We start from the raw sequence: 113,094 nt of genomic DNA on the forward strand, positions 1-113,094 counted from the left end.
CTGACGGACATCACACCGGTCCGGCCGAGCCGCCCGCTCCCGCCAACCGGGCCCCGATCGCCCGCAGTCGCGCAGCCTCCCGCTCCGCCGGACGCCGCCCGGCGGAGCCCAGCGCCTCGAACGCCGGGGATCCCGGGGCGGGAGCCCCAGGGCCGGGGCGGAGCCGCACTCGGCGCCGCGGCTCACTACGCTGGCCGCATGGTGAACCTCACGCGTATCTACACCCGTACCGGCGACAAGGGCACGACCGCCCTCGGCGACATGAGCCGTACGGCCAAGACCGACCTGCGGATCTCCGCCTACGCCGACGCCAACGAGGCCAACGCGGCCATCGGCACGGCGATCGCTCTCGGCGGCCTGCCGACGGATGTCGTGAAGGTCCTGGTACGGGTGCAGAACGACCTGTTCGACGTCGGTGCCGACCTGTGCACCCCGGTCGTCGAGAACCCCGAGTACCCGCCGCTGCGCGTCGAGCAGTTCTACATCGACAAGCTCGAGGCGGACTGCGACCTCTTCAACGAGCAGCTGGAGAAGCTCCGCAGCTTCATCCTCCCCGGCGGCACCCCCGGCGCGGCCCTCCTGCACCAGGCCTGCACGGTGGTCCGGCGCGCCGAGCGTTCCACCTGGTCGGCGCTGGAGGTGCACGGCGAGGTGATGAACCCGCTGACCGCGACCTACCTGAACCGCCTCTCCGACCTCCTGTTCATTCTGGCCCGTACGGCCAACAAGGAGGTCGGGGACGTGCTCTGGGTGCCGGGCGGCGAGCGCTAGCGCTTGACCCCGGCCGGCCCCTCCTGCGGTTCCGCCGCCGGGGCCTTGCGCGGCCACAGCGTGTATGTGGTGGCGATCACGGCCTGGATGCCGAGCGCCCGCAGGGCGGCGAACTGCCAGGTCTGCAGGCTGCCGGTGTCGGCCGCGTCGCCCACGTACCAGATCGCTGCCTGCAGCAGCCCGAGCGCGACGGCCGCGCCGGCCAGGGTGCGGGTCCACAGCTTCCACTCGTGGACCGCCCTGGCCTTGCCGTACTTCGGGCCGGGCGGCTTCGGGCCCCCGCCGAAGCGGTACGCCGCGTGCCGGTCGAGCCACTTCACCGTGTAGTGGCCGTAGCCGACGGTGTAGCCGATGTACAGCGCGGCGAGGCCGTGCGTCCAGCTCGGCTCGCCGCCGTTCTTGAGGTCCAGGGTGGTGACCACCAGCAGGACCAGCTCCAGCAGCGGCTCGCACAGCAGCACAGCCGCCCCGAGCCGGGGCATCTTCGCGAGGTAGCGCAGCGCCAGTCCGCCGGCCAGCAGCACCCAGAACGCGATCTCGCAGGCGATGATCAGGGCGACGAGCACGGGAATCTCCCTTCCTTTCCGGTCGGCACGTCCGAGGCGACGACCACTGCATCCAGGCTCCCGTCCGATCCGTGCCCCTTCGTCGTCGCCGGTGACGAACCGTGACTGCATCCTTCGGCGTAGTGCCACGCCGCCCCGTCTCCGCCCCCGCGGCGACGCCCGGTGCTCCCCCCACCCTGTTGGATAGGACCGTGACCCCGACCATCACCGCCACGGCGCCCGCCAGGACCTTCCGCCCCCACCGCGACGACGTCCTCCTCGCGGTGCTCAGTGTGCTCGCGGGCCTGCTGCTCTGGTCGCTCGGCGTCTACAGCACGAGCAACCGGCACTTCTTCCCCGCCTGGGCGGCCCTGGTCCCGCTCCTCGTGCTCGGCCCGATGGAGCTGCTGCGTCGCACCGCGCCCCGCGTCACCCTGGCGGTCGGCACCCTCGGGGTGGTCGCCGACCAGTTCACCGTGGGCAACCTCGCCACCGTCCTGATCTTCACGGACCTGATGTACGCGGCCGTCGTCTACGGCACGCCCGTCATGGCCCGGCGGCTCCCGGTACAAACCGGCCTGATCACCATCGCCGTCACCGTCGCCTCCGTGGCCTGGCTGCGCACCCCGCAGGCCCTGATGATCGGCGTGATCACCGGCATCGTGTGCTTCGGCCCGGCCCTGACCGGCGCCACCCTGCGCAACCACCGCGAGGCCGCCGAGGCCGCCCGGCTGCGCGCCGAGCAGACCGCGCTGCTGGCCGAGATGGACCGCAGCCAGGCCGTCGTCGCCGAGCGTGCCCGGATGGCCCGCGAGCTGCACGACATGGTGGCCAACCACCTGTCCGCCATCGCCATCCACTCCACCGCCGCGCTCTCCATCGACTCCCCCGCGACGAGCCGGGAGGCCCTCGGGGTGATCCGGGAGAACAGCGTGCAGGGGCTGGCCGAGATGCGCCGGCTGATCGGGCTGCTGCGGGAAGCGGGTGCGGAGCAGGAGGCGGCCGCCACACCCTCCCTCGACGGGCTCGACGCCCTGCTGGGGCAGGCCCGTGTCAACGGCGCCGCGAGCGGGCTGGACTTCGTACTCCTCGACGACCGGCCGCCCGGGGATCCGCTGCCGGCCCCCGTGGAGCTGGCGGCGTACCGGATCGTCCAGGAGTCGCTGACGAACGCCCTCAAGCACGCCGCCCCGGGCACGGTCCGGGTCCGCGTGAGCCGCGACGGCGCGGCCGGGGGGCTGCTGACCGTACGGGTGGACTCCCCGTACGGGAACCGCCCGGGCCCCCGCGCCCCGGGCTCGGGAGCCGGGCTGATCGGCATGCGCGAGCGGACGGAACTGCTGGGCGGGGAGTTCACGGCGGGACGGGACGGATCGGTGTGGCTGGTGCGGGCGGATCTGCCCGCGGACGAGAAGGCGGTGGCGGAATGAGCATCCGGGTCGTGGTGGCCGAGGACCAGAGCGCGGTACGGGCGGGCCTGGTACTGATCCTGCGCAGCGCGGGCGACATCGAGGTCGCGGGCGAGGCGGCGGACGGGGAGGAGGCGGTGCGCCTGGCGCGGGAGCTGCGGCCGGATCTCGTCCTCATGGACGTGCAGATGCCGCGGCTCGACGGGGTGTCGGCGACCCGCCAGGTGGTTGCGGAGGGGCTGGCCGACGTCCTGGTGCTGACCACCTTCGACCTGGACGAGTACGTGTTCGGCGCCCTGCGGGCGGGGGCCGCGGGCTTCCTGCTGAAGAACGCGGAAGCGGCGGAGCTGATCGAGGCCGTACGGACCGTCGCGCGCGGGGAGGGTCTGATCGCCCCGGCCGTGACCCGGCGGCTGATCGCCGAGTTCGCGACTCCGCGGCCCGTGAAGGCCTCGGTGGCGCCGGAGAAGGCCGCGGCGGTGGCCTCGCTGACGCGGCGGGAGCGGGAGGTGCTCGGCTGTCTGGGCGAGGGGCTGCCGAACGCGGAGATCGCGGTACGGCTGCAGATGGCGGAGGCGACGGTGAAGACGCACGTCAGCAGGCTGCTGGGGAAGCTCGAGCTGCGCAGCCGGGTCCAGGCGGCCGTACTGGCCCAGGAGTTGGGCCTCTAGCGGACTCCTGGAGTGAAGGTCTGGACCTCTTGACGGTTGGTCCAGACCTTTCTACGCTCGCGGCAACTGTGGTGAGCGTGCCATGACAAGCGTGCTCACGGGCGGCGCAGGTCCCACCCCCATGTCGTGATCGGCCCCACGGCCACGACGGACCTACGGAGGAGCACCCTTGAGCACAGCACCCCCACCCCGCATCCGTCTGTTCAGAAGGCTCGCCGCGACCGTGGCCGCCTTCGCCCTGCCGATCGCCGGACTCGTGGCCCTGGCCGGCACCGCCCAGGCCGCCGCCTCCGCGACGGCCACGTACCAGAAGGTCTCCGACTGGGGCACCGGCTTCGAGGGCAAGTGGACGGTGAAGAACACCGGCACCACCACCCTCACCAGCTGGACCGTGGAGTGGGACTACCCCTCCGGCACGACGGTCACCTCCGCCTGGGACGCCACCGTCACCAGCTCCGGCACCCACTGGACCGGCAAGAACGTCGGCTGGAACGGCACCCTCGCCCCCGGCGCCACGATCAGCTTCGGCTTCAACGGCGCCGGCTCCGGCGCCCCCAGCGGCTGCAAGGTCAACGGCGGTTCCTGCGACGGCGGCTCGACCCCCACCGACAGCCCGCCCTCGGCCCCCGGCACCCCCACCGCCAGCGGGGTCACCAACACCTCGCTGACCATCGGCTGGGCCGCGGCCACCGACGACAAAGGCGTCAAGAACTACGACGTCTACCGCGGCGGCGCCAAGGTCGCGACCGTCACGGGCACGAGCTACGCCGACTCCGGCCTGACCAAGGGCACGACGTACACCTACAGCGTCGTCGCCCGCGACACCGCCGACCAGACGGGCCCGGCCTCCGGCTCCGTCTCGGTCACCACGACCGGCGGCAACAATCCCCCGGACCCGGGCGGCAAGGTCAAGCTCGGCTACTTCACCGAGTGGGGCGTCTACGGGCGCAATTACCACGTGAAGAACCTGGACACCTCCGGCTCCGCCACGAAGATCACCCACATCAACTACGCGTTCGGCAACGTCCAGGGCGGCAAGTGCACCATCGGTGACGCCTACGCCGACTACGACAAGGCCTACACCGCCGACCAGAGCGTCGACGGCGTCGCCGACAACTGGGACCAGCCGCTGCGCGGCAACTTCAACCAGCTGCGCAAGCTCAAGGCGAAGTACCCGAACATCAAGGTGCTGTGGTCCTTCGGCGGCTGGACCTGGTCCGGCGGCTTCGGCCAGGCCGCGGCGAACCCGGCCGCCTTCGCCGACTCCTGCTACAGCCTGGTCGAGGACCCGCGCTGGGCGGACGTCTTCGACGGCATCGACATCGACTGGGAGTACCCGAACGCCTGCGGCCTGTCCTGCGACACCAGCGGCGCCGCCTCCCTGAAGAACGTACTGTCCGCGCTGCGCACCAAGTTCGGCAGCAGCAACCTGGTGACCGCCGCGATCTCCGCCGACGGCTCCAACGGCGGCAAGCTCGACCTCGCCGATTACGCGGGCGCCTCCCAGTACGTCGACTTCTACAACGTCATGACGTACGACTTCTTCGGCGCGTGGGACGCCCAGGGCCCGACCGCCCCGCACTCCCCGCTCACCTCGTACGCCGGCATCCCGATCGCCGGCTTCAACTCCGAGGCCGCCGTCACCAAGCTCAAGGGCAAGGGCATCGCCGGCTCCAAGCTCAACCTCGGCATCGGCTTCTACGGCCGCGGCTGGACCGGCGTCACGCAGGCCGCCCCGGGCGGCGCCGCCACCGGGCCCGCACAGGGCACCTACGAGCAGGGCATCGAGGACTACAAGGTGCTGAAGGGCAGCTGCCCGGCCACCGGGACCGTCGCCGGCACGGCCTACGCCAAGTGCGGCAGCAACTGGTGGAGCTACGACACCCCCGCCACCATCGCCGGGAAGATGAGCTGGACCAAGCAGCAGGGCCTCAGGGGCGCCTTCTACTGGGAGTTCAGCGGCGACACGGCGAACGGCGAGCTCGCCAACGCGGTTCACACCGGTCTCCAGTGAAGTCATAACCAGTTTGGCCACGCACCGGACCGGTGAACGACGAAGCCGGGGAGACAGGGTCCGCCCCCCGTCTCCCCGGCTTCTTCACGTCATACGGCCTGCGTCAGGCCACGTTCACCCTCTGGCCTGGAGGTGCCGCCTCCAGCCAGGCCAGGAAACCGGTCAGTGCGTCCTCGCTCATCGCCAGTTCCAGGCGGGTCCCGCGGTGGACACAGCCGAGCACGACGGCGTCGGACAGCAGCGCCAGCTCCTCCTCGCCCTCGGGGGCACGGCGGGCGACCACCTCGATGGAGGAGCGCTCCAGCAGCCGGCGCGGCCGCGGGGAGTACGAGAAGACGCGGAACCACTCGATGCGGTCACCGCTGTAGCGGGCGACCCCGTACACCCAGCCCTTGCCGGAGATGTCGGGCTCCTCGGACACGCCCCAGCGCAGGCTGCAGTCGAAGGTGCCGCCGGAACGCTGGATGAGTCTGCGGCGCAGTCCGAAGACAAACAGCCCGATCACCACCAGGGCTACGACCAGGCCGCTCACAAGCAGAGCGAGGAGCATCTTCACCGACCTCCTCGCTCATCGAATACGCACCAACGAAAAACGGACGTACATCGCCTCAGCCGCGACCCGGTCTGGAAAATTCCAGCACGGACCGCGGCTGAGGTCGCACACTCTTCGGTACGGGGCTCAGTGCCCCGTTACCGCGCGCAGCCGGACATCGGCGCGACGCTCGGCGGCCGCATCGGCCTCCGACTTCGCGCGCTCCAGTGCCCGCTCCGCCCGCTGGACGTCAATCTCGTCAGCAAGCTCGGCGATCTCGGCCAGCAGGGACAGCTTGTTGTCCGCGAACGAGATGAAACCGCCGTGCACCGCGGCGACGACAGTGTCGCCGTCGCTGGTGCGGATGGTCACCGGGCCCGATTCCAGCACACCGAGAAGCGGCTGGTGACCGGGCATGACGCCGATGTCGCCGGACGTGGTGCGGGCGACAACAAGGGTGGCCTCGCCGGACCAGACATTGCGGTCCGCCGCGACCAGCTCGACGTGCAGCTCAGCAGCCAAGGTGGCTCCTCGGGTCACCACCCGGCGGGTCAGCCGGGTGTTGGGTCAAATTCTAATGGGCGTGGGGAGAGGGACGGGACACACCCGCCCCTCTCCGTCAGTCAGCTGTGCTCGCGAGGAGCGCGGCTTCAGGAGACGCCCAGCTCCTTGGCGTTGGCCTTCAGGTCCTCGATGCCACCGCACAGGAAGAACGCCTGCTCGGGGAAGTGGTCGTAGTCGCCATCGCAGATCGCGTTGAAGGCGACGATCGACTCGTCGAGCGGAACGTCCGAACCGTCCACACCGGTGAACTGCTTCGCCACGTGGGTGTTCTGCGACAGGAAGCGCTCGACACGACGGGCACGGTGGACAACGAGCTTGTCCTCCTCGCCCAGCTCGTCGATACCGAGGATCGCGATGATGTCCTGGAGGTCCTTGTACTTCTGAAGGATCCCCTTGACGCGCATCGCCGTGGCGTAGTGGTCCGCCGCGATGTACCGCGGGTCGAGGATGCGGGACGTCGAGTCCAGCGGGTCCACGGCCGGGTAGATGCCCTTCTCGGAGATCGGACGGGAAAGAACCGTCGTCGCGTCGAGGTGGGCGAAGGTGGTCGCCGGCGCCGGGTCGGTCAGGTCGTCCGCGGGGACGTAGATCGCCTGCATCGAGGTGATCGAGTGACCACGGGTCGAGGTGATGCGCTCCTGGAGGAGACCCATCTCGTCGGCCAGGTTCGGCTGGTAACCCACCGCGGAGGGCATACGGCCGAGCAGGGTCGACACCTCGGAACCCGCCTGGGTGTACCGGAAGATGTTGTCGATGAAGAAGAGCACGTCCTGCTTCTGCACATCGCGGAAGTACTCCGCCATGGTCAGACCGGCAAGCGCGACGCGCAGACGGGTGCCCGGGGGCTCGTCCATCTGGCCGAAGACGAGCGCCGTCTTGTCGATGACGCCGGAGTCGGCCATTTCCTCGATGAGGTCGTTGCCCTCACGGGTACGCTCACCGACGCCCGCGAACACCGACACACCGTCGTGGTTGTTGGCGACGCGGTAGATCATTTCCTGGATCAGAACGGTCTTGCCGACACCGGCACCACCGAACAGACCGATCTTTCCACCCTTGACGTACGGGGTGAGAAGGTCGATGACCTTGACGCCGGTCTCGAACATCTCGGTCTTCGACTCGAGCTCGTCGAAGCGGGGCGCCTTGCGGTGGATCGGCCAGCGCTCGGTGACCTCGGCGTTCGCCTCGGGGTAGTTCAGCACCTCACCGAGGGTGTTGAACACCTTGCCCTTGGTGAAGTCACCGACGGGGACGGTGATGCCCTCGCCCGTGTCGGTCACCGGGGCCTGGCGGACCAGACCGTCGGTCGGCTGCATCGAGATGGTACGGACGAGACCGTCACCCAGGTGCTGCGCGACCTCGAGGGTCAGGGTCTTCAGCGCGCCGTCCTCGGCCGGGTCGGCGACCTGGACCTTGAGCGCGTTGTAGATCTCGGGCATGGCGTCGACGGGGAACTCCACGTCGACGACCGGGCCGATGACCCGGGCGACGCGGCCCGTGGCGGCGGCCGTCTGAGCAGTGGTCGTCATTACTTGTCACTCCCCGCGGTCGCGTCAGCCATGGCGCTCGCGCCACCGACGATCTCGCTGATTTCCTGGGTGATTTCGGCCTGGCGGGCCGCGTTGGCAAGCCGGGAGAGGCTCTTGATGAGATCCCCGGCGTTGTCGGTGGCCGACTTCATCGCGCGGCGGCGGGCGGCGTGCTCGGAAGCGGCCGACTGCAGCAGTGCGTTGTAGATACGGCTTTCGACGTACCGCGGCAGAAGGGCGTCGAGGACGTCCTCCGCCGACGGCTCGAAGTCGAACAGCGGACGGATCTCGCCCTTCGTACCGCTCTCCTCCGCAGCCTGGTCGAGGCTGAGCGGCAGCATCCGGCCGTCGACCGGGTTCTGCGTCATCATCGACACGAATTCCGTGTAGACGATGTGCAGCTCGTCGACGCCGCCCTCGGCCGTCTCCGTCTGGATGGCCTCGATCAGCGGCCCGGCGACGCGCTTGGCGTCGGCGTAGGCCGGGCTGTCGGTGAAGCCGGTCCACGAATCCGCGACCTTGCGCTCGCGGAAGCCGTAGTAGGCCAGACCCTTACGGCCGACGATGTAGGTGTCGACCTCCTTGCCCTCGCCGCGCAGCCGCTCGGTGAGCCGCTCCGCCTGCTTGATGGCGTTGGAGGAGTAGCCGCCGGCCAGACCGCGGTCGCTCGTGATGAGCAGGATCGCGGCACGGGTCGGCGTCTCGGCCTCGGTGGTCAGGGCGTGCTTGGTGTTCGAACCGGTCGCCACCGCGGTCACCGCACGGGTGAGCTCGGTCGCGTACGGCATCGACGCCGCCACCTTGCGCTGCGCCTTGACGATGCGCGAGGCGGCGATCATCTCCATCGCCTTGGTGATCTTCTTGGTCGCCGTGATGGCACGGATGCGACGCTTGTAGACCCGGAGCTGCGCTCCCATGAGTCAGGTCCCTTCCGTCGTCACTTGGAGACGTTGACGGCCGGTGCGTCCTCGCCCAGGAGCTTGCCGTCCGAGGTCTCGAACTGGCGCTTGAAGCCGGCGATGGCGTCCGCGATGGAGGACAGGGTGTCGTCCGACATCTTGCCGCCGTCCGCGATGGAGGTCAGGAGGTCCTTGCGCTCGCGGCGCAGGTGCTCCAGCAGCTCCGACTCGAAGCGGCGGATGTCGTTGACCGGGACGTCGTCCATCTTGCCGGTGGTACCGGCCCAGACGGAGACGACCTGCTCCTCGACGGGCATGGGCTGGTACTGGCCCTGCTTCAGCAGCTCGACCAGGCGCTTGCCGCGCTCCAGCGAAGACTTCGAAGCGGCGTCCAGGTCGGAACCGAAGGCGGCGAACGCCTCCAGCTCACGGTACTGGGCCAGGTCCAGACGCAGACGGCCGGAAACCTGCTTCATGGCCTTGTGCTGGGCGGAGCCACCGACGCGGGAGACCGAGATACCGACGTTCAGCGCCGGGCGCTGGCCCGCGTTGAACAGGTCGGACTCCAGGAAGCACTGGCCGTCGGTGATGGAGATGACGTTGGTCGGGATGAACGCCGACACGTCGTTCGCCTTGGTCTCGACGATCGGCAGACCGGTCATCGAACCGGCACCCATGTCGTCGGACAGCTTCGCGCAGCGCTCCAGCAGACGGGAGTGCAGGTAGAAGACGTCACCCGGGTAGGCCTCGCGGCCCGGCGGGCGGCGCAGCAGCAGCGACACGGCGCGGTAGGCGTCGGCCTGCTTCGACAGGTCGTCGAAGATGATCAGGACGTGCTTGCCGGCGTACATCCAGTGCTGGCCGATGGCCGAACCGGTGTACGGCGCCAGGTACTTGAAGCCGGCCGGGTCGGACGCCGGGGCGGCGACGATCGTCGTGTACTCGAGCGCGCCGGCGTCTTCCAGGGCGCCGCGAACGGACGCGATGGTCGAGCCCTTCTGGCCGATGGCGACGTAGATGCAGCGGACCTGCTTGTTCACGTCGCCCGAGCGCCAGTTGTCGCGCTGGTTGATGATCGTGTCGACAGCAAGAGCGGTCTTGCCGGTCTGACGGTCACCGATGATCAGCTGACGCTGGCCACGGCCGACCGGCACCATCGCGTCGATCGCCTTGTAGCCGGTCTGCATCGGCTCGTGGACCGACTTGCGGACCATGACGCCGGGGGCCTGCAGCTCGAGGGCGCGGCGGCCTTCGGTCGCGATCTCGCCGAGACCGTCGATCGGGTTGCCGAGCGGGTCGACGACGCGGCCGAGGTAGCCCTCGCCGACGCCGACGGAGAGCACCTCACCGGTGCGCTGCACCGGCTGGCCCTCCTCGATACCGCTGAACTCGCCGAGGACGACCGCACCGATCTCGCGCTCCTCGAGGTTGAGGGCGAGACCGAGGGTGCCGTCCTCGAACTTCAGCAGCTCGTTCGCCATGGCGGAGGGCAGGCCCTCCACCTTCGCGATGCCGTCGCCGGCAACGCTGACCGTTCCGACCTCCTCGCGCGAGGCCGCGTCCGGCTGGTACGACTGGACAAAGTTCTCCAGTGCGTCCCGGATCTCCTCCGGCCGGATCGTGAGCTCCGCCATCTGGGTTCCCTGCTCTCCTTGTTGGGCCTGAAGCTTCTTAGGGGTCTGGGGGCGACCCCCAGGAATCTTCTGCAAGTTCTGCACGGCCCAACCGGGCCGCTGGAAATGCGTTGTTCTATTGGTGGCTGGTCAGCCGGCCATGCGGCGCGACGCCTCGGCGAGGCGGTCCGCGATGGTGCCGTCGATGACCTCGTCGCCGACTCGCACCGAGATCCCGCCGAGGACCTCGGGGTCCACGTCGAGGTTCAGGTGCATCTGGCGGCCGTACAGCTTGGCCAGCACCGCGCCGAGACGCTGCTTCTGCACGTCGCTGAGCGGAACCGCGCTGGTCACGGTGGCGACCATGCGGTCACGGCGCTCAGCGGCGAGCTTGGAAAGGGACTCGAGTCCCGCTTCCAGGCTACGTCCACGCGGGTGCGTGACGAGACGCGTGACGAGACGCGCGGTGACGGCGTCCGCCTTGCCGCCGAGCAGGCTGCGCAGCAGCTCGCTCTTGGCGGCGACGGTGGCCGCCCGGTCGGTCAGCGCGGCACGCAGCTCGGTGTTCGAGGCGACGATCCGGCCGAAGCGGAACAGCTCGTCCTCGACGTTGTCGAGCGCGCCGGTCTGCTGGGCCGCCGTGAGGTCGGCGGTGGCCGCCAGCTCCTCGAGCGAGTCCACCAGGTCGCGGGACTGCGACCAGCGGGACCGGGCCATGCCCGACACCAGGTCGAGGGTCTCCCCGTCGACCTGGGTACCCAGCAGTCGACGCACCAGCTCGGCCTTGGCCTCGCCGGACTGCGCCGGGTCCGTGATGACCCGACGCAGCGAGACCTCACGGTCGAGCAGCGCGGTGACGGCTGCCAGCTCACCGGCGAGCTTCGCCGCGTCGACGGACGTGTTGTCCGTCAGCGCGTCGAGACGCTCGCGCGCGGAGGCCAGCGCCTCGCGGCTCGCTCCGTTCATCGGGCCGCCTCGGCCTTCTCCTCGAGCTCGCCGAGGAAGCGGTCGATCGTGCGGCTCTGCCGGGCGGCGTCCTCAAGGGACTCGCCGACGAGCTTGCCGGCCAGGTCGGTGGCGAGCTTGCCCACGTCCTGACGCAGTGCCTGCGAGGCAGCCTTGCGGTCGGCCGCGATCTGGGCGTGGCCGGCAGCGATGATCTCCTCACGCTGCCGCTGGCCCTCTGCGCGCAGTTCTTCCTTGAGCGCAGTGCCCTGCTCCAGCGCTTCCTGGCGCAGGCGCGCGGCCTCGTGCCGGGCTTCGGCGAGCTGGGCCTTGTACTGCTCCAGCACGCTCTGGGCCTCGGTCTGAGCGGCTTCCGCCTTTTCGATACCGCCCTCGATGGTCTCGCGACGCTCTTCCAGAACCTTGTTGATGTTCGGGAGGAGCTTCTTCGCGAGGAAACCGAAGACGATGACGAAGGCGATCAGACCGATGACCAGCTCGGGGATCGGCGGGATGAGGGGGTTTTCCGCCTCTTCCGCCGCGAGCTGAACCAGAGGGTTCACATCAGTGCCTTCCGTCTAAAGGGTCTGTTCGCTACCGGATCAGCTGGTCGGGTAGACGAACGGCATGACCAGACCGATGAGGGCGAGCGCCTCACAGAAGGCGAAACCGAGGATCTGGTTGGCGCGGATCAGGCCGGCGGCCTCGGGCTGGCGGGCCAGGGCCGTCGTACCGTTACCGAAGATGATGCCGACGCCGACGCCGGGGCCAATGGCGGCGAGGCCGTAGCCGATCGAGCCGAGGTTGCCCTTGATTTCGACGCCAGCGGCGAGGGTCTGCGCGAGAGCGGACATGCCGGTTCTTCCTTCTCTTTCATGGACCGGTGGGGGTTGGCCACCGGACGTCTGATGGTTTGGGGGTGGGCGGTCAGTGGTGCTCGGCGACAGCGCCCTGGATGAAGCTGCAGGCCAGCAGCACGAAGACGTAGGCCTGGACAGCCTGGATGAAGAGCTCGAACGCGGTCATGACGATGACCATCACGAACGACACACTCGCGTAGGCGATGCCGATGCCGTTCAGCAGGTACCAGCTGGCGACCGTGAAGAGCAGCAGCAGGGTGTGACCGGCGAACATGTTCGCGAACAGACGGACCGCGTGCGTGAACGGACGGACGATCACGTTCGAGAAGAACTCGATGAGCATGACCAGCGGCAGGATCCCGCCGAGCGACTTGTCGTAGCCCGTGAGGTTCTTGAGACCGCCGACGAACCCGTGGCGCTTGAACGTGACCGACATCCACATGAAGTAGATGACGAGGGCCAGGGCGGCCGGGTACGCGATGACCGCGGTCACCGGGAACTGGGCGAGCGGGATGATCGACCAGAGGTTCATCATCCAGACGAAGAAGAAGGTCGCCACCATGAAGGGGACGTACTTCTCGCCTTCCTTCTTGCCCAGGGTCTCGTAGACGATGCCGCGGCGCACGAAGTCGTAGCCGGCTTCGCCGACCATCTGGAGCTTTCCGGGAACCACCTTCGGCTTGCGGAATGCCGCCCAGAAGAATCCGACGATGACGACGCTCCCGAGCAGGGCGAGCAGCATCGTCTTGTTGAAGTAGACGCTGCTGTTCGCGTCGCCGAAGATCGGCTGGAACAGGAACGAGTGCAGGCCAGGAGCCGGGAAGCCACAGCCGTCGAAGATGTGGCAATCGGTCTCGAAGGCGAGCACCTGCGTCGGGTCAGCACTCACCGCGGGCTCCTTCAGCGTGGCGCATAGGTACGGCAACCTCGTTGTGTCGGCGCGGCGCGCAGCCGCGGTTCGGCACGGGACTGGTCTTACGGATGTGGGGGCGGCTTGCAGGCATAGAGCCTCGCGATTGAGCAGGCGTCAGCTCAGATGCCTGCGCCCGCGATGCCGCAGTTGGCACCGGACGATAGCAGGATCTCGAACGAGCACTTATTCCGCCCCTACCGTTCACGACGAGGACCCCGTGTTTTCGGGCTTCTCACCCTTGTCACCCTTGGCGGCTTCGGGCTCGACGTAAAGGATCTTGGCCTTCATGTGCGCGCGCGTCTGCGCAGCGATCCAGACAAGCGTCGCTGCGACGAGTGTGATCGCGAATGCCTTGGGGTTGAACAACGTCGTGTCTCGGAAGACGGCGACGAAGACGAAGAGCAGCAGAATCTGGGTCGTGTACAGGGCAAGACCCATCATCTGAAACAGATGCGGCAGCGATCGCGCCGTGCGTTGCAGGACGACGAAGCCGATCCCCATGAAAAGAATCACGACCAGAGTCGCAATGACAGCCCCGATCGCCCCCTCGCCGCCCGCGACGACACCGCTGACGATTGCGGCGATGGCGCCGGCGGCAGCAGTGGGTACCGCGGTGTGCAGAAGGGATCGGGCGTCATCGGACAGCATGGCGCATGGCTCCGCGTGGTGGTGGGGGTATACGGGACTCGTACGGGACGAGCGTAAGCCCGGTCCGAGATCGAACCTCGGGCCGATGGGCCGTCGCACTACGGTCCTTCGGCTCTGTCGCCGGGTTTAGTGAACGGTATCACAAACTATTTGATGAGAGCTTTACCTGCGGAGTGTGCTGACTGTCACACATGAGAGCTAACCCGCCCGTGTGTGCGCGACAAGTCGTCGTTGTGTGTGGTAAAGGCGTTCCATGTCGGACATGTGCTGCGGCCGTCAGCGCGTCGACTCCGCCTTACGCCGGTCGGGGAAGCGCGAACGGGGGCCTACCGCGGTCGCTCCGTTGACGCCCGAGACGCCGACCCTGACGGGCCTGGCCGGCTCCGGCTCGCGGCCCGAGGCATCCTGCGCGGCCGCCTCGGCGGCGCGCTCCGCGTGCCGGTAGCGCGGCGGGACCAGACCCTCGGCCCACCGCGGGGCGCGCGGGGTGAAGCGCGGCAGGAGCAGCAGGATCAGGCCCACCGCACTCAGCGCGACGATGGCGAGCACGATCCACATCGAGGCGGAGTGCACCGAATAGGCCACCGCGCCGAAGGCGATCAGCCCCGACCAGAAGTACATGATCATCACCGCGCGGCTGTGCGAATGCCCGAGTTCCAGCAGCCGGTGGTGCAGGTGCCCGCGGTCGGCCGCGAAGGGCGACTGGCCCTTCCACGTACGCCGCACGATGGCCAGGACCAGGTCCGCCATCGGGATCGCGATGATCGTCAGCGGGAGCAGAAGCGGAATGAAGACCGGGAGCATCGCGTGCGTCGCGTTGCGCTCACCGCCGGCGAACAGCGCCATGGTGTCCGGGTCCACCTGTCCGGTGATCGAGATCGCGGAGGCCGCCAGCACCAGGCCGATGAGCATCGATCCGGAATCGCCCATGAAGATCCGGGCCGGATGCATGTTGTGCGGCAGGAAGCCGAGGCACATGCCCATCAGGATCGCGGCGAAGAGGGTCGCGGGCGCGGCCGCCTCGATCCCGTAGCCGAACCAGATCCGGTACGAGTAGAGGAAGAACGCCGCGGCGGCGATGCAGACCATGCCGGCGGCCAGGCCGTCGAGCCCGTCCACGAAGTTCACCGCGTTGATGGTGATCACGACGAGGGCGACGGTGAGCAGATTGCCCTGCCACTGGGTCAGCGCGACCGTCCCGATGCCCGGGACGGGGATCCACAGCATGGTCAGGCCCTGCATGACCATCACACCGGCGGCGATCATCTGCGCGCCGAGCTTGATCAGGGCGTCGATCTCGAACTTGTCGTCGAGCACGCCGATCAGCCAGATCAGGGCGGCTCCGGAGAGCAGCGCCCGCGGTTCGTTCGACAGCTCGAAGACGCCGTTGAGGCTGCGCAGGTGGTCGGCGACCAGCAGCCCCGCGCACAGTCCGCCGAACATGGCGATGCCGCCGAGCCGCGGAGTGGGCTCGCGGTGCACGTCGCGGGCGCGGATCTCCGGCATTGCACCGGCCGCGATCGCGAACTTCCGCACGGGCCCGGTGAGCAGGTAGGTCACCGCGACCGTGACGCAAAGCGTCAGCAGATATTCACGCACGGGCTGCCCCAGATGTATCGCCGGCCATCTCAGCCCCACACATTAGCTGCGATGTACCCCTCACCGAGGACGCGAGGGGGCGGTATCCCGGTTGCGGTACGCCCTGTTTGTCCGCCTTACACCCCGTACGGGGGAAATCCGCGCGTCAGCTCGGCCACTTCCGCGCGGGGGTTCGCCCGTTCCGGGTGCAGTGCGGCGGTGAACAGGGCGGCGATCCGGGCCATCTCGGGCTCCCGCATGCCCTGGGTGGTGACGGCCGCCGTACCGAGCCGGATGCCGCGCTGGTCCCCGTACGGAAGGGCGCAGGTGTCCAGCACGATCCCGCCGGCGGCGAGCCGGCCGCGGGCGGTCGCACCGTCGATGCCGAGCGGGGCCGGGTCGGCAGTGATCAGATGGGTGTCGGTGCCGCCCGTCGTCACCGCGAAGCCGTTGGCCGCGAGCGCATCGGCCAGCACCCGGGCATTGGCCACGACCCGATGGGCGTACGTGGTGAACGCGGGCGCCGCGGCCTCGCCGAAGGCCACCGCCTTCGCGGCGATGGTGTGCATCTGGGCGCCGCCCTGGGTGAAGGGGAACACCGCCCGGTCGATCCGCTCGCCGAACTCGGCGCCGCACAGGACCATCCCGCCGCGCGGGCCGCGCAGCACCTTGTGGGTCGTCGCGCAGACGATGTCGGCGTACGGGACGGGGCTGGGCGCGGCCCCGCCGGCGACGAGCCCGATCGGATGGGCGGCGTCCGCGATGAGGTAGGCCCCGACCTCGTCGGCGATCTCCCGGAACACCGAGTACTCCGGGTGCCGCGAGTAGGAGATCGACCCGCAGACGATCGCCTTGGGCCGGTGCGCCCGTGCCAGCTCCTGCACCTGCCGGTAGTCGATGAGGCCGCTCTCGGCGTCGACGCCGTACCCGACGAAGTCGAACCAGCGTCCGGAGAAGTTGGCCGGCGAACCGTGGGTGAGGTGCCCGCCGTACGCGAGCCCCATCGCCAGCACCGTGTCCCCGGGCCGCAGCAGAGCGGCGTACGCGGCCAGCACGGCGGCGGAACCGGAATGCGGCTGCACGTTGGCGTGCTCGACCCCGAACAGCGCGCGGGCCCGCTCGACGGCCAGCCCTTCGGCGAGGTCGGCGTACTCGCAGCCGCCGTGGTACCGGTGGCCGGGATAACCCTCGGCGTACTTGTTGGCGAGCGCCGAGCCGAGCGCTGCGAGCACGGCGGGCGAGGTGAAGTTCTCGGCGGCGCTCAGCTGCAAGGTGGTGGCCTGGCGCTGCGCCTCCCCTGCGAGCACATCGGCCATCTGCGGATCCTGCTGCCGCAGCAGGTCCGTGGGCGGGGTGATGACGCTCATGGCGACTCCCAGTGGCCGGTCCCGGATAGGCCCACTCTAGGCCCGGGTCCCTGATCCCGCCCTGCGGAGATGCCCGTCAGCGCCGGGCCGTGACGCCCGTCAGGGCCGTGACCACCGGGTCGAGCGCCTGGTTGATCTCGTCGCCGATCGAGCGGAAGAAGGTGATCGGCGCCCCGTACGGGTCGTACACCTCGTCCGCGTCGGGCGAAGGCGCCAGCAGCCACCCGCGAAGCGCGGCCGCAGCCCGCACCAGGGCACGGGCCCGCTCGGCGACACCGTCGTCCAGCGGCGGCAGCGTGGCCGGATCTATGGCCCGCACCAGCCGCGTGAACTCCTTCAGCGTGAACGTCCGCAGCCCCGCCGAGTGCCCCATCGAGATGACCTGCGCACGGTGGTCGCGCGTAGCGGTCAGCACCAGGTCGGCGCGTATGACGTGCTCGTCGAGGAGCTCCCGCCCGGTGAAACCGGAGGCGTCCGCACCGAAGTCCGCGAGCACGGCCGCCGCGTTCGCCTCCATCGGGGCACCCTCGTGGCCCCAGGTCCCCGCGCTCTCCACGATCAGGTCGCTCGCCGGGATGCCCCCCAGCCGGTGCGCCAGCGCATGCCGGGTCAGCCGCTCGGTGATGGGCGAGCGGCACACGTTGCCGGTGCTGACGTGGAGGATGCGGAAGATGCCCCCTCCGGCCGCCGCCGGGTGGGAGTCCCCCCAGCCGTGGCTGCCGCCGGAGGTGTGCCCGCTTGCTATGCCACGCCCCTGAGGGCTCACGGGGCCACCTCGAGGTCGGGTACGACCTCCCGCAGCTGCTCGGCGGTCAGCGCCCCCTCGCGCAGCAGGACGGGAACCTTCCCGGTGACGTCGACGATCGACGACGGCTGGATCCCGGGCGTCGGACCGCCGTCCAGGTACACGGACACGGAGTCGCCCAGCATCTCGCGCGCCGCGTCGCAGTCCTCCGGCGCCGGGTGCCCGGACAGGTTCGCCGAGGACACGGCCATCGGGCCGACCTCGGTGAGCAGCTCGATGGCGACGGGGTGCAGCGGCATGCGCACGGCCACGGTGCCGCGGGTCTCCCCCAGGTCCCAGGCGAGCGAGGGCTGGTGCTTGGCGACCAGCGTCAGCGCGCCCGGCCAGAAGGCGTCGACGAGCTCCCAGGCCTGCTCGGAGAAGTCCGTGACGAGGCCGTGCAGGGTGTTCGGGGAGCCGATGAGCACGGGGGTCGGCATGTTGCGGCCGCGCCCCTTGGCGGCGAGCAGGTCACCGACGGCCTCTGCGCTGAAGGCGTCCGCGCCGATCCCGTAGAGGGTGTCGGTGGGCAGCACGACAAGCTCGCCGCGGCGCACGGCGGATGCGGCTTCACGCAGACCCGTCTTGCGGTCCGTCGCGTCGTTGCAGTCGTATCGCCGGGCCATCAGCGGGACTCCTCGTGCAGCAGGGGGGTGGAGGGGTGGGTCGCGCCCGTCACGGCAGGGCCTTGCGGGCGGTGGCGAAGCGCGGGCGGTTGTTCAGGTCGGGATGGTCGGCGGCGTCGGCCCAGCCGCGCTCCTCCGCGAAGATCCACGGGACCTGGCCGCCCTGGGTGTCGGCGTGCTCGATGACGACGATGCCGCCGGGCCGCAGCAGCCGGTGCGCGGTGCGCTCGATGCCGCGGATGGTGTCGAGGCCGTCCTCGCCGGAGAAGAGGGCCATCTCCGGGTCGTGGTCGCGGGCCTCGGGGGCCACGTACTCCCACTCGGTGAGCGGGATGTACGGCGGGTTCGAGATCACCAGGTCGACCTGGCCGTCCAGCTCGGGCAGCGCGCTCAGCGCGTCGCCCTGGTGGACGGTGACCCGGGAGCCCTCGGCGTTCTTGCGGGTCCACCGCAGGGCTTCCTCGGACAGCTCGACCGCGTGCACGCGCGAGCGCGGCACCTCCTGCGCCATGGCCAGCGCGATGGCGCCGGACCCGGTGCACAGGTCCACGATCAGCGGCTCGACGACGTCCATCGCCCGGACGGCGTGTATGGCCCAGTCCACGACCGACTCGGTCTCGGGCCGGGGCACGAAGACCCCGGGCCCGACCTGGAGCTCCAGGTACCGGAAGAAGGCGCGGCCGGTGATGTGCTGGAGCGGCTCGCGCGCCTCGCGGCGGGCGACGGCCTCCCAGTAGCGGGCGTCGAAGTCCGCGTCCTTGACGTGGTGCAGTTCCCCCCGCTTGACGCCGTGCACGAAGGCCGCGAGCTCCTCCGCGTCGAAGCGCGGTGAGGGCACGCCGGCGGCGGCCAGCCGCTGGGTGGCCTGGGCCACCTCGGCAAGCAGCAAGTTCACGCTGGTCCTCCGGGCTGCTGTCGTACGGGGGTGGTGCGGGGGTGGAGCAGGTCAGGCGGGGATCAGTGCGCGGACGCCAGCTTGGCGGCCGAGTCCGCATCGACGCAGGCCTGGATCATCGAATCGAGGTCGCCGTCGAGCACCTGGTCCAAGTTGTACGCCTTGAATCCGGTCCGGTGGTCCGAGATCCGGTTTTCCGGGAAGTTGTACGTACGGATCTTCTCGGAGCGGTCGACCGAGCGCACCTGGCTGCGGCGCACGTCGGAGGCCTCCTGCTCGGCGGCCTCCTGGGCCGCGGCCAGCAGGCGCGACCGGAGGATGCGCATCGCCTGCTCCTTGTTCTGGAGCTGGCTCTTCTCGTTCTGGCAGGAGGCGACCACACCGGTCGGGACGTGCGTGATGCGCACGGCCGAGTCGGTGGTGTTGACGGACTGGCCGCCGGGGCCCGACGAGCGGTACACGTCGATGCGGAGGTCGTTCATGTTGACTTCGACCTCGACCTCCTCGGCCTCCGGGGTGACGAGCACGCCGGCGGCGGAGGTGTGGATGCGGCCCTGGGACTCGGTGGCCGGAACACGCTGGACGCGGTGCACGCCGCCCTCGTACTTCATGCGGGCCCAGACGCCCTGGCCGGGCTCGGTGGCACCGTTGCCGCCCTTGGTGCGGACGGAGACCTGGACGTCCTTGTAGCCGCCGAGCTCGGACTCGGTGGAGTCGATGATCTCGGTCTTCCAGCCCACGCGCTCTGCGTAGCGCAGGTACATGCGCAGCAGGTCGCCGGCGAACAGGGCGGACTCGTCGCCGCCCGCGCCCGCCTTGATCTCCAGGAGCACGTCCTTGTCGTCGCTGGGGTCGCGCGGGACGAGCAGCAGGCGGAGCTTCTCGGTGAGCTCCTCGCGCTGCGCGCTCAGTTCCTTCACCTCGGCAATGAAGTCCGGGTCGTCGGCCGCGAACTCCTTCGCCGTCTCGATGTCCTCGGCGGACTGCTTCCAGGCACGGAAGGTCGCGACGATCGGGGTCAGCTCCGCATAGCGCTTGTTGAGCTTGCGCGCGTTGGCCTGATCCGAGTGGACCGAAGGGTCGGCGAGCTTCTTCTCAAGATCGGCGTGCTCGCCGATCAGTTCCTCGACCGCCTCGAACATCGGGGGCTCCTGGGGTGAAAAGTACGAAAAAGGGCTGCGGGACGACAAAGGCGCCGGTCCGGCTGCCCCCGTGTGGACAGGGTGCAGCCGGGGTCCGGCGCCGGGGGCTCGCTACTTCGAGCCGGCAGCCTTGCCGAAGCGGGCCTCGAAGCGGGCGACACGGCCACCGGTGTCGAGGATCTTCTGCTTGCCCGTGTAGAACGGGTGGCACTCGGAGCAGACCTCGGCACGGATGGTGCCCTCGGTCAGGGTGCTACGGGTGGTGAACGACGCGCCACAGGTGCAGCTGACCTGGGTCTCGACGTACTCGGGGTGAACATCGCGCTTCAAGGTGTCTCCTAGATTCGGGAGGGCGCCGGGTCGCAGGAGCCGAATTGCGCACTGCGTGAACCGGGGCCGACAGACCAGTCTGCCAGGACCGGGCTGCCTGTCAAAATTCTGAGGACGCCTCCCTCAACGGGGCGGGAGCGGCATCTATTCCGGCTTGTTGCAGGACGCCCCTGAGCAGGCCTTTTACGGCTGCTGGACGATCCCGCCGGCCGTTCCCTTGTCGCCCATCGAGTTGGCGGTGGCCTCGGCGGGGACCGGCTGGTCGGCCAGGAGGGCGCTCCAGACCATCTGGGACTCCTTGGTGAGCGGGGCGACGCGGTCGGTGTCGCGCGCGTCCACCGTCACCGGCAGCGTGATCATCTTCATGTTCTGGGCGTCGATGCCCTGGAGGCTCTGGGCGAAGCCCATGAGGGACTTCACGTCGCCGAGCGACTTGTCGGTGGTGAGCGCCTTGGTGCCGGTGTCGGCGAGGTCGAGCAGCCGCTTCGGGTTGTCGAAGATGCCGATGCCCCTGACCTGCTTGATCAGGGCCTTCATGAACGCCTGCTGGAGTTGTATTCGGCCCAGGTCGCTGCCGTCGCCGACGCTCTTGCGGGTCCGTACGAGGCCCAGGGCCTGCTCGCCGTTCAGCTTGTTGGGGCCGGCCGGGAGGTCGAGGTGGCTCCCGTCGTCCTTGATGGGCTTGGTGGTGGTGAGCTGGACGCCGCCGAGGTTGTCGATGATCTTCTTGAAGCCCGTGAAGTCGACCTCGATGTAGTGGTCCATGCGGATCCCCGACATCTTCTCGACGGTCTTGACCGCGCAGGCGGCCCCGCCGATGGTGAACGACTCGTTGAACTGCGAGCGCGAGCTGCCGCGGTCGGTCTTGCCGTTACCCAGCGTGCACGGCGGCCGGTTGACCATGGTGTCGCGCGGGATCGAGACGACGGTGGCCTGCTTGTGGCCCTCGTAGAGGTGGACGATCATCGCCGTGTCGGAGCGGGCCGAGCCGCCGTCGTCCCGGCCGTACTCGGAATTGGCGCCGCCGCGGGAGTCGGAGCCGAGGACGAGGATGTCCATCGAGCCGTTGTCCACGTTCTGCGGGCGGTCGGTCCCGAGCGCCTGGTCGATGTCGACCGTCTTCAGGTTCCCGTTCAGGTGGAAGTAGAACCAGCCGAGACCCGCCCCGCCCAGGAGGACCACGCCGGCGGCGCTCCACGCGGCGATGACGAGGGCCTTGCGCCCCTTCGAGGGTTTCCGTCGGCGCCGGCCCGCGGCACGCCCGCCGCTGCCCCTGCTGTCCTCGCTCATGCTCTCCTCAGTCCTGAATGCGTTCCCGGCCGGATGCCCGCCCCAGTGGCCTCCCTGCACTGCCCTCTGACACAGACGGCCGAATGCCCTCCAGGGTTCCACGGCCGACGCGGGCCCCCTGCCACGTGCACCGCGGCGGCCGGGACAGGAGGTGCGCGGCGCGACACCGCGCCCACCTGCGGTTTCCCGGGGGGACGCACGCCGCGGCTGCGAGGTTCACGAAAACCGCGAGTGTGGCGAAGCTCGCACCTGCAAAAACGCCCGAAAACGCCTGAAAACACGCCGAAAACACGGGACCGCCCCCACCGCGTGTGCGGTGGGGGCGGCCTCGGTGATGCGGTGCGGCGACGGTCAGTCGTCGTTCTTGCCCGACGGGGTCGTCTTGGCGATCTGCATCAGGAACTCGGCGTTCGACTTCGTCTGCTTCATCTTGTCGAGCAGGAGCTCGATGGCCTGCTGCGAGTCGAGCGCGTGCAGCACCCGGCGCAGCTTCCAGGTGATGGAGAGCTCCTCGCTGTTGAGCAGGATCTCCTCCTTGCGCGTGCCCGACGCGTCGACGTCGACGGCCGGGAAGATGCGCTTGTCGGCGAGCTTGCGGTCGAGCTTGAGCTCCATGTTGCCGGTGCCCTTGAACTCCTCGAAGATCACCTCGTCCATGCGCGAGCCGGTGTCGACCAGCGCGGTGGCCAGGATGGTCAGCGAGCCGCCGTCCTCGATGTTGCGCGCGGCACCGAAGAAGCGCTTCGGCGGGTACAGCGCGGTCGAGTCGACACCACCGGACAGGATGCGGCCGGAGGCGGGCGCCGCGAGGTTGTACGCGCGGCCCAGGCGGGTGATGGAGTCCAGCAGGACGACCACGTCGTGACCCAGCTCGACGAGACGCTTGGCACGCTCGATGGCCAGCTCGGCGACGGTGGTGTGGTCCTCGGCCGGACGGTCGAAGGTCGAGGAGATGACCTCGCCCTTGACCGACCGCTGCATGTCGGTGACCTCTTCCGGACGCTCGTCGACCAGGACGACCATCAGGTGGCACTCGGGGTTGTTGGTGGTGATCGCGTTGGCGATCGCCTGCATGATCATGGTCTTGCCGGCCTTCGGCGGCGAGACGATCAGACCACGCTGACCCTTTCCGATCGGTGCGACCAGGTCGACGATCCGGCCGGTCAGCACGCCCGGGTCGGTCTCCAGACGGAGCCGGTCCTGCGGGTAGAGCGGAGTCAGCTTCTGGAACTCCGGCCGTCCGCGCCCGGATTCGGGCGCCATGCCGTTCACCGAGTCCAGTCGCACAAGGGCGTTGAACTTCTCGCGGCGCTCGCCGTCCTTGGGCTGGCGCACGGCACCGGTGGTGTGGTCGCCCTTGCGCAGACCCGCCTTGCGGACCTGGGCGAGGGAGACGTACACGTCGTTGGGGCCGGGCAGGTAGCCCGAGGTCCGGATGAACGCGTAGTTGTCGAGGATGTCCAGGATGCCCGCGACGGGGATCAGGACGTCGTCGTCGGCGACCTGCGGCTCGGCCGGCGCGAACTCGTCGCGGCCACGACGGCCACGGCGGTCGCGGTAGCGGCCACGACGGCCGCGACGGCCGTCCTCGCCGTCGAAGTCGTCCTGCGGGCCGTTGTCCGGAGGGCCCTGGCGGTCCTGACGGCCCTGCTGCTGACGGTCCTGACGGCCGCCCTGCTGCTGGCGGTCCTGACGGTCGCCCTGCTGCTGGCGGTCCTGACGGTCGGCACGGCCGCCGCTCTGGCCGCCACCCTGACCCTGGCCGGCCTGGCCCTGGCCCGGGGCGCCCTGGCCCGGCTCGTCGGCCTTGGCACCGCGGTCGCGGCGGTCACGCTGGCGGTCGCCGCGCTCGGCACGGTCCCCGCGGTCGCGGCGGTCACGCCTGCCGCGGCCCTCGCCCTCCTGGGCGGGCGCGGAGACGGCGGTCGCGGCCTCGGCCTTGACCTCGGCCGGCGCGGTCGTGGTGGTGGCGGTCTCGGCCTTCGCCTCGACCTGCACGGCGGCGGGGACCGCGGTCTCCGGGCTGCCGGAGGGGGCCGTGGCCCGACGGCGGCGGCGCTCGCCGGCCGGGGCGTCGTCTGCCCCACGCTCGGCTTCGCTCGCGCGGGAGGGGCCCCCGGCCGGCTGGCCCGGGATCTCGATCTGCGCCTGCGCGGCAGACTTCTCGGCGGGCGCCTCGGCGGCGGCCTCACCCGTACGGGCCTTGCTGGTGGCGCGGCGCTTCGGCTTGGCCTCGGCGGCGTCTGCGGCGGGAGCCGCGGCCTTGGGGGCACCACTGCCCGCCTGCGCCTCCTTGATGACCTCGATCAGCTGGCTCTTGCGCATCCGCGCGGTGCCCCTGATACCGAGGCCCGACGCGACCTGCTGCAGCTCGGCCAGGACCATGCCGTCAAGGCCGGTGCCGGAGCGGCGTCGCTTGGTTGCGGCGCCCGCGGCGGGGGCACTGGTGTCGACGTTGGTGTCGGCAGCGCCCATCAGATCGGTGGTGTCGCTCACGAAGGGTCCTTCCCTGGAGCGGACGTCGGCCTGTCTGGCTCGGCGACCGGTTGTGCTGTCCGACAACGGGCCATTACCTGATGGGTCATGGACCGCAGCCGGGGCGGTGGTCCGCCGATAGAGATACGGCGGAGAGAAACGTGCATGGGTGGTTCCGGCGAGAAGCCCCCGAGCTGGAAGCGTGGGAATATCACGCCGATTCCGGAGCGTGCTCGAAACTGCTGGAAGTGATCAAAGCAGTCGGGGAGGCTCCCGGAAGAAAGGTGGTCCCGGATGGGGACACTGAGCACCGAGCCATGGCGGCTTCGGCTGCACACTTGAGAGTAACACTACCGGATCCAACAGATATTCCCCCTCTCAATCACCGGCAATCGCGCCTTCCGCGCGGGCGGCCTGCCCTGACCGCCCGCCCCTGGCGGGTATGCCCATACGGCCTAGCCGCCCTGGGTGCCCAGCGGAAGTACGCTCGCGCCCGCGGCGTCGAGGGCGAGCCGGTTCGCCGCCCATCCCTCGCCCGCGAGCTGCGCGACCTTGTCGGCCGCGCCGTTGTCGACCAGCGCGAGGACCGTGGGGCCCGCGCCGGAGATGACTGCGGGGATGCCGTCCGCCCGCAGCCGGTTGACGAGTGCCACGCTCTCGGGCATCGCCGGGGACCGGTACTCCTGGTGGAGCCGGTCTTCGGTGGCCGGCAGCAGCAACTCGGGACGCCTGGTCAGGGCTTCGACGAGCAGGGCTGCACGACCTGCGTTGGCGGCCGCGTCCACGTGCGGGACGTTGCGCGGCAGCAGGCCGCGCGCGGTCTCCGTCAGGACCGGCTTGGAGGGGACGAAGACCACCGGAACGATGGAACCGGCGGGCTCCATACGGATCGCCTTGGCGCTGCCGCCGTCCATCCAGGCGAGGGTGAAGCCGCCGAGGAGACAGGCGGCGACGTTGTCGGGGTGGCCCTCGATCTCGGTGGCGAGTTCGAGCAGGGCCGCGTCGTCGAGCTTGGCCTCTCCGCCTATGGTCACGGCGCGGGCGGCGACGATGCCGGCGCAGATGGCGGCCGAGGAGGACCCGAGGCCGCGGCCGTGCGGGATGCGGTTGGCGCAGACGACCTCGAGGCCGCGCGGCTGTCCGCCCAGCAGGTCGAAGGCGGTGCGCATGGAGCGTACGAGCAGGTGGCTCTCGTCCCGCGGGAGGTTGTCGGCACCCTCGCCCGCGATGTCGATGTTCAGGCCGGAGTCGGCCACCCGGACGACTACGTCGTCGTAGAGCCCCAGGGCCAGGCCCAGGGCGTCGAAGCCCGGGCCGAGGTTGGCACTGCTGGCGGGGACGCGCACCCGTACGGCGGCGGCGCGGAACGCTGGACCGGCCATCGTCCGATGACACTCCTTGTGACTGTGCGAGACGAGATCTTCGCTGGCTCGCTGCGAATGTACTGGAGAACGTACGACACCCGAAGGCCCTCTGGGCAGCACCACGGTCATATGCGCGGTGGCGGATGTAAGTACAGCGTATCGAAGGAAGGTTCCCTCGCGACATAGGGCGCACAGGAGGCGCACGATGCGTGTCGGTGTCTTCCGGTGGATTCCGCTGAATGCCGTGACTTTTGTGCCGTACGACCTGAGTTGCCGGGCTCCGGAGGCCTTCCGGGAACCCGGCAACTCAGGGTGCTGTCACGGGGTCGGACCGGGTCAGACCAGGCCGAGGCGGACGGCCGCGGCCTCCGCGTCGACCGGGATGGTGACCGGCTGCGGGGCGCCGGCGACCGCCCAGTCGGGGTCCTTGAGTCCGTTTCCGGTGACGGTGCATACGATCCTCTGGCCGGGGTCGACCAGGCCCAGCTCGGCGGCCTTGAGCAGGCCGGCGACGGACGCGGCCGAGGCGGGCTCGACGAAGACGCCCTCCTGCGCGGCCAACAGGCGGTAGGCGGCCAGGATCTGGCGGTCCGTCACCTCGTCGATGAAGCCGCCCGACTCGTCGCGCGCGGCGAGCGCGTAGTCCCACGAGGCCGGGTTGCCGATGCGGATCGCGGTCGCGATGGTGTGCGGCTCCTTGACGACCTCCCCGCGCACGATGGGCGCGGAACCGGAGGCCTGGAAACCCCACACGCGGGGCGTACGGGAGGCCAGGCCGTCGGCCTTGTACTCCTTGAAGCCCTTCCAGTACGCGGTGATGTTGCCGGCGTTGCCGACGGGCAGCACATGGATGTCGGGGGCGTCGCCGAGCGCGTCGACGATCTCGAACGCGGCGGTCTTCTGGCCCTCGATGCGCACCGGGTTGACGGAATTGACCAGCGCGACCGGGTAGTTGTCGGACAGTGCGCGGGCCAGGTCCAGGCAGTCGTCGAAGTTGCCGTCCACCTGGAGGATCTTGGCGCCGTGCACGAGGGCCTGGCCCATCTTGCCGAGCGCGATCTTGCCGCGGGGCACGAGGACGGCGCAGACCATGCCGGCGCGCACCGCGTACGCGGCGGCGGAGGCCGAGGTGTTGCCCGTGGAGGCGCAGATCACGGCCTTGGCGCCGTCCTCCTTGGCCTTGGTGATGGCCATGGTCATGCCGCGGTCCTTGAAGGAACCGGTGGGGTTCGCGCCCTCGACCTTCAGGTGCACCTCGCAGCCGGTGCGCTCGGAGAGCACCTGCGCGGGGACGAGGGGAGTGCCGCCCTCGCGGAGCGTGACCACGGGAGTGGCGTCCGTTACCGGCAGGCGGTCCCGGTACTCCTCGATGATGCCGCGCCACTGGTGGGTGCGATTGCTGCTCATGGGTCCTTACTCCCCTTCAACACGCATGATGCTGGCGACACCGCGCACGGTGTCCAGCTTCCGCAGCGCCTCGACGGTCCCGGAGAGGGCGGCGTCGGGTGCGCGGTGGGTGACGACGACGAGGGAGGCCTCGTTGCCGACCCCGTCCGGACGTCCTTGCTGTCGTACGGTATCGATGGACACACCGTGCTCCGCGAACGTCGTCGCCACCTGGGCGAGGACGCCCGGCTTGTCGGCCACATCGAGGCTGATGTGGTACCGCGTGACGACGTCGCCCATGGGGCTGACCGGCAGCTGGGTGTACGCCGACTCGCCGGGCCCCGTTGCCTCGGTGAGCTTGTTGCGGCAGACGGCGACGAGGTCGCCCAGGACCGCCGAGGCGGTCGGAGAACCGCCCGCGCCGGGCCCGTAGAACATGAGCCGACCGGCGGCCTCCGCCTCGACGAAGACGGCGTTGTACGCCTCGCGGACGGACGCCAGCGGGTGGCTGAGCGGGATCATCGCCGGGTGCACTCGAGCGGTGACGGACTGCCCGTCCGCGGCGCGCTCCAGGATCGCGAGGAGCTTGATGGTGCAGCCCATGCGCTTGGCGGAGGCGAAGTCCGCGGCGCTGACCTCGGTCATGCCCTCGCGGTACACGTCGTCGAGGCGGACCCGGGTGTGGAAGGCGATGCCGGCCAGGATCGCGGCCTTGGCGGCGGCGTCGTAGCCCTCGACGTCGGCGGTCGGGTCGGCCTCGGCGTACCCGAGGGCCGTGGCCTCGTCGAGCGCCTCCTGGTACCCGGCGCCGGTGGAGTCCATCTTGTCGAGGATGAAGTTCGTCGTGCCGTTGACGATGCCCATCACCCGGTTGATCTTGTCGCCGGCGAGAGACTCGCGCATCGGGCGGACCAGCGGGATGGCGCCGGCGACGGCGGCCTCGTAGTACAGGTCCAGCCCGTGCTGCTCGGCCGCAGCGTGCAGCGCGGCACCGTCCTGGGCGAGCAGCGCCTTGTTCGCCGAGACGACGGAGATGCCGTGCTCGAAGGCGGTGGTGATGAGGGTGCGGGCGGGCTCGATGCCGCCGATGACCTCGATGGCGACGTCGATGTCGCCGCGTTTGAGGAGGGCGGTCGCATCGGTGGTGATCAGCGCCGGGTCGATGCCCTCGCGCACCTTGGAGGGACGGCGCACGGCCACGCCGGCGAGCTCGACGGGCGCGCCGATCCTGGCCGTCAGATCGTCGGCGTGCGTCGTCATGATGCGCGCCACCTCTGAGCCGACCACTCCACAGCCCAGCAGCGCCACCTTCAGCGGACGCGTACGCATCATTCGACCTACGCCTTTCGATCTTCCATCACCACCCGGCGCGCGGGTTGCGCGCCAGGTCTCATCCAGTCTCACTCAATGGACAGCACTTTCCATCCTCGGTCCATTGAGTGAGACACCTATCGGCACCTATTTTGGGGGTCTGGGGGCTTCCCCCGGAAATATGCGGTTCATCCGAGGTCGAGACGCAGGAGATCTTCCTCCGTCTCGCGCCGGACGATCACTCGGGCCTCCCCGTCGCGCACGGCCACGACGGGCGGCCGCAGCGCGTGGTTGTAGTTGCTGGCCATGGAGCGGCAGTACGCCCCGGTGGCGGGTACGGCGAGGAGGTCCCCCGGGGCCAGATCGGCCGGCAGGAAGGCGTCCTTCACCACGATGTCACCGCTCTCGCAGTGCTTGCCGACGACGCGGACGAGCATCGGCTCGGCGTCCGAGACGCGGGAGACGAGGGTGACCGCGTACTCGGCGTCGTAGAGGGCGGTGCGGATATTGTCGGACATGCCGCCGTCGACGGAGACGTACGTACGCAGCCCCTCGAGCGGCTTGATCGTGCCGACCTCGTACAGCGTGAAGGCGGTGGGCCCGACGATGGCCCGGCCGGGCTCGACGGAGATGCGGGGCGCGCGCAGCCCGGCGGACTCGCACTCGCGGGCGACGATCTCGTGCAGGGCCTTGGCGATCTCGTGGGGCTCGCGCGGGTCGTCGGAGGACGTGTACGCGATGCCGAGGCCGCCGCCGAGGTCGATCTCGGGCAGCTCGACGCCGTGCTCGTCGCGTACGGCGGCCAGCAGCCGGACCACCCGCTTGGCGGAGACCTCGAAGCCGGCCATGTCGAAGATCTGCGAGCCGATGTGGGAGTGGACGCCGAGCAGCTCGAGGCTGTCGTGCCCGAGCGCGCGCCGGACGGCCTCCGCCGCGGAACCGTCGGCGACGGCGATGCCGAACTTCTGGTCCTCGTGCGCGGTCGCGATGAACTCATGCGTGTGCGCCTCGACGCCGACGGTCACGCGGATCTGGACGGGCTGGCGTACGCCGAACTCACGGGCGATGTGCGCGACTCGAGCGATCTCCTGGAAGGAGTCGAGCACGATGCGACCGACTCCGGCCTCGACGGCCCGGGTGATCTCCGCGACGGACTTGTTGTTGCCGTGGAAGGCGATCCGCTCGGCGGGCATCCCGGCGGCGAGCGCGGTGGCCAGCTCCCCGCCGGAACACACGTCGAGGTTCAGCCCCTCTTCCTGCAGCCACTTCACGACGGCCTTGGAGAGGAACGCCTTCCCGGCGTAGAAGACGTCGGCGTCCGGCCCGAAGGCGTGCGCCCAGGCCCGGCACCGGGCCCGGAAGTCCTCCTCGTCGAGGAAGTAGGCCGGTGTCCCGAACTCCTGGGCGAGGGTGGTGACGGGGATGCCGCCCACCGCCACGACACCGTCGGGGTTCCGTCGTACGGTCCGGGCCCAGACCTTCTCGTCGAGCGCGTTGAGGTCGGCGGGCGGCGGGGCGTAGTGCCCCTCGGGCAGGACGTCGGCGTGGCGGGGCCCGGCGGGGTGCGCGGAACGGCTCATCGGTATCTCTCTTCGCAGATCACAGGCAGTCAGGTGCGTCTATGCCGAGCAGGGCCAGGCCACCGGCCAGCACCGTCCCGGCGGCTTCGGCAAGAGCCAGCCGGGCACGGTGGGCGGCCGAGGGTTTCTCGTCCCCTTTGGGCAGGACGCAGTGCTGGAAATCGAGCAGCTCGTCGGCCAGCTCGACGAGGTGCCGGGTGAGCCGCTCGGGCGCGCGGTGGTGCGCGGCGGCCTCCAGGACGAGGTCGTGGTCGGCGAGGAGGCGCAGCAGGGCGGGCGCGTCGACGTCGCCCGGCTCCGGGTGGAAGCCCAGCTGATCGGCGTTGCGTACGAGGGCCCGGCTGCGCGCGTGGGCGTACCGCACGCGGAAGAACTCGCTGGCCTCGCCCTGAACGAGCAAAGTGTCGGAGACGACCGGAGTCTCCCGGGCGGGCACGGCGAGCATCGCCCAGTGGGCGGCGTCGCGGCCGTAACGGGCGACGACGTCGCCGTCCCGCTTGGCAAGGGGCGCGACGGGCAGGTCCTCGGGCCGGTCCTCTGGCAGGTCCTCTGGCCGGTCGCACCCAGTGCCGCCCTGGGCGCACACGAGCCGCAGGACACTGCGCCGCACGACGCACTCGCGCAGCCCGGTCCCGGTCTCGTCGGCAGGGGCGGGGGCGGGGGCGGCGAACATGGCCCCGCCCCGTACGTCCCGGATCACGATGTCGCGGACGATGGCGTCCCGGACGACGGAGGGGGCGGAGGGGGGCGGCAGCACGAAGTTGAGGAACCCGGCTCCGGTGACCTCGACATGCTCGATGCCGGGCTCCGCGCCGAGCCGGCGGGCCAGTACGTCCGCCACGCCCCGGGGCGGGCGTCCGGCGGCCTTGGCGACCTGAAAGGCCACGGGGGTCGCGTAGTCCCCCACCCCGCCGGGGCGGGTCCGCTCGACGACGACCCGCTCGGGCACACCCGCCTCGGCGGGCAGCTCCCCCTCCTCGACGGCGCAGCGCACGGCGCGTACGACGGTACGGGAGAGGTCGGCGGGGGTCACGGGACCAGCCTAGGCGAGAAGCCCACCCATCCCGCGAACAGTTTCGCCATGTGAACAGCCGTCGGCCGCTACCCTCTCCCGCGCCCTGCGGGGGCTCCCTTCCGCTCCCGCCGGTCCTTGCGCTCGATGAGCCGGCGTACGACCCGCACGAGCTCGGCGGGCTCGAAGGGCTTGGCGAGGAACGCATCCACCCCGGCCTCGATCCCGGCCTCCACCTCGTGCTGCGTACAGGCGCTCACGATGGCGACGGGCACATGCCGCGTCCGCGGATCGGCGCGCAGCTGCGCGGCCGTCCCGAACCCGTCCAGCCGGGGCATGACCACATCGAGGGTGATCACGTCGGGGCACACGCGGTGCACGACGTCCAGACACTCGACACCATCGTTCGCGGTCACTACCTCGAAGCCCTCCAGCTCGAGATTGACCTTGATCAGCTGCCGGATGACCTTGTTGTCGTCGACAACAAGCACCCGGCCCGAGGCGCCTGACACAACTCGAGAGTAGGTCCGCCTAAGCCCCCGCGTCCGGGTTTTTGCCACTTCCACCCCCTCCGGGCGACCCACCTCCCCGTCCCCCGGAACTCGTTTCTGATCACCCGGTGGAAGCTGGTAGTGTTCAACCCGTCGCCGCAACGCGAACGACGCGCCCCCGTAGCTCAGGGGATAGAGCAACGGCCTCCGGAGCCGTGTGCGCAGGTTCGAATCCTGCCGGGGGCACTTCTGCTGGACCAGCATAAAACATCTGCTGACCTGCACAAGTGCCAAGCATGAAGACCTGGACCCAGTCCCACTGAGTCCAGGTCTTTGTCGTTGTTACGCACTGGTCGCGATAGACGTGCGATAGAGCCTCAGCCTTACCTCGCCGCGACACCACCCCACGCCCCCTCCCCTTCCATCAGTTGGCGTGGGCATCCATCACCTCCCAACGAGCAACGAGGACGGGGCGGTAGGAGGGGTCGGGGATCGGAGTCGACTCCGGTGCACCCGTCGGCACCCAGCCGCTCCCTCCGCCACTTACGTGGCATGGCCCCAGGCTTTCGCCCTGCGGTCAAAGGCCTCTGAGCCGGCCCCGGAACCCTTCGCCGCGCCCGCACGAGGTCGACGTGGCGGTACCCGGCCGCGGCTGGTGTGAATTACGGATGACCCCGTCGATACGGAGCCAGTTGACACCACTTCGGCGTCAAAGGTTGTTGAAGTGTCGAAATTTGAATCCAGACCGTATCTCGCCTGCGAGCGCAACCTGCTGGTAAGCATGAGAATGGAGACGAGCAGACGGGAGGGCGTCATGACTGACGACGCCGACAGAAAGCCCCTGGGCAGCCGACTGAAGTCGCATGTCGGTTGGTGGATTGGCATCCTCTCGGCAATCGCAGGAATCCTTGCGTTTGTGGTGACGTACGTCGAAAAAGATCCGTCCTTCACGGAATGGGAAGCGAAGGCTGTCTCAGTCTGCGAGAAAGAAGTGCCGGGAATCGTGCGCCAGATGAGGGACACGAACGATACTCTCGATCCGCTTTACGACGGAGACTACACAGCAGCTGAGCTGCGCAAAGCTGCTGACAACGCCCAAGACACTTCGGATGCTACAAGCCACTACGTTGGAAGTCTGCGGGAGCTCAAGCCCCCCGACGATCGGCGAGACCTAGTCGACGATCTGATCACGTCGGCCAGCGAAATGGACCACCTCTACAGAGTATTCGCGGAGAGCATGTACGACGGCGAATTCAACCTTGACCATTCCAAAGCCTCTGCCGATGCCGCCTCTCGATTCACTGACCAGCTGAACAGAGTCGGAGGCTGTTAGCTCCGCCGCGGTTTCGAACCGCGCGCAGCCAAGGACATCATCAGGACTCGGAAGCACGACCGGCCTTCCAGCGGATCTACGCCCTCTATCACTGCTGTCCGCGCGGGACGACGAGGCGCTTGTGGCGACATTGATCAAGCGCGGCCCCCGCAACGTGGTCACCGTCCAGTACCTGGAGGCGGCAAAGTCTCCGTCCCCCGCGTGGCTGAGGACTACGACTGGGCCTCATCAGCTCAGTGCCATCCTGGCTGGACCCGCTCATGCATGCGGGCCTAGCCACCTAGCCAGGAGCATCGCGCTCACGGCCAGTCGAGTTCCTGCTCGATCTTCGCGTTCATCGTGGCCTCCTGACCGTAGATACACCCCTCATAAACACGGTGGATGACTTCGGGCGAGTTCCCAACCCTGCGGGCTACTTCGGCCACCGGAACCCCTGCGTTCAGCCAGGTCGTGATGCAGGTGTGGCGAAGGTCGTACGGCCGCCCCCCGAGGATGGATGTCTGGAGATCCGGCGGGAGCGCGTACTCGCGGGCGTCCTTCCAAACACGCCAGTACGTGCTGCTACCGACGAGACCGAGCCGCTCGTTCGTAAAGAGCCGACCGTCCTTGGCCGTGCCGAACTCCTCAAGGTGGGCACGGAGCATGGCAACCAGCGGCGGCGGGATCGGAACCGGCCGGTCGTCCTTGGCCTCCCGGGACTTCAGGCCCCGCTTGTCGTGGCGCTCCCCGCTGTCCGTCCACTGCTTGCCCGAGACAGGGTGCGTGTCCCGGAGGGTGAGTGTCCCCCATCCTTTCTCGGGGAGGTGGCAGTCTGACTTCCTCAGCCCCACGGCCTCGCTCGGGCGGAGGGCCGCGAAGTACATCACTGCATAGAACGCCACCAGACGGCGCCCCTTCTTACGGTCCCACGTACCGACGTACGAAACCGCGGCGAGCAACTGAGCGGCTTGGGTCTTGTTCACAAGAACGCGCGGGTCGACACGATCCGATGAAGAGATCTTCACTTTCTTGAGCGCGGCAAGAGGGTTCTCAACCAGGAGCTTGCGTTCGATTGCGTATTCCACCGCGGTGTTCAAGGCACGGCGCCTGCGGCGGGAAGTCTCTCCCGCCGCAGGCGTCCCGTCCAGCTTGAAAGAAAGCCGGTACTGGACGTCTCGCAGAATCTTCGGATCTTCCAACGCAGAAACGAGCAGCGACTTCGTCGAAAGCCACTGGTGGGCATCTTCGAGTTCGGCCGGCGGCTCCAACTCGGCGTTTGCCGGGACAACAGCCCAGCGAAGAGCGAGGCGCAGCTCCTCCACCTCGGGCATCTGCTTGTCCTGCTCCACCATGGCCAGGGTCACGGCAGCGAGACCATCCGCGATGCCCTCGCGTGTCTTGGCAGCAGCCGTGGGCCAGCGCATGGCCATGTACTCACGGCAGAACGTGAACCAGGACAGTTCCTCGCGAGCATCCACGAGATCTGCGGCCTGCGTGGCGGCGCGGACTTCGGACTCAGGCAGGCCGTCCTTGATGCGGAACGCCTCGCCGCGCTTCATGGCCAACCACAATTCGGACCGGCGGCTCCCCGCAAGCGCCACGGTGGCGAACGTCTTACTGCTGACTTTGCCCCCGACGATCCAGCGGAGCTGATAAGGGCGGGTCTTGCTCTGCGCCTTGGTCACATTCCACAGGCGGACATCGAGGGAAAACCCTTCCGGGTCCAAGCCATTGTTCTGCTCGGACTCGGAATCGGCGTCGTTCGTCACGCGGATTCCTCCCGCATCTCCAGCCAACGGACCAGGTCGGAACGACGGATACGCACGGAACCATTCGGGAGCTTGATGGCCTTGGGGCCCTTCTTGCACTGTCGCCAGCGATAGAACGTGGCTCGCGGAACACCGATCTCTTCGACCACCTGCGGGATGGTCAGCATTTCGTCGCGGGGCTTGGCCACGGCGAGACTCCTTCGGATGCTGTGGATTGGGGAGCAAGAACCCCGGGACCGCTGACACAACTGACAGAACCTCGGCGAGAACGCGTTGACCTGCGGGTTCAGGGCTGAGGGAGGCTCTGACAGAACTCGCGGAAACTCCGACAGAACCTCCGGCGGCGGGTCCTGTCACGGCCGACGGGTGGGGTTCTGTCGGAGTTTCCGGAGGTTCTGTCACGGTGGCCGTAGGGACCGCTTATGCAGGTCAGCGGGCCAGATCGGGGGTTCTGTCAGTTGTGGCAGTCCGGTGGGGGTTGTGTCAGGCGCCGCGAGCGAGGCGCGGGTGCGCGTCGTACTTCGGGGAGGGCGGCCGGCCGCCGCGTCCGGTGCGCGGGGGCAAGGGCTGCTGGCGGATCCAGCCGTGTTCTTCCAGCAGGGCCAGGGCCGGGTCGAGGTCGGTCATGGCGGGGAAGTCGCCGCGGGAGAGCTGGCGGAACAGGTCCCGCTTGGTGAAGCCGGTCAGCCGGGCCTCCCGAAGGTGTGCGAGCACCTGGCGGGCGGCTTCCTGGGCGGGTGCGGCTCCCATGGCGTCGAACACGTGCTGGGCGTGGGCTGTGAAGTAGTCCCCGAGGCGGGTGGCGCCGGCCAGGGTGGCGGCCTCGATGGGGCGGGTCCACCCGCTGTCGGTGTGGGTGGCCAAGTGGAGCAGCCCTGCGATGCGGGCGACGGCCCCGTCCCGCTTGCTGGCCCATTTGACGATGTCCGCGAGTGAACCGCCCTTCCCGATCCGGGATTCGGTGACCTTTTGGTAGGCCAGCATGACCGCGTCGGCCTCGGGCGTGAGGGTGAGTACCGCCGGGTCGGTCCAGCCGTTCAGTGCCATGGCCAGACCGCCGAGCTGCCGGGTGTACGCGTCGGCCACGTCATCGCGGATGAGCTCCGGGGTGAGGTTGCGGCGACCGACGAGGGATTCGGGCTGCGCGTACAGGAACCGGGCCAGCAGTCCGCGGCCGTCGGCGCCCTTGATCTGGCCGATGGACTCCAGCACTTCAGGCTGGACAGCGAGGCCCATTGTGACGGCGGGGTGCTCGACGTGCTGGGCCTCGCGGCCCTGCCGGTTGACCCTCACCATGTCCCCTGCGTGGCCCTTGAGGAAGATCTCCATGTTCGGTGCCCCGCTGTAGCGGCCCGAGATGATTTCGAAGATGCCGCCCTCCGGGGAGAGCACCGAGATCCGGCCCTCCTGTTCGGTGAGCAGGGTGGCCAAGTTCTCCGGCGTCACGTCGTCAGCCACGAGCTGGGGCTTGCACGGGACCCTGATTTCCTCGGCGGCCTGGGCGAGGGCGACGGCCTCGGCGGTGAGCTGGTCACGCAATCCCGGCTCTGCGTTCGCGGCCTTGGCCGCTGCTTTGTCGGCTGCGGCCTTGGCAAGGCGCGCGGTGGTCTCGGCCTCGGCGCGGGCCGGGCCGGAGAGTTCCACGAGTGCCTTCTCCACTGCCATGAGCGGCTCGGTCATCAGGGCGAACACGGCGCTCTTGCGGTTGCCGGGGTCCAAGGCCACGGCGGTGTAAAGGTTGACCGGCTCGCGCCACCGGCCGCGCACGCAGACCGTGGCCCGTCCGCCGGCGGCCGTGGCGATGACTGCCAGGGCAAGGCATCCGGCGAGGTCGGCGGGGGTCTGGGTTTCCTCGGCGACAGCGGCGACCATGGAGGACAGCCACGGCGGGAGTGTGTCCACGGGGAAGGTGGGGAGGTCCAGGCGGCCGGTGAGCGGGACCGGCTCGTCCCAGACCGGTCCGGTCACGTCCTCGGCGAGGGCGTCGAACCCGGCCCAGAGGTCGGCGTCGATGGGCTGTGCGGTCATGCTGCGGTCCTGCCTTCCTGCGGGTCACGGCAAGGGACTGAAAGGACGGCCGGACGGCCGACGACCTTCGGCGCGCTACTGCCGTCCCGGGCCTGGTGTCGTCCGGCGGAGCTGGGGTTGTCAGTGGTGGTCATGCCGCGTCTCCGCTCGCGTTGCGGAGGGAGCGACGGATGCCGTCGCGGATGCTCGCTGCGACCCGGGAGGGCGCCAGCCCCTCCGGCGCGGCGGCGGTGAGCGCGACGGTGACTTCCGTCTCCGTGAGGGTGCCCGCGGCGATGAGGCGGCCGAGGGCGTACGCCGCGTTGTACAGCGTCGTGTTCCGGGCGCCGGTCGCGGCCGACGCGACCTTGGCGACCTCGCCGTTCACGGCGGCCGTCGCGTACCGGTCCGCCTTCCCGATACGTGCGCGGAGAACGGCCACGGAAGAGGGTGCGGGTGCGGGAGACGTGACGAGCAGGTCACCGAGCCACGTGGGGAGGGGGGCAGGGGGCGCGTCGTGAATGATCTCGTACGCCCCTGTGCCGACGGTGCTGCCGGCCGCGACCACGTACCCGCCCCAGGCTCGCGTGTCGACCTTCCACCCCAGGCGCCCTGCGCTCCCACGTAGCCGCTTTTCGGCGGGGGCGGTGAAGTACAGGTGCTGTCCGCCGCGGCGGGTGCGCACCGTGAACGTCTCGGTTGGCAGCTGTTCGCCCGCGCGCTCGCAGATCATCGCGAAAACGTCCAGGCCATCGGTCGCCCCTGCCCACTCCGAGGGCGGGGCGTCGTCGTCCTGGGGGATGTCGAGGTCCACGACCAGAAGTCCGGCGGGGCCGGTGGCGACGCCCACGTTGTAAGGAGCCGCCCGCCAGCACGTGGTGATCTGCTCGGTGATGAGGGTGGCGCGCTGTTCGGGGGTGCGGTGGCCTTCCGTGCAGCGGCCGGTGCGGGGGCAGTTGCGTTCGGGGTGGCCGGCGGGCCGCTTGTCTCCGGGGCGGAGCGGGAAGACGGGCCAGCCTCGCTCGGCGGCGGCCAGGGCGGCGCGCAGCAGCGCCGGGGTGGGGGTTGGTGTCATGCTGGGGGTCTCCTGTTTCTGCGAAGGGACGGAGAAGCCGGGGCGGTCGCGGTCTTGTGGTGAGAGGCGACCGCCCCGGGCACAGCTAGAGGTCGGTGAGCGCGGCGGTGGGGATCTCGTAGACGTCGATGACGTCGTTCACGCCGTGCCAGCGCCCGGGGGCGTGGTGGATGTAGACCACGTGCAGCGGGATTCCGTCGCGGCTGGTGAAGGCGTAGACGTTGACCGCGTCGACGTTCTTGGGGCTCTTGCGTGCGCTGCGGATGTGGGACAGGGCCGCGATCACGCTGATGCGCTCGGGCTGGTAGCTGAGGCCATCGACCTGCGTGTACATCGTGGGGTGCTGCGTGGTGCTGAGGGCGGGGCTGGTGCTCATGACGGTGGTCTCCTCAGTGGTGGCGGATCCAGAGGGCGTATTCCTGGCGGACGTAGCCGCGGGGCTCGCGGACGCTGTCCGGGTGGTCCGGGGTGTAGGGGCCGTCCGCGTAGCCGGACGGCCCGAGGCCTGCGGCGTCGTCAATCTCCATCAGCCGCCGGGCCGCTTCGACCGCGAGGGTTGCGGCGTCGCATCCCATGGGGTCGTCGTCGGTGAGGGCGATGCGGTCCAGGAGTGCGGCCTTGCGGAGCCAGAACTCTCGAACGGCGATGCCGTGCAGGCAGTCCCGGGCGCCTCCGGCGGTCCATCCGATCTCGCTGATGACGCTCGGCGCGGTGGCGTAAGCGACCTCGGGCGCCGGCCAGTGGCTGGGCTGCTGCTCGGCGGTGACGTACAGGCGGACGCGGTCCCCGTCGCGGGTGGGCCGCTGACGGACCGCGCTGGTCGCGAACGTCTCGGACAGGGCCTTGGTGATCTCGGGGGCTTCGGTCGGGGCGCAGATGACGCGGATCTCGAACATGGCGTCAGTTCTCCTCTTCGGCTTCCGTCTGGTCGGCCATGTCGTCCACCTGAAGCAGCAGTTCGCCCAGCTGAAGGCGGGTGACTCGTCGGGTGTAGGGCTGGTCGAGGTGGTCCCAATCCATTTCGAGGCTCACGACCTCGTGAGGGTCGACGTTCATGCGGGTGCTCCTTCGGTCAGTGGTCGGGCTTGGCGGGGAGCTCGGGCAGGCCTGCGTTCGTGATGGCCTGCGGGTTGAACCCGGGGAGGGAGGCGCGGGTGATGAGGGCGTTGGCGAGCTGCTCGGCGTAGGCCGCGCCGGAGCGGGCCACCTCGATCTGCGCTCCGGCGCGGAGTGCTTCGACGCGCTCGACGTGTGCGTGGTCCTCGCGTCGTCCGAGGGTCTGCCGCTGGTGCGCGACGGTCTCGCGGCGGTCGGTGCGCCAGTAGCGGGCAGCGAGTCCGTAGGCGACGGCCGTGGCCAGCGCCCACAACAGCACAGGGAGGGAGAGGCCATCGGCGTATCCGGCGACTCCGGCCAGGGCCAGTCCGCCGGATGCGGCGAACGCGGTTCCGGCGATCACGCTGTCACCGGACCGGCCGCCCGAGGCGAACGCGCCGGCCGTCGCGGCGCCGGTGGCGAGGACGACCATCAGCGCGGCGTTTCCGACGGAGTGTTCGGCGCCGTTGACGTTCCAGATCCGGCCCAGGATCAGCACAGTCGTGGTGGCCAGGGCAGGGGCCGCCTTGGGGGCAAGGTCGATGGCCCAGTGCCGGTAGGTGATGGGCTCCATCACTGGCTCCCCAGGTCCGAGACGGCCTTGATGATCGCGGTGGTGAGTTCGTTGATGGGGCCGGAGGCTCCGGTGGAGGCGAGGAAGAAGCCGAACATCATGGCGACGAACGCGGAGCCGTAGCCGAGGGACTTGGAGCGGAGCAGGAAGAACAGGACCAGCCCGAACAGGGCGACGAGCGAGACGGTGATGGCCATGGGTTATCCCTTCGGGGCGAATGTCTTGCGCGGGGCGGGGTTGGCGTCGCGGTAGAGGCGCAGCCACAGGTTGTAGAGGTGGCGGCCGACGCGGATGCGCTTGCCGTGGCCGTCGCAGCGGCGGCAGTGCTTGCCGCGCTTGAGGCGGCCCTTGCGGTCGGTCTTCATCGCGTAGCCGAACCCGCGGCACTTGCGGCAGTTGCCGAACGGCGATGACGCACAGAGACTGATGTAACCGAGGGTGACTATGAGCAGGCAGGCGCTAGCAAGGAGGGTGAGGGTCATGGGGTGCCTCTCGGGCGGGGTTTCCGGTGTTTTCGCAGGTCGGCTGCTAGGTGCGAGATCGCTGATGGGAGCCGGTTTGCTCTGCTAGTGGGGGTGCTAGGCCTAGCAGCGCGGGCTGCTAGGCCTAGCAGCGGTGCGCGCTAGTTCGCGGGCCGCTTTCCGTCACGTTGGGTGATGGCGGTGGTGATGTCGGTGCGGGCGATGCCGCGGCGGGTGGTGCCCTTGCCGGAGGTGGTGGAGCCCCATACGTCCTGGGCGGTGATGCCGTGCGGCTTGAGGTTGGTGGTGACCGTTTCGGCCTTCCAGCCGCTGTAGATCTCGGGGCGCAGGGCGGCGAGGCGGGCGGCGACCTTCTCGTTCCAGACCTTGTCTTCGTCGGCCGGCACGACCTTGAGGATGTCGGCCAGCAGGTCGAAGGAGGCTTCGCCGCTTTCGGGTTCCTGGCCGATGGCGTGGCCGGTGACGTTGCCGTACTCCATGCGCATCCTGCGGGCGCGGACGACGACCTGTTCGGCTCCGAGCGCGTCGACGAACGCGGATGCGACGATGCGCGGGTCGTCTCCTTCACCGGCCATCCAGCAGATGCCGCGGTCGGTGCGGGAGAACATCGTGGCCCGGTACCCGGCCTTGTACATCGAGGTCCCCAGGACCATGTCGTTGGCGGGCTGGCCCATGACCTTGAGGCAGAACCGCAGCACGGCGTTGGCGGAGATGCCGGTGGGCAGCGACTTCGCGTCGGGGCGCTGGGTACCGAACAGGGTCACCATGCCGAGGGCGGGGCCGCGCTTGCCGAGGTCGGTGCAGATCTCTTCGATCTCGGCGCCGTACTTGTCGTGCTCGAAGGGCACCTGGCATTCATCGAACGCGGCCACGATCGGGTGCAGGCCCAGGTTCTTGTCGTTGGCCAGGTCCGGGGTCACCTTCGACTCCGGGCAGCGCGAGCGGGGCAGGGACTTGATGACCTTGGCCCTGCGGCGCAGTTCCTGGCGCAGCTCCCGCAGCGACTCGAGGACGTAGAGGATGTCCTCGTCGTCGTCTCCGGCCCGGTAGCGGTGGCAGACCGGCTCGAGCGCTCCGAAGTCGCCGGTGCCCTTGAAGTCGAACGCGTACAGCTGGGCGCGCGGGTCCAGGGCGGCGATGAGCAGGAACAGGCGCATCAGGAACGTCTTGCCCATGCGCGGGATGGAGCCGACGACCACTGAGGCGAACATGAGGGTGACGGCGACGTCGCCCATGCGCTGGTCGTTGCCGAAGACGACCGGCTTGAACAGGTCCACGCTGCCCGACTTCAGCAGCGGCCAGGCGGGCTTCTTGGTCTCGTTCATGGGCTTGTCGCCCACCCACAGGATCAAGCGGCCTTCGTGCTCTTCAGGATCGGAGGACGGCCACACGGAGCCAACTTTGCGGCGCAGGCCGGAGGCGAGCGGCTTGCGGGCCTCCATGATGTCCTCGGGGGTGACGCCCCAGGGCAGGTCAAGGTCTGCGCGGTAGCCGGGCCCGTCACGGGTGATCTCCGAGGTGAACCGCAGGCCGTTCATGTCGCCGCCCTTCTTGATGGCGGCCGACAGCTTCGCGTTGCCGATGTTGTCCAGAGCCCGGAGCACGATCGCCCCGGTCAGCTTCTGAATCTCGGTCTTCAGCACGGCCGGCCCGATCACCGGCTGATCCTGCGGGGCGCCCCAGAACCCCGCGGTGAGCACGGCGGCCGAGGCCAGGACGGCGAGCCAGCCGGGGGCCATGACGTACATGGTCAGCGCGAAGCCGGTACCGAAGATGAGCGCCACCAGGGTGACCAGCGTCCGCAGGCGTACCCGGCTGTCGCGCTGACGGGACAGCTTCAGGTACTCGGCGGTGTTCTCTTTGTAGACCTCATAGGCACGGAGGGGAGCCGCCTCGGCGTCCCACACCCACCGGTTCGTGTCCCGCGCCAGACGGGCTGCGCCGCGCGGGGCGTGCAGCCCGAGCTGCAACGCGTACCAGGGGGTGCGGATGCCGTGGAAGACGGTCGAGTAGAACGCGTTGCTCGCCGCGCGCTGGGTGGTGGAGACGAACCCCGGCTTCGACTTCAGCCACGTCGGGATGATCGGCAACCGCTTGTAGGTGGCGATGCCTGGGGACGGCAGATCGGGCGAGTCAACCGGCCGCAGCCGCGGCGACTCGTCTTCGTCGTCGTCCGGGTCGGCCGGCGGAGCAGCCGGGGCAGGGGTGGTGGGGCGTTTGGTGGTGATGTCGAAGACCTCGGCGCCGGGGCGCTCGGGCTCTTCGCTCTGGCCGGTGGCGTGAACATCAGACACGGTGGTCTGCTCCCTCGTGGCGAGTGGGGTGGAAGGGCCCGGACAGCGAGGTGTTCGGGCCCGCCGTGCAGGTCAGGCGGCGCGCTGTTCTTCGGGGTAGGCGCAGGGGACGCACATGCCGAGCGATGCCGGGATGACGTAGCCCGCGTCCGTGCGGCACTCGGGGCAGGTCCGGCGGGCGGTGTTCGCCTTGGCGAGCGCGGCGGCCTTGCCTGGGGTCATCGGCCGGACCGGCTTGGCCAGGTCGACGCGGTACAGGTAGGCGGTCAGCGGGTCCCGCCGGTAGCGGGGCCGCTCCAGCTGGGCCACGACGTCCTGACCTCCGGGGCGCAGGCCGGCCGCGCGGAGCTGACGGCGGGTGGCCAGCCCGTCCGGGGCGAGCCTCCAGGAGTAGACGGGTATGCCGTGCCCGGCCATCACGCGGCCGTCGCTTCAGCCGCGGTGGCACGCTCGGCCTTGAGCGTGTCGCGCAGCAGACGGCCGTTGGCGGACGATGTACGGACCGCCTTGCGGATGGCCTCGGCCGTCAGCTCGCCATCGGTCCAGTTGGCCGTGACCGACCGGGCCTCATCCAGCAGCTCATCCGCATCGCGCGTCGGTCGGGGCGTGCGGGCCGACTTCGGTACCCGACCGGTCGCCCGACGCGGAGCCGACTCCGCAGCGGCGACCGACTTCACCGGAGCCGACTGGGGAAGCTCGACCGGCTCGACTACCGGAACCGCCTCGGGCAGTGTCACCGGCGCGATGACGGGGATAGGGTCGGCCGACTCAAGGGCGGGAAGGTCGGCTGTCACGGTCGGTGCCTCGGGGATCGACTCGTGCAGGTCAGACCCCAACCGATTTATGGTGGTCTCTGTCGTTTCATGCTGGTTTGCGGGGCCGGTGAACATGGCGGCCAGGGCGGCGTCCGCGCCGCTGGTGAGCCGGTCGCGCTGGACGTCCAGGAGCCGGGCGCCCAGCGACGCGTCACCCAACCCGACCTTCCGGGCCAGCCGCCACGATGTCTGGTCGGACCACTTCCGCACCCACGACCAGGGGTGGTTCGCGGCACGGGCGCGGTGGTAGGCCAGCGCCCGCACCACGGCGGCCGCCTTGGCTTCTGCCTCGGCGTCGCGGCCGTCCTGGTGGACCACGATCCGCCGGGCGAGGAACGCCATGCCCTCTGCCGCTACGCACATGCCCATTGGGGTCACGGCGTAGATCACGGTGCGGCCCGGGTCATCGGCGGCCATGGCGGCCATCACGGAGGCGGCAGCGGGCAGGGCCCACAAGCCGATCCGGATGATGCGGGGGGAGGACTGGCCGAGCATCGTCAGCCCGAGCAGGACCAGTGCCAGAACCGCGGTCGCACCCTCGCCGGCCGCGACCGCGCCGAGCGCTGTACCCGTGCCGTAGGCGCGGCTGATGTTGCTGTAGGTACCCACGCCACCTGCGACGCCAGTGGCGAGCATGGGCACGAACGCGGCTGTCAGCACGACCCTCTGCACCATGGTCAGTGACGTGCGGGTCGCCATCACGCCACCTCCCCACGGGTGCCGGGTCGGCCGTCGCGGCGGCCGTTGACCGTGCTCATCGCGGGGACGGTCAGCCGGTGCGCGATGCGCCAGCCTCCGCCACGCTGCTTGGCCTTGTACATCTGCTCGTCCGCGCGGCGCAGCAGGGTGGACAGGTCACCGGTGCCCTTGCGGTAGTACGCGGCTCCGATCGAGGCGTGGACCTCGATCGGGTGGCCCTCATGCGGCACGGGCTGGTCCAGCCAGCCGATCAGCAGGAACAGGTCCACGCGCAGTTTGTCGATGCCGTAGCCGGGGATGACGGCGGCAAATTCGTCCCCGCCCAAGCGTCCGGCGACCCCGGCGTGTTCCTCGGCCCACCGGCCCAGGCGCTGACCGGTTTCGCGGATGACCGCGTCTCCGGCCGCGTGGCCGAGGGCGTCGTTGATCTCCTTGAACCGGTCGAGGTCCAAGACGAGCACCGCGCGCTGGCACTTCTGGGCCAGGCTCTTGCGGGCCCGCCCCTCGAAGGCGTCCCGCGTCCACAGCCCGGTCAGCGGGTCGCGGCGGGCCGCGTCGATCCGGCGCCGCATCCACAGGCTGTGAACCGACCAGCCGGATGCAAGGGGAAGTGCTGCGGACAGGGCCGTCATGGTGTGGCTCATGCCGCTTCCCCCGTCCGGGTGGAGCGGCCGGCGTCGCGGGCAGCGCTCCGCAGGAAGGGCACCGTGCGGGTGAGTGCGTCGGCGTAGAGCGCGTCCCACGCGGCGATCTCGTCGCCGCCCTCGCCCAGGGCGGCCAGCTCTGCGATGACCTCACGGGCCACCGCCTTACGGGCCGCACGCTCCTGGGCGGTCTCCGGGGTGAGCGGGCCGCGGAACAGGTCGCGGTCCAGCCCCAGGGGCAGTTCATCGAAGCCGAGCGCCAGTTCCTCGAACTCGGCGGGGTTCACGATCTGGTGGTTCCCGATGTACGAACGCATGTCGATCTCTCCTGATGAGCGAAGGGAACCGGGGCGCCTCGGTCCGTGGTGAGAGGCAGCGCCCCGGAGCGAACGGGGTCAGACGGTGGTGATGAGGAGCGCGGCAACCAGCAGCCAGAAGTGGTGGAAGGACTGGTCGAGCGCGTAGGAACCGGTGCCGAGGTGGGCCGCGGGCTTGCCCTCGGCGGTGACCGGGTGCACCGGATGGGCGCCGGTGCCCAGCTGGTAGAAGTCCGCCAGCCCACAGGCCTTGGCGAGGCCGGCCAGGGTGCTGCGACGGTCCGCCCACCAGTGCGATACCGCGTCCATTCCCAGCCCCGCCATCAGGCCGAGGACGGAGAGGTCCAGGCCCAGGAGGAATGCCACGGGCAGGAGTAACGCGAGCTTGGTGGCGGTCAGCGAGGCGACGTGGCGGGCATCCGCCAGGCGGCCCGTCCAGCCGGGCTTGCCCTTGTCGGCCGACTGGCGTGAGGTCTGCACCCAGTGGTCACCCACGCTGTGAGCGACGTACAGGGCGACAAACACGACGGCGAACGTTGCAGCGTCCATGAGGACTCCTGGTGTCGAAGGGACTGCCAGGGCGGTCGCGGTCTTGTGGTGAGAGGCGACCGCCCCAGCGGCGCGGCGGGTCGTGCTCAGTCGGTCAGCGCTTGGGCTTGGTGAAGACGTCCGTGCCGAGGGCCGCGTCCAGCTCGGCGGCGACGTCCTTGCACTGGCCGGAGATGATCCGGTCGTAGACCTTCTGGCCCTTCGCGACGGCCTCGGGAGAGGTCAGGTCGAGGGGCTTGCTCTGCGACTTCTTGCCGAACATGCGGACTCCCGATGTAGGGGCGGATGAGGTGGACCTGACCGGACGTACCGGCCCCGGCTCCCCTCAACCCCACCCGTGCGTGACGGGCGGAGGAGGCAACCGGCCGCAGCGCTGCGAGCGCTGCGGAAGGGGGAGCAAGCCGTGCAAGCAATGCCGGGCAGTGAAGCCCGGAGATGCCTCGCAGGGCGGTTGAGCGGCGACACGAGGGGCGCGGCCGGCCGTACCGGTCCAGTACGGCCAGCGCCCGTGGATGTCGGTGGATCACAGGAGCCTCCAAGCCGGAAGGGCGAGGCTTCACCGGAGCACCGTTGCCACGGCGCTCCGGCCCCGAGCCTGAGAGTCGGGTGCGTCATCGTCACTGCTCTGACGCCAGCAGAGCGGCGCGTACCGGGTGGCACCCTCTTTGAAGCGGGGTGTTCTCCAGAGCCGGCACGCAAGAGAAGGTGTTGCCGCCGACGACTGCCCGTCGCCATGGGGACGGGGATCACGCCCCGTCTCGTTTCACTTGGCACGCTGTTGAGTTCTTAAGGAACGGACGCTGCCTTCGTACTCACCCCCTCGGGCTTTCCTCCGGGCACAGCTCGCCACAGGCATCGATGCAGGTCAGAGCGGAGAACCGCCCCGATCAACATGCGATACATGCTTGAACGTGTATCTCACAGTGGCGGCCCTGATTGCGCTTGTCAAGCTCCTCGCTCAACCGGGGTTCCGTGTGATGTGCCATCAGAGTGCCGCCGAGGGGCGGGACGAAGTCACCACGTCCCTGGACGACTTGGGACGTCCTCGGTAACGTTCCGCAGGTCGAGTACGTCCCTGGACGTCCCTGGGGGTGGGATGGCTAACGAGCGGTTGCGATCCGCGATGCTGACGCAAGGCATCACCGTGGAAGCCCTGGCAGAGCACGTCGGGGTGGACCCCAAGACCGTGGAGCGCTGGATCACTAAGGGGCGGGCGCCGTACCGCCGCCATCGCCTCGCCATCGCAGCGATGCTGCGTGAGGACGAGTCGTACCTGTGGCCGGAAGGTCTCCCCGACTCCCAGCGCAAGGACGCTGCCGACGCCGAAGTCTTGAAGGTGTACCCACACCGGTCCTACGTGCCGGCCGAGCTGTGGCTCCAGATGTTCGGCAGGGCTGAGCGGGAAATAGGCGTACTGGTGCACGCGGGCGTATTCCTCGCCGAAAACCCCCGATGGGCGCAGCTCCTCAAGCTGAAAGCGGCTGAGGGCGTGCGGGCACGCATCCTGCTCGGAGATCCGGAAAGCCCGGAGATCCAGCGCCGCGGCGAGGAAGAGGAGATCGGAGAGGGCGTGGCCTACAAGGTCCGCGAGGTCATGAAGCTGTACCGCCCGCTCTACTCAGTGCCGGGCATCGAGTTTCGTCAACATAGGTCGACCCTGCACAACTCGCTGTACCGCTCGGATGACGAGTGGTTGGTGAATACGCAGGTGTACGGGGTAAGCGCGCCCCTGACCCCAGTTCTCCACCTGCGCCGCGTGGCCGGCGCTGAACTGGTCTCGACATATCAGCAGAGCTTCGAGAAAGTCTGGACCGAAGCCGTTCCCCTCGAAAGGTGACCATGAGCCGCCGCACCGACTACTTCAACGATCCCTCCGCACCGAAGGCCAACAGCATCGTGCCCGCAGTCACGGCCTTCGTGGTCAACGACGCGGGCGACATCCTTATGGAGCGCAGGTCGGACAACGGGCGCTGGGGAATGCCGGGGGGTGTTCAGGAGATCGGCGAGAACATCGCCGGAACTGTCGTCCGAGAGGTCCGGGAAGAGACCGGCATCACCGTTGAGGTGATCGGCCTGGTGGGCATTTTCACCGACCCCGGGCATGTCATCGCGTTCGCGGACGGCGAGGTCCGCCAGGAGTTCTCGCTCTGCTTCCGCGCCCGGCCGGTCGGCGGCGAGATCAAGGTGAGTTCCGAATCCTTCGAGGTCCGATGGGTCCCGCGGTCTGAAGTCGATTCACTCGACATGTCGCCGACCACGCGCCGACGCCTCGAAGAGGGCTTCCGGGAGTCCCCGGTCCCCCGGATCAGCTGAGAGCCGACCACTCCGCCTCGGCCCGACGCTGCCTCACCCGATCCACCCTCGCCAGCAACTCGGGACGGGCCGCGGAGACGGCTCGATAGACGACGTGTTCGGGGCCGTACCGGTCCAGCACTTCCGCCAACCGCTCGCCGGGGTCGACCAGGGCGCCGGTCGGGCTGCTCGTGAGGTCGCAGAAGGTGATGGCATCCACCAGATCGGGCTCCGCGGGACCGAACTCCGCGAGGGCATCGTTCAGCCCCAGCTCGGACGCCTCCCACGGCGATGACGTGTGGAAGGCCACGAGACTGGACAAGCGCGGATCGGCTCCGACGACATCCCGCAGGTACCGGGCCCCGTCAATCATGTGCTGCCCGGTGTCGACAGCGGCCTGGGCGTATCCGACATCGTGCGCGATGGCCGCTGCCGCCAACAGTTCGGCGTCCTCCCCCAGGGCCGGGGCCAGGGTCAAAGCCTGCGAATAGACGCGCTGCGAGTGGGCCCACCGCTTCGGCAGGGCCTCGGCGAGTAGCGACTCCGCAAGGTCATGGGCCCACTTGGCCAGCTGCATGAATTTGCCTCCGAGGGCGTTGGGGCTCAGGCGGCGCTGCTGACGAATCTTCCTACCCCGTGCTGGGCCCTTACGTGCCCGGCCGTCTCCAGTTCCCGGACGGCACGGCGCACCGTCCCGCGGGAAACACCGTAGGTGTCGGCCATCGCTGCCTCGCTGGGCAGGCGGGCGCCGACGGGGAGGGCGCCCTCGCGGATCTGCTTCAACAAGTCCGCCATGATCTGCTCGTACGGTGCGCGCCCGGCGCCCCCGGGGAGCTGCCGGCCGACCCCGGCGACGGTGGCGACATCCCCCGTCTCCTCCAAGGCGCGCAAGGCTCGCCGCACGGTCGTACGGGCTACTCCGAACTCGCGCCCGATCTCGGCCTCGGACGGCAGACCGTCCGCGTAGCGTCCCTCAGCGATCCTGGCTCGCAGCGACTCCGAGACGAGCAAGTACGTTCCTCGTGGACTGGCCTGCGGCACGCAGCCTCCCTTTCCCGGGCCTTGACGGCGGTGATTAACCACCCCAGCTTCGCACGCTGGGGGCCTCCCGCCGAGGCCCCGGCATGCACGCCAGCACCCATCACTGAGTGCCCCGCGCACGGTATGCGATAGAGATCAGTCCGGATGGGGGCGCCCGGGAGGGAAACACCAGGTCAGCGCACATTTCCGGGGTGCCCTTGGCATGCCCTCCGGAGCCGTGTGCGCAGGTTCGAATCCTGCCGGGGGCACTTCCGCAAGACCAGCACCGCAAGGCGGCTGACCTGCGCAAGTGCCAAAGATGAAGCCCCGAACTCAGTCTCACTGAGTCCGGGGCTTTCTCGTTGTCTCTCACTGTTCTCGCGTGAGTAGCGCGTGAGCCAACGGGCGATGCGCGCACGCGCCCCTCGTCTGCCCCGCTGCCGCCGATACAGCCGGACCCAGGTCGCCAGCCGCCACCGGGAGCCGACTTCAGGTAAGCCGTCCACCGTCACCGCCTGCCTGACGGCCTCACATCCCTCCCCCGGCCGCCGGAACCTGCACCCGATACCTGCCCCCCGTGGCTCGGTACCACCAGCCAGCCAAACCCCATCCTCGAAACGTGCCCCGCAAGCGTCGGTCAGCCAGGGCCTTGATCCGGGTCTTAATCCGTCTCCCTCTCTACACCGGCGACTGTAGCGACCCACTTGTGCACGGCGCCGGAACGACTCCTCTGGGACGCCGCTGCCCCGTCGTCACTGTTGACCATGCTCTTACCTTGGCCTCGAACCCGGGTCCGCAGCTCTCTGTGTTGCTCCATGTGGTCAATGGGAGAAGCCCCGCCCGGGCGGGGCTTGCCGGCGTCCGATCACATCCGCGCCGTGTTGAGCGGACCCGACTGGCCGGTCCGGGGGGTCAATTCATCCACCCCATCGCCATCTCGATCTTCCTGTTGTTGTCCTCCTCACTGTCGTCAAGGCAGCCGGCGTAATTGCGGTGGATCACCTCGGGCGAGTTCCCCGCTCGGCGGGCGACCTCGGCCACGGGGAGGCCAGCGCGGAGCCAGTTGGTGATGCACGTGGACCGCAAGTCGTACGGGCGTCGCGCCAGGGGCGAAGCGACTTTGTCCGATGGCAGGGCCAGCGCCCTGGCCTCCTGCCAGACGCGCCAGTAGCTAGAGCTGCCGAGCAGACCGCCGCGCTCGTTGCCGAAGAGACGACCGTCCGCGGACGTGCCGAACTCGGCGACGTATTCACGCAACACGCCCTACTGACAGTGCCGGGTCGGGGGTCAGGGCACCAGGAGTACGCTCCGACTGCGGGGCGCCTCCACCCTTACCCGGCCGCGGTGAGCGCCGCGGCCAGCGCACGGGCGCTCGCCGGGACACCATGGACCGGTTCGCCGTACAGGGGGTGGGCCTGGTCCAGGGTCGGCAGGAGGTTCGGGGCGCGGTCGGTGGGGGCGCGGTCAAGGACGGTGGTGCCCGTTTCGGCTTCCTGGGTGGGGGCGTAGCCGGCCGTGCGGAGGGCTGACAGCGTCTCCTCCGGCGGGGCTGTGGAAATCAGGACGGTGGGGGCGATCCGGCGCAGGCGGAGTCTGGCCAGGCCGCGGGCCTGGGCCACCTCGGCAATCAGTCCGGTGTCGTCCGAGCGGATGCAGCAGGCGGAGCGGACGACCTTGAGTTGTCCGTGGGTGCGGGCGGTGTCCTTGATCGTGTAGGCGAGCGGTTGTGGCAGCGGGGTGCCGCGCTCGCTCGCGGTGGCCAGGCGGTCGAGTAGTTCGTCTGCGCTCCAGCCGGCGTCCAGCGCCCGGCGTACGGAGGTCGCAGTGATCCGCCATACCACGGCATGCCCCTCGGACTCGATGTCGCCGACGGCGGAGAGCAGGTCTGCGAGGGCGGGCGCGGGCGCGCCGGTGACGGTGGCGGTCAGGTCGCTCTGGAACCGGGCCGTGTCGCTGGGCTCGGGCAGAGCTGCGTACAGGTCCTCGCGCAGCGCGGTCACCGCCTGCGCCAGGGCAGGGCGCAGGGACAGGTCCTCGCCCAGGCCCTCGGAGCCGCGGGCGGACGGGTCCGTGCCCGCGCCGGGCACTGCCGGGTAGTGGTGGGCGGCTCCCGCCTCCAGCAGTCGGCACAGGGCCCGCCCGGCGGGGGTGAGCGCGCCGTGAGCGACCACGCCGAGCAGGGCCGCCTCTGTCAGGATGGCCGCCAGGCGGTCGAGCACTCCGTCCAGACCGGTCAGCTCCCCGGCGCCGTCGGCGGCCAGGTGGCCGCGCAGGGCAGGCTGGAACCACGCGGCCAGGGAAAACAGTTCGGTGTATCCCAGCGCGTCCCCGGTCACCCCGTGTCCGTCGGGGAGGACGGCGAGCGCTCGTAGGACCCCGGTGCGCAGGGTCACGGCGTCCTCGTCCTGCGGGCTGACGAGCGCGACCGGGGTCTCTTCGGGGTCCGGCCAGTGGCTGAGAACTGCGGGGACCACAGCCCAGGCGGCCAGCAGCGGCAGCAGCTTGCCCGCTGCGGGGGCGGCGGCCCAAGCGTCATAGCGGTCGCTCGGCAGCAGCCGGGCGGAGGGCTTGGGGCCCTTGGAGTTCCGGCGGCCGCGAGGGGTGGGGGCCGGTTCGTCGTCCTGAGGCGCGGCCAGGCCTGCGTTCACCGCGAGGTCCAGCCACAGCCGGGTGTCGGCCTCATCGGCCCCGGCCGCCTTGGCCAGCCGCCGGGTGTCCCGTACGGCGATCCCGCCCGCCTTGCGGATCGCGACCGGCTGGGCGGCCAGCGCCCGCAGTACCAGTTCGGCCCGCCAGGCGGCCGCCGCGGCGGCCGTGCCGCCCTCGCCCTCCCAGCCGGACGGCAGCGACGCGGTGGCGGTGAACGGCTCTGGTTCCAGCCGGGGGCTGGGTGCCGCGCCCCCATCGCGGAGCGCACGGGCGACCTCGTACGGAAGCTCCACCAGGTCGAGACCGACGGGGACGAGCAGTCCGCGCACGGCCAGCCAGTCGGTGCCCTCGTCACCGCTGCCGCCCTCCCGGAAGACGTACTTGGCGTCCGGGCCCGCATACCGTGCCCCATACCGGCCGACGAAGCAGTGGGTTCGCAGCAGTGGCGGGCCGGGTACCAGGTGGTCCAGCAGCTCCAGCGCCCGGACCGGGGCGTCCGCCACCAGTGCCCGCACCCGGGCGGGATCGGCGAGCAGGGCGATGATCAGCTCCTGGGCCTGGTCGCGGGTACGGACCGCGCCCTCGCCGAAGAGGTTTGCGGCGATCCGCTTGACCTCGGGGGCGTTGTAGGCGGTGGTCAGCAGCCGGTCGGCCGTGCGCCCGTAGCCGTCGAACCCGGCGGCGCGGACGTGCAGCAGTGACGGCAGCGCCAGTTGGCCCTTGGGCGCGGGGAGCAACAGCGCGCGCTCCCGCAGTCGGGCGAGCGTGTGCTCCGCCCGCCGCCGCTTCTCCCCCGGCTCGAACCAGGCCAGTACGTCCCGCTCGGGCACCCGTCGGTCCGCGGGCTCCACCGCGGCAACGGGCTTCCGCTGTTGCCAGGGATACCGGGGCCCGTCCTCGGCCTCGCCACTGGCTACGGGGCCGTGCTGCTCCAGGGCGAGGGCGGCGATGGAAGCGAGCAATTCCAGTTCTCCGGCGGTGCCGGCCATCAGGCCCTGGCCCACCGACTCGTCGGTGAGCAGGTGTTCGGCGAGCTCGCGGAGGGTGGTGATCCGCCGGTACTCGGCGGCGAGCGGCAGATCCCGCTCCTCCAGCAATGCGGTAAGCCGCTCAGGATCCAGGGTGCCCAGCCATTTCACAAGGGCGGTAAGCGCATTCACCCGGCCAGGCTAGCGCCGTCCGGTCACCCCGCGGGGGTGAACCGGCCGCGTCCCCCCAGACCGCCGTGCTCAGTGCCGGAGCAGGCTCCCGCCTCCGGGCCCGTCACCTTGCCGCCACGCAAAGGGCTTCGATGCCCGGACGGTTCTCAGAGGACGGTCGATGCCTACTGCCACTGGGCGCCCGAGGCAGGTACACCACCATGACCACCCTGGCGGTTTCCCTGACTACCGCCAGGCACGAACAAGGTCTTCCGGACCCCAGTGCGCCGCAAGGGGCAGACCGGCCTCGACACCACAACGGGACACCGCCACCAGCGCCGTGCCCGGCTCAGCGCCGGGCACGGCGAGCATGTCCCGCACCAGGGCGTCGTACTCACGCCGGCCGAAAGGCTGCGACTCCATCCACTTCACCGAGCCGATGAAGTGAACCTGCCCTGCGACGGGTTCGCGGTCGGCTCCGATCAGGTCGATCTCCGGGTTGTTCTGCCGGTTCCACCACCCCCCGACCGCCTCCGTCTGCGGCCACCTCTCATCGGGCAGCAGCCGCAGCAGCGACTCGCGGACGACCGGCTCTACGGCCCGGCCCCGCCAGGTCGTCCACGACCGCTCGATGCGCTCCAGCGCCAGGTCGCCGCGACCGCGCTCGATGAGCGGAATCCCGCGCTGCAGGAAGGCCAGCCAGAACCGAAGGTACGGATCGGCGATGCGATAGCGCTTGTTCTTGCTGTCCGCCTTGACCGACAGCGGCAGGTCAGCGGCCAGGACCCGCTTGGCCAGCAGCGTGTTCAACAGCGGAGACAGCGTGCCCGAGGGCAGCGCGCCCGCACCACCGGCCTGTGCGGCAATGGTGGAGAAGGTCCGCTCGCCACTGCCGACCGCTTCCAGGACCGCGCGCGAGTGGGACGCCTCGGGAAACTCCCCCAGCAGCGACAGCTCGCCCGCCACCAACAGCGGCGCAAGCGGGTTGGCCACAGCCTCGCGCAGGAAGTCTCTGCGGCCCATCCCCGGTCGCCAGGACTGAACGACTTCCGGGAACCCTCCGGTGATCAGCAGCGCGTCCACCGCTTCCGCCGCGTCAAGACCGGTCATCGCCTGCACATCGGCCAGATGCAGCGGCTGTACGGTCATCTTGGCCGCCCGGCCGAAGAACGGGCGGCCATAGGACTGCAGCGCCTCCATCACCGACATGTCACTGCCGACCAGGATCAACAGGACCGGCTTGGCGGACAGGTGCCGGTCCCAGACCGTCTGCAGCGCCCCCTCGAACTCACCGTCCTGTTCCACCAGCCACGGCACCTCGTCGACCACCGCAATGCTCGGGGCATCGTCCGGAACCGCGACCGCCAGGGAACGCAGTGCCTGGTTCCAGTCGGCGGCCTGCAGCCCGGCCACCAGCTCGGCCCCGGGCAGAGCGGAATGCGCCAGTGTCGCGGCGAAGTCCGCCCGCTCGGCCACGGCATTGCGTCCCCGGGTCGCCTGGAAGACCACGTACGGAAGCCCGGAACGGTCGCAGAACTCCTGGACCAGACGAGACTTGCCTACCCGGCGCCGCCCCGTCACGATCACAGCCTGACCACGGGTGGCGCCCGTACCATCGGCTACCAGGCCCAGCTGCCGAGCCAGCTGATCCAGGTCAGCAGACCTGCCCTTGAATTCCATCAGCGTCGCATCCCCGACATCCATGAAACGTAGATTCGATATTACGTAGATTGAATCTTACTTAGATGCTAGCCCGCTTCTGACATCCACGTCGGCGGCGCCGGGACGGCGGGGAAGGCATCGCGCGCCGGCGCCTCAGCCACCGGGGCCCACGCTCGCCCACGAGGGCCGCCGAGGAGTCGCCCCGGGAGCTCGGACAACCCACCTGTCCGGGTCGCGATCCGCCTCGGGCTCCTCCGCACCTGCCAGGTCCTCGAGCTCGACGCTAGCGGGACGCCTGTCCGCCGCCCGTGTCCTCCAGGTCCGCCATGCTCCCCGTTCGCCCCTCACCGCGCGCTGCCGTCGACTGCGGCCGGCCTATGGACGACACCGGGAACCGTCAGCGCGGCCGGTCCGGCCGGGTCGGTGTCAGGGACCTGGCCTCAGGCCGTCGGCTTCTTGATGGGGGCGTCGCTGCCGGCCCAGATGTAGACGCGTGTGATACCGGGCTGGAACTCGTGCGCGTGGATCTTCGCACACAGCCGGAGTGCGCCGCTTTCGGGCGTCTTCGCCTCGCGAGGGCAGACACTGGTGATGCGCATGCCCTCGACGAAGGTCTCGGGCTCGGGCAGGCCGAGGTGGCCGAAGCCGACCACCGGTTTGCCGTCCGCGCCCGGCATGACGGTCACCGCCCCCGTCACGTTCGACTGGGCGCCGCCCACCGCGTAGTACCAGTTGGGGTCTGCCGCATCTCCGAAGTAGTAGCCCTCATTGGGTGTCTCGACCGGAATCACGACCGGGCGGCCGCCGTTCCGTTCCTCTCGTACTCCGCCAGCGCCTGCTCCCGCCACTCCTTACTCATTGTCCTGGAGGAGCAGCTGGTCCACGTGCGCCTGGAATCCCCTGTTGTCGGTGAGCATCTTGTCGACCGGGAGCTCCATGGGGGTGCCGGTGTTGTCCAGGTAATGCTTCATGTGGCGCGAGGCGTCGTTCAGGTCACCGCCGTCGGCCAGGACGACGAGTGCCTGCATCTTCGTCCTGGTGACCCAGTCGTTCCATTCGATGTCCTCCGCCCCGTGCTTGCCGGATCCCCGGTCGGCCGCCACCTGCTTGACCGACGGGCTGAGGAGTCCGGCGGCGAGCAGGTCGTCCCTGTGGGCGGTCCACAGCTGCGCGCGGGCGTCGGGGCTGAGCGACTGCCACAGCCTTCGCAGTTCGGCCTGCTCGGAGAGCGGCGGGGGCACGGGGACTGCCCCCGGTGCCGGGGGATCGCCGTTCACCGCGGGTGTCGGACACCTCGATCCGGAGCGTGCCGGGGTGCAGCGTGACCACGAGCTCGAGGTCCCGGCCGGGCACCCGGCCGTGGATGACGGCGTTCGCGGTGAACTCGGCGATGAGCAGGGCTGCGGCGTCGGAGGGGCACGGCGCCCTTGCCGCTCGGACTGATGAGCGCGACGCGGGAGCACGGAGTGGCGGCATCCAACCGCCTTATGCCGGCGGAGAATTCATGAAATCCCTTCCGGTGAACCGATTCTGTCATGCGTACATTCGAGTGGTCTTGCATCCCAATTGCCTGCCATACGGCGGCATCATCCGGGCGGGCTCGTAACGTCGGCGGAAATGATGGGGGTTCGGCCTTCGGCGCTGTCGGGGGTTGCTGCCCGCATCTTCGCCCCTCCCGATTCCACGAGATGTGACAGATTGAAACGAAGGCGATGGTGGGCCGGAATCGCCGGCGTGGCTGCGGCTTGTGCCGGGGTGGCCGTCTGGGCGGTTCAGTCCCATTCGACAACCGCCCCGGAATCCAAGAGCCCGTCGGTGAACCTGAAGACCCAAGAGGCAAATGCACTACTACAAGGCGCCCTTGTGCAGGAGAGCCGGCACGACTCCGAAGGGGCGGCCCGTACCTTCCGGCGCGTGGTGGAGCTGGATCCCCACAACAAGCTCGCCTGGTACAACCTGGGGGTCATCGCGCAGCAGGACGGCAAGGCGGCCGACGCACTCGCGTCCTACGACAAGGCCCTGAAGATCGACCCGTCGTTCACGTCGGCCCTCTTCAACGAGGCGATCCTGCTGAAGCCGACCGATCCCGACCGGGCCGCCGGACTCCTGAAGCGCGCCGTCGCCGCCGATCCGAAGGCAGCCACGGCCCATCTGCACCTCGGATACATCCTGGCGGACCAGGGCCGGTCCGACGAGGCCGGCGGCGCGTTCCGTCGTGCCGTCGCGGCCGATCCCTCGCTCCGTTCCCAAGTACCGGAGCAGTTCCGGGAATTCGCAAGCCCCTCACCGACATCGACCCCAGCAGGGAGCACCAGATGACGTCGACCGCGACCCCGAGGTTCTCCGTTTTCACCCCCAGCCACCGGCCTCGTTTCCTCGATGAGTGCCTGGCGACCCTGCAGGCGCAGACCTGTCCGGACTGGGAGTGGGTCGTCCTGCTCAACAACGGCGCCCGGTGGCGGCCGGAGCAACCCGACGAGAGGGTCCGCGTGGAGATCGCGGACGACCTCCGGGGCGTCGGGGCCTCGAAGCGCAGGGCCTGCGAACTGGCACGCGGCGAGATCCTCGTGGAACTCGACCACGACGACCTGCTGGCGAAGACGTGTCTGGCGGAGCTCGGCACCGCGTTCGACGAGAACCCCGAGGCCGTCTTCGTCTACAGCAACACCGCGCAGATCACCGAGGACGGGGGCCGGGACGACTCGCGGTGGGACGAGGCGTGCGGCTGGCAGTACGAGGAGGTGGACGTCGACGGCCGCAAACTCCAGCAGATCGTCTCCATGGCGCCGACCCCGCACAACGTCGCCTACATCTGGTACGCGCCCAACCACGTGCGGGCCTTCCGCAAGGACGCCTACGAAAAGGCCGGCGGGTACGACGCCGCGCGTACGGTCCTGGACGACCAGGACCTGATGTGCCGCCTGTTCCACATCGGCGACTTCCACCACATCAACCGCTGCCTGTACCTCCAGCGGGTGCACCCCGCGAACACCCAGAGCGACCCGGAGATCAACGCGCACATCCAGCGCGAGACGGTCGTCCTGTACGACAAGTACATCGAGGCGAACGCCCTCGCCTGGACCCACCGGCGCGGACTGCTCGCGCTGGACCTCGGCGCGGCCCACCGCAAGCCGCCCGGCTACCTCGGCGTCGACCAGTATCCGGGGAAGGGCGTCGACATCGTCGCGACGCTGCCCGGGAAGCTGGATCTGCCCGACGGTTCCGTCGGCGTGATGCGGGCGGTGGACTTCCTCGAGCACGTGCCCTCGAAGGTACCGCTGATCAACGAGCTGTACCGGCTGCTGGCACCCGGCGGCATGCTGATCACCATGACGCCCAGCTCCGACGGCCGTGGTGCCTACCAGGACCCGACCCACGTGGCGTACTACAACGAGAACTCGTTCTGGTACTACACGGACGAGCAGTACCGCGCCTTCGTGCCGTCGATCGAGGCCCGCTTCCAGTCGTCGCGGCTGGTCACCTACTTCCCGACCGAGTGGCACTCCAAGAACGACATCTCGTACGTGGTCGCCAACCTCATCGCGATGAAGGAAGGCGCCGCGCGGTGCGGCGGTCCGCTGCTGGTCTAGGCGCGCACCACGAACGGCGGTGCCCCGGGGCCGAGGCCCCGGGGCACCGCCGTTCGGTCAGGGGAGTTACGGCGTCACGTCGACGCACACCACGTAGGCGGTCACGTCCTGGTTGGAAGTGATTTCGGCCTGCCACCCGTTGGGCGGGGTGCCGACGGGGCGGCTGGTGCGAATGGTGCCCGTGTTGGTTGTGATTCCACCGCCGGTGGCGAGGTCACCCGCGTTGCACGTGGCGATCACACCGCCGTCGTCGTCGGTGGCCGAGTTGACGTAGGTGGTGACCACGCCCGTCTCACCCCGGGCGCCCTGGAAGCCCTGGGTGCCCTGGAACCCCTGGGTACCCTGCGAACCGGTGCCCGGGGTGCCCTGGAAGCCCTGGGCGCCCTGGAACCCCTGGGTGCCCTGGAACCCCTGGAAGCCCTGGGTGCCCGGCCGACCCGGGCGGCCCGGCTTGCCCTGCTCACCCGGCCTGCCCTGCTCACCCGGCCTGCCCTGCTCACCCGGCTTGCCCGGCTTGCCCTGCGGGCCGCGCTTGCCGCGGTCGCCGTGGTCGCCACCGCTGACCACACCGGCCGGGCCGGGCAGTGCCACGGCGGAGTCGGCGGTGCCGGACCGGTTGATCGCGTCGGCGATGGCCGTCGTCGTCGGGACGACGTTGAGCGCCACGGCGAGCACGCCGGCACCGACCATCGTGGCGGTCTTCAGGCGCGTAGTTCGGGTCGTTCGATGACTCAAGAGAATCTTCCTCACGGACTTGGAGGGTCACCGCCGCAAGCGCGCTCAGCCTGTGCGCCTCATGTGAATGCGCGGGCACCTCGCCTCTGGCTACGAACGGAGCCATTGTTTACGTTCGGCGATCGAATAATCACGCCACGGCGCATGTCCCGGCGAGGATCACCCGTGCGGCCTCAATGCACGGCATTCGTGGAGGCCTGCATTTCGAAAAGACCCCCGGTGAAAGGAGACGGATTCCCGTCGGTGAATTCCACTTGGCCGTAGGCAATACGCCGAGCCGCCTTTCAGCGCATGGGGGACGCCGGCTGATGAGTGGTGAACCACTGCTCCGCGAGGACGGACACCTCGCGGAGGGCTCCCGGTTCCTCGAAGAGGTGGGTGGCGCCCTCGACGATTTCCAGGCGGTTCTCGCAGCGGAGCCGGGCCTGCGCCTCGCGGTTGAGGGTGAGGACCAAGGAATCCTCCGAGCCGACCACGAGGAGGGTCGGGGCCCGGACCGCGGCGAGGTGATGACCCGCCAGGTCCGGGCGGCCGCCGCGGGAGACCACTGCGTAGACGGGTGAATCCGGGGACGCCGCCGCGGCAAGGGCGGCTGCTGCGCCCGTGCTCGCGCCGAAGTAGGCGACCGGGGCCGACGTGCGGGTTGCGAGCCAGGCGGTGGCCTCGGCGAGGCGGGCGGCCAGGGTCCCGATGTCGAAGACGTTGGCGCGGTCCGCCTCCTCGGCCGGGGTGAGCAGGTCGAACAGCAGGGTGCCCAGGCCGGCCCGGTTCAGGGTCGTGGCCACCTGGCGGTTGCGTGGGCTGTGGCGGCTGCTGCCCGAGCCGTGCGCGAAGACGACCACCGCCCTCGCCGCCGGGGGGAGGGTGAGGTCGCCGGGGAGGTGCAGGCCCGCCGCGGAGACCGAGACGTCCTCCGCCGTGGCAGGTGGTTGCCGGACGGCCTGCATGAGGAGGGAGACGACCTCCTCGTCCGGGGTCTGGGAGAAGTCCCGATACCACTGGCCGACCGAGGAGAAGCCCGGCGGTGTGGAGAGGCAGACCACCTCGTCGGCCACCGCGGCCACCCGGGTCAGCGCGTCCGGCGGGGCCACCGGGGCGGCCATGACGACCCGGGTCGCGCCCTGCGCCCGTACGACCTGGCAGGCGGCCGCAGCGGTGGCGCCGGTCGCGATGCCGTCGTCCACCACGATCACCGTCCGGCCGTGGAGGTCCTGCTGCGGCCGGCCCGCGCGGTAGCGGGCGGCCCGGCGGGTGAGCTCCGACTGCTCCGCCTGCTCGACGGAGGCGATGTCCTGCGGGCTGAGCCCGCCGCGGCGGACGATGTCGTCGCTGATCACGCGTACGCCGCCTTCGCCGATGGCGCCGAACGCCAGCTCGGGCTGGTACGGGACCCCGAGCTTGCGCACGACGATCACGTCGAGCGGGGCTCCGAGGGCGTGCGCCACGTGGAAGGCCACCGGGACCCCGCCCCGGGGCAGCCCCAGGACGACGGGCCCGTCCGCCGCGTACATCCCCAGCGCCGTACCGAGTCGTCGTCCTGCGTCGTCGCGGTCTGTGAAGAGCATTCCGGGTCATCCCCAACGTTCTCTGCCGTACTTCGAAACAACGCCTCCCGGCGCCCGCGTGCAAGTCGGGCAACGGGCGGTCCGGTCCGGTGGTCTGTACGAGGGAGGTGGGTCCGGGTCTGTGGGTTTTGAGGGATGGGTAGGGGTGGGGTGCGTGCGTAGGTTGGCGGTGAGGCCGCGTTGCGCCGCTGACCTGGCGCTTTGGGGCGGGCTCTGACGACGAGGATGGGGCGGCGCGATGCGTGAGCTGGTGGAGACGGCGCGGCAGTGGGTGGCCGAGGGGCGGGCCGGGTTCCTGGCCCGGCCGGTGGCCGAGCAGGGGTTCGGGCCGCGGGATCCCGCCGGGGCCCTGCTCGTCGATGCGCGGGGGGAGTGCGCCGGTGCCCTGTACCGCGGGGTCTTCGACGCCGAGCTGGTGGCGGAGGCCGGAGCCATGGCCACCGGGGCCACCGCCCGGGTGTGCGACGTCTCGGTCGGGGCCGACGAGGCGGCCCTGGCGAAGCTGACCTGCGGCGGGCGGGCCGAGATCCTGCTGCAGCCGCTGACGGCCGTACCCGCCGAGTGGTGGGACCTGCTCGGGGAAGGCGTCGGGGTGGCGCTCGTGACCCGGCTCGACGAGCAGGCGGAGCAGGCCGTGAGCGAGGTCGTACGGGCCGTCGACGTGCCCTCCAACGACGCCGAGCGACGGGCCGGCGAGCTGCTGGCCACCCGCCGGCCGGGGCGGGACGCGCTGTACGGGGAGCACGGGCTGGTGTTCGTGGAGGCGTACCCCTCCGCCCCGTACGTCGTCATCGGCGGGGGCGGCGAGCTCGCCGGGATCATCGAGGCGCAGGCCCTGCTGCTCGGGTGGGGCGCCGGGCTCGTCGACTCGGTCGCGGAGGCCGGGAAGCTGCTGGCCTCGCGCCGGGACGCCGCCTGCCTGGTGATGCTGAGCCACGACCCGGAGTTCGACGTGCAGACCGTACGCAGCGCGCTCGCGCTCGGGATTCCGTATGTCGGCGCCCTCGGGTCCCGCAAGACCACCGCGCGGCGGCGCGAGGGGCTGATCGCCTCCGGGGTGTCCGAGCCGGACCTGGCGCGGGTGCACGGGCCGATCGGGCTGGACCTCGGGGCCCGGACACCCGCGGAGACGGCGCTGGCGATCTGTGCGGAGATCCTGGCCGTGCTCGGGGGCCACGAGGTCCGGGCGCTGCGGGATTCCGACGGGCCGCTGCGCTAAGCGGCCGGCAACGTTCGCCCGGGGTACCGCCGGGTCTCAGGTGCCGAGTGCCCGCTTGAGCTGCGTCTTGTTCATGTCGGAGCGGCCGCGGATGTTGCGGCGCCTGGCCTCCGCGTAGAGCTGTTCGTACGTCGGCCCCTGCACGCCCGAGTGGGAGTGCAGGCCGCCGCGCCGACTGGAGGACATGTCCTCCAGCGACAGCTTGCTCGCGGTCTCGGACTCGCCGGCCCGGGCCCGTTCCTTGTTGACGGTCCGGGCGGCGATCTCCTTGGCCCGCTGCTCGGACTCGCCGCGCTCCTCGGCGCTCTCCTTGATGTGCTCGTACTGGCGTTCTCGTTCGGGTGAAGATCCGCGGGGCATTTTCGGGCTCCTTCCGGGGCGCCTCTCGGGGCGGTCGCCCCTGCACCTGCCCCTGATTCGGCACGGTAGTCGCCCGGTACGCAAATCGGAGGATCTCCCTGGCTTTCGGGTGAAACCGGCACCAGTGCGGGAAAATAGCACGTATGGACATGACCCTGAGTCTGGACCAGACGCTGACCCACATCGCGTGGTTCCTGGTCGTCGGGATTGCCGTGGTCGGCTTCCTGCTCGGCGCCTTCAAGCTGGGCCAGCGGGTCCGGGCCAAGGAGCCCCCGCCGCCGACCGCCGAGAGCCAGCCCCACCTGCCGGACGGCGGCGCGGTCTACGAGGTGCGCGAGGAACGCGATCAGGTGGAGATCCCCGAGGGCGGGCTGCGTCCGCACGAGATGCAGGGATACGGGAACTTCGGCTCGACCACTTCCAGCCATCCCGAGGACGTCAGGGCCGAGCGGGAGTCCGGGTACCGGAACCCGCCGCAGTACCCGGGGCCGCAGCAACCTCCGCACGGTGAGCCTCCGGTGTACAAGCCGAGCGGGAACGCCTGACCTGGTCCAAAGCATCAGAGGCGTCAGAGGCGTCAGAGGCGTCAGAGGTCCGTCCGCAGCCTGAGCACCTCCGGCGGCGGGTGACGGGCGGTCGACGGGTGCCGGACCTCCGCCGTGAGCGGCGGGTCGAGCGGGCGGAACGGGACCTCGCCGAGACCGATCGCGGTCACCGTGGCCCCGACAGCCGGCGCCCCGGCCCGGCCGGCCCCGGCGGCCGGGGCTTCGCGCGAGGCCAGCGCCGCCGCCACGTCCGCGCGCAGCGCGGCCGTCAGCGGGCTCGACACCAGCGGGGTCTCGTCCCCGACCGGCAGCACCAGGACCAGCGCGAGGGGGCGGCGCGGGGTACCGGTGTAGCCGACCACCGCCGCGTCCCGCACCTCCGTGTGCCGGAGCTTCTGCCAGCCGCGCCGGCCCGCCGGGTACGTCTGGTCCAGCCGTTTGACGACCAGGCCCTCGATCCCGCTGGCGGGCAGCGTCTCGTACCAGGTGGCGGCCAGTTCCGGATCGGTCGTCATCGGGACCGGCTGCAGCGGCGGGCCCAGCGGGAGCAGCAGGTCGAGCAGGAGCGCGCGGCGCCGCTCGTACGTGCGTCCGCGCAGGTCCAGCCCGGCCAGTTCCAGCACGTCGAACGCCGCGTACGAGGCCGGCAGGCTCTGGGCGAGCACGGCGGCCCGCGCGGCCGTGGCCGCCGCCCGCCGCTGGACGAGCGCGAAGTCCGTACGGCCCCCGTGCCAGACCACGACCTCGCCGTCGAGGACGGTCTCGGCGGGCAACTGCCGGGCCGCGGCGGCCAGATCGGGGAAGGCGGCGGTCACGATGCGGCCGGAGCGCGCCTGCAGTACGACGTCCTCGGCGGTGCGCACCACCACGAGGCGGTGGCCGTCGAACTTCGGCTCGTACGCCAGGCCCGCCGCACGCGGCAGGGTGCGGACGGTGGCGGCGAGGGCGACGCGGATCACGGCCCGGCCGTCCTCGGGAGGCGGTGGGCCCGGTCGGGGTCGGTCAGCGGGCCGAAGAGGTCCCCGTCGCGCTCGAGCCGGGGCGGGATGTCGTCTGCGAGGAACACCAGGTCGGAGGGGGTGCGGCAGGCCGCGACCTCCTCCCAGGACACGGGTGCGGAGACCGTCGGCCGGGCCCGCGCCCGCAGGGTGTAGGGCGCTGCGGTGGTCTTGGCGGCGGCGTTCTGGCTGTGGTCGACGAAGACCTTGCCGGGGCGCAGGGCCTTGGCCATGCGGTGCAGGACGAGGTCGGGGAGCTCGCGCTCGGCCTCCTGGGCGAGGCCCTTAGCGTACGCCGACACCCGGTCGGACGGGGTCGGCTCCAGGGGGACGGCCAGGTGCATGCCCTTGGAGCCGGAGGTCTTGGCGTACGCGGACAGGCCGTCGGCGGCGAGGCGCTCGCGCAGCCACAGCGCGACGGCGCAGCACTCGACGACGGTGGCGGGCGCGCCGGGGTCGAGGTCGATGATCAGCCGGTCGGCGACGGCCGGGCTGCCCGCCGGCCACTGGGGGGTGTGGAACTCGACGACGAGGTTGGCGGCCCACATGAGGGAGGGCAGGTCCGCGATGACCACCTGTGCGGCGGAGAGGTCCTCGGAGCGGGGCACCGGGGTGGTTTTCACCCAGGCGGGTGTGCCGGGCGGCGGATTCTTGGTGAAGAAGAGCTGGCCGTCCGGGCCGTCGGGATAGCGCAGGAACGACACCGGCCGGTTGTGGATGTGGGCCAGCAGCGAACCCGCGACGGTGGCGTAGTAGTGCAGCACCTCGCCCTTGGTGAAGCCGGTCTCGGGGTACAGGACCTTGTGGAGATTGGAGAGCGGGACGCGACGCCCCTCCACCATGGTGATCGGCGTCATACGATGAGATTGCCATGAAACGGGAGGAACTGTGCGATCCATCTGGAACGGGGCAATCTCCTTCGGCTTGGTCAGCATCCCGATCAAGCTGGTGAACGCCACCGAGAGCCACTCGATCTCCTTTCGCCAGATCCACCTGAGCGACGGCGGGAGGATCCGCTACCGCAAGGTGTGCGAGCTGGACGGGGAGGAGGTGGCGACCGCCGAGATCGGCAAGGGGTACGAGGAGGCGGACGGGTCGCTCATCCCGATCACGGACGAGGACCTGGCGCAGCTGCCGATCGCGACGGCGAAGACGATCGAGATCGTGTCGTTCGTGCCGGCGGACGAGATCGATCCGCTGCAGATGGACGCGGCGTATTACCTCGCCGCGAACGGGCCGACGGCGGCGAAGCCGTACACGCTGCTGCGGGAGGCGCTGAAGCGGAGCCGGCGCGTCGCGGTCGCCAAGTACGCGCTGCGGGGGCGGGAGCGGCTGGGCATGCTGCGGGTCGTCGACGATGTGATCGCGATGCACGGGCTGCTCTGGCCGGACGAGATCCGGGTGCCGGAGGGGGTGGCTCCGGAGGGGAAGGTGTCGGTACGGGAGGCCGAGCTGGACCTGGCGGACGCGCTGATGGCGACGTTGGGGGAGGTGGAGATGGACTCGCTGACGGACGAGTACCGGGAGGCCGTGGAGGCGATGATCTCGGCGAAGTCGGAGGGGGCGTTCGAGCCTCCGGCGGAGGCGGAGGTGGAGCCGGCCGGCGGGAAGGTGATCGACCTGATGGCGGCGCTGGAGAAGAGCGTGCAGGCTGCGAAGGCGTCCCGGGGGGAGGCGGGGGCCGCCGGGGCCGCCGAGGACGCGGAGGCGCAGGTCACGCCGATCCGGCGAAGCGGCGGGGGCCGGAAGACGGCGGCCGCGGCTGCGCCGAAGACGGTGGGCGGGAAGAAGTCGACTGCGTCGACGGCGGCGGCGAAGAAGGCGGCGTCGGGTACGAAGAAGACGGCGGCGCGCAAGCCGGCTGCGACCAAGTCCACTTCGAAGACGGCTGCGGCGAAGAAGGCGACCGCGGGCGGGACTTCGACGAAGAAGTCGACCGCGGCGGGGGCGTCGGCGAAGAAGGCGGCTCCGCGGAAGCGGACGTCGGCCTGAGGGCAGGGGTGGGGTGGGCTGGGATGGGAGCCTGCGGCGCTGCTCCCCGCCCCGCCCTTTCTCCGTTTCTCCCCCGGCTACCGCTGGGTGGTGCCCTCAGGGGCTCCGCCCCGGACCCCTGTCCTCAAACGCCGGACGGGCTGGATGGGCGGCGCGGGCGGCGCGTCACGCCCGGCCCAGGCCCCGGAGGGGTTGGAAGGGGCGGGCGAGCTGGGAGGAGCCCCGCTACGCGCCGTTTCTGCGGGGCCTCGGGTCGGAGCGCAGGCCCGTCGGTGCGGTGCGGCGGCGGGTTCGGTGGGGGCCGTAGAGGTGTGGGGGGAGCCAGGTCTGGGTGGTGCGGGCCTGGGTGAAGAGGGCTTCGATGTCCGGGGGTTTGAGGGTGGTGGGGGCCGCGGCGAGGTGCGACGGAGCCGTCGCCGGTTCGAGGATGCGGATGTCGCGGACCGTCGGGGCCACCTCGATGCGCGAGGCATCGACCAGCGCCAGCGCCGGGAGCACCGGGGCCGCCAGGGCCCGGGTGGCCGCGGCGGCGGCGCGGCGGATCCAGCGCGGGTCCGGGCGCGGCTCGGCGCGGCCCACCGTCAGCAGCAGGTCGCCGACGGCCGCCCGCTGCTTGCGCCCCGGGAGCGTACGGATGCAGAAGATCCCCGCCGGGCCTATGAGCAGGTGGTCGATGCGGCCCAGGCCCGGGAGCGGCACGGAGTGCAGGACCCGCCAGTCGTCCGGCTCGAGAGAGTCCAGCAGGTCGCCCATGCGCTGCTGGGCCGCCAGATCCTGGCGGAGCCGGTGCCGGGCCCGGCTGCCGGCCGAGCCGTGTTCCAGCTCGCCCAGCAGGGCTTCGCCGGGGCGGTTCGGGGCCAGGTCCTCGTCCGGCGGGAGGCCGAGTCTGCGCAGGTCCGCGGGCGTGGGCACCGGCGGCGGGCCGACCGTGTACGGGCCGGCCAGGTACGGGCGCAAGGCCGCCAGGACCGCCTCGCGGTGCTGGTCGGCGAGCACGCTGATCCGGTTGGTCTGCCGGTCGTACCAGGCCACCGCCTGGCCGTCGGGCAGGTTGACGTAGAGCCGGCCGCGGCCGGGGCGGCCGCTCGGCAGCACCTTGAGTCCCCGCATGGACCTCACCCCCCGCCGTACATGGGAGCAGCCCGGGCGCCTCGCGGCAATCCCCCGGTGGAGTTCTCGGTCACGTAACAGCTTCTACGGGACTCCGCCGGGTACCTGTTACATGCTCATCGCTGTACTGACACAGCGGGCTCCTAGGTTTGTCGCACCTGGACCGGACCTAAGGATTTCCCGTGAGCACCGTCAACCGCCGCACTCTCGTACGAGCCGCCGCAGTGACCGTCTGCGCCGGAACCCTCCTCGGGCTGCCCGCCGCGGCCGCCCTCGCCGAAGGGGTGCCCGCCGCTTCGGCCGCGCACTCCGCGGGTGTGCCCCGGACCCTGGTCAAGAGCCTCGCCCTCGCGGACGGCGTGTCCAAGGCGAACGTCTACCGCATCGCCAAGGGCGGCTTCCAGGCCGACATCCTGGCCGCCGACGGCGCCAGGGCGGCCACCCTGACCAGCCGTGACGGCGCCGCCGGCTTCGGTGGCTCCGGCCCGCTGCACGTGGCGCTCCGGCCCGACGGCCGGCTGTCCTCCTGGGTCGGCGACACGGGCGGCACCGGCGCCGACGGCGGTACGCCCGTCGCCGACGGGCACAAGACCGGGACCCGGGACGGGCGGGTCGTCCAGGCCTCGGCTTCGCACGCCCGCTCGGTCGCCTCCGGGACCCTGGACACGCTGGCCGACGGGCCGGGTGACGGCGTGCTGCTGCTCGCCGCGGGCGGCGGTATCGCGGCCGTGGGCGCTGCCGGGCTCGGCTTCGCCATGCTGCGCCGCGGGCGCACCGAGGGCTGACCGGTCAGGCCGGCGGCGGGGTCGGCTTGGTCCAGGGCCAGCGGACCCTGGGCTTCTGGCCCGACGGGGCGTACGTGTACTTCCAGCCCTTCTGGAGGTGCAGCCGCTTCGAATAGCCCGACGGGACCCGCTCGTACAGCAGGACCGTCGCGGGGCCGCCGTCGGCCGACGGGACCGGGATCTCGTACCACTTCGGCGGGTGGCCGGTGGGGCCGAGGAGGATCGGGAGGACCCGGCCGTCCATCGGGCCGCCCTCGAAGGGCGTGGGTTCGCTTCTCACCCCACCAGTGTCACAGCAGGTGGGCGGCCTCGGAGACCACGGGGATCACGCGTCGGGCCAGGACCCCGACCGGGCCGTCCGCCGATTCGAGGGCCAGCGCGGCCCGCGCCGCGGCGGCGGTCTCCGGGTCGGTGGCGGCCGTCGCCGTCAGCAGGGCTATGAACTGGTCGACCAGCCAGTCGCGCAGGGCCGAGACGTCCGGCTGCTTGCCCTCGTCGATCCAGATGAGGGAGGCCGCCTCGACGGCCGTGATCCAGGTGCGGACCATCATCCGCAGCCGCGGGCCGGGGGCCGGGACCGCCAGGTGGTAGAGGATCTGCTGCGCCGCCGCCCGGCGGATGCCGTCCACCGTCGCCGTCGTACGGGAGGTCTCGACGACGCTGCCGCCCTGGAGGAGCGCCGAGAAGCCTGCGTCGTGCTCGTCCACGAAGGCCAGGTAGCGGTCCAGCGCCCGGGAGAGGCGCTGGGTCAGGGGGCCGGCCTGCGGTTCGGCGAAGCACTGCTCGAGGAGGTCCGCCGCGGAGCGCAGGGCCGCCTCGTACAGCTGCTGCTTGCCGCCCGGGAAGTAGCGGTAGACCAGGGGCCGCGAGACGCCCGCCGCCTCGGCGACGTCGTCGAGCGAGACCTCCTCCGGGGCCCGGTGCGCGAACAGCGACAAGGCGGCGTCGAGGAGCTGGGCCCGCCGCTCCTCGACGCTCAGCCTGCGGTACGCGCGTACGGTCGTCATGCCCGCAGGGTAGCCCCGAAACAGCCGGTTCAGGCGAGGAGTCCTGAGCTCTTCCAGAGCCTGCGGCCGACCCCGCGCAGCACGCCGATGTCGTCGAGGAAGTCCGTGAGCCGCTTGGCTCCCGTCTGCATGACCTCGCGGCGGTGGCCGCTCGCCCGGACCTGGGCGACGGCTTCGCGCCGGTCGAGGCCGATGTTCTCGTAGACCTGGGGGTTGACGAAGGCCAGGGAGAAGACGCGGGCGGCCTCGCCGCAGCTGATGCGCGTGAGCTCCTGTTCCCAGCGCGGGGCGGTCAGCATCTGGCGGCGCAGTTCCTCGCGGGCGTAGCGGACGTGCCGGGCCTCCTCGATGACGTGGATGCGGGTGACGCCGCGGACGAGGGGCTGGATGCGCTCGTCGGGGAAGGTGAGGCGCTGCATCCAGTCGAGGATCTCCTCGCCGAGCAGGGTGCAGGCGAAGGAACCCGGGGTCGTGGAGACGGTCTTGAGGATGCGGGCAAGGTTGTGGTTGAGGCGGGAGACCGGGTAGGCGGGGGCGCCGGCCTTCTGGATCATGCGGGCGAACATCATCGAGTGGCGGCACTCGTCGGCTATCTCGGTGAGTGCATAGCGGACGTGGCTGCTGGTCAGGGACTTGTCGTAGATGTGCCGAACCATCAGCTGCATCAGGATGATCTCGAACCAGATGCCGAGCGAGCCGAGCGCCGCCGCCTCGTGGCGGGAGAGGTCGATGCGCTGCTCCTCGCCCATCTTCTTCCACAGCGGGGTGTCGTAGAGGGAGAGCAGCTCGGGCGGCCAGTAGTACTTGCCGTCGATGGGCGGGGCGTCCCAGTCGAGTTCCTTGTCGGGGTCGAAGGAGTGCTTGGCCGAGGATTCGAGCAGTCGTGCGGCGATCTCTTCGCGGTCCTTGAGGAGGCCGAGCGCGTCCTGCAGCGCGCCTCGATCGGTCACGGTCGTCATGGCTTCGGATACCTCGCTCATCGGGTTACCGGCGGTCATCACTTATGAGACTGCTTGTCAGCAAGACCGTCAATCCCCTGCGCACGACTTGTTGACCCCGCGTCTACCAACGTGTGACGCTGCCAACCATCCAGTTCTGTACGGAAGTACACGAGCCGAGGGGGCGTCAGTGTCGACGCACGAGCTCTACACCAAGGACCCGGGCGCGGACGTCTGGCAGGTTCCGGCCTCCGGCGCAGCCCGCTTCAGCTGGGAATACGCCGATGGCCGCGAGCGGCTCCTCGCCCTGTACCAGAAGGGCAAGGACAAGCAGTGGGACGGCGCCAAGCGCATCGACTGGGAGCTGGAGGTGGACCCGTACAACCCGCTCGGCACCCCGGACGAGGCGCTGACCCTCTACGGCACCCGGCACTGGTCGAGGCTCACCGAGAAGGACAAGGGCGAGCTGCGCCGGCACTACACCGCCTGGAACTTCAGCCAGTTCCTGCACGGCGAGCAGGGTGCGATGGTGTGCGCGGCGCGGATAGTGGAGTCGGTGCCGGACCTGGACGCGAAGTTCTACTCCGCCACCCAGACGATGGACGAGGCCCGGCACGCCGAGATCTTCGGCCGCTTCCTGCACGAGAAGGTCGGGATGCTCTACCCGATCAACGACAGCCTGCAGGGGCTGCTCGGCGACACCCTGCGCGACTCCCGCTGGGACATGCCGTACCTGGGCATGCAGGTGCTCATCGAGGGGCTGGCGCTGGCCGCCTTCGGGATGATCCGCGACACGACCGACAAGCCGCTGCCGAAGCAGATCCTGGCGTACGTCATGCAGGACGAGGCCCGGCACGTGGCGTTCGGGCGGATGGCGCTGCGCGACTACTACAAGCAGTTGACGGACGCCGAGCTGCGTGAGCGCGAGGAGTTCGTGATCGAGGGCTGCTACCTGATGCGGGACCGGCTGCGCGGGGTGGAGGTGCTGGAGAACTTCGGCATCCCGCGCAAGGAGGCCGAGCAGTTCAGCGAGCAGTCGGAGTTCCTGCACCTCTTCCGGAAGCTGCTGTTCAGCCGGATCGTGCCGTGCGTGAAGGACATCGGGCTGTGGGGCGAGCGGCTGCAGAAGGCCTACCTGGACATGGGCGTCTTCGAGATGGGCAACTCCAACCTGGACCTGCTGATGACGCAGGACGAGGAGATCGCCGAGGCCCTGGACCGCGAACGGTTCGCGGCGGAGGAGGCGGACCGGGTGGCGGAGGTGCATGCGGCGATCGCAGAGGGCGCGGATCCCGCATAGGAGGGGCCGGGTCAAGGAGCCATCGGAGCGGCGAGCGCGGCCTCCATCACCGCCCGGGCGATCGGCGCCGCCGCGCCGTTGCCGCTGATGTCCCCGCGGTGCGCCTCCGCGTCCTCGACCACCACGGCGACGGCGACCCCCGGCAGCGGCGCGTCCTCGGCCTTGGCCCAGCCGATGAACCAGGCGTACGGGGTCCCCGCGTTGCCGACGCCGTGCTGGGCGGTGCCGGTCTTGCCGCCGACCACCGCGCCCGGGATCGCGGCGCCCGGCCCGGTGCCGTTCTCCACCACCTGCACCATCAGCTCCTGCAGGCGCAGCGCCGTCGCCGGGTTCATCGCCCGGCCCAGGCTGCGCTGCTGCCCGCGCCGGACCTGGTCCCCGTCGTCCTGCGTGGTCCGGTCCACGAGGTAGGGGGACTTGAGCTCGCCGCCGTTCGCGACGGCCGCGGCGACCATCGCCATCTGCAGCGGCGTCGCCGTCGTGTTGAACTGCCCGATGGAGGACAGGGCCAGCTGGTCCGGGCTCATGTCGGTGTCGAAGTTCGACCGCGACACCCAGGCCGGCACCCGCAGCCGGTCGTCGTCGAACCCGAACCGGCGGGCCGCGTCCACCATCCCGCGCAGCCCGACCTGGACCCCGATCTTCGCCATCACCGTGTTGCAGGACCACTGCACCGCCTCCGCCATCGAGGCGTCGCGGCAGCCGGTGCCCGCGTTCGGCAGCAGGGTGCTCGTGCCCGGCAGCGGGTAGGGGTCGGGGGTCTGCGTGGGCGCGTCCACATCGGTGACCACTCCCGCGTCCAGGGCCGCGGCCGCCGTCACGATCTTGAAGGTGGAGCCCGGCGGGTACGTCTCACGCAGCGCCCGGTTCAGCATCGGCCTGGCGGGGTCCGCGTTCAGCCGCTCCCAGGCCGCCTTGACCGCCGCGCCCGTACCGGAGAGCGCCGCCGGGTCGTACGAGGGGCTGCTGACCAGCGCGAGGATCTTCCCGGTGGCGGGGTCGAGCGCGGCCACCGCGCCGCGCCGGCCCGCCAGCCCGGTGTACGCGGCCTGCTGCAGGCCGGCCCGGACGGTGGTCGCCGCGTTCCCGCCGGCCGGGCGGCCGCGGGCGAGGTCGTACCAGAGCGGGAAGGCCGAGAGCCCCGGGTCGGTGCCCGAGAGGATCGCGTCCTCGGCGCGCTCGAGGAGGCTGGTCCCGTACGTCTGCGAGGAGAACCCGGTGACCGGCGCGTACAGCGGCCCGTTCGCGTACGTCCGCTCGTAGCGCAGCAGCTGGCCGCTGTCCCGGGAGCCGGTGACGGGCCGGCCGTCGACCAGGACGTCCCCGCGGGGCTGGGCGTAGCGCTCGATGGCCGGGCGCTTGTTGGCCGGGTTCGCCCCGTACGCGGCGGCCTCCCAGACCTGCACCCGGGCCACGTTGACGAGCAGGGCGACGAGCAGCAGCGCGCAGAAGTACGCGCACCAGCGGATGTACCGGATCACGCCGCGTCCCCCGCTCCGGCGGGGCGGGGCCGGCGGGCGCTGTCGCCGAGCCGGACGAGCAGCGCGACGATGATCCAGTTGGTGACGACGGAGGAGCCGCCCTGGGCGAGGAAGGGCATGGCCATACCGGTGAGCGGGATCAGCCCGGTGACTCCCCCGGCGATGACGAAGACCTGGAGCGCGACGATCGAGGCGAGCCCGGTGGCGAGGAGGCGCCCGAAGGGGTCGCGCAGGGCGAGCCCGGCACGGAATCCGCGGTCCACGAGGAGCCCGTAGAGGAGCAGGATCGCGGCGAGGCCGACGAGGCCGAGCTCCTCGCCGGCGGTGGCGAGGATGAAGTCGGACTTGGCGGCGAAGCCGATGAGGAAGGACTGGCCGTGGCCGAGTCCGGAGCCGAGGAGCCCGCCGGCTCCGAAGGCGAAGAGGGACTGGGCGAGCTGGCCGGCGCCCTCGCCGCGTTCGATGGAGGCGAAGGGATTCAGCCAGTCCTCGACCCGGCTGTGCACGTGCGGCTCCAAGGTGCCGACGGCGTACGCGCCCAGGGCGGCCAGCAGCAGCCCGATCGCGATCCAGCCGATCCGGCCGGTGGCGGTGAACAGCATGACGACGAAGAGGCCGAAGAAGAGCAGCGAGGTCCCGAGGTCCCGCTCCAGGACGAGCACGCCGACGCTGAGCAGCCAGATCGCGAGGATCGGGCCGAGGACCCGGCCGGGCAGGAGGCGCAGCTTCCAGAAGAGCCGGCGGCCGGTGAGGGCGAGCGCGGTGCGGTTCGCGGCGAGGTAGGCGGCGAAGAAGACGGCGAGCAGGATCTTGGCGAACTCGCCGGGCTGGAAGGAGAGCCCGGCGAACCGGATCCAGATGTGGGCCCCGTTGACGGCCGGGAAGAACACGGGGACGAGCATCAGCGCGAGAGCGGCGGCCACGGAGAGGTAGGCGTACTTCTGGAGCACGCGGTGGTCGCGCAGCAGGACGACGACGAGGACGAAGAGGGCCACGCCCAGGGCGGACCAGCGCAGTTGGTCCCCGGCGGTGAGGTGGGCGGGGGTGGTGAGGTCGAGGCGCTGGATGAGGACGAGGCCGAGGCCGTTGAGCAGGACGGCGATGGGGAGGACGAGCGGGTCGGCGTACGGGGCCCGGAAGCGGACGGCGAGGTGCGCGATCAGGGCGGTGCCGGCGAGGCCGGCGGCGTAGCGGCCGGCGGGCCCGGGGGTGTGGCCGGTGGTGGCGAGACCGACGTAGTGGTGGCCGAGGACGGAGATGAGGACGGCCCCGGCGAGGAGCGTCAGCTCGACGCCCCTGCGTTGGAACGCGGAGCCGTCGGGGGGTGGGGGCGGGGCGGGCTCCGCCACCTCTGCCGTCAGAGCGGTCATACGGGAAACGTAGCAAGCAGGCGGATGGTATGTCCGCTTATGTCATAGAGTGCTGAAGAGTCGTCAGAAACGGTCACGAGGGTACGAATGGAGCCTCGGCACATGGGACCAGTGGAATTCATCGTCCTCGCCTTCCCGGAGGAGCAGCTGCGGGTGCCGGCGGTCGAGGCCGTGATGGGGCTGCGCAAGGCGGGGGTGGTCCGGCTCATCGACGGGCTCGTGGTCTCGAAGACGGCGGGGGGTGAGGTGCTGGCGGCGGAGTTCGACGAGTTCATGGAGCTCCAGGGGCTGCTGAGGCACCGTGAGGCCGCGCAGCTGATCGGGGCGGAGGACATCCAGGAGGCGGCGGAGCTGCTGGAGCGGGGCAGCTGCGCGCTGCTGCTGGTGGTGGAGCACGTGTGGGCCGAGGACGCGGCGATCGCCGTACGGGCGGCGGGCGGGCGCATCGTGGGCTCGGTCCGGATCCCGCCGGAGCGGACGGGGGCGGCCTGATGTTCATCCGCCCGATCGGGGTGAGAGTGGAACCGGCCCGCCGCCCCTCGGGCCACCCCCTGCTCCGCGGCCTCCTGACCCGAGCGGCGGGCCCGCCCCAGCCCCCGTCTCGGCAGGACTGGCCCCCGGGGGCGGGGGCCGAGCCGGCGGAGCCGGGGATGGAACCGGCGGAGCCGGGGGCCGAGCCGGGGGCCGTGGCCGGCGCCGAGCCGGGCGCCTTGACCGGCGGCCCGGCCACGGAGCCGGGGGCGCCACCCGGCGGGCTGGCCGCCGAGCTGGCGGAGCTGGCGAGGCTGGCCCGGGAGGGCCTCCTGACCCCGCAGGAGTTCAAGGAGGCCAAGACCCGCCTCCTCCACCCCTGACCGGGTGCAAGGCCGCACCCCGGCCGGCCGCCCCTGGCTCGACGCTCCGGCCGGTGCGGGCCCGCTGCGCGGAGCCGCACCCCGCCCCGCCCTTCCCTCGTTCCCCGGGCTCCGCCCGGACCCCGCCGGTGCGGCGCCGTTGTCGGGGGCCGGCCCCCGAACCCCGGCGCCTCGAACCCCGGCGGGGCTGGATTGCGCCGGGCGGCGGCGACCCGTGCCGGTGGCCCCCGGCGGCTGGATGCCGTGCAGCGCCATTTTCAACCCGTCCGGCGTTTTGAGGACCGGGTTCGGGCAGAGCCCGGGTGGGGGCACCTCCCAGCGGTAGCTGGGGGAGGTGGGGAAGGTGGAAGGGCGGGTAGGGGACAGGCTCCGCGCATCGGCAACGGGGGCCGTGTCGAGCCCACCGGCGATTGCGGCGCGGGACAGCGGCGGGCGGGCGGGTGCTGGGCCGGAGGGGTGAGAGTGGGGAACTGGCCGTCCCGGGTGGGGGATTTGTCATACCGGGCGTGGCAGCATCGGCCGCCTGGAGGTGATCACATGTCACGCCGCCTGCTCCGAGCCGCCTGCATCGCCGCCGTGGTCGTCACGGCCGGGCCGTTCCCCGCCACCCACGCCAAGCCCGCCCCCGACATCCCGTCGGCCCGTGCCACCGCCCGGCAGTCGCCCGGTGCGACGGACGCCCCCACCCGCCACACCGCCCGCGGGGCAAACGCCAACCCCCCGCAGAGGCCGACCGCCACCGGCGCCGGAGGCTCGGCCGAGCGCCAAGGCCCCGGCACCGCCGCCCGGCAGAACCCAGGCTTCAGGGGTCGCACCGCCCCGCAGGGACTCAGTGCGCGGGGCGCGATCACCCCGGAGGCCGCCGATCCGGCGGATGCCGCCGCCCGCCAGAGTGCCGGCGCCACAAGCGCCACCCCACGGCAGTCCCCCGGCGCCACAGGCGCCACCGACCGGCGGACTCCAGGCGTCGGAGGCACCACCGGGCCCCGGGCCGCCGGCGCCGGAGGGTCGGCCGAGCACCAAGGCCCCGACGCCTCCGGCACCGCCGCCCGGCGCGGCCTCGGCTCGGCGGGTGCCGCCGCCCCGCCGAGCCCCGGCGCCGCAGACGCCACCGCTCCGGAGACCACCGGCGCCGCAGACGCCACCGCCCCCCGGGCCACCGGCTCGGCAGATGCCGGCGAACCGGCGAGCCCCGGGGCGGCGGGCGCCCCCGCGGCGGCTGGGGTTGGGGCGTTGCTGACGCAGCTGCGGGGGCTATATCGGCAGGCCGAAGAGGCCGCCGAGGCCTACAACGGCACCGAAGCCGCGCTCGAGGCCGGCCAGGACGAGGAGCGGCGGCTCAGTGCCGCGCTCGGGAAGGCCCGTACCGCCCTCGGGGCGGAGAAGGCCGCCGCCGGGCGGATCGCCCGGGAGCAGTACCAGGGGGCCCGCGGCTTCTCCCCGTACGCCCGGATGCTGCTCACCGGCGACCCCCAGGCCGCCCAGGACCAGCGCCGGCTCACCGCCCGTGAGGGCGCCCGCCGGGCGGGGGTGCTGACCCGCCTCACCCGCAGCGAGCGCCGGGCCGACGTCCTCGCCAACGCCGCCCGCAAGTCCCTCGACGCCCAGCAGTCCCTGACTGCGCAGCGCAAGCAGCACAAGCAGCAGGTCGACCTCAAGCTCAAGCAGGTCGAGCGGATGCTCGCCTCGCTCAGCCCCGAGCAGCTCGCCCAGCTCGGCAACCGCGAGGCCGCCGACACCGCCGCCGCGCAGCGGAAGCTGCTGGACTCCGGCCGGCTCGCCGCCACCCCCCGTACGCCCACGGCCGCCGGCGGCGCCGCCCTGACCTACGCCACCGAGCAGATCGGCAAACCGTACGTGTGGGGCGCCGAGGGGCCGGGGTCCTTCGACTGCTCCGGGCTCACCTCACAGGCCTGGGCGCACGCCGGCCGGTCCATTCCCCGGACCAGCCAGGAGCAGTGGGCGCAGCTCCCCAAGGTGCCCCTGGACGAGCTGCGCCCCGGCGATCTGGTGGTCTACTTCCCCACCGCCACCCATGTGGCCCTGTACGTCGGCGACGGAAAGGTGATCCAGGCCCCGCGGCCCGGCGCGAAGGTCAAGGTCTCCCCCATCGCGGCCAATCCGCTGCTCGGAGCCGTACGGCCCGATCCCGACGGGGCCCCGCTCGCCGAGTTCACCGCGCCGCCGATCCCCGAGGCCTCAGGCGACGACAGCGGTTACTCCGGCGAAGCGGCGCCCACCGACGACGCGACCTCCGCCACGTAGTCCGCCGCGTCCTGGGGGTCGTAGAAGTACGCGTCGAAGTCGGCCGGGTTGTCGAAGCCGTTGGCGAAACGGTCCGCCACCGGCTGCAGCTGCCCGGCCGCGCCGATCAGGTTCAGTACGTGCTCCGGCGGGACACCCAGCATCGCGTTCGTCCACTGGGTGACCGGCTTGCCCGTCGTGAACCAGAACTTGTCGAAGGTCGCCTTCATCCACGCCTCGTCGAACGGCTTGTCCCCGTGCATCAGGATCGACGACAGGTACGAGGCCGCACACTTGGACGCCGAGTTCGAACCCTGGCCGGTGATCGGGTCGTTCGCCACGACCACGTCCGCGACGCCCAGCACCACCCCGCCGCCCGGCAGCCGCCCGATCGGGTTGCGGACGACCGGCGTGTACCGGCCGGCCAGCGTGCCGCCCGCGTCCGTCAGCTCAGCCTTCTTCGCCCGCTCGTACTCCCAGGGCGTGAACTTCTCCATCAGCTCCAGCGTGAGCGCGAGGTGCTCCGCCGGGTCGTTCACCCCGCGGAACACGTCCAGCGGACCGCCCGGGAGCCCCTCCCAGAACAGGATGTCCGCCCGCCCCGACGTGGTCAGCGCGGGCATCACGAACAGCTCGCCCACCCCCGGGACCAGGTTGCAGCGCACCGCCTCCGTCTCCGGGTGCTCGGGGCGCGGCTCGAGCCCGTGCACGTACGAGACGGCCAGCGCGCGCTGCGGCGCGTCGTACGGGGAGCGCGCCGCGTCCCGCCCGAACATCGACACCAGCTCGCCCTTGCCCGCGGCGACCAGCACCAGGTCGTAGGTACGGGAGAAGTAGTCCAGGTCGGCGACGGACGCGCCGTGGATCACCAGCTGTCCGCCGCGCTGTACGAAGACGTCGAGCCAGTCGGCCATCTTCACGCGCTGGTCCACGGACTGCGCGTACCCCTTGAGGCGGCCGAGCCAGTCGATGGGGCGGGTGGGGGTCCCCCCGGCGGAGCCAGGGGGCCCGTCCGGGGCGGCCACCGAGACGCCGAGGCCCTCGATCCGCGGGGCCTGCCGCTCCCAGAAGTTCAGCCCGAGGTCGCGCTCGTGCTGGAGCGCCGTGTCGAACATGACCTGCGTGGACATGATCCGCCCGGTGCGGATCTCGTCCGCCGTCCGGTTGGACATGAGGGTGATCTCGTACCCCTTGGCCTGGAGACCGAGGGCGAGCTGGAGACCGGACTGGCCGGCCCCCACGACGAGTATCTTGCGCATCTCACGTTCTCGATTCGGGTGAGCGGTTCGGCGATTCGGCGGTTCTACGGAGCTGCAGAGCTACAGAGCTACAGAGCTACAGAGCTATTCGGGGGTCGCGTCCAGCGCGTGGCCCACCAGCGTCAGCAGGGAGGCGACGACCGTGTCCCGGCGCCGCGCGTCCATGATCACCACCGGCACGTGCGGCGGGATGGTCAGCGCCTCGCGCACGTCCTCCGGCTCGTACGCGTGCGAGCCCTCGAAGTGGTTGACGGCGACGGAGTACGGCAGCCCGCAGCTCTCGAAGTAGTCGAGGGCCGGGAAGCAGTCACCCAGCCGCCGCGTGTCGGCCAGCACGATCCCGCCGATGGCGCCGCGCACCAGGTCGTCCCACATGAACCAGAACCGCTCCTGGCCCGGGGTCCCGTACACGTACAGCACGAGGTCGTCGTCGAGGGTGATGCGGCCGAAGTCCATCGCGACGGTGGTGGTGCTCTTGTCCGGCGTGGCCGACAGATCGTCCGTCGGGAGGCTGGCCTGGGTCATCACCGCCTCGGTGCGCAGCGGTGTGATCTCGGAGACGGACGACACGAAGGTGGTCTTGCCGACGCCGAAGCCGCCCGCGACCAGCACCTTGACAGCGACGGGTGCGCGCGAGCGGTCGTACTGCCAGGGCTGGACGGGCTCGTCGTCCACCGAGGTGACCGGGTCAGAGACGGCGAAGACCACTGAGCACCCTTTCCAGCAGCGCGCGTTCGGGGCGCCCGGGGCCGTGCCCCGTCCCGTAGACGCGTATCCGTCCCTGGTCGGCGAGGTCGCTGACCAGGACGCGGACCACCCCGAGCGGCAGCTTCAGCAGCGCGGATATCTCGGCGATGGTGCGCATGCGGCGGCAGACCTCGACGATCGCCGGCATCTCGGGCATGCGGTCGTCGGGTATGCAGTCGTCGGGTATGCGGTCGTCGGGCACGCCGTCGCCGGGCACGCCGTCGCCGGGTATCTGCGGCTGCGACGCCCGGGTGTCGAGGGCGGCGACGAACGTCTCCACGTGCAGGACCTGCGTGAAGCGGGTGCGGCCGCCCGTGAGGGAGTACGGGCGGACGCGGGCGGGCCGGCGGTCGGCTCCGCGTATCGGCAGCCGGTCGGACGCGGACGCCGACGCCGAGGCCGTACTCCTCACGGGGTCTTCTCCATCGACTGGCGCAGCTCGCTGCGGACTTCGGGGGTCAGGACGTGGCCGGCGCGGCCGACGAACAGGGCCATGTGGTACGCCACCACGCTCATGTCGCAGTCGGGGGTGGCGTGCACGCCGAGGAGCGAGCCGTCGCTGATGGCCATGACGAAGACGGAGCCGTACTCCATCGCGACCATCGTCTGCTTGACCGCGCCGCCGTCCATGAGCTCGGCGGCGCCGGTGGTGAGGCTGCCGAGGCCGGAGACGATGGTGGCCAGGTCGGCGGAGGCGCCGCGCGGGCCCTTGGTGCGCGCGGGGCTCTCGCCGGCGGCTCCTCCGGGGTCGGAGGACAGCAGCAGGAGCCCGTCCGAGGACACGACGGCGACGGAGTTGACGCCGGGCACCTCCTCGACCAGGTCGGTCAGCAGCCACTGCAGGTTGCGGGCCTGGGTGCTCAGTCCGTACGTACTGGGCGCGGTCATGTGCGTGCCTCCTGTGCGGTGTCCCCCTGGTCGGTGTCCTCTGCGAGCTCGGCGGCCACGACGCGCCGTCCGTCCCGCGTCCCCTGGTAGAAGCCGCCGAGCCGTCGGCGCAGCTCGTCGGCGTCGACGCGGCGCGCCGGCTCGGGCGGCCGTACGGCCTCGGGGCGACGCGCGGGCACCGTGCGCGGGGTCCGCTTGGGCAGCCCCTTGTCGGTGACGCCCTCGGGTCCCGCGTCGGGGTGGCTCCCCTGGCGGGGGACCCAGTCGGCCTCGTCGGGTGCGCGCCGGTGGGGCTCCGCCGGGCCGTCGGGGGCGACGGCGGTGGCGGTCTGCCCGGGGAGCGGCAGTCGTTGTTCCGGTACGTCGGCCCGCGGGCCGGCATCGGGCAGCTGGTCGGCGGTCACCGGGTCGGGGTCGGACCCCGCGAGGGCATCCGGTCCCGCGTCGGGGACGACCCGCGCGAGGAGCTCGTCGCCGGGATCCCGCTCGACCGGGACCTCTGCAGCCGGGCCCGCCACGGTGAACACCTGATCGGCGGGCGGCAGCCCACCGTCCACGGCCAGGGCGTGCAGCTCCGCATCGGGCTCCAGCCCCCCGGCCAGATCCGGCCCGAAGTCCGGGGCCAGGTCCGCGCCCGAAACCTCGGCGGTGGCGCCGGTGGCCCCGCCCGGACCCGCATCCGCGTCGGCAGCCACGCCCGAACCCGGGTCCGGGACCGGCTCCGCGGCGTGGAGCGACGCCTCGGCGGCGGCCGTGGCCTCGCCGAGCAGCGCATCCGCATCCGCGTCGGGCTCCAGCCCCCCGGCGGTGTCCCACTCCATGCTTCGCAGGAGCTCGGCGTCCGCCTCCGGGCCCAGGTCCTGGAAGGGGTCGGGCGTGAGCTCGGGGGCGGGGGCGGCCTCGGCCCGGGGCTCCGCGTCCCGTTCCACCGCCGGAGGCACCCTGCGGGGCGGGATGGTGTTCTCGTTCGCCTCGGCGATCACGCCCGGCAGCCGGAGCTCCGGCACGCCCGGCGTGGCGAAGGTGTGCACCGGCGAGCTGGGCGGGGTGGCCGGGAGCAGCGACGCCGGGACGACCACCAGGGCCTCCGTGCCGCCGTGCCGCCCCGCGCGCAGCTCCGCGGTGACCCCGTGCCGGGCCGCGAGGCGCCCCGCCACGTACAGGCCGAGGCCCAGGCCGTGTTCCGCTTCCGGCTCCTCGTCGTACGCCTCGGGCGTGGCCAGCCGGGCGTTCAGCGCCTCCAGCCGGTCGCCGGTGACGCCGATGCCCTCGTCCACGACGGACAGCACCACGTCACCCGAGTCGAGCAGCCACCCGGAGACCCTCACCTTGGCCTCGGGCGGCGAGAACGTCGTCGCGTTCTCCAGCAGCTCGGCGAGCACGTGCGAGATGTCGTCGGCCGCGTGCCCCGCGACCTGGGTGAACGGGGGCAGCGCCGCCAGCTCGACGCGCTCGTAGCGCTCGATCTCGCTGACCGCGGCCCGCATGACGTCCACCAGCGGGACCGGGGCGCCGGCGCCGTGGCCGTGCTCCTGTCCGGCCAGGACCAGCAGGTTCTCGTTGTGGCGGCGCATGACCGTCGCCAGGTGGTCCATCTTGAACAGGGTCGCCAGCCGGTCCGGGTCCTGTTCCTTGGACTCCAGCTCCTCGATGACCGCGAGCTGGCGCTCGACCAGCCCCAGCGTGCGCAGAGACAGTGAGACCGACGTCGTCGACATGATGCGGCGGTGCTCTTCGAGGCCGGCCCGCAGCTGCGTCAGCTCCGCCTCCAGCGCCTCACGGCCCGAGCTCAGCGCCTCGTTGCGGCCGATGAGCCGGCGCGCGTCGGCGTCGAGGCCGGCGATGCGGGTGTGCAGGGAGACAGTCTGGTCGCGGACCGCGTTGAGGTGGCGTACGACCTCGGCGAACTCGTCGTTGCGGCCGGTGAAGCGGACCGGCTCCACCGAGCCCTCCGGGGTCGCCAGCCGGGCCGCGCCGCGGCGCAGGACGGACAGCGGCCGGGTCAGCGAGCGGGCCACGGCCGTCGAGAAGCCGACGGCGACCAGGAACAGCAGGCCGAGGACCGCGACCAGCATCTCGAGCCGGGTCACGTCGTCGTCGCGCAGGGTGGCGAGCGCGGTGGCCCGCTGCCCGGCGAGGGTGGACTCCACGGACCGCATGCGGTCGATGCGGGCGGTGAGCGCGGGGGCGACGGTGGCGCCGTCGAGCTTGCGGTCGGCGGAGGACAGCGTGGGCCGCTCGGTGAGCCGCTTGAGGTGGTCGTCGGCCGTCTTGACCTCGGGGCCGGTGACGGTGGCGGCGAGGGTCTGCCGTACGTCGGGCCGCGCGACCCGGGTGAAGTCGTCGAGGGCGGCCTGCTCCCGTACGCGGGCCCGCTGGGCGGCGGTGGTCAGTTCGTCCACGACCGCGGAGTTCGGGGGCTGCTCGCCGCGGGGGACGGCCAGCGCGGCGAGCAGCAGTCCACGGGTGGCCGAGGCCTGTTCCACGGCCTGGCCGAGGGGGGCCAGCGGGCGGTTGGTGGCGAGGGCGGCGCCGGCCCGCGGCGGGGTCAGCTCGGCGAGCCGGTCGCCCGGGGCGAGCAGTTCCGCGATGACGCCCGCGTAGGCCTGGTGGGCGGCGAGGGCGCTGCCCTTGCCGTCGACGGCCTCGCTGCGGACGGCCTGGACTCGGCCGAGGGCGAGGGCGAGCGGCTCGTCGGCCTCGTTCCGGACCTCGGCGAGCTGGCGGTCGGTGAGCGCGGTGCGCTCCTGGACGGGGCCCTTCGCCTGTGCGCCGGGGCGCCCCTTGGCCACGTACTCGACGACGGCGTCGCGCTCGTCGGCGAGGAGGTGCGCGAGGGTGAGGGTGTGCTGGGTCTGCTCGGCGAGCGTGACCAGCTGCTGGGAGTCGTTCAGCTCCCGTGTCGCGGAGACCACGGCTGGGGTGCCGGCCGCGAGGACGGTGAGGCCGGCGACGGCGACGCCGAGGACGAGCCTGCTGCGCACGCGGACGCGGCGTCCTGCGGGGGCGGGTCCGTCGACGGCGGTGCCGTTCTTCCGAGACCGCTTCTTCTGCACCGGTGCTCGCAATCCTGTACGTGTGCTCGTGCTCGTCTACTCGTGTGGCCGAGGTAACGGCCGGTCAACAAGTAAACGCCCCCTGCCCCCTCGTACCGCCTCAGACCTTTGCAGCGTGTTGGGGAGAGAGCCTGACATCGCCCACCCGGCCACTCGAACGAGTGAACATCACGGATGAGTTGGCAACCAACTCGGCGGGGCGCCACCAGAGGGCAGTCATGGGCGGGTGGTTGAAAGATCGATGGGGGCTTTGGCACTATGCCCGCCCACATCCCGCCGGGGGGCCGTGGAGCGCCTCGGACGACGGGCGGGTGGCGGCAGTCCCGTCGGTTCTGCATTGGTACGGACTTTTCGGTGCATCGCGGCCACCGGGCCCCTGCGGGGCGGGCAGAATGTCCGCATGCGCATCGACCTCGCCTCGGCCCCCGGCAACCCGGAACGCCCCAACGAGGACTGGCTATCGGCGGCGATACCCGCTGCGGGCGGCGGAGTCCTGGTCGCCCTGGACGGGGTCACCCCGCCGAGCGGCGAGGTGGGGTGCACGCACGGCGTGCCCTGGTTCGCGGCCCGGCTCGGGGGCCGATTGACCGAACTGTCCGGATCGCGGCGTGACATGCCGCTGGACGGGATCCTGGCGGAGGCGATCCGCGACACCGCCGACGCACACCGCGACACCTGTGACCTTTCTCACGTACGGACCCCGCAGGCGACCGTGGTGATGGCGCGCTGGGACGAGGCGTCCGTGGAGCACCTCGTGCTCTCGGATTCCGTACTGCTCCTCGAGGCGCCCGGGGGCGAGGTGACGCCGGTGCTCGACGACCGGCTGGACCGGATCCCGCGCGAGCTGCTGCGCACGCAGACCTCGGCGGACGCGCTGCGCAATGCGGAGGGCGGCTTCTTCACGGCGGCCGCCGACCCGGCGGTGGCCGCCCGCGCGGTGACGGGCCGGACCCCGCGCGAGCGGGTGCGGGCGCTGGCGGCGCTCACGGACGGGGCGAGCCGGTGGACGGACACGTTCCGGGAGGGCGACTGGGCGCAGTGCCTGGCCGTGCTCCGGAAGGAGGGCGCGCAGGGCCTGATCGGCCGGGTCCGCACCCTGGAATCCGACCCGTCCCGCCCCCTCGCCCGCGGCAAACGCCACGACGACGCCTCGGCCGCGTACGCGGAGCTGTAGCTGCTGCTGCTTCGGCCCCCGGGGGGCTACTCCCCGCCCTGGTTCAACTGGTTGAGAAGCCGCGCCAGTTCCGCGACCTCCCCCCGGTCCCAGTCGGCAAGCTTGCGCATGTACTGCTCGCGCCGGGCCCCCCGCACCCGCAGGAACCGCTCCCGCCCCTCGTCCGTGAGCCCGACCAGGAAGGCCCGGCCATCCGCCGGGTCCGGTTCACGCGCCACCAGCCCCAGCACCTCCAGCGCCCGCAGCTGCCGGCTCATGGTGGCCTTGCCGACCCCGAAGTACGCGGCGAGCTCGGTGGCCCGCTGTCGGCCCGCGGCCTCCAGGCGGACGAGGAGCCCGTACGCGGCGGGCTCCAGCTCGGGGTGCAGGGCGCGCGCCATCTCCCCGGAGGAGGCCCTGGCGCGCCGGAGGAAGACGGACAGCTCCCGCTCCAGCGCAAGGAACTCCTGGTCTTCACTACCGTGCACGTCCGCTCCCATCGGTGGTGTCCTGAGGCACCAGTATTTCGCAGCGGGTACGGCGACGGCCCGGGACCCCGCCGTAGAGGGGACCCGGGCCGTACACACGTGCGCCAGGCGGTACCGGGCCGGGATCAGGCGGCCGCGGCGACCACGGCCTCCGCCTGACTGAGCGCCAGTTCCAGGACCTGGCGTACGTCCGTCACCGGGTGCACCTCCAGCCCCTCCAGCACCTCGGACGGGACGTCGTCCAGGTCTGCCTCGTTCCGCTTCGGGATGATCACGGTGGTCAGGCCCGCCCGGTGCGCGGCGAGCAGCTTCTGCTTGACCCCGCCGATGGGCAGGACGCGCCCGGTCAGCGAGACCTCGCCGGTCATGGCCACGTCGGTCCGGACCTGCCGGCCCGACAGCAGCGAGGCCAGCGCCGTCGTCATCGTGATGCCTGCGCTCGGCCCGTCCTTCGGGACCGCGCCGGCCGGGAAGTGGATGTGCACGCCCCGGTCCTTCAGGTCGGCGACCGGGAGCTCGAGCTCCGCGCCGTGCGAGCGCAGGAAGCTGAGCGCGATCTGCGCGGACTCCTTCATCACGTCGCCGAGCTGCCCGGTCAGGGTGAGCCCGGCCGCCCCCGTCTCGGGATCGGCCAGCGAGGCCTCGACGAACAGGACGTCGCCGCCCGCGCCGGTCACCGCGAGCCCGGTGGCCACGCCGGGGACGGCGGTGCGCCGCTCGGCGGGGTCCTGTGCGGACTCCGGGACGTGGTGCGGGCGCCCGATGAGCCCCCGCAGCTCGTCGGCGCCGATGCGCAGCGGCAACTCCCGCTCCCCCAGCTCGTGCTGGGAGGCCACCTTGCGCAGCAGCCGCGCGATGGACCGCTCCAGGGTGCGCACGCCGGCCTCGCGGGTGTACTCGCCGGCCAGCCTGCGCAGCGCATCCTCCTCCAGGACGACTTCCTCGGCGCCGAGACCGGCCCGCTCCAGCTGGCGCGGCAGCAGGTGGTCGCGGGCGATGACGACCTTCTCGTCCTCGGTGTAGCCGTCGAGCCGGACGAGCTCCATGCGGTCGGCGAGCGCCTCGGGGATGGATTCCAGGACGTTGGCGGTGGCCAGGAAGACGACGTCGCTCAGGTCCAGCTCGACCTCCAGGTAGTGGTCCCGGAAGGTGTGGTTCTGGGCGGGGTCGAGCACCTCCAGCAGTGCGGCCGCCGGGTCCCCGCGGAAGTCCGACCCGACCTTGTCGATCTCGTCGAGCAGGACGACCGGGTTCATGGACCCGGCTTCCTTGATGGCCCGTACGATCCGGCCGGGCAGCGCGCCGACGTACGTACGCCGGTGGCCGCGGATCTCGGCCTCGTCGCGGACGCCGCCGAGGGCGACGCGTACGAACTTGCGCCCCATGGCGTGCGCGACGGACTCCCCCAGGGAGGTCTTGCCGACGCCGGGCGGCCCGACGAGCGCCAGTACGGCTCCGCCCCGCCGGCCGCCGATGACGCCCATGCCTCGCTCGGAACGCCGCTTGCGCACGGCGAGGTACTCGGTGATGCGGTCCTTCACGTCGCTCAGCCCGGCATGCTCGGCGTCGAGGACGGCCCGGGCCCCGCGGATGTCGTACTCGTCCTCGGTGCGCTCGTTCCACGGCAGTTCCAGCACGGTGTCCAGCCAGGTGCGGATCCAGGAGCCCTCCGGGGACTGGTCGCTGGACCGCTCCAGCTTGTCGACCTCCTTGAGCGCGGCCTCCCGTACCTTCTCGGGGAGGTCGGCGCCCTCGACGCGGGCCCGGTAGTCGTCGGACTCCTCGCCGTCCTTCTCCCCGTTGATCTCGCGCAGTTCCTTGCGTACGGCTTCCAGCTGGCGGCGCAGCAGGAACTCGCGCTGCTGCTTCTCGACGCCGTCCTGCACGTCCTTGGCGATGGACTCGGCGACGTCCTGCTCGGCGAGGTGGTCGCGGAGCCAGGAGATGGCCAGCTTGAGGCGTGCCACGGGGTCGGCGGTCTCGAGCAGCTCGACCTTCTGGGCCACGGTCAGGAACGGCGAGTACCCGGAGTTGTCGGCAAGAGCCGAAACCCCCTCGATCTGCTGGACCCGGTCCACGACCTGCCAGGCCCCGCGCTTCTTGAGCCAGCTGGTGGCGAGCGCCTTGTACTCCTTGACGAGCTCGGTCACCGACCCCGGCAGCGGATCGGCCAGTCTCTCGTCGACGCTCTCGCCCTCGACCCAGAGCGCCGCCCCGGGCCCGGTGGTCCCGGCCCCGATCCGGACGCGGCCGACACCGCGGATGAGCGCCCCGGGATCCCCGTCGGAGAGCCGCCCCACCTGCTCGACGGTCCCGAGCACACCGGTGCCGGCGTACTTCCCGTCGACCCGCGGCACGAGCAGCACCCGGGGCTTCCCGCTCCGGACCGCCGCCTGGGCAGCCTCGACGGCCCCCCGTACCTCGGCATCGGACAGGTCCAGCGGAACGACCATCCCAGGCAGCACGACCTCGTCGTCGAGCGGCAGCACGGGCAGGGTGAGCGTTACGGGCGTCGAAGCCATGATCTTCCCTCCGGCAGTGAAGTTGAGCTATGCCGACTCAATGCATGTGCGCCCCCCAATGTTCCCCAACACCCGTTCGCCCCGGGCGAACACGGATTCCGCCGGCGGCTGCGCCTGGAAGACCCGCAGCGGCGGTCAGCCCGCCGGGGTGATGCGGATGTCGCCCGAAGTGGTGTGGATCGAGAGGTGGGACGGGGCCTTCGGGGTGGTGGGGAGGGTGTCCTGGTTGCCCGACGTGGTGGCCGTCGTGATCTCGTACGGGGCCTGCGGGACGGTCAGCGTGACGTCGCCCGAGCTGGTTTCCGCCGTCGCCGAGGCCGGCGGCTTCGTGAACACGAGCCGGGCGTCGCCCGAGGAGGCGCGGACATCCGCAGTCGGGCCGGCCAGGCCGGTGGCAGTGACCGACCCCGACGACGTACGGACCTTCAGCGGACCGGCGATGCCCTCGGCCTTCACGTCGCCGGAGGAAGAGGCGAGGTCGGCCGCCGCCACACCGGCCACCGTGACGTTGCCGCTGCTGCTCTCCAGCTTGACCGTGGCCGAGGCGGGGACCTCCAGGCGGTAGTCGATGGAGCAGGCGTCGGAGCAGCCTTCCGTGAACGTGAGGACGCCTCCCGAGACCCGCTGGGCCGGCTTCGGTGCCTCGTCGCCCCGGTAGTGGACCGTCCGGTGGATCGTGACCCCCGGGCCGGTGCCGGGGGTCACCTCGATGGAGCCGCGCCGGGCGTCCTTCACCTCGACCGCCGTGACGGCCTCGGCGACCGTCGCGTCGGCGGTCGCCGTCTTCTGCTCGGTGTCCTCGAAGGTGCAGCCGGAGAGCAGCAATCCGGCGGCGAGGGCGACAACCACCGTCCGGCTGAAGCGGAATGACGTGATGGGGGAAGGCATGCGTATTACTTTGGTGCGCCGCCGGGCGTCTGCCGATGGGGGCCGTACCCGGCCTCGGGGTGGGGTTATCCCCCGCCGGCCGGGCTCAGATGCCGATCGCTCCGTCGATCCGCTCGCGCAGCAGGTCCGCGTGGCCGTTGTGGCGGGCGTACTCCTCGATCATGTGGATCAGCACCCAGCGCAGCGACACCTTCCCCCGCCACGCCTCGTCCTCGCCCTCCACGTCCAGGTCGGGCGCGGCGGCCGTGAACGACTCCGCGAACGCCACCTCGTCCCGCCAGGCCTCCCAAGCCGCCGCGACGGCGGCCGGGCCGGAGCCGGCCCCGTCGAAGTCGCCGTCCGGGTCCGCCGCCGACGAGAACAGGGCCGGCGCCTCCTGCCCGGCCAGGACCTGGCGGAACCAGCGGCGCTCCACCTCGGCAAGGTGCCGGACCAGGCCGAGCAGCGAGAGCGTGGACGGCTCCACCGACCGCAGGGACAGGGGCCCCGCCTCCAGGCCGGCGCACTTCAGCTCCAGCTCGCGCGCTGCGCTCCCAGGACGTCGGTGAGCATGACCCGCTCGTCGCCCGTCGTGGGCCCGGTGAACCGGTCCTCGGACGCTCCGAAGAACTGCCCCCGTCGGCCCGTGACTGCGGGCCGCTCCGGGCGCATGGCCCAGTCCGTCCACGAGCCGTCGTACACCGCCAGGGAGGAGTAGCCGGCCAGCGAGGCGCCCAGGGCCAGGACGCACGCCGTCACTCCCGAGCCGCAGCTGAAGTACAGCCGCTCCCGGTCTCCGGTCAACGCGGCGAAGGCCTCGCGGAGTTCCCCGGCGGGCCGCATCAGGCCGCCGTCCCGCTGGAGGTCCCCGAACGGCAGGTTCACCGCGCCCGGCATGTGGCCCCCGCGCAGCCCCGCCCGCGGTTCCGGGGCGGCGGCGGTGAAGCGTTCGCGCGTACGGGCGTCCAGTACGACCGCCGCCGGATCTGCGAGGGCCGCCCCGACCGCATCGGCGTCCACCAGCAGCCCCGTCCGCGGCCGGGCCGTGAACGATCCGCGCGGGCCCTCGTACGCAGGACCGCACGCCTCGACGGGCAGCCCGGCGGCGGTCCACGCAGGCAGCCCGCCGTCGAGGACGGCGGCCCGGTCGAAGCCCATGGCGCGCAGCATCCACCAGGCCCGCGCGCTGGAGTAGATGCCGGCGCCGTCGTAGACGACGACGGTGCTGGTGTCGTCGACGCCGAGCGCGCGTATCGCCTCCTCGAACGCGGCGGCCCGGGGCATGGTGTGCGGGGCGGGCGCGTCGTGGTCGGACAGGGCGCCGTCGAGGTCGAAGGGCCGCGCGCCCGGGATCCGCCGGTCCGCACCGCGGTGGGCGCCGACGGAGGCGTCGAACACGACGAGCCCCGGCTCGCCCAGCCGGGCGGCCAGCCAGTCGGCTCCGACCAGCGGTCCGGGCAGGGCGGCAGCAGCAGCAACGGCGTCGGCAGAGCGGGACGTGGTCATACGGCACCTCCGAGTGCGTCGGCGGGCCCGAAGACGAAGCGGGCCGTCGCACACATCCTCCTACGAGGGCCCCGCGCTCTTGCAAAGCGGCTTGCTGGGAAGTGAGTTGACGAGGATCCTGTGCCCTACACCAAGGCTTAGGGGGAGCCGTATGGCCAGGAGTGTCGCGACCGATGTCACCGTCAGCCGAAGAGTCCTCTGGATCGGCGCGGAGGCGTATCCGCTGAACAACATCGCCCGGGCGACCACGGTCAAGGTCGACCCCCCGCGCGGGCAGGCGATCGCACGCTTCATGAAATCCGTCGTGACCGTGATCGTCCTGGCGGTCGTCGCCCTCGTCGTGCTCCCGAACGGGTACCAGGACGCGGCGGCGCTCGGCGCGCTCGTGCTGCTCGGCCTCCTCGTGGTGCAACTGGGCGGCGTCATCCTGGCGAAGACGTACTACGCGCTGGTGATCGAGACCGCGGGCACGCCGAACACCGCGCTCGTCACCAACGACTTGGCGCTCGTCCACGACCTCGTCCGCATGATCATGGAAGCGATCGACAACCCGCAGGCCAGCTTCCATCAGCAAGTCAACAACTACATCGGCCAGATCGGCGACAACTTCAACGTCTTCGGCAGGGGCAACATCGGGAAGGTGGGCAATTGACCGGCAACGAGGACTTCCGGATCGGGCAGGTCGGCGACAAGTTCCAGGTCTACGGGACGAACAACATCGGCAAGATCGGCACGCAGAACAATGCGCCGCAGGACCCGCAGGCGGCCCTCCAGGAGCTCATCAGCCTGATCCAGGTGCTGCGGGGACGCGTTCCGGAGGGCGACCGCGCGGACCTGGACGAGTCCCTGGACACCCTCACCGAGGACGACGTGGAGCGCGGGGCGTTCCGCCGGGCGCTGGGACGCATCTCCGGCGTCGCCCAGCTGGTCGGCGAGGTCGGAGTCCCGGTGGCCGAGGCCGTCCGCCGGGTACTGGCGCTCTCCGGCATGTAGGAAACCGCCGCATCCGCTTACGGGCGGCAGCGCCCCGGCTGCGCGTAGACCGCGATCCGGGCGCCCCGGACCTCGTCCACCGAGCAGAGGTCGAAGTGCGAGGCCAGCGTCTGGCGTTTGACCGCCTCGCGGGGGTACGGGTCCAGCGGCTGGCCTGCCGGGTCCAGCAGGGCCACCACCCGCGGGGCATCCACCAGGCGGGTCCAGATCTCCGCGGTCGGGAGCTCCGCGCCCTGGAGGCTGTGCGAAGCCGCCGGGGTGCGGGCCAGGGCCAGGTCGCGCAGGCTCCCGTACACCTCCGGCGAGGACAGCAGCCACTCGCGCCGCCGCGACGGCATGAACAGCACGGCGTCCCCCGGCCGGGCCCGTTCCCGAACGGCGGCGGCCACCGCGAGCACGTCGTCCTTACGGCTCTCCGGGGTCCGCAGCCACACCGACCACCACCCGAACGGCACCAGCAGGGCGGCCACCAGCAGCCACGGCCACCACCCCCGCGCCGCCGCCAGCCGGGTCCCCGCGAGCAGGGCGAGCCCGGCCAGCGCGTAGAGCACGTACCGGTCGACGTACCAGGGGTGGACGAGGGAGACCGCCATCAGCAGCCCGGGCGGCAGCAGGGCCAGCGGCACCGCCACACGTACGAGCTCCCGCGGTACCGAGGCGCCCCGCGCGAGCAGCAGCACCGCGACCGCGACCACCCCGTACGCCGCCCAGTCCTGCCAGCTCGGCCGCCCGAGCCAGCCCAGCTGCTGCTCCGCCTGGCGGGCGCTCACCACGCCCAGCGGCAGCAGCAGGGCCGCCACCACCGCGGCGCTCCACCGCCAGCCGCGCGAACGCCAGGCGCTGACCCCGTGCGCGAGCAGGGCCAGTACGGCGAACTCGTGCAGCCAGCAGCCGAGCAGCAGGACCACGGCGTACGCGACCCACCGCTCGCGCAGCATCAGGTACGTCGCCCACACCACGGCCGCCGCGACGAGGGCGTACGAGCGGCCCTCCTGGGCGTACATCTGCACAGGCGGCAGCACGGCGTAGGCCACGCCGGAGCACAGTGCGGCCCGCTCCCCCGCGAGCCGGTGGGCAACGGCGGCAACCCCGGCGGCCGCGAGGGCGGTGGCGGCGACGGAGGGCAGGCGCAGCGCCCACAGGCCGCCGGCCTCCGGCCCGCCGCCGTCCCAGACCTGGAAGACCGCGTGCATCAGCAGGTAGTACAGCCCGTGCACGGCGTCGACCTGCCCGAGCAGTTCCCAGAGCCCGCCGAGCGGCCGGTGCGCGACCTGCCAGGTGACGGACTCGTCGCGCCACATGCCGGCGGGGCCGCCCGCGCCGCCGCGCTCCAGGCCCCAGAGGCCGAGGAGGAGGGCGAGCAGCGGCGGCAGCCGGCGCCAGGCGGCGATGCGGCGGATGTCGTCCTCCTGGTGCTATCCGTACGGGTGGTGCCGACTCCATACTCGGGGTCGGCCCGAAGACCTGCGGAGGTGGGGTGTGCGCGCGTTACGAGCGGTGGCTGGGGTGCTGCTGGGTGCGGTGGTCCTGAGCGGGTGCGGGTCGGGGGACGGCGGGTCGGACGACAAGGCGACCGCGAGTCCCTCCGGCGGCGGGAGCAGCAGCAATACTGCGTCCGCTTCGGCGCAGCCGTCCCCCGGACCCGGTTCGAGCGCGACCGCCGAGCCGCCGGGGCAGCAGCCGACGAGTACGCCGACGGCCTCGTCCGTGCCCGTTCCCCCGGGGCCCTCCTCGGCGCTGGAGCGCCTGGTCGCAGTCACGCGGACCGGGGGGTTCGCCGGGAGGACGAGCACTCTGCTGGTCAAGGGCGACGGCTCGTGGACCCGGCTGGACGGGCAGGCGCGCCCGGCCGGCACCGGGAAGCTGCCCGCGGACCGGGTCGAGAAGCTGCGCGCCGCGCTCCGGCAGGCGGACTTCGCGCACCTGCCCCGGGTCCCGAAGGGCGGGGCGACGATCTTCGACGGGTTCTCCTACACCTTCGTGCACGGCGGCTACGAGGTGGCCGCCGAGCAGGGGTCGCTGACGCCGGGCCTGCAGAGCGTGCTGGACGAACTGCCCCCGTTCGAGGCGGGGTAGGCAGGCTCGGGGTGGTCCGGCCCGGGGTGGTCCGGCTCGGCAGGGCTGCTTTGACTTTCCCCAGGTCGCGGCATTGACTGAAGGAAGAGCGACTACGGCAACAGAGGTCTGCCGGGACGCCCCGCGGGAAAGGTCGCGGCCCATGTATCGCAGACGTTCGAACGTGGTTGCGCGCATGCTCCCCGTCCTCGCCGCGGCTGCGTTGTCCCAGGTTCTCGCCGTGGGGGGATTCACCGCCCAGGCCTCACCGCTTCCGGCCAAGGCCGTGGTGGCGGCTGCTCCGGATTTCACCTGCCTCGCCGGTGACGAGCCTCATGGGCAGGACTGCCGCAAGGGACACGGCGAGGGTTGTCCTCCGCTCCGGCCGATCCCCGATGACCCGCCCGCACCGCAGGTGCCGCCCGCACCGCAGATGCCGCCCGGCACACGAGCGCACCAGCACACCTGATGACACAGCAGCCGGAGCAGCCCTAGGGGGTGTCCGGCAGGCCCGTTCCCGACGCCGAGATCCCGCGCAGTTGCCGGTCGAGGTATCCGTGCAGCCGGTTCGGCATGTCCACGGCCTCGGGGGCCAGGACCCACTGGATCTGCAGACCGTCCATGACGGCGAGGGTCTCGCGGGCCACGGCCTCGCAGTCGGTGCCGGGCCGGAGCTCGCCGCGGGCGACGCCCGCCTCCAGCAGCCGGACGTTGTGGGCAAGCACCCGGGCGTAGCGCTCCGTGAAGTACTCGTGCGCGGGGTGGCCGGCGTTGCCGGATTCGCCGACCAGCGTGTTGTACATCCGTACGAGGCCGGGCCGGCGGGCGTTGTCCGCGGCCAGGGCGACGACGGTGGCGTAGTACGCGGCGACGGACTCCTCCGGCCCGCTGAACAGGCGCTCCACGTCGTGCTGCTCGCTCTGCGCCAGCACCGACAGGAGCAGGTCCTCCTTGCTGCGGAAGTGGTGCAGCAGCCCGCCCTGGGTGATCCCGCAGTCGTTGGCGATGCGGGCGAGCGAGGAGGCGTGGAAGCCCCACTGCGCGAAGTGCTCCACCGCGGTGTCGAGGATCTTCGCGCGGCGGGCGTCGCCCACCGCGTAGGTCCCGCGGCCGGTGGCCTTCGGGGCGGTCCGCTCCTTGTCCTGTGCCATGCCGCCCACCCTAGGCGCTGTCATTTCCGGCCTCGCGAGGGCGTGATTCAGGTCACTTTTCCAAAACCTAGTGGGTACACGGTTTTCGCGCTTACGGTGAGCACCCTCCGCCGGACCGCACCCAGGAGCCGTACGCCGATGAACGCCACGCCCGACGCCAGCCCCGCGTACAAGGACGCCGCTCTCCCGGTGGACCTGCGCGTGGCGGACCTGCTCTCCCGGATGACGCTGGAGGAGAAGGCAGGCCAGCTCTTCCACTCCATGCTGATGATGAATCCGGACGGCACCCCGGTCACCGAGACCGACGGCTCGATGCTCCCGTTCACCACGCCCGAGCTGGTCGGGGACCGCTTCGTCAGCCACTTCAACCTGCTCGGCACATACGGCGCCCGCGAGATGGCGCAGTGGCAGAACGCGGTGCAGGAGATGGCCGCGGCCACCCGTCTCGGCATCCCGGTCACGCTCTCGACCGACCCGCGGCACGCCTTCACCGACAACGTCGGCGCCTCCTTCAACGCCGGCGCGTTCTCCGCCTGGCCGGAGGCGCTGGGCCTGGCCGCGATCGGCGACCCGGAGCTGGTCTTCCGCTTCGCGGACACCGTCCGCCGCGAGTACCTGGCCGTCGGCTTCCGTGTCGCCCTGCACCCGCAGATCGACCTGGCGAGCGAGCCGCGCTGGGCCCGCCAGACGGGCACGTTCGGCTCCGACGCGCGGCTGACGGGCGAGCTGGTGCAGGCGTACGTCCGCGGGCTCCAGGGCCCGGAGCTCGGCCCCGAGTCCGTCTCGGCGATGGTCAAGCACTTCCCGGGCGGCGGCCCCCAGAAGGACGGCGAGGACCCCCACTTCGCGCACGGCAAGGAGCAGGTCTACCCGGGCGGGATGCGCGAGCACCACCTGGAGCCGTTCCGGGCGGCCGTCGCGGCCGGCTGCGCGCAGATGATGCCGTACTACGGCCAGCCGATCGGCACGGACTGGGAGGAGGTCGGCTTCGGCTTCAACAAGGGCGTGGTCACGGGCCTGCTCCGCGAGGAGCTGGGCTTCGAGGGGATCGTCTGCACCGACTGGGGGCTGCTCAACGACGCCTCGATCTTCGGCGAGGTCCACCCGGCGCGGGCCTGGGGCCTGGAGCACCTGACGGTCGCCGAGCGGGCGGCCCGTGCGCTGGACGCCGGGGCCGACCAGTTCGGCGGGGAACAGTGCCCGGAGGTGATCGCGGACCTGGTCCGCTCGGGCCGGATCGCGGAGTCCCGGATCGACGCGTCGGTGGCCCGGCTGCTGCGGGAGAAGTTCGTGCTGGGCCTGTTCGAGAACCCGTACGTGGACCCGGACGCGGCGGCGGAGACGGTGGGCCGGGCCGATTTCGCGGCGGCGGGGGCGGCGGCCCAGCGCCGCTCGCTCACGGTGCTGACCAACCGCGGCGGGCTGCTGCCGGTCCCCGAGCGCCCGAAGCTGTACGTGCAGGGCGTGGACGAGGCCGTCGCGGCGGGGTACGGCGAGGTGGTGTCCGAGCCGGGGGCGGCGGATCTGGCGGTGCTGCGGCTGCGCACCCCGTACGAGCCGCGGGAGAACATCTTCGAGTCGTACTTCCACTCGGGCTCGCTGGCCTTCGCAGAGCCGGAGCTGTCCCGGATCCTGGCCGTCCTGGACTCCGTACCGACGCTGGTCTGCATCAATCTGGAGCGGGCGGCGGTCATCCCGGAGATCGCCGGGCGGGCGGCGGCGCTGATCGCGGACTACGGCGCCGAGGACGCCGCGCTGCTGGACGTGGCGTTCGGCCGGGCCGTGCCCGAGGGGCGGCTCCCCTTCGAGCTGCCACGGTCGATGGCGGCGGTGGAGGCCTCGCGGCCGGATGTGCCGAACGACACCCTCGACCCCGTTTTCGAGCACGGACACGGGCTGGCCCTGTAGGGGGTCGACAAAAACGCGCGGTGGCCGACGATCACCGCGCACCGGGTGGCCGTGCCGTGGGGGGACGGCCACCCGGCATCACCGCCCATATCCCCATTCCCGCCATAATCGGAACCACCGCTTCCGCTGTTTTCCCTGTCTGAACCCCGCATAGCCGCAGGCCGGTGGCTCCTCTACGCTGCACCCCTACCACGCGGATCTTCAGGGGCGGGAAATGGAACAGACACACACCACCCACAGCGGCGCCGCGGCCACCCCCGGCGCTCAACGGCGCGTGCTCGTGGTCGAGGACGACCGCACGATCGCCGACGCCATCGCAGCCCGGCTGCGCGCCGAGGGCTTCCAGGTGCAGACCGCCTTCGACGGTCCGGCCGCCGTCGCCGCGGCCGAGAGCTGGCAGCCCGAGCTGCTGGTGCTCGACGTGATGCTGCCCGGCTTCGACGGCCTCGAGGTCTGCCGCCGGGTCCAGGCGCAGCGGCCGGTGCCGGTGCTGATGCTCACCGCGCGCGACGACGAGACCGACATGCTGGTCGGGCTCGGGGTCGGCGCGGACGACTACATGACGAAGCCGTTCTCGATGCGCGAGCTCGCGGCGCGGGTCCATGTCCTGCTGCGGCGCGTGGAGCGGGCCACCCTGGCCGCCACCGCCCCGCGCGGGGCCACGCTGCGGCTGGGCGATCTGGAGATCGACCACGCGCAGCGCCGGGTCCGAGTACAGGCCGAGGACGTACACCTGACGCCGACCGAGTTCGACCTGCTGGTGTGCCTGGCCGGCACCCCGCGGGCGGTGCTCTCCCGGGAGCAGCTGCTCGCAGAGGTGTGGGACTGGGCCGACGCGTCCGGGACCCGTACGGTCGACAGCCACATCAAGGCCCTGCGCCGCAAGATCGGGGCGGAGCGGATCCGTACGGTCCACGGCGTCGGGTACGCCCTGGAGACCCCGGCCCAGGCATGAGCGGGGGGCGCCCGCCGGGAGGGCTGAGGCCGTTCTCCCCGTTCTCGATCAAGACCAAGCTGGGCACGCTCGTCGTGATCTCGGTCTTCATCACGACGGGCCTGCTGATGGTGGCCCTGCGCACGGACACCGAGCTGCGGTTCATCACGGTGTTCTCGGTGATCGCCTCGATGCTGATCACCCAGTTCGTGGCGCACAGCCTGACGGCGCCGCTGGACGACATGACCCGGGTGGCCTGGGCGATATCCCACGGGGACTACACGCGCCGGGTGCGCGGGGCCGGGCGCCGCGACGAGCTGGGCGACCTGGCCTCCACGATCAACCTGATGGCGGACGACCTGGAGGCCGTGGACCGGCACCGCAAGGAGCTGGTCGCCAACGTCTCGCACGAGCTGCGCACGCCGATCGCGGCGCTGCGGGCGGTGCTGGAGAACGTGGTGGACGGGGTCTCCGAGGCCGATCCGGAGACCATGCGGACGATGCTGAAGCAGACCGAGCGCCTCGGCCGGCTCGTGGAGACCCTGCTGGACCTGTCCCGGGTGGACAACGGGGTGGTTCCGCTGAAGGCCCGCCGCTTCGAGGTGTGGCCGTACCTCTCGGGGGTCCTGAAGGAATCCGGCCTCGCGGCCGCCGGCCGGCCGGGCCTGCTCTCCGGCTCCGGCGGGCACACCCGCAACGACGTCCACCTGCACCTGGACGTGTTCCCGCCCGAGCTCACGGCGTACGCGGACGCCGAGCGCCTGCACCAGGTGGTGGCGAACCTGATCGACAACGCGGTCAAGCACAGCCCGCCGCACGGCAGGGTCACCGTCCGCGCCCGGGCCGGCGACGCACCCGGCAGTCTCGCGCTGGAGGTACGGGACGAAGGCCCCGGCATACCGGAGGCGGAGCGGCACCGGGTCTTCGAGCGGTTCAACCGGGGCAGCGCGAACGGCGGCGACGGCGGTACCGGACTGGGCCTGGCCATCGCCCGCTGGGCCGTCGGCCTGCACGGAGGGCATATCGGGGTGGCCGAATCATCACGCGGCTGCCGGATCCTCGTCACGCTTCCGGGCAGCTCCCAGGCGTCACATTGACGTAGGGTTCGAGTGGGTAGGACATGATCTCGGCCACACGTGCCCGGGGTCCGTCAGGGGTGCGAAGCCATGGGGGCCGCAACCACGGTGCCCCCTACCCGAACCAGGCTGGTTTCCCGCCATTCAGAGCGGCGAAACCCGCCGTTCGGTGTGACCTACATGACGTAAGTCCCGCCCGGTCTGCATCCAGCGGTCAGGGAGGCGTAGCCTTTATTCCCGCTGTCCATACCTTGTGAAGCGGAAGAGGGCGGTTGCCGCCGTGTCGCCACAGTCCCCCAGTAACTCGAGCACCACGACCGAAGCAGAGGGCGGGAAGACCCCTGCCTCAGGCTTCGGCGCCAATGAGTGGCTCGTCGACGAGATCTATCAGCAGTACCTCCAGGACCCGAATTCGGTCGACCGGGCCTGGTGGGACTTCTTCGCCGACTACAAGCCGGGGGGCACTGCGTCTCCGGTGAAGCCGGACGAGCCCAAGAAGTCCCCGACGACGGACGGCGCCTCCGCACAGGCCGCCCCTGCCGTCGCCCCACAGGTCTCCGACGCCGCCGCCACGGGGGCGGCGAGCGCCGCCGCGCCCTCTCCTGCCGCCGCGCCCACGCCTGTGTCAGCTCCTGCCCCTGCTCCTGCCACCCCCTCTGGTGCCCCTGCTGTGACTGTCACCTCCCAGGCCCAGGCCGCCGCACCGGCCGCCGCAGCCCCTCAGGCTCCGGCTCCGGCTCCGGCCTCCGCCGCCCCCGTCGCCGCCCAGAAGCCCGCGCCCGCTGCCGCGCCCACCGCTGGGGCCCCTGCCGGCCCCGAGCTGGTGACGCTCCGCGGCCCGGCCGCCGCGGTCGCCAAGAACATGAACGCCTCCCTCGACGTCCCGACGGCCACGTCCGTCCGCGCCGTCCCGGTGAAGCTGCTGTTCGACAACCGCATCGTCATCAACAACCACCTGAAGCGCGCCCGGGGCGGGAAGATCTCCTTCACCCACCTCATCGGCTACGCGATGGTGCAGGCCATCAAGGCCATGCCGACGATGAACCACTCCTTCGCGGAGAAGGACGGCAAGCCCACCCTGGTCAAGCCGGAGCACGTGAACTTCGGCCTCGCGATCGACCTGGTGAAGCCGAACGGCGACCGCCAGCTCGTCGTCGCCGGCATCAAGAAGGCCGAGACCCTCAACTTCTTCGAGTTCTGGATGGCCTACGAGGACATCGTCCGCCGCGCCCGTGTCGGCAAGCTGACGATGGACGACTTCACCGGCGTCACCGTCTCGCTGACCAACCCCGGCGGCCTGGGCACCGTCCACTCCGTGCCCCGCCTGATGCCCGGACAGTCGGTCATCATGGGCGTCGGCTCCATGGACTACCCCGCCGAGTTCCAGGGCACCTCGCAGGACACCCTGAACAAGCTGGGCATCTCCAAGGTCATGACCCTGACCTCGACCTACGACCACCGGGTCATCCAGGGCGCGGCCTCCGGCGAGTTCCTGCGCATCGTCGCGAACCTGCTGCTCGGCGAGAGCGGCTTCTACGACGACGTCTTCGAGGCGCTGCGCATCCCGTACGAGCCGGTCCGCTGGAACCGCGACATCGACGCCTCGCACGACGACGACGTCACGAAGGCCGCCCGCGTCTTCGAGCTGATCCACTCCTACCGGGTCCGCGGCCACGTCATGGCCGACACCGACCCGCTGGAGTACAAGCAGCGCAAGCACCCCGACCTCGACATCACCGAGCACGGCCTCACCCTGTGGGACCTGGAGCGCGAGTTCGCGGTCGGCGGCTTCTCCGGCAAGTCGATGATGAAGCTCCGCGACATCCTCGGCGTGCTGCGCGACTCGTACTGCCGCACCACCGGCGTCGAGTTCATGCACATCCAGGACCCGAAGCAGCGCCGCTGGATCCAGGACCGCATCGAGCGCCCGCACTCCAAGCCGGAGCGCGAGGAGCAGCTGCGCATCCTGCGCCGCCTGAACGCGGCGGAGGCCTTCGAGACCTTCCTGCAGACGAAGTACGTCGGCCAGAAGCGCTTCTCCCTGGAGGGCGGCGAGTCCGTCATCCCGCTGCTCGACGCCGTCATCGACTCGGCCGCCGAGGCCCGCCTCGACGAGGTCGCGATCGGCATGGCCCACCGCGGCCGCCTGAACGTGCTCGCCAACATCGTCGGCAAGTCGTACGCGCAGATCTTCCGCGAGTTCGAGGGCAACCTCGACCCGAAGTCCATGCACGGCTCCGGCGACGTCAAGTACCACCTGGGCGCCGAGGGCACCTTCACGGGCCTGGACGGGGAGCAGATCAAGGTCTCGCTCGTCGCCAACCCCTCGCACCTGGAGGCGGTGGACCCGGTCCTGGAGGGCGTCGTCCGCGCCAAGCAGGACGTCATCAACAAGGGCGGCACGGACTTCACCGTCCTGCCCGTCGCCCTGCACGGTGACGCGGCCTTCGCCGGCCAGGGTGTCGTCGCCGAGACCCTGAACATGTCGCAGCTGCGCGGCTACCGCACCGGCGGCACCGTCCACGTCGTGATCAACAACCAGGTCGGCTTCACCGCCGCCCCGGAGTCCTCGCGTTCCTCGATGTACGCGACCGACGTGGCCCGCATGATCGAGGCGCCGATCTTCCATGTGAACGGTGACGACCCGGAGGCCGTGGTCCGCATCGCGCGGCTCGCCTTCGAGTTCCGCCAGGCGTTCAACAAGGACGTCGTCATCGACCTCATCTGCTACCGCCGCCGCGGTCACAACGAGTCGGACAACCCGGCGTTCACGCAGCCGCTGATGTACGACCTGATCGACAAGAAGCGCTCGGTGCGCAAGCTGTACACCGAGTCCCTCATCGGTCGCGGCGACATCACGCTGGAAGAGGCGGAGCAGGCGCTCCAGGACTTCCAGGGCCAGCTGGAGAAGGTCTTCGCGGAGGTCCGCGAGGCCGCCACGTCTCCCGCCGCCGGCGCCCCGGTGACGCCCGCGCAGACCGCGCAGGAGTTCCCGGTCCCGGTGATCACCGCGATCTCCCAGGACGTGGTGAAGCGGATCGCCGAGTCCCAGGTCAACGTCCCGGACCACGTCACCGTGCACCCGCGTCTGCAGCCGCAGCTGCAGCGCCGCGCGGCGATGATCGACGAGGGCACGATCGACTGGGGCATGGGCGAGACCCTGGCCTTCGGTTCGCTGCTGATGGAGGGCACCCCGGTCCGCCTGTCGGGCCAGGACTCCCGCCGCGGCACCTTCGGCCAGCGCCACGCGGTCCTCATCGACCGGGAGACGGGCGAGGACTACACCCCGCTCCAGTACCTCTCGGACGACCAGGCCCGCTACAACGTCTACGACTCGCTGCTCTCCGAGTACGCGGCCATGGGCTTCGAGTACGGCTACTCGCTGGCCCGTCCGGACGCGCTGGTCCTCTGGGAGGCCCAGTTCGGTGACTTCGTCAACGGCGCGCAGACCGTCGTCGACGAGTTCATCTCCTCGGCCGAGCAGAAGTGGGGCCAGACCTCCGGCGTCACGCTGCTGCTGCCGCACGGCTACGAGGGCCAGGGCCCGGACCACTCGTCCGCGCGTCCCGAGCGCTTCCTCCAGATGTGCGCGCAGGACAACATGACGGTCGCGATGCCGACCCTGCCGTCGAACTACTTCCACCTGCTGCGCTGGCAGGTCCACAACCCGCACCACAAGCCGCTCATCGTCTTCACCCCGAAGTCGATGCTGCGTCTGAAGGCGGCGGCGTCGAAGGCGGAGGAGTTCACGACCGGCTCGTTCCGTCCGGTCATCGGTGACTCGACGGTGGACCCGTCCGCGGTCCGCAAGGTCGTCTTCTGCGCGGGCAAGGTCTACTACGACCTGGAGGCCGAGCGGGAGAAGCGCGGCATCACCGACACGGCGATCATCCGCATCGAGCGGCTGTACCCGCTGGCCGGCGCCGAACTCCAGGCGGAGATCGCCAAGTTCCCGAACGCGGCGAAGTACATCTGGGCCCAGGAGGAGCCGGCGAACCAGGGTGCGTGGCCGTTCATCGCGCTGAACCTGATCGACCACCTCGACCTGGCCGTCGGCGCGGAGGTCCCGGCCGGCGAGCGCCTGCGGCGCATCTCGCGCCCGCACGGCTCGTCCCCTGCGGTGGGCTCTGCGAAGCGCCACCAGGCGGAGCAGCAGCTGCTGCTGAACGAGGTCTTCGAGGCGTAAGCACTGCGCTAGCTCGAACGACGGAAGGCCCGGCACCCCGATGGGGCGCCGGGCCTTCCGGCTGTGGCGGGGCGGGGGCTTTGGCCCCTCTCCCCACCGCCCCTTCCGGCTGTCCCCTGGGCGCTTCGCTTGCTCGGTGCCTTCACCCCCCTCTCACCACCACCGCCGGGCAGTGGTTGTCCACCCGCCCCCACCGGCGGCGAGGCGGGGCGCGGTGGATCGCCGGGCAGGGTCGCCGGGCAGGGTCGCGGGCAGCGGGATTCCGCTGAGCCAAGTCGGCCGGCGGGCCGGCGGTGTCGGGGTTCGGCACCCAATCACCCGGGATCAGGGAGGGTTTGGGGGTTTCCCGTCAGTCTCATCGTCTCTCCGGTCCGAGCCGCCCTGTCAAGGGCGCTCCCTACGGTCGCGTCGCTACGCGATGGCCTTCGGCCACCCTGGACAGACCGTCCCGGCCCGGACATACGAAGACTGCCGGGAAGCCCCCAAAAGAACGGCACGGGTCAGAGTGCAATGAGCGGGGAGATCAGGGAGCGGCTGCCGTGTTCCCGGGCCCGGCCAAGGCCCACCACCCCGGCCGGGAAGGGCTGGGGCGGTGGGCATCAGGCAGACTTCCCCCCCCGGGGCCCACGGGCAGACAATTCCGAGTCGGTGGCGGCTCTACCTGCACGAAACAGCGACCAGCAGCCCATCGGGAGCCGCCGATCGCGCCAGATCGCTACGCGCTCCTCACCGACGGCGTCCGGCGGCCGTCTGGGGCTGGACATAGGCCGCCACAGATCGCTACACGGCTGAGGCGCCCTGGCGGCGATCAGCTCGCCACGGGCTGGTCGCTCAGCGGCGGGCTCGGAGCTCGGGGTGGTGTCTCATGATCAGCACGTTCATGTCGCTGACCCGTGAGCGGTCACGCTCCACCTGGGCCTGGAAGCGCTCAGAGACGTGAGCGGCGCACTCGGCGCAGGAGTCCGGAGGGATCGGTAACCGCGGGAACAGATCGGCGGCCTCCATCACACGGCCTCGATGTTGGCCACGGCCGTGGAGATCTCCCGGCCGGACGGACCCCGGACGTACGCCAGCTTCACCCAGTGCTCACGGACCGGCGTATCGGAGACGTCCTCCCGGACCACGGCCATCAGCTCGCCCTCGATGCCGGACGCGATGTCGCGCACCCGCTTGCGCAGCAGCGCATGAGGGACCTCCTCGAAAGGACGGGGTACTGCTTCGTGCATCACGGGTCTCACTCCCTACCTGGGCAGCTGGTCGTGAGACGAGTGTGGGAGCACGACAAGGCCCCGACTATCACGACATATTGATAGTCGGGGCCAAGGATTCGCGCAGTGCTATGTGCCCAGCCAGGACCCGTACGACAGGAAGGAGTCGGGCAGTTGGCGGCGGGCCGCCTCCAGGCCCGCGTAGGTCTCGCGGACCGTCTGGTGATACCGGGCCTGCTGCGGCGCGGACTTTCTCGCTTTCAACAGGTTCTGGAACGACGCGTCGAGGTCCCCCGTCCACATCTGCGCCCGGGCCAGCTCCGCGTAGTGGTGCGACCGACGGGACTTCGGCCAGTCGGCCGGGATCGTCACGCTGCGGCCCGTCTGCGCGGCCTGCCCGTACTCGTCGAGCTCTGCAAGCACGCTGACCCGGTGCACGGCAACGTTTGTCGGCCCGAACGCCAGCCAGTACGTACTGACTGCCTCACCCGTGCCGGAGGCGATCCGCTCTGCTTCGCCGAGGTGCCCCTCAGCGCGGCCGCCGTCCTTCGACCGGCCGGCCATCACCGCTGCGCCAAGGTGCAGCTGCCCGGTGACGACCTCCCGTTCCCGGGACGGGTCCGCCTGCGCAAGCGTGCGCAGTCCGAGCTCCACCAGGCGCTCCCCAGTGCGGTACTCGCCGTCCCTGAGGTAGGTGAGGGCACGCATGTACCGGTACATGCCGCCGAACACCGCGTCGGAGCCCCGCTCGGCCGCCCAGTCCATGCGGGCCAGAGCCAGCGCGGCGAGGTCGTAATAGCCGAGCTTGCTGGCGACGTCGTAGGAGGTGCGGTACAAGCTGGCCAGCAACAGCCACCGGTCCCGGCCCGGCGCCGCGTGGGCCGCCGTGGTGGCCTCTTGGATGAGTCCGGGGAGCTGGCCGGCGGTCCGCTTGATCTCCCCGGCTCGGACCGCGACGAGGAGGGCCTCGGCGTCGTCGGTGAGGAATTGGTGCGCTCGCGGGGGGATGTCCGGGTCGGAGCCGAGGTCGTACACATCGAGGGCCTCGCGGATCGGCCGGATCAGGACGTCCAGCTCGTCAGCACGGAGTTCGGTGGCGTACGGCTGTCCGGTGATCGTGTCGACGGACACGCGAAGGGCACGGGCCACTGCGGCGATCAGGTGCGGGCTGGCCGCGATGACGCCCTGTTCAGTCTTGGTGTAGGTGCTATACGGGACCTGGGAAAGGTCCGATACGGCCTGCTGGGTGAGGTGGCGTTCCAGGCGCAGGCGCTTCATGCGCGCGCCGGTGTGGTCGTTCGGTAGAGAGTGCATGCTGGCTCCCGTTCAGACTCGACACCTGAACGGTACCGGTACACGACAAGATCCCTGCCTGGCCGAACCCAGCCTGATCCCCCGCGGGTTGGGCTCCGATGTCCGGCACCAAGACACGGCTTCCTAGACCTCAGCATCCCGCCGTGGTCTGGCGCAGTCGGCCGTGCTGTTGGATGGTGCCGCAGGCATGAGAAGGAGACACAGCGGCTGACGACCTGTCCGCGGTAGCGCCCTTCCTCTCTGAGGCGGGCACGCACAAGCACACCCGCCGGCCCCTGCGGCGGCGCGGTATCCAGCGACAGGCGCACGAGCAGTGGGGCTCAGGCCGCTCGATCTGGTCCGCCGATTCCGAGGATCGAGAGCTGGTCGTCGATCAGATCAAAGTTACGTGAGGAAGAGGCGAACCACCGGATCTCCGACGCCCTTGCCCTGCCCACAGGGGCTCGGGTGTGCGTACGTAGCCGCCGGTTCGTGCTTGAGGGCAAACCCGTGCTCTTCGCGACGTCGTTCCTGGCGTCGGACATCGTTGCGGACTCTGCCATCACTCAGGTCGACACGGGACCCGGCGGTACGCACGCGCGACTGGCCGAGCTGGGGGCATGAGACCGTCCGCTTCCGAGAGGAAATCCGGTCCCGGATGCCTTCGGCCGACGAGGCCGAGCGGCTTTCGCTCTCCATGGGCACGCCGGTGATCCAGATCGTCCGTACCGCGTTCACCGAAGGCGGGCGGCCCATTGAGGTCAACGAGATGACTCTGGACTCCGCTTCCTACGTCCTGGAGTACGACTTCGACGCCTGATCCACGGCGAGTCGAGCCCTCGGGCAGGGTTCACCCCCCGCAGCCGTCGGCCGCCGTCCTGGCAGAGGGCGTAGCCCAGGGTTCGGGTCAGGGCGCGGAGGCCCGCGTCCTCGTGTTTCCAGGCCTTCAAGTCCTCGCGGACCGAATCGACACCAGGGCGCTCAGCGGCGGGCCCTCAGTTCGGGGTGGTGTCTCATGATCAGCACGTTCATGTCGCTGACGCGCGAGCGGTCACGCTCCACTTGGGCCTGGAAGCGCTCAGAGACGTGAGCTGCGCACTCGGCGCATGAGTCCGGAGGGACCGGCAACCGCGGGAACAGGTCTGCGGCCTCGATGTTGGCCACGGCCGTGGAGATCTCCCGGCCGGACGGGCCCCGGACGTACGCCAGCTTCACCCAGCACTCACGGACCGGCGTGTCGGAGACGTCCTCCCGGACCACAGCCATCAGCTCGCCCTCGACGCCGGACGCGATATCGCGTACCCGCTTGCGGAGCAGCGCATGAGGAACCTCCTCGAAAGGACGGGGTACTGCTTCATGCATCACGGGGTCTCACTCCCTACCGTCGTCATCGGGCGATGTGACGACGGTAGGGGCGGCCCGCTATCGGCAGGGGCGCAGTTCGTGTCCCCTGCCTTCAGGCCGTCAGCATCCCTAGCCGTGAGGCGAGTTCAGATGCTCGCCGACGGCGGGCAGGGCTCTTCGACTCGGCCTCCTCCAGAACGATCCGCTTCGCGTACCCGTTGTACTGCACGGTCTCCGGCGCAGCCTCGTGGGCCTGCGCCAGTGTTGCCAGCGCCACGTCCGGCTGCGCGTCGAGGTGGTACGCGCGGGCCTGCTCGATCCGGTGCCGGGCCCGCCGCGGCCGCGACGGGATCGCCTCCGCCTCTGCCCGCGCGGCCTGGCGCGCCGACTCCCCGCCTGCGTGCAGCTCGACGGCGACGGTGACTGCATGCGCGCCGATGACGGCCCGGGAGAAGCTCGTCACAGGGTGGAAGTACCCGCGCGGTAGCGACTCGGCCAGGGCCCGGGCGTCGTCCCAGTACCGCCACGCGGTGCCGGTCTCGCCGCGGCGGGCGGCCGTCAGCCCTGCCTCGACAGTGAGTGCCCCGGCGACCGCGCGGACGTCCGTGCCGGCGTCGGGGAGGAGCGGCTCCAGGTAGCGGAGGGTCTCCAGGGTGACGGCGTCCGCCGCGTCCAGGTGCGCACTCTCCCGGTGGGCCTGCGTGGTCAACCACGCGGCGAGGCCGATCGCGTGCGGGTCCTCGGAGTCCTGCGCAGCCATCATGCCGCGCTCCGCCACCCGCCACACCAGGGGTGCGTCCGGCTGGTAGGCGCAGAAGAACTGCGCAAGGAAGTACACCTCCGCCAACCGCGCTTGGGCCGCTTTGCGGTCGGCGACGGTCGTGGCCTGGCGGACCGCGGCCTGCGCGTCCCACACCAGATCCGGGAGCAGCGCCCCGACCACGTCGCGGTGATTCGGCGCCGAATGACGGGCCGACCACGCGCGGGCGAGGCGCGCGGTCAGGTGCGCGGCCGACGGTGCTTCTCGGCTGTCACCGAGCTGGAGCGCGTTGAGGGCTTCACGGACCGCGGCGAACCGCGGGTGCCCGGGGCCAGTGAACAAGCTGACCTGCATGGACTGGTCCCCCGTGAGGTCGGACAGGTCCCGGACGCGTAGCACCTCGGCGATGCGGAGGATGACGGGCAGGTGCGGGGTCCGCAGACGGCCCGTCTCGACGGCTTTGACCCATGACCCGGATCGCGCGAGGAGGCCGCCGAGTTGGTCGCGGGTGAGGCCGCGGCGCTGGCGGAGGATCTGCATTCTTTGCCCGAAGACCAACGGGTCTGTGTACGGGTCCGGACTAGCCTCAAGTGACATGGCGGCCTTTGCCCCTCTCCTTGCAGCTCGACACTGACAGCGTATGGGGCGGGGCCAATTCTGTGTGATCCAGAACGCACGAAAGCATCTCCCTTCCAGCCCCGTTGGCGTACCGGAGACCTCAGCGTCCACAGTCTGTGGACCCTCCTCGCGCCCCGCCTGCTGTTGGATGGCAGCACGGTCTCGACGCGTGACCGCCGAGGCGTGAGAAGGAGAGACAGTGGCTGACGATCTGTCCGCGGTCGCGCGCTTCCTCTACGAGGCGGGCACGCTCAAGCACACCCGCCGTACCGGCTGGTGGATGGCCGGTGTCAACGATCCCGAGAGCGTCGCCGAGCACTCGTGGCGTACCTCGCTCATCGCGTCGGTCATCGCGAAGCTGGAGGGCGCCGACCCCGCGCGTGCCGCGTTCCTGGCCGTCTGGCACGACACCCAGGAGACCCGTACCGGGGACGTCAACCACCTCGGGAAGAAGTACGCGCCGGCCGGCGACCCGCAGGCCGTGACCGCCGACCAGACCGCGGGCATGCCCGACGTGCTCGCCTCGGCGATCCGGGAGCTGGTCGCCGAGTACGAGGCGAAAGACTCACCCGAGGCGGTCTGCGCGCGTGACGCGGACAAGCTGGAGTGCATGCTCCAGGGCATCGAGTACAAGGCCCAGGGCTACGCGAACGCGCAGCGGTGGATCGACAACAGCCGGGCCCGGCTCACGACCGAGACGGGGCGGCGACTGGCCGACGAACTGCTCACACAAGGACCGTTGGACTGGCTGCGGAACGCCCTCGGCGAGAAGGCCTGACACCATGGATGGCCATCCGCTCACGCACTCTTGGGGCGCTCAGCCCCGGACGGCCGTCGGACGCCGTCGACGAGGAGCGCGTAGCGATTCGACGCGATCAGCGGCTCCTGATGGGCTGGTGGTCGCTGTTTCGTGCGGGTAGAACCGCCACCGACCCGGAAGCCCATGGCGATGTGCCCGGGGCGGCCGATGATCTTACCGATTTCTGACGTCCCCTCTTGGGACGCCCACAACTCCCCTGCTGCCTCTAGCGTGTTCGTACATCCCCGAGTGCGACCGGTCGGCGCAAACCGCACCCGATTCCGGTTCGACTCCGGGGAAGCCGATTCGCCTGTCACGCACTCACAGGCCAGTCCGTTCACATATCGCAGCAGAGAATTACTACAACTGGAGGAAACATGTCTCGAACCGTCAAGCGGACCACCAGGCTGGCAACGGTCGCCGGGATGGTGGCAGCTGTCAGCGCGGGAATGATCGTGACCGCACCTGCGAGCCAGGCGGCACCGGTCGCGGCCTTCCGCCTCAGCAACTTCTCGGCGACCATCGCGAACATCTGCGTCCACACGGACGTCGCAACGAAGTGCTCGGGAAACATAGCGGCAGGAAAGAGCGAGGTTTACAAGGTGGAGTACAAGGGGCCGCGCAGCTGGTACTGCACTTCGACCGCGAAAGGACTGACCGGCACCGCCAGCACTCCGTATTTCAGCCGGGACGACGTCAAGGAATGCGCGGAGGTCGGCAACATTTTCGGTGCCAGCATCATGCTCAAGTGACCGTCACCGGGAGTTCCGAAAATTCCCTCCGCCTCATATTACGGCTGAGCGATCCGGAGAACTCTAGCGCCGTCGTCACATCGAACGACGGCTGAGAGTCCCGCCGGAGCCCGGTCTCATGGACACCGCCACCACGAGACCGGGCTCCGGACGCAACGCGGGCGTACCACGTCCGCCGCCGGGCTACGGCTGCGGCTCGAAGTCCCAGTACGGGCGGTTCTGCTGGCGGGCCGAGACCGTGTGGACGTGTTGGGGGCCCAGGGTGCGGGTCAGGGCCTTGAGGCCGGCGTCCTCGTGTTTCTGGGCCTCCGCGTCCTCGCGGACCGAGCGGAGGTCGGCGGCCAGGGCGATCTGGGCGCTCAGGGTCATCGGGTGGTCCGGGCCCAGGACCTGCTCGCAGCCGCGGAGGTTCTCCCGGCTCAGGTCCAGGGCATCCGCGAGGCGGCCCGTGATGTTGCGGTGGCCCGTGGCGTTGAGGGCGCAGCCAAGGGTCCACGGGTGGCGGTCCCCGACCGCGCCGCGCATGCCGACCAGGGCCTGCTCCGCCAGGTTCAGCGCCTCGACCCGTTCGCCCTGCGCGCGCAGCACCAGCCCGAGGTTGCCGACCGTGCCGATGCTGTACGGGTGGGCCAGCCCCAGCTGCGCCTGGTAGCCCCGGACGACCTCCTCCGAGATCCGGCGGGCCTCGCCGATGTCCCCGTACTCCCGCAGGTACGTCGCGTAGTCCGAGGCCACCATCAGCGTCCACGGGAACTCCGCGCCGAACACCCGCGTGGAGCGCTCCAGGACGCTGCGCAGCCGGGCCCCGGCGCCGGGGATGTCCCCGGAGCGGCGCAGGCACATGCCGAGGTTGTGCTCGGCGCGCAGGGTCTGGGGGTGGTTGGGGCCCAGCACCTGGGAGTTGAGCTTGAGGCCCTGTTCCTGCCGGGCGAGGGCCTCCCGGTAGCGGCCCATCAGCCGCAGCCCCATCGCGCAGCCGATGCCGGAGGAGAGCGTCGCGATGTGCCGTACGCGCAGTACCCGCTCGCGCCGCCGCAGGGTGTCGAGGTCGGCTTCGTACGCCTCCTGGTAGCGGCCCAGCAGCCGCAGCGCGACGGCGACGTTGTTCTCGGCGTTCAACGTCGTGGAGTCGTCCTCGCCGAGCAGCTCGCGGTAGCGCGCGAAGGCGTGTTCCAGGAGCTCCCGGGCCTGGTCGAACTTGGCCGTGCCGAGCAGCACCCCGGCGTACGTGCTGGTGGCGCGCAGGGTCTCCAGGTCACGGTCGCCCCGCTCGGCCAGCAGCCGGTCGGCGACCGATTTGGCGAGGGTCTCGGCGCGCTTGAAGTGGCCGAGCATCCGCAGGGCGCCGCCGTAGTGGTAGCTGAGCTCGCGGACCTGGTCGTGGTCGTCGCCGAGCGTCGTGCGCCACACGGCGTCGGTCTGCTCGGCGAGCCGCAGGCAGGTGCGGTACTCCCCGGCGAGGATCAGGTAGCGCAGGCAGTGCAGCAGGAAGGTCTGGATCCGCGGGTTGCTGCTGGTCAGGACACCGGCGGTCTCCAGGTGCGGGATCAGCTCGGCGTAGCGGGGCCACAGCCGGGAGTCGGAGGGCCGGCCCGGGTCGGCGGCGGCGAGGACTTGCCGGACGGCGCGGGAGAGCGGTTCGGCCTCGTCCTCGGAGAGGTCCTCGCGGACGATCCCGTGCACCATGCGGTGCAGTTGTACGGTCTCCAGCCCGCCGCCGCCCTCCTCCACGGACAGGTCGGAGTACTCGAGGCGGACGACGGAGAACTGGACGAGCTTGTTCAGGGCGGCGTTCCACCGGATCTGGTCGTTGATCAGCCCGGCGAGCTGCTCGGGCACGTCGGCGGCGGGGAACTCGCGCAGCAGCCGCAGCGGCACCGGCCCGGGGGCGAAGAACACGAACAGCCGCAGCAGGGAGAGCGCGTCGGGGAAGTTCTCCCGGACGTTGTTCAGCAGTATCGCGAGGGCGGTCGGGAAGGGCAGCGGGTAGTCGTCGGAGACGGTGACGGCCTCCCGGGAGTCCAGTCTGCGCTGGAGCAGGGCCAGGTAGTCGCCGACCGTCAGCGGGGAGTCGGCGAGCCAGCCGGCGGTCTGGTCGAGGGCGAGGGGGTAGTCCTCCAGGGCCTCGGCGAGCTGGTCGGCCTCGTCGCCGGTGAGCCGGCGGGCCCGGCGGCGGATGAAGGTGACGGACTCGGGCCGGGCGTACAGCGGGACTTCGATGAGGCTGGTGTGCCGGGAGGCCCATTCGCGGTTGCGGGAGGTGATGATGACGTCGCCCGCGCCCGACGGCAGCAGGTCGGTGAGGTCGTCGGGGTTGTCGCAGCCGTCGAAGACCACCAGCCAGCGGCTGTAGGGGGATCCGCGGCGCAGCGCCTCCAGGACGGCCCGGATCTGCTCGCCGTAGCTGCCGGCGCCGCGCGGCAGGCCCATCGCGGGGGCCAGGTCGGCGAGCCGCTCGCGCAGGGTGGGCCGGTCCTCGGCGGGGACCCACCACACGACGTCGTACTCGGAGGCGAAGCGGTACGCGTACTCGGTGGCGACCTGGGTCTTGCCCACCCCGGACAGCCCGAGCAGGGTGACGGTCGAGGCGCCGGGCGGGGCGTCGGCGAGGGCGGTGCGCAGCCTGCCGATGACGTCGTTGCGGCCGGTGAAGCGCGGGTTGCGGCGCGGGACCCGGCCCCAGATCTCGGGCGGGTCGTTGGGGAACCGGGGGCCGCGGCGGCCGGTCTCGGTGCCGATCCGGTCGGTGGGCAGCTCGAGCCGGCGCAGGACCCGGTACTCCGCCTCGTACGCGTCCAGCCCCCACAGGTCGGTCTTCTCCAGCACGGCGGCGGCGCTGGGCAGCGGCGCGTCGGTGAGGCAGACGGCAGCGAACCGGTCGGGGTGGTGGTCGGTGACGGTGCGCAGGGCGGTGTTCCACTCCTCGTCGGTGTGGGTGCCTGCGGAGAAGTAGCGCTCGCTGAGGATGAGCAGGACCCGGCTGCCGCTGCGGGCCAGGTCGTCGAGGGCGGGGGCGAGGCCGGGGCTGGACTGCGGGTCCCAGCGCGCGAGGGCGACCCGGTGGCCGTGCTCCTCGAGGCGGTGGGCGATCCACACGGCCCAGGGCCGGTTGAACCCCGCGAAGCTGATGACGAAGCGCTGCGGCTGCGCAGCTCCGTCGCGGTCTCGGTCCTGCCGAAGTCCGGTGGTCATGCGGCCGTCTCCCTGGAATCCGGGCGGTGGACGGGGTTGAAACGGTAGCGCAGCGGACGGTCCGTCACCCCTGTGCGAACGGGGCGAGTTCGGGGTGCTGCACGCACCAGGCGCGGCGTTCCCGGTCGACGGCGCGGCGGGCGACGGCGTGCTGGTCCCCCGGCGGCGGCAGGTCGTCCATGGCCCGTTCTGCTGCGGCCATGGCGGCGGTGAACTCCCGCCCGACGGTGGTGAGTTGCGGGTGCCGGTGGACTACGGGGAGGACGGCGGCGACCTGGGCGCGGATCCGGGCGTGCTGGGCCCAGGCGCCGCGGGCGCCGTAGAGGGCGGCGCGCTGCCAGTACCCGGCCAGGGCCAGGTGGGCGTACGCGCCGTGCAGGAGTCCCTCGAGCGGGCGGGGGTCGCTGCGCCAGGGGGCCCAGTGCCGGGGAGTGCGGTCGGCGGTGTGCAGGGTCAGGACGTCGGCGAGGGCGGTGAGCTTGCCGTGCTGGACCTCGTGGACGAGGGTCGCGGCGAGCGCGGGCGGGGCCTGGGTGCGGGCGAGCACGGATCCGGCGGCAGCGGGCAGGGTGGCGCCGCTGGAGCGGGAGCCGCCGCCCAGCGGGACGACGGAGCGCAGCAGCAGGCCGATCTCCTCGGCGCGGGCGGTGTCGTACCGGTCGAGCAGGGTGAGCGCGCCGGACCACTGGGTGTCCCAGCGTTTGTGGCCCTTGGGGGTGAGCCGGCGGGCGGGGCGCACCGGCGCCGGGTGGGCGGGGCCGGGGGCCCGGTAGGGGTCGAGGTCGTCGAGGGCGGTGCGGCCGCCGGGCAGGGTGTGCAGGGCGAGGGTGGCGGGGTCGTCGGGGTCCCAGGAGCACTCGGTGAGGGCGAGCGGGCCGGGCCGGGCGGGGCGCAGCAGCCCGAGGGTGGGCAGGACGAGCCGGCCGTGGACGGGCCGCAGGGTGGCCTTGAAGGCGATCCCGGAGCGCAGGGCCGCGGCGACGGCGAGGGCGCCGAGGTGCCCGAGGTCGGCCGGGGGCCCGTACGGGGCGTGCAGCCGGCGCAGGGTCTCCTCGGCCCACACCCCGGTGGCCGGGTAGTGCAGTACGTCGCGGACGGCGTCGGGGGCGTGCCGTTCGGCCTCCTCCAGCAGGGCCCAGTGCTCGGCGGCCTCCCCGGCCCGCCCGCCGGGGGCGGCGTCGAGCACTCCGCGCAGCAGGACGAGCCGCTTGGAGCGGCGGATGTCGCGGACCAGGCGGGTGCCGCCGGGGGAGGGCTCGGTGGAGGCGAGGGCGCTCAGGGTGGCCGAGGTGACGGCGAACCCGGTCAGGGGGGCGCTCATGAGGCGGCCGCCCGGGGGGCCGCTGTGGCCCGGTGGAGGGCGGCGGCGATGTGGCGGATGACGACCTGGAGGTCGGCGCAGTACACGGAGGGCTGGCGGAAGCCCTCGCCGGCGCGGTAGCGGTGCGGGTAGTGGCCACCGCCGCAGACCTCGACGAGCTCGCACGGGCGGCAGCCGTCGGCGAGCGCCTCCCGGCCGAGCTGGCGGGCGGCGAGCCCGGGGTGGTCGAGGAACGCGTCGAAGCTGTGGTGCTCCAGGGTCATTCCGGTGGCGGCGGCGCCCTCGTAGGCGGATTTGAGCGAGTCGGCCTGCTCGATGGCGCCGTCGGTCTCGATCACGGCGGTGGTGGCGGGGGCGAGACCGAGGGTCTCGGTGGCGGCGGGCAGTCCGAGCAGCAGGGCGATGATCTCCTCGAAGATCCGGATCCGGGTCCGCAGCACCGCGTCGTGCCACCAGCGTTCGAAGACGGCGAGGAGCCAGTCGGCGTACGGGGTGCCGGGCGGGTGGTGGCCGGGCGGCGGGGTGCTCCAGTTGGCCAGCGGCAGCAGCAGTCCGATGACCGGCGGGGCGAAGGCGAGCAGGGACTCGTACGTCTCCACCGGGTCCTGGTCGAGGTCGACGACGCAGAGCACCCCGGCGTAGCTCTCGGGGTGCCGGGCCAGGAGGCGCAGGCCCCGGGCAGCGGCGCCGAACCCGGGGCGCCCGGTGTGGTCCACGCGGCGCGTGTTGTGCGCGGGCAGACCGCCGTCGAGGCTGACGCCGATGCGTATGCCGGCGGCGGCGAGCGCCGCGAGCCGGCTGCGGGTGAGCAGGGTCCCGTTGGTCTGGACGGTGGCGGTGACCCGGGTCCGCGGCGAGGTCCGGGCGAGGGCGGCCCGTACGGCGTCGACGGGGGCGGCGAGTTCGGCGGGGGCGGTGAGCAGGGGTTCGCCGCCGTGCAGGACGAGGTCGACGCGGGCCAGGTCGTGGGCGGCGGCGTGCTCGGCG

106 protein-coding genes, 1 tRNA gene and 3 pseudogenes (1 of these 110 cut by a window edge) are annotated in these 113,094 nt (G+C 71.1%); 29 read left to right on the plus strand and 81 right to left on the minus strand.

The features are described 5' to 3' along the window. The first annotated feature begins 198 nt into the window (after positions 1-198). Complete coding sequence (locus AB0M76_RS09865; protein WP_365952397.1) at positions 199-771, plus strand: cob(I)yrinic acid a,c-diamide adenosyltransferase; 573 nt, start codon at positions 199-201, stop codon at positions 769-771. Here the strand turns inward: AB0M76_RS09865 and AB0M76_RS09870 are convergent. Then, the gene (locus AB0M76_RS09870) at positions 768-1,337 is read right to left on the minus strand and encodes a hypothetical protein (protein WP_365952398.1); all 570 of its coding nucleotides are present in this window, start codon (positions 1,335-1,337) and stop codon (positions 768-770) included. The two genes, AB0M76_RS09865 and AB0M76_RS09870, sit on opposite strands and share 4 nt — an antisense overlap. Before the next feature lie 191 nt (positions 1,338-1,528). Between AB0M76_RS09870 and AB0M76_RS09875 the strand changes: the two genes are divergently transcribed. The 3 genes from AB0M76_RS09875 to AB0M76_RS09885 all read left to right on the plus strand — a co-directional run bounded on the left by AB0M76_RS09875 (position 1,529) and on the right by AB0M76_RS09885 (position 5,410). Next, positions 1,529-2,746 (plus strand): histidine kinase, encoded by a 1,218-nt coding sequence (locus tag AB0M76_RS09875; RefSeq protein ID WP_365952399.1) that lies wholly within the window; start codon positions 1,529-1,531, stop codon positions 2,744-2,746. After that, on the plus strand, positions 2,743-3,396 hold the full coding sequence (locus tag AB0M76_RS09880) for a response regulator transcription factor (protein WP_365952400.1): 654 nt from the start codon (positions 2,743-2,745) through the stop codon (positions 3,394-3,396). The genes AB0M76_RS09875 and AB0M76_RS09880 overlap by 4 nt, the downstream gene beginning before the upstream one ends. Before the next feature lie 193 nt (positions 3,397-3,589). Then, positions 3,590-5,410, plus strand: coding sequence for a glycoside hydrolase family 18 chitinase (locus tag AB0M76_RS09885; RefSeq protein WP_365952747.1), 1,821 nt, complete (start codon positions 3,590-3,592; stop codon positions 5,408-5,410). A 103-nt stretch (positions 5,411-5,513) separates the two neighbouring features. Here the strand turns inward: AB0M76_RS09885 and AB0M76_RS09890 are convergent, their stop codons facing one another. The 25 genes from AB0M76_RS09890 to AB0M76_RS10010 form a co-directional block, all read right to left on the minus strand. After that, complete coding sequence (locus AB0M76_RS09890) at positions 5,514-5,960, minus strand: DUF2550 domain-containing protein (protein WP_030295266.1); 447 nt, start codon at positions 5,958-5,960, stop codon at positions 5,514-5,516. A gap of 129 nt (positions 5,961-6,089) precedes the next feature. Continuing rightward, positions 6,090-6,464: a F0F1 ATP synthase subunit epsilon gene (locus AB0M76_RS09895; RefSeq protein ID WP_365952401.1), complete on the minus strand. Its 375-nt coding sequence runs from the start codon at positions 6,462-6,464 to the stop codon at positions 6,090-6,092. 128 nt (positions 6,465-6,592) lie between these two features. After that, positions 6,593-8,035, minus strand: a complete 1,443-nt coding sequence (gene atpD / locus AB0M76_RS09900; RefSeq protein ID WP_365952402.1) for a F0F1 ATP synthase subunit beta — start codon at positions 8,033-8,035, stop codon at positions 6,593-6,595. Further along, complete coding sequence (locus AB0M76_RS09905; protein ID WP_365952403.1) at positions 8,035-8,952, minus strand: F0F1 ATP synthase subunit gamma; 918 nt, start codon at positions 8,950-8,952, stop codon at positions 8,035-8,037. Before AB0M76_RS09905 ends, atpD begins: the two co-directional genes overlap by 1 nt. Positions 8,953-8,972: 20 nt before the next feature. Beyond that, the gene (gene atpA / locus AB0M76_RS09910; RefSeq protein WP_266663685.1) at positions 8,973-10,568 is read right to left on the minus strand and encodes a F0F1 ATP synthase subunit alpha; all 1,596 of its coding nucleotides are present in this window, start codon (positions 10,566-10,568) and stop codon (positions 8,973-8,975) included. Between the two features lie 129 nt (positions 10,569-10,697). Next, positions 10,698-11,513 carry a F0F1 ATP synthase subunit delta gene (locus AB0M76_RS09915; protein WP_365952404.1) on the minus strand — a complete coding sequence of 272 codons (816 nt, stop codon included), beginning with the start codon at positions 11,511-11,513 and terminating at the stop codon, positions 10,698-10,700. Beyond that, positions 11,510-12,055: a F0F1 ATP synthase subunit B gene (locus AB0M76_RS09920; protein ID WP_365952405.1), complete on the minus strand. Its 546-nt coding sequence runs from the start codon at positions 12,053-12,055 to the stop codon at positions 11,510-11,512. Before AB0M76_RS09920 ends, AB0M76_RS09915 begins: the two co-directional genes overlap by 4 nt. Positions 12,056-12,094: 39 nt before the next feature. Then, the gene (locus tag AB0M76_RS09925) at positions 12,095-12,346 is read right to left on the minus strand and encodes a F0F1 ATP synthase subunit C (protein ID WP_365952406.1); all 252 of its coding nucleotides are present in this window, start codon (positions 12,344-12,346) and stop codon (positions 12,095-12,097) included. A gap of 73 nt (positions 12,347-12,419) precedes the next feature. After that, positions 12,420-13,256: a F0F1 ATP synthase subunit A gene (gene atpB, locus AB0M76_RS09930; protein ID WP_365952748.1), complete on the minus strand. Its 837-nt coding sequence runs from the start codon at positions 13,254-13,256 to the stop codon at positions 12,420-12,422. Between the two features lie 210 nt (positions 13,257-13,466). Beyond that, complete coding sequence (locus AB0M76_RS09935; protein ID WP_365952407.1) at positions 13,467-13,913, minus strand: hypothetical protein; 447 nt, start codon at positions 13,911-13,913, stop codon at positions 13,467-13,469. Positions 13,914-14,189: 276 nt separating this feature from the next. Further along, positions 14,190-15,512, minus strand: a complete 1,323-nt coding sequence (locus AB0M76_RS09940; protein ID WP_365952408.1) for an MraY family glycosyltransferase — start codon at positions 15,510-15,512, stop codon at positions 14,190-14,192. A gap of 116 nt (positions 15,513-15,628) precedes the next feature. Next, positions 15,629-16,858 carry a serine hydroxymethyltransferase gene (glyA, locus tag AB0M76_RS09945; protein WP_365952409.1) on the minus strand — a complete coding sequence of 410 codons (1,230 nt, stop codon included), beginning with the start codon at positions 16,856-16,858 and terminating at the stop codon, positions 15,629-15,631. A gap of 76 nt (positions 16,859-16,934) precedes the next feature. Continuing rightward, positions 16,935-17,624, minus strand: a complete 690-nt coding sequence (locus AB0M76_RS09950; protein ID WP_365952410.1) for a protein-tyrosine-phosphatase — start codon at positions 17,622-17,624, stop codon at positions 16,935-16,937. Further along, complete coding sequence (locus tag AB0M76_RS09955) at positions 17,621-18,268, minus strand: L-threonylcarbamoyladenylate synthase (protein WP_008738155.1); 648 nt, start codon at positions 18,266-18,268, stop codon at positions 17,621-17,623. The genes AB0M76_RS09950 and AB0M76_RS09955 overlap by 4 nt, the downstream gene beginning before the upstream one ends. A gap of 49 nt (positions 18,269-18,317) precedes the next feature. Next, positions 18,318-19,163 carry a peptide chain release factor N(5)-glutamine methyltransferase gene (prmC, locus tag AB0M76_RS09960; RefSeq protein ID WP_054224694.1) on the minus strand — a complete coding sequence of 282 codons (846 nt, stop codon included), beginning with the start codon at positions 19,161-19,163 and terminating at the stop codon, positions 18,318-18,320. A gap of 62 nt (positions 19,164-19,225) precedes the next feature. Beyond that, positions 19,226-20,305, minus strand: a complete 1,080-nt coding sequence (gene prfA, locus AB0M76_RS09965; protein WP_365952411.1) for a peptide chain release factor 1 — start codon at positions 20,303-20,305, stop codon at positions 19,226-19,228. Positions 20,306-20,416: 111 nt separating this feature from the next. Continuing rightward, positions 20,417-20,635 carry a 50S ribosomal protein L31 gene (rpmE, locus tag AB0M76_RS09970; protein WP_030153765.1) on the minus strand — a complete coding sequence of 73 codons (219 nt, stop codon included), beginning with the start codon at positions 20,633-20,635 and terminating at the stop codon, positions 20,417-20,419. Positions 20,636-20,818: 183 nt separating this feature from the next. Beyond that, positions 20,819-21,925, minus strand: coding sequence for an LCP family protein (locus tag AB0M76_RS09975; protein WP_365952412.1), 1,107 nt, complete (start codon positions 21,923-21,925; stop codon positions 20,819-20,821). Positions 21,926-22,276: 351 nt separating this feature from the next. Beyond that, the gene (gene rho / locus AB0M76_RS09980; RefSeq protein ID WP_365952413.1) at positions 22,277-24,421 is read right to left on the minus strand and encodes a transcription termination factor Rho; all 2,145 of its coding nucleotides are present in this window, start codon (positions 24,419-24,421) and stop codon (positions 22,277-22,279) included. 434 nt (positions 24,422-24,855) lie between these two features. Then, complete coding sequence (gene thrB, locus AB0M76_RS09985; protein ID WP_365952414.1) at positions 24,856-25,782, minus strand: homoserine kinase; 927 nt, start codon at positions 25,780-25,782, stop codon at positions 24,856-24,858. Between the two features lie 318 nt (positions 25,783-26,100). Next, the gene (gene thrC / locus AB0M76_RS09990) at positions 26,101-27,171 is read right to left on the minus strand and encodes a threonine synthase (protein ID WP_266663703.1); all 1,071 of its coding nucleotides are present in this window, start codon (positions 27,169-27,171) and stop codon (positions 26,101-26,103) included. Positions 27,172-27,177: 6 nt separating this feature from the next. Next, on the minus strand, positions 27,178-28,482 hold the full coding sequence (locus AB0M76_RS09995) for a homoserine dehydrogenase (RefSeq protein WP_365952415.1): 1,305 nt from the start codon (positions 28,480-28,482) through the stop codon (positions 27,178-27,180). Positions 28,483-28,649: 167 nt separating this feature from the next. After that, positions 28,650-30,041, minus strand: a complete 1,392-nt coding sequence (gene lysA / locus AB0M76_RS10000) for a diaminopimelate decarboxylase (RefSeq protein ID WP_365952416.1) — start codon at positions 30,039-30,041, stop codon at positions 28,650-28,652. 19 nt (positions 30,042-30,060) lie between these two features. After that, a complete protein-coding gene (gene nrtL, locus AB0M76_RS10005) occupies positions 30,061-31,074 on the minus strand; it encodes an ArgS-related anticodon-binding protein NrtL (protein WP_365952417.1) in 1,014 nt (337 codons plus the stop codon). A gap of 68 nt (positions 31,075-31,142) precedes the next feature. Further along, positions 31,143-31,637 carry a response regulator gene (locus AB0M76_RS10010; protein ID WP_365952418.1) on the minus strand — a complete coding sequence of 165 codons (495 nt, stop codon included), beginning with the start codon at positions 31,635-31,637 and terminating at the stop codon, positions 31,143-31,145. A gap of 81 nt (positions 31,638-31,718) precedes the next feature. On the opposite strand from AB0M76_RS10010, the gene AB0M76_RS10015 reads away from it, so the two are divergent. Both AB0M76_RS10015 and AB0M76_RS10020 read left to right on the plus strand, forming a co-directional pair. Further along, positions 31,719-31,790: transfer RNA gene (locus AB0M76_RS10015), tRNA-Arg, on the plus strand. Positions 31,791-32,358: 568 nt separating this feature from the next. Continuing rightward, entirely contained in the window at positions 32,359-32,877 is a 519-nt protein-coding gene (locus AB0M76_RS10020; protein ID WP_365952419.1) for a hypothetical protein, read from the plus strand. A 299-nt stretch (positions 32,878-33,176) separates the two neighbouring features. Here the strand turns inward: AB0M76_RS10020 and AB0M76_RS10025 are convergent, their stop codons facing one another. The 17 genes from AB0M76_RS10025 to AB0M76_RS10105 all read right to left on the minus strand — a co-directional run bounded on the left by AB0M76_RS10025 (position 33,177) and on the right by AB0M76_RS10105 (position 45,438). Next, positions 33,177-34,625 (minus strand): site-specific integrase, encoded by a 1,449-nt coding sequence (locus AB0M76_RS10025; RefSeq protein WP_365952420.1) that lies wholly within the window; start codon positions 34,623-34,625, stop codon positions 33,177-33,179. Next, entirely contained in the window at positions 34,622-34,831 is a 210-nt protein-coding gene (locus AB0M76_RS10030; protein WP_365952749.1) for a helix-turn-helix domain-containing protein, read from the minus strand. Before AB0M76_RS10030 ends, AB0M76_RS10025 begins: the two co-directional genes overlap by 4 nt. 277 nt (positions 34,832-35,108) lie before the next feature. Continuing rightward, positions 35,109-36,653: a YfjI family protein gene (locus AB0M76_RS10035; protein WP_365952421.1), complete on the minus strand. Its 1,545-nt coding sequence runs from the start codon at positions 36,651-36,653 to the stop codon at positions 35,109-35,111. 130 nt (positions 36,654-36,783) lie between these two features. Beyond that, positions 36,784-37,707 (minus strand): bifunctional DNA primase/polymerase, encoded by a 924-nt coding sequence (locus tag AB0M76_RS10040; RefSeq protein ID WP_365952422.1) that lies wholly within the window; start codon positions 37,705-37,707, stop codon positions 36,784-36,786. An 85-nt stretch (positions 37,708-37,792) separates the two neighbouring features. Continuing rightward, positions 37,793-38,083 (minus strand): hypothetical protein, encoded by a 291-nt coding sequence (locus AB0M76_RS10045; RefSeq protein ID WP_365952423.1) that lies wholly within the window; start codon positions 38,081-38,083, stop codon positions 37,793-37,795. Between the two features lie 13 nt (positions 38,084-38,096). After that, positions 38,097-38,603 carry a hypothetical protein gene (locus AB0M76_RS10050; RefSeq protein ID WP_365952424.1) on the minus strand — a complete coding sequence of 169 codons (507 nt, stop codon included), beginning with the start codon at positions 38,601-38,603 and terminating at the stop codon, positions 38,097-38,099. A gap of 4 nt (positions 38,604-38,607) precedes the next feature. Continuing rightward, a complete protein-coding gene (locus tag AB0M76_RS10055) occupies positions 38,608-38,763 on the minus strand; it encodes a hypothetical protein (RefSeq protein WP_365952425.1) in 156 nt (51 codons plus the stop codon). A 16-nt stretch (positions 38,764-38,779) separates the two neighbouring features. Beyond that, positions 38,780-39,376, minus strand: a complete 597-nt coding sequence (locus AB0M76_RS10060; protein WP_365952426.1) for a hypothetical protein — start codon at positions 39,374-39,376, stop codon at positions 38,780-38,782. Then, the gene (locus AB0M76_RS10065; protein ID WP_365952427.1) at positions 39,376-39,573 is read right to left on the minus strand and encodes a hypothetical protein; all 198 of its coding nucleotides are present in this window, start codon (positions 39,571-39,573) and stop codon (positions 39,376-39,378) included. Before AB0M76_RS10065 ends, AB0M76_RS10060 begins: the two co-directional genes overlap by 1 nt. 3 nt (positions 39,574-39,576) lie before the next feature. Beyond that, positions 39,577-39,858: a hypothetical protein gene (locus AB0M76_RS10070; protein ID WP_365952428.1), complete on the minus strand. Its 282-nt coding sequence runs from the start codon at positions 39,856-39,858 to the stop codon at positions 39,577-39,579. A gap of 140 nt (positions 39,859-39,998) precedes the next feature. Further along, positions 39,999-42,152 carry a cell division protein FtsK gene (locus AB0M76_RS10075; RefSeq protein WP_365952429.1) on the minus strand — a complete coding sequence of 718 codons (2,154 nt, stop codon included), beginning with the start codon at positions 42,150-42,152 and terminating at the stop codon, positions 39,999-40,001. A 72-nt stretch (positions 42,153-42,224) separates the two neighbouring features. After that, positions 42,225-42,569: an RRQRL motif-containing zinc-binding protein gene (locus AB0M76_RS10080; protein WP_365952430.1), complete on the minus strand. Its 345-nt coding sequence runs from the start codon at positions 42,567-42,569 to the stop codon at positions 42,225-42,227. Beyond that, the gene (locus AB0M76_RS10085; protein ID WP_365952431.1) at positions 42,569-43,666 is read right to left on the minus strand and encodes a conjugal transfer protein; all 1,098 of its coding nucleotides are present in this window, start codon (positions 43,664-43,666) and stop codon (positions 42,569-42,571) included. Before AB0M76_RS10085 ends, AB0M76_RS10080 begins: the two co-directional genes overlap by 1 nt. Further along, positions 43,666-44,310 (minus strand): GGDEF domain-containing protein, encoded by a 645-nt coding sequence (locus AB0M76_RS10090; protein WP_365952433.1) that lies wholly within the window; start codon positions 44,308-44,310, stop codon positions 43,666-43,668. The genes AB0M76_RS10085 and AB0M76_RS10090 overlap by 1 nt, the downstream gene beginning before the upstream one ends. Then, positions 44,307-44,627, minus strand: coding sequence for a hypothetical protein (locus AB0M76_RS10095; protein WP_365952434.1), 321 nt, complete (start codon positions 44,625-44,627; stop codon positions 44,307-44,309). The genes AB0M76_RS10090 and AB0M76_RS10095 overlap by 4 nt, the downstream gene beginning before the upstream one ends. A gap of 78 nt (positions 44,628-44,705) precedes the next feature. Further along, on the minus strand, positions 44,706-45,176 hold the full coding sequence (locus AB0M76_RS10100) for a transcriptional regulator (RefSeq protein ID WP_365952435.1): 471 nt from the start codon (positions 45,174-45,176) through the stop codon (positions 44,706-44,708). 94 nt (positions 45,177-45,270) lie between these two features. Continuing rightward, positions 45,271-45,438, minus strand: a complete 168-nt coding sequence (locus tag AB0M76_RS10105; RefSeq protein WP_365952436.1) for a hypothetical protein — start codon at positions 45,436-45,438, stop codon at positions 45,271-45,273. A gap of 834 nt (positions 45,439-46,272) precedes the next feature. Here AB0M76_RS10105 and AB0M76_RS10110 point away from each other — a divergent pair. Continuing rightward, a complete protein-coding gene (locus AB0M76_RS10110; RefSeq protein WP_365952437.1) occupies positions 46,273-47,013 on the plus strand; it encodes a helix-turn-helix transcriptional regulator in 741 nt (246 codons plus the stop codon). Between the two features lie 2 nt (positions 47,014-47,015). Then, the gene (locus tag AB0M76_RS10115) at positions 47,016-47,489 is read left to right on the plus strand and encodes an NUDIX domain-containing protein (RefSeq protein ID WP_365952438.1); all 474 of its coding nucleotides are present in this window, start codon (positions 47,016-47,018) and stop codon (positions 47,487-47,489) included. Here the strand turns inward: AB0M76_RS10115 and AB0M76_RS10120 are convergent. From AB0M76_RS10120 to AB0M76_RS10155, 8 genes and pseudogenes are all read right to left on the minus strand, one after another. Next, complete coding sequence (locus AB0M76_RS10120; RefSeq protein WP_365952439.1) at positions 47,482-48,045, minus strand: HD domain-containing protein; 564 nt, start codon at positions 48,043-48,045, stop codon at positions 47,482-47,484. The two genes, AB0M76_RS10115 and AB0M76_RS10120, sit on opposite strands and share 8 nt — an antisense overlap. A 26-nt stretch (positions 48,046-48,071) precedes the next feature. Beyond that, entirely contained in the window at positions 48,072-48,479 is a 408-nt protein-coding gene (locus tag AB0M76_RS10125; protein ID WP_356867133.1) for a GntR family transcriptional regulator, read from the minus strand. Between the two features lie 921 nt (positions 48,480-49,400). Beyond that, positions 49,401-49,748 (minus strand): annotated as a pseudogene (locus AB0M76_RS10130) (site-specific integrase); the annotation flags it as partial. A 71-nt stretch (positions 49,749-49,819) separates the two neighbouring features. Further along, on the minus strand, positions 49,820-52,297 hold the full coding sequence (locus AB0M76_RS10135) for a helicase-associated domain-containing protein (RefSeq protein WP_365952440.1): 2,478 nt from the start codon (positions 52,295-52,297) through the stop codon (positions 49,820-49,822). 225 nt (positions 52,298-52,522) lie between these two features. Continuing rightward, entirely contained in the window at positions 52,523-53,956 is a 1,434-nt protein-coding gene (locus AB0M76_RS10140) for a DUF234 domain-containing protein (RefSeq protein WP_365952751.1), read from the minus strand. A 422-nt stretch (positions 53,957-54,378) separates the two neighbouring features. Beyond that, complete coding sequence (locus AB0M76_RS10145) at positions 54,379-54,729, minus strand: hypothetical protein (RefSeq protein ID WP_365952441.1); 351 nt, start codon at positions 54,727-54,729, stop codon at positions 54,379-54,381. A 60-nt stretch (positions 54,730-54,789) separates the two neighbouring features. Next, a complete protein-coding gene (locus tag AB0M76_RS10150) occupies positions 54,790-55,179 on the minus strand; it encodes a hypothetical protein (RefSeq protein WP_365952779.1) in 390 nt (129 codons plus the stop codon). 19 nt (positions 55,180-55,198) lie between these two features. After that, positions 55,199-55,351 (minus strand): annotated as a pseudogene (locus tag AB0M76_RS10155) (ATP-binding protein); the annotation flags it as partial. A 207-nt stretch (positions 55,352-55,558) separates the two neighbouring features. Here AB0M76_RS10155 and AB0M76_RS10160 point away from each other — a divergent pair. Both AB0M76_RS10160 and AB0M76_RS10165 read left to right on the plus strand, forming a co-directional pair. Then, positions 55,559-56,257 (plus strand): tetratricopeptide repeat protein, encoded by a 699-nt coding sequence (locus tag AB0M76_RS10160; RefSeq protein ID WP_365952752.1) that lies wholly within the window; start codon positions 55,559-55,561, stop codon positions 56,255-56,257. Beyond that, positions 56,254-57,528, plus strand: a complete 1,275-nt coding sequence (locus tag AB0M76_RS10165) for a glycosyltransferase (RefSeq protein ID WP_365952442.1) — start codon at positions 56,254-56,256, stop codon at positions 57,526-57,528. The genes AB0M76_RS10160 and AB0M76_RS10165 overlap by 4 nt, the downstream gene beginning before the upstream one ends. Before the next feature lie 66 nt (positions 57,529-57,594). Here the strand turns inward: AB0M76_RS10165 and AB0M76_RS10170 are convergent, their stop codons facing one another. Both AB0M76_RS10170 and AB0M76_RS10175 read right to left on the minus strand, forming a co-directional pair. Then, a complete protein-coding gene (locus AB0M76_RS10170; protein ID WP_365952443.1) occupies positions 57,595-58,263 on the minus strand; it encodes a hypothetical protein in 669 nt (222 codons plus the stop codon). 284 nt (positions 58,264-58,547) lie between these two features. Beyond that, positions 58,548-59,828: an alpha/beta family hydrolase gene (locus AB0M76_RS10175; RefSeq protein ID WP_365952444.1), complete on the minus strand. Its 1,281-nt coding sequence runs from the start codon at positions 59,826-59,828 to the stop codon at positions 58,548-58,550. 238 nt (positions 59,829-60,066) lie between these two features. On the opposite strand from AB0M76_RS10175, the gene AB0M76_RS10180 reads away from it, so the two are divergent. Further along, a complete protein-coding gene (locus AB0M76_RS10180) occupies positions 60,067-61,047 on the plus strand; it encodes an XdhC family protein (RefSeq protein ID WP_365952445.1) in 981 nt (326 codons plus the stop codon). Positions 61,048-61,083: 36 nt separating this feature from the next. On the opposite strand, the gene AB0M76_RS10185 is transcribed toward AB0M76_RS10180, so the two are convergent. Further along, a complete protein-coding gene (locus AB0M76_RS10185; protein WP_365952446.1) occupies positions 61,084-61,407 on the minus strand; it encodes a plasmid stabilization protein in 324 nt (107 codons plus the stop codon). 143 nt (positions 61,408-61,550) lie between these two features. Between AB0M76_RS10185 and AB0M76_RS10190 the strand changes: the two genes are divergently transcribed. Next, a complete protein-coding gene (locus AB0M76_RS10190; RefSeq protein ID WP_362634764.1) occupies positions 61,551-61,952 on the plus strand; it encodes a DUF6479 family protein in 402 nt (133 codons plus the stop codon). A gap of 41 nt (positions 61,953-61,993) precedes the next feature. Here AB0M76_RS10190 and AB0M76_RS10195 read toward each other — a convergent pair whose 3' ends face one another. Beyond that, complete coding sequence (locus AB0M76_RS10195; RefSeq protein ID WP_365952753.1) at positions 61,994-62,908, minus strand: ATP-dependent DNA ligase; 915 nt, start codon at positions 62,906-62,908, stop codon at positions 61,994-61,996. Further along, positions 62,908-63,807, minus strand: coding sequence for a non-homologous end-joining DNA ligase (ligD, locus tag AB0M76_RS10200; RefSeq protein WP_365952447.1), 900 nt, complete (start codon positions 63,805-63,807; stop codon positions 62,908-62,910). The genes AB0M76_RS10195 and ligD overlap by 1 nt, the downstream gene beginning before the upstream one ends. Positions 63,808-63,838: 31 nt before the next feature. Here ligD and AB0M76_RS10205 point away from each other — a divergent pair, with 31 nt between their 5' ends. Then, on the plus strand, positions 63,839-64,942 hold the full coding sequence (locus tag AB0M76_RS10205; RefSeq protein WP_365952448.1) for a Ku protein: 1,104 nt from the start codon (positions 63,839-63,841) through the stop codon (positions 64,940-64,942). A 225-nt stretch (positions 64,943-65,167) separates the two neighbouring features. Here the strand turns inward: AB0M76_RS10205 and AB0M76_RS10210 are convergent, their stop codons facing one another. Continuing rightward, the gene (locus AB0M76_RS10210) at positions 65,168-66,052 is read right to left on the minus strand and encodes a nuclease-related domain-containing protein (protein ID WP_365952449.1); all 885 of its coding nucleotides are present in this window, start codon (positions 66,050-66,052) and stop codon (positions 65,168-65,170) included. 182 nt (positions 66,053-66,234) lie between these two features. Here AB0M76_RS10210 and AB0M76_RS10215 point away from each other — a divergent pair, with 182 nt between their 5' ends. Further along, complete coding sequence (locus AB0M76_RS10215) at positions 66,235-66,837, plus strand: hypothetical protein (protein ID WP_365952450.1); 603 nt, start codon at positions 66,235-66,237, stop codon at positions 66,835-66,837. A 4-nt stretch (positions 66,838-66,841) separates the two neighbouring features. Here AB0M76_RS10215 and AB0M76_RS10220 read toward each other — a convergent pair whose 3' ends face one another. The 3 genes from AB0M76_RS10220 to AB0M76_RS10230 are packed head-to-tail and all read right to left on the minus strand — an operon-like array spanning position 66,842 to position 68,803. After that, positions 66,842-67,117 (minus strand): hypothetical protein, encoded by a 276-nt coding sequence (locus AB0M76_RS10220; RefSeq protein ID WP_365952451.1) that lies wholly within the window; start codon positions 67,115-67,117, stop codon positions 66,842-66,844. A gap of 10 nt (positions 67,118-67,127) precedes the next feature. Further along, positions 67,128-67,844, minus strand: coding sequence for a TetR/AcrR family transcriptional regulator (locus AB0M76_RS10225; protein ID WP_030295333.1), 717 nt, complete (start codon positions 67,842-67,844; stop codon positions 67,128-67,130). Positions 67,845-67,873: 29 nt separating this feature from the next. Continuing rightward, complete coding sequence (locus AB0M76_RS10230) at positions 67,874-68,803, minus strand: diiron oxygenase (RefSeq protein WP_365952452.1); 930 nt, start codon at positions 68,801-68,803, stop codon at positions 67,874-67,876. 169 nt (positions 68,804-68,972) lie between these two features. Here AB0M76_RS10230 and AB0M76_RS10235 point away from each other — a divergent pair, with 169 nt between their 5' ends. Next, on the plus strand, positions 68,973-70,082 hold the full coding sequence (locus AB0M76_RS10235; RefSeq protein ID WP_365952453.1) for a ferritin-like domain-containing protein: 1,110 nt from the start codon (positions 68,973-68,975) through the stop codon (positions 70,080-70,082). A gap of 11 nt (positions 70,083-70,093) precedes the next feature. Here AB0M76_RS10235 and AB0M76_RS10240 read toward each other — a convergent pair whose 3' ends face one another. Next, positions 70,094-71,563, minus strand: a complete 1,470-nt coding sequence (locus tag AB0M76_RS10240; RefSeq protein ID WP_365952455.1) for a penicillin-binding transpeptidase domain-containing protein — start codon at positions 71,561-71,563, stop codon at positions 70,094-70,096. Beyond that, on the minus strand, positions 71,560-72,933 hold the full coding sequence (locus AB0M76_RS10245; protein ID WP_365952456.1) for an FtsW/RodA/SpoVE family cell cycle protein: 1,374 nt from the start codon (positions 72,931-72,933) through the stop codon (positions 71,560-71,562). Before AB0M76_RS10245 ends, AB0M76_RS10240 begins: the two co-directional genes overlap by 4 nt. Before the next feature lie 102 nt (positions 72,934-73,035). On the opposite strand from AB0M76_RS10245, the gene AB0M76_RS10250 reads away from it, so the two are divergent. The 3 genes from AB0M76_RS10250 to AB0M76_RS10260 all read left to right on the plus strand — a co-directional run bounded on the left by AB0M76_RS10250 (position 73,036) and on the right by AB0M76_RS10260 (position 76,052). Then, entirely contained in the window at positions 73,036-73,425 is a 390-nt protein-coding gene (locus AB0M76_RS10250) for a DUF6325 family protein (protein ID WP_365952457.1), read from the plus strand. A gap of 158 nt (positions 73,426-73,583) precedes the next feature. Then, a complete protein-coding gene (locus tag AB0M76_RS10255; protein WP_365952458.1) occupies positions 73,584-73,787 on the plus strand; it encodes a hypothetical protein in 204 nt (67 codons plus the stop codon). A gap of 537 nt (positions 73,788-74,324) precedes the next feature. After that, positions 74,325-76,052: a C40 family peptidase gene (locus AB0M76_RS10260; protein ID WP_365952459.1), complete on the plus strand. Its 1,728-nt coding sequence runs from the start codon at positions 74,325-74,327 to the stop codon at positions 76,050-76,052. Here the strand turns inward: AB0M76_RS10260 and AB0M76_RS10265 are convergent. From AB0M76_RS10265 to AB0M76_RS10285, 5 genes are all read right to left on the minus strand, one after another. Beyond that, on the minus strand, positions 76,004-77,290 hold the full coding sequence (locus AB0M76_RS10265) for a styrene monooxygenase/indole monooxygenase family protein (protein ID WP_365952460.1): 1,287 nt from the start codon (positions 77,288-77,290) through the stop codon (positions 76,004-76,006). The two genes, AB0M76_RS10260 and AB0M76_RS10265, sit on opposite strands and share 49 nt — an antisense overlap. A gap of 84 nt (positions 77,291-77,374) precedes the next feature. Further along, positions 77,375-77,998 (minus strand): ATP/GTP-binding protein, encoded by a 624-nt coding sequence (locus tag AB0M76_RS10270; RefSeq protein WP_365952461.1) that lies wholly within the window; start codon positions 77,996-77,998, stop codon positions 77,375-77,377. Beyond that, entirely contained in the window at positions 77,979-78,449 is a 471-nt protein-coding gene (locus AB0M76_RS10275; RefSeq protein ID WP_365952462.1) for a DUF742 domain-containing protein, read from the minus strand. Before AB0M76_RS10275 ends, AB0M76_RS10270 begins: the two co-directional genes overlap by 20 nt. Then, positions 78,446-78,925: a roadblock/LC7 domain-containing protein gene (locus tag AB0M76_RS10280; RefSeq protein ID WP_266625506.1), complete on the minus strand. Its 480-nt coding sequence runs from the start codon at positions 78,923-78,925 to the stop codon at positions 78,446-78,448. Before AB0M76_RS10280 ends, AB0M76_RS10275 begins: the two co-directional genes overlap by 4 nt. Further along, positions 78,922-81,981 carry a nitrate- and nitrite sensing domain-containing protein gene (locus AB0M76_RS10285; protein WP_365952463.1) on the minus strand — a complete coding sequence of 1,020 codons (3,060 nt, stop codon included), beginning with the start codon at positions 81,979-81,981 and terminating at the stop codon, positions 78,922-78,924. The genes AB0M76_RS10280 and AB0M76_RS10285 overlap by 4 nt, the downstream gene beginning before the upstream one ends. A 400-nt stretch (positions 81,982-82,381) precedes the next feature. Between AB0M76_RS10285 and AB0M76_RS10290 the strand changes: the two genes are divergently transcribed. Then, on the plus strand, positions 82,382-83,155 hold the full coding sequence (locus AB0M76_RS10290; protein ID WP_365952464.1) for a protein phosphatase 2C domain-containing protein: 774 nt from the start codon (positions 82,382-82,384) through the stop codon (positions 83,153-83,155). A 26-nt stretch (positions 83,156-83,181) separates the two neighbouring features. Here AB0M76_RS10290 and AB0M76_RS10295 read toward each other — a convergent pair whose 3' ends face one another. The 5 genes from AB0M76_RS10295 to AB0M76_RS10315 all read right to left on the minus strand — a co-directional run bounded on the left by AB0M76_RS10295 (position 83,182) and on the right by AB0M76_RS10315 (position 88,517). Continuing rightward, the gene (locus tag AB0M76_RS10295; RefSeq protein ID WP_365952465.1) at positions 83,182-83,622 is read right to left on the minus strand and encodes a MarR family transcriptional regulator; all 441 of its coding nucleotides are present in this window, start codon (positions 83,620-83,622) and stop codon (positions 83,182-83,184) included. 125 nt (positions 83,623-83,747) lie between these two features. Continuing rightward, positions 83,748-86,144, minus strand: a complete 2,397-nt coding sequence (lon, locus tag AB0M76_RS10300; RefSeq protein WP_365952466.1) for an endopeptidase La — start codon at positions 86,142-86,144, stop codon at positions 83,748-83,750. A gap of 135 nt (positions 86,145-86,279) precedes the next feature. After that, entirely contained in the window at positions 86,280-87,032 is a 753-nt protein-coding gene (locus tag AB0M76_RS10305; protein WP_365952467.1) for a DUF4097 family beta strand repeat-containing protein, read from the minus strand. An 85-nt stretch (positions 87,033-87,117) separates the two neighbouring features. Then, a complete protein-coding gene (locus tag AB0M76_RS10310) occupies positions 87,118-87,498 on the minus strand; it encodes a DinB family protein (protein ID WP_365952468.1) in 381 nt (126 codons plus the stop codon). Between the two features lie 41 nt (positions 87,499-87,539). Beyond that, complete coding sequence (locus AB0M76_RS10315) at positions 87,540-88,517, minus strand: sulfurtransferase (protein WP_365952469.1); 978 nt, start codon at positions 88,515-88,517, stop codon at positions 87,540-87,542. A 151-nt stretch (positions 88,518-88,668) separates the two neighbouring features. Between AB0M76_RS10315 and AB0M76_RS10320 the strand changes: the two genes are divergently transcribed. Next, entirely contained in the window at positions 88,669-89,169 is a 501-nt protein-coding gene (locus AB0M76_RS10320; protein WP_365952470.1) for a DUF6232 family protein, read from the plus strand. Further along, on the plus strand, positions 89,166-89,510 hold the full coding sequence (locus AB0M76_RS10325; RefSeq protein WP_365952471.1) for a hypothetical protein: 345 nt from the start codon (positions 89,166-89,168) through the stop codon (positions 89,508-89,510). Before AB0M76_RS10320 ends, AB0M76_RS10325 begins: the two co-directional genes overlap by 4 nt. 17 nt (positions 89,511-89,527) lie before the next feature. Here the strand turns inward: AB0M76_RS10325 and AB0M76_RS10330 are convergent, their stop codons facing one another. Beyond that, a complete protein-coding gene (locus tag AB0M76_RS10330; protein ID WP_365952472.1) occupies positions 89,528-90,811 on the minus strand; it encodes a hypothetical protein in 1,284 nt (427 codons plus the stop codon). Positions 90,812-90,989: 178 nt separating this feature from the next. Between AB0M76_RS10330 and AB0M76_RS10335 the strand changes: the two genes are divergently transcribed. Beyond that, complete coding sequence (locus tag AB0M76_RS10335) at positions 90,990-91,586, plus strand: hypothetical protein (RefSeq protein WP_365952473.1); 597 nt, start codon at positions 90,990-90,992, stop codon at positions 91,584-91,586. 470 nt (positions 91,587-92,056) lie between these two features. Here the strand turns inward: AB0M76_RS10335 and AB0M76_RS10340 are convergent, their stop codons facing one another. Beyond that, the gene (locus AB0M76_RS10340) at positions 92,057-92,716 is read right to left on the minus strand and encodes a TetR/AcrR family transcriptional regulator (protein WP_365952474.1); all 660 of its coding nucleotides are present in this window, start codon (positions 92,714-92,716) and stop codon (positions 92,057-92,059) included. A 138-nt stretch (positions 92,717-92,854) separates the two neighbouring features. Between AB0M76_RS10340 and AB0M76_RS10345 the strand changes: the two genes are divergently transcribed. The 4 genes from AB0M76_RS10345 (at position 92,855) to AB0M76_RS10360 (ending at position 100,820) form a co-directional block, all read left to right on the plus strand. Then, a complete protein-coding gene (locus tag AB0M76_RS10345; RefSeq protein WP_365952475.1) occupies positions 92,855-94,624 on the plus strand; it encodes a glycoside hydrolase family 3 N-terminal domain-containing protein in 1,770 nt (589 codons plus the stop codon). Positions 94,625-94,838: 214 nt separating this feature from the next. After that, positions 94,839-95,579 (plus strand): response regulator transcription factor, encoded by a 741-nt coding sequence (locus tag AB0M76_RS10350; protein WP_365952476.1) that lies wholly within the window; start codon positions 94,839-94,841, stop codon positions 95,577-95,579. Continuing rightward, positions 95,576-96,655: a HAMP domain-containing sensor histidine kinase gene (locus AB0M76_RS10355; protein ID WP_365952477.1), complete on the plus strand. Its 1,080-nt coding sequence runs from the start codon at positions 95,576-95,578 to the stop codon at positions 96,653-96,655. Before AB0M76_RS10350 ends, AB0M76_RS10355 begins: the two co-directional genes overlap by 4 nt. 259 nt (positions 96,656-96,914) lie before the next feature. Next, entirely contained in the window at positions 96,915-100,820 is a 3,906-nt protein-coding gene (locus AB0M76_RS10360) for a multifunctional oxoglutarate decarboxylase/oxoglutarate dehydrogenase thiamine pyrophosphate-binding subunit/dihydrolipoyllysine-residue succinyltransferase subunit (RefSeq protein WP_365952478.1), read from the plus strand. Between the two features lie 1,004 nt (positions 100,821-101,824). Here the strand turns inward: AB0M76_RS10360 and AB0M76_RS10365 are convergent. Then, the gene (locus tag AB0M76_RS10365; RefSeq protein WP_365952479.1) at positions 101,825-102,046 is read right to left on the minus strand and encodes a hypothetical protein; all 222 of its coding nucleotides are present in this window, start codon (positions 102,044-102,046) and stop codon (positions 101,825-101,827) included. 111 nt (positions 102,047-102,157) lie between these two features. Continuing rightward, entirely contained in the window at positions 102,158-103,342 is a 1,185-nt protein-coding gene (locus AB0M76_RS10370; RefSeq protein ID WP_365952480.1) for a helix-turn-helix transcriptional regulator, read from the minus strand. Positions 103,343-103,611: 269 nt separating this feature from the next. Between AB0M76_RS10370 and AB0M76_RS10375 the strand changes: the two are divergent. Continuing rightward, a pseudogene (locus tag AB0M76_RS10375) lies at positions 103,612-104,141 on the plus strand (UTRA domain-containing protein); the annotation flags it as partial. A 161-nt stretch (positions 104,142-104,302) separates the two neighbouring features. Here AB0M76_RS10375 and AB0M76_RS10380 read toward each other — a convergent pair. Both AB0M76_RS10380 and AB0M76_RS10385 read right to left on the minus strand, forming a co-directional pair. After that, positions 104,303-104,683, minus strand: coding sequence for a hypothetical protein (locus tag AB0M76_RS10380; RefSeq protein ID WP_365952481.1), 381 nt, complete (start codon positions 104,681-104,683; stop codon positions 104,303-104,305). Positions 104,684-104,777: 94 nt separating this feature from the next. After that, positions 104,778-106,022 carry a helix-turn-helix transcriptional regulator gene (locus AB0M76_RS10385; RefSeq protein WP_365952482.1) on the minus strand — a complete coding sequence of 415 codons (1,245 nt, stop codon included), beginning with the start codon at positions 106,020-106,022 and terminating at the stop codon, positions 104,778-104,780. A gap of 220 nt (positions 106,023-106,242) precedes the next feature. On the opposite strand from AB0M76_RS10385, the gene AB0M76_RS10390 reads away from it, so the two are divergent. Both AB0M76_RS10390 and AB0M76_RS10395 read left to right on the plus strand, forming a co-directional pair. Further along, positions 106,243-106,821, plus strand: coding sequence for an HD domain-containing protein (locus AB0M76_RS10390; RefSeq protein ID WP_365952483.1), 579 nt, complete (start codon positions 106,243-106,245; stop codon positions 106,819-106,821). A gap of 398 nt (positions 106,822-107,219) precedes the next feature. Continuing rightward, positions 107,220-107,594 carry a hypothetical protein gene (locus AB0M76_RS10395; RefSeq protein ID WP_365952484.1) on the plus strand — a complete coding sequence of 125 codons (375 nt, stop codon included), beginning with the start codon at positions 107,220-107,222 and terminating at the stop codon, positions 107,592-107,594. 183 nt (positions 107,595-107,777) lie between these two features. Here AB0M76_RS10395 and fxsT read toward each other — a convergent pair whose 3' ends face one another. From fxsT to AB0M76_RS10410, 3 genes are all read right to left on the minus strand, one after another. Beyond that, entirely contained in the window at positions 107,778-110,786 is a 3,009-nt protein-coding gene (fxsT, locus tag AB0M76_RS10400) for an FxSxx-COOH system tetratricopeptide repeat protein (RefSeq protein WP_365952485.1), read from the minus strand. A 64-nt stretch (positions 110,787-110,850) separates the two neighbouring features. Further along, the gene (locus AB0M76_RS10405) at positions 110,851-112,107 is read right to left on the minus strand and encodes an HEXXH motif domain-containing protein (RefSeq protein WP_365952486.1); all 1,257 of its coding nucleotides are present in this window, start codon (positions 112,105-112,107) and stop codon (positions 110,851-110,853) included. Continuing rightward, on the minus strand, positions 112,104-113,094 hold the 3' portion of the coding sequence (locus tag AB0M76_RS10410) for an FxsB family cyclophane-forming radical SAM/SPASM peptide maturase (protein ID WP_365952487.1). It continues 260 nt past the right edge of the window; 991 of the gene's 1,251 nt are visible here — the last part of the coding sequence; the start codon falls outside the window, past its right edge; it ends in the stop codon at positions 112,104-112,106. The genes AB0M76_RS10405 and AB0M76_RS10410 overlap by 4 nt, the downstream gene beginning before the upstream one ends.

It is taken from the genome of Streptomyces sp. NPDC051364 (genome assembly GCF_040682115.1).
Lineage (GTDB): Bacteria > Actinomycetota > Actinomycetes > Streptomycetales > Streptomycetaceae > Streptomyces.

Bases quoted from the DNA above. Each gene is read 5' to 3' on its own strand.
- AB0M76_RS10345 (WP_365952475.1), top strand. From the start codon at position 92,855: ATGAACGCCACGCCCGACGCCAGCCCCGCGTACAAGGACGCCGCTCTC.
- AB0M76_RS10070 (WP_365952428.1), bottom strand. From the start codon at position 39,858: ATGACCCTCACCCTCCTTGCTAGCGCCTGCCTGCTCATAGTCACCCTC.
- atpA (WP_266663685.1), bottom strand. From the start codon at position 10,568: ATGGCGGAGCTCACGATCCGGCCGGAGGAGATCCGGGACGCACTGGAG.
- AB0M76_RS10060 (WP_365952426.1), bottom strand. From the start codon at position 39,376: ATGGAGCCCATCACCTACCGGCACTGGGCCATCGACCTTGCCCCCAAG.
- AB0M76_RS09880 (WP_365952400.1), top strand. From the start codon at position 2,743: ATGAGCATCCGGGTCGTGGTGGCCGAGGACCAGAGCGCGGTACGGGCG.
- AB0M76_RS09975 (WP_365952412.1), bottom strand. From the start codon at position 21,925: ATGAGCGAGGACAGCAGGGGCAGCGGCGGGCGTGCCGCGGGCCGGCGC.
- AB0M76_RS10105 (WP_365952436.1), bottom strand. From the start codon at position 45,438: ATGTTCGGCAAGAAGTCGCAGAGCAAGCCCCTCGACCTGACCTCTCCC.
- AB0M76_RS10085 (WP_365952431.1), bottom strand. From the start codon at position 43,666: ATGGCGACCCGCACGTCACTGACCATGGTGCAGAGGGTCGTGCTGACA.
- AB0M76_RS09865 (WP_365952397.1), top strand. From the start codon at position 199: ATGGTGAACCTCACGCGTATCTACACCCGTACCGGCGACAAGGGCACG.
- lysA (WP_365952416.1), bottom strand. From the start codon at position 30,041: ATGAGCCGTTCCGCGCACCCCGCCGGGCCCCGCCACGCCGACGTCCTG.
- AB0M76_RS10290 (WP_365952464.1), top strand. From the start codon at position 82,382: ATGCGCATCGACCTCGCCTCGGCCCCCGGCAACCCGGAACGCCCCAAC.
- AB0M76_RS10050 (WP_365952424.1), bottom strand. From the start codon at position 38,603: ATGTTCGAGATCCGCGTCATCTGCGCCCCGACCGAAGCCCCCGAGATC.
- AB0M76_RS10100 (WP_365952435.1), bottom strand. From the start codon at position 45,176: ATGGACGCTGCAACGTTCGCCGTCGTGTTTGTCGCCCTGTACGTCGCT.
- fxsT (WP_365952485.1), bottom strand. From the start codon at position 110,786: ATGACCACCGGACTTCGGCAGGACCGAGACCGCGACGGAGCTGCGCAG.
- AB0M76_RS10165 (WP_365952442.1), top strand. From the start codon at position 56,254: ATGACGTCGACCGCGACCCCGAGGTTCTCCGTTTTCACCCCCAGCCAC.
- AB0M76_RS10385 (WP_365952482.1), bottom strand. From the start codon at position 106,022: ATGTCACTTGAGGCTAGTCCGGACCCGTACACAGACCCGTTGGTCTTC.
- AB0M76_RS10120 (WP_365952439.1), bottom strand. From the start codon at position 48,045: ATGCAGCTGGCCAAGTGGGCCCATGACCTTGCGGAGTCGCTACTCGCC.
- AB0M76_RS10175 (WP_365952444.1), bottom strand. From the start codon at position 59,828: ATGCTCTTCACAGACCGCGACGACGCAGGACGACGACTCGGTACGGCG.
- AB0M76_RS10080 (WP_365952430.1), bottom strand. From the start codon at position 42,569: ATGGCCGGGCACGGCATACCCGTCTACTCCTGGAGGCTCGCCCCGGAC.
- AB0M76_RS10255 (WP_365952458.1), top strand. From the start codon at position 73,584: ATGGAACCGGCGGAGCCGGGGGCCGAGCCGGGGGCCGTGGCCGGCGCC.
- AB0M76_RS10095 (WP_365952434.1), bottom strand. From the start codon at position 44,627: ATGCGTTCGTACATCGGGAACCACCAGATCGTGAACCCCGCCGAGTTC.
- AB0M76_RS10065 (WP_365952427.1), bottom strand. From the start codon at position 39,573: ATGGCCATCACCGTCTCGCTCGTCGCCCTGTTCGGGCTGGTCCTGTTC.
- thrB (WP_365952414.1), bottom strand. From the start codon at position 25,782: ATGGCCGGTCCAGCGTTCCGCGCCGCCGCCGTACGGGTGCGCGTCCCC.
- AB0M76_RS10040 (WP_365952422.1), bottom strand. From the start codon at position 37,707: ATGACACCAACCCCCACCCCGGCGCTGCTGCGCGCCGCCCTGGCCGCC.
- atpD (WP_365952402.1), bottom strand. From the start codon at position 8,035: ATGACGACCACTGCTCAGACGGCCGCCGCCACGGGCCGCGTCGCCCGG.
- AB0M76_RS10160 (WP_365952752.1), top strand. From the start codon at position 55,559: ATGGGGGTTCGGCCTTCGGCGCTGTCGGGGGTTGCTGCCCGCATCTTC.
- AB0M76_RS10090 (WP_365952433.1), bottom strand. From the start codon at position 44,310: ATGAGCCACACCATGACGGCCCTGTCCGCAGCACTTCCCCTTGCATCC.
- AB0M76_RS10140 (WP_365952751.1), bottom strand. From the start codon at position 53,956: ATGGAATTCAAGGGCAGGTCTGCTGACCTGGATCAGCTGGCTCGGCAG.
- AB0M76_RS09905 (WP_365952403.1), bottom strand. From the start codon at position 8,952: ATGGGAGCGCAGCTCCGGGTCTACAAGCGTCGCATCCGTGCCATCACG.
- AB0M76_RS10020 (WP_365952419.1), top strand. From the start codon at position 32,359: ATGACTGACGACGCCGACAGAAAGCCCCTGGGCAGCCGACTGAAGTCG.
- AB0M76_RS10185 (WP_365952446.1), bottom strand. From the start codon at position 61,407: ATGCCCCGCGGATCTTCACCCGAACGAGAACGCCAGTACGAGCACATC.
- AB0M76_RS09955 (WP_008738155.1), bottom strand. From the start codon at position 18,268: ATGGCCCGGCGATACGACTGCAACGACGCGACGGACCGCAAGACGGGT.
- AB0M76_RS10265 (WP_365952460.1), bottom strand. From the start codon at position 77,290: ATGCGCAAGATACTCGTCGTGGGGGCCGGCCAGTCCGGTCTCCAGCTC.
- AB0M76_RS10115 (WP_365952438.1), top strand. From the start codon at position 47,016: ATGAGCCGCCGCACCGACTACTTCAACGATCCCTCCGCACCGAAGGCC.
- AB0M76_RS09995 (WP_365952415.1), bottom strand. From the start codon at position 28,482: ATGATGCGTACGCGTCCGCTGAAGGTGGCGCTGCTGGGCTGTGGAGTG.
- AB0M76_RS09915 (WP_365952404.1), bottom strand. From the start codon at position 11,513: ATGAACGGAGCGAGCCGCGAGGCGCTGGCCTCCGCGCGCGAGCGTCTC.
- AB0M76_RS10370 (WP_365952480.1), bottom strand. From the start codon at position 103,342: ATGCACTCTCTACCGAACGACCACACCGGCGCGCGCATGAAGCGCCTG.
- AB0M76_RS10330 (WP_365952472.1), bottom strand. From the start codon at position 90,811: ATGTGGCGCGACGAGTCCGTCACCTGGCAGGTCGCGCACCGGCCGCTC.
- AB0M76_RS10280 (WP_266625506.1), bottom strand. From the start codon at position 78,925: ATGACCGCGCCCAGTACGTACGGACTGAGCACCCAGGCCCGCAACCTG.
- AB0M76_RS10380 (WP_365952481.1), bottom strand. From the start codon at position 104,683: ATGCATGAAGCAGTACCCCGTCCTTTCGAGGAGGTTCCTCATGCGCTG.
- AB0M76_RS10350 (WP_365952476.1), top strand. From the start codon at position 94,839: ATGGAACAGACACACACCACCCACAGCGGCGCCGCGGCCACCCCCGGC.
- AB0M76_RS10395 (WP_365952484.1), top strand. From the start codon at position 107,220: ATGTCTCGAACCGTCAAGCGGACCACCAGGCTGGCAACGGTCGCCGGG.
- AB0M76_RS10315 (WP_365952469.1), bottom strand. From the start codon at position 88,517: ATGACCACGTCCCGCTCTGCCGACGCCGTTGCTGCTGCTGCCGCCCTG.
- AB0M76_RS10320 (WP_365952470.1), top strand. From the start codon at position 88,669: ATGGCCAGGAGTGTCGCGACCGATGTCACCGTCAGCCGAAGAGTCCTC.
- lon (WP_365952466.1), bottom strand. From the start codon at position 86,144: ATGGCTTCGACGCCCGTAACGCTCACCCTGCCCGTGCTGCCGCTCGAC.
- AB0M76_RS10230 (WP_365952452.1), bottom strand. From the start codon at position 68,803: ATGACGACCGTGACCGATCGAGGCGCGCTGCAGGACGCGCTCGGCCTC.
- ligD (WP_365952447.1), bottom strand. From the start codon at position 63,807: ATGACGCCGATCACCATGGTGGAGGGGCGTCGCGTCCCGCTCTCCAAT.
- AB0M76_RS10035 (WP_365952421.1), bottom strand. From the start codon at position 36,653: ATGACCGCACAGCCCATCGACGCCGACCTCTGGGCCGGGTTCGACGCC.
- thrC (WP_266663703.1), bottom strand. From the start codon at position 27,171: ATGAGCAGCAATCGCACCCACCAGTGGCGCGGCATCATCGAGGAGTAC.
- AB0M76_RS10245 (WP_365952456.1), bottom strand. From the start codon at position 72,933: ATGACCGCTCTGACGGCAGAGGTGGCGGAGCCCGCCCCGCCCCCACCC.
- AB0M76_RS10260 (WP_365952459.1), top strand. From the start codon at position 74,325: ATGTCACGCCGCCTGCTCCGAGCCGCCTGCATCGCCGCCGTGGTCGTC.
- AB0M76_RS10250 (WP_365952457.1), top strand. From the start codon at position 73,036: ATGGGACCAGTGGAATTCATCGTCCTCGCCTTCCCGGAGGAGCAGCTG.
- AB0M76_RS10210 (WP_365952449.1), bottom strand. From the start codon at position 66,052: ATGCGGGGACTCAAGGTGCTGCCGAGCGGCCGCCCCGGCCGCGGCCGG.
- AB0M76_RS09925 (WP_365952406.1), bottom strand. From the start codon at position 12,346: ATGTCCGCTCTCGCGCAGACCCTCGCCGCTGGCGTCGAAATCAAGGGC.
- AB0M76_RS10340 (WP_365952474.1), bottom strand. From the start codon at position 92,716: ATGGCACAGGACAAGGAGCGGACCGCCCCGAAGGCCACCGGCCGCGGG.
- AB0M76_RS09935 (WP_365952407.1), bottom strand. From the start codon at position 13,913: ATGCTGTCCGATGACGCCCGATCCCTTCTGCACACCGCGGTACCCACT.
- AB0M76_RS10405 (WP_365952486.1), bottom strand. From the start codon at position 112,107: ATGAGCGCCCCCCTGACCGGGTTCGCCGTCACCTCGGCCACCCTGAGC.
- prfA (WP_365952411.1), bottom strand. From the start codon at position 20,305: ATGTTCGAGGCGGTCGAGGAACTGATCGGCGAGCACGCCGATCTTGAG.
- AB0M76_RS10365 (WP_365952479.1), bottom strand. From the start codon at position 102,046: ATGCACGAAGCAGTACCCCGTCCTTTCGAGGAGGTCCCTCATGCGCTG.
- AB0M76_RS10305 (WP_365952467.1), bottom strand. From the start codon at position 87,032: ATGCCTTCCCCCATCACGTCATTCCGCTTCAGCCGGACGGTGGTTGTC.
- AB0M76_RS10355 (WP_365952477.1), top strand. From the start codon at position 95,576: ATGAGCGGGGGGCGCCCGCCGGGAGGGCTGAGGCCGTTCTCCCCGTTC.
- AB0M76_RS10190 (WP_362634764.1), top strand. From the start codon at position 61,551: ATGGACATGACCCTGAGTCTGGACCAGACGCTGACCCACATCGCGTGG.
- AB0M76_RS10225 (WP_030295333.1), bottom strand. From the start codon at position 67,844: ATGACGACCGTACGCGCGTACCGCAGGCTGAGCGTCGAGGAGCGGCGG.
- glyA (WP_365952409.1), bottom strand. From the start codon at position 16,858: ATGAGCGTCATCACCCCGCCCACGGACCTGCTGCGGCAGCAGGATCCG.
- AB0M76_RS10055 (WP_365952425.1), bottom strand. From the start codon at position 38,763: ATGAACGTCGACCCTCACGAGGTCGTGAGCCTCGAAATGGATTGGGAC.
- AB0M76_RS09890 (WP_030295266.1), bottom strand. From the start codon at position 5,960: ATGCTCCTCGCTCTGCTTGTGAGCGGCCTGGTCGTAGCCCTGGTGGTG.
- AB0M76_RS10045 (WP_365952423.1), bottom strand. From the start codon at position 38,083: ATGAGCACCAGCCCCGCCCTCAGCACCACGCAGCACCCCACGATGTAC.
- AB0M76_RS10110 (WP_365952437.1), top strand. From the start codon at position 46,273: ATGGCTAACGAGCGGTTGCGATCCGCGATGCTGACGCAAGGCATCACC.
- AB0M76_RS10180 (WP_365952445.1), top strand. From the start codon at position 60,067: ATGCGTGAGCTGGTGGAGACGGCGCGGCAGTGGGTGGCCGAGGGGCGG.